Source organism: Aliihoeflea sp. PC F10.4 (assembly GCF_054612275.1).
In genome coordinates this window covers 1764213-1875828 of record NZ_JBTSWH010000001.1, presented here as the reverse complement: position 1 = coordinate 1875828, position 111616 = coordinate 1764213, and the positions used below count along the sequence as shown (strand labels likewise).

At 61.6% G+C, this 111616-nt stretch carries 112 protein-coding genes and 2 tRNA genes (1 of these 114 running past the window's edge); 67 read left to right on the top strand and 47 right to left on the bottom strand.

All coding sequences use genetic code 11. The features are described 5' to 3' along the window. Positions 1-6: 6 nt before the first annotated feature. Positions 7-1161: a PA0069 family radical SAM protein gene (locus ACX82Z_RS09445; protein ID WP_459588199.1), complete on the bottom strand. Its 1155-nt coding sequence runs from the start codon at positions 1159-1161 to the stop codon at positions 7-9. 137 nt (positions 1162-1298) lie between these two features. Here ACX82Z_RS09445 and ACX82Z_RS09440 point away from each other — a divergent pair, with 137 nt between their 5' ends. Further along, positions 1299-1763, top strand: a complete 465-nt coding sequence (locus tag ACX82Z_RS09440; protein WP_459588198.1) for a glycosyltransferase — start codon at positions 1299-1301, stop codon at positions 1761-1763. A 2-nt stretch (positions 1764-1765) separates the two neighbouring features. Here ACX82Z_RS09440 and moaB read toward each other — a convergent pair whose 3' ends face one another. The 6 genes from moaB to ACX82Z_RS09410 form a co-directional block, all read right to left on the bottom strand. Further along, on the bottom strand, positions 1766-2311 hold the full coding sequence (moaB, locus tag ACX82Z_RS09435) for a molybdenum cofactor biosynthesis protein B (protein ID WP_459588195.1): 546 nt from the start codon (positions 2309-2311) through the stop codon (positions 1766-1768). Positions 2312-2319: 8 nt separating this feature from the next. Beyond that, positions 2320-3168, bottom strand: a complete 849-nt coding sequence (locus tag ACX82Z_RS09430) for a 4-(cytidine 5'-diphospho)-2-C-methyl-D-erythritol kinase (RefSeq protein WP_459588193.1) — start codon at positions 3166-3168, stop codon at positions 2320-2322. 34 nt (positions 3169-3202) lie between these two features. Continuing rightward, complete coding sequence (locus tag ACX82Z_RS09425) at positions 3203-3388, bottom strand: NfeD family protein (RefSeq protein WP_459588191.1); 186 nt, start codon at positions 3386-3388, stop codon at positions 3203-3205. 73 nt (positions 3389-3461) lie between these two features. Next, positions 3462-4316, bottom strand: a complete 855-nt coding sequence (locus ACX82Z_RS09420) for a S49 family peptidase (RefSeq protein ID WP_459588190.1) — start codon at positions 4314-4316, stop codon at positions 3462-3464. Positions 4317-4388: 72 nt separating this feature from the next. Next, positions 4389-5174, bottom strand: a complete 786-nt coding sequence (locus tag ACX82Z_RS09415; RefSeq protein WP_459588188.1) for a tRNA1(Val) (adenine(37)-N6)-methyltransferase — start codon at positions 5172-5174, stop codon at positions 4389-4391. Beyond that, the gene (locus ACX82Z_RS09410) at positions 5171-5392 is read right to left on the bottom strand and encodes a putative signal transducing protein (RefSeq protein ID WP_459588186.1); all 222 of its coding nucleotides are present in this window, start codon (positions 5390-5392) and stop codon (positions 5171-5173) included. Before ACX82Z_RS09410 ends, ACX82Z_RS09415 begins: the two co-directional genes overlap by 4 nt. A gap of 148 nt (positions 5393-5540) precedes the next feature. On the opposite strand from ACX82Z_RS09410, the gene ACX82Z_RS09405 reads away from it, so the two are divergent. From ACX82Z_RS09405 to ACX82Z_RS09365, 9 genes are all read left to right on the top strand, one after another. Continuing rightward, positions 5541-6569 carry a polyprenyl synthetase family protein gene (locus ACX82Z_RS09405; protein ID WP_459588185.1) on the top strand — a complete coding sequence of 343 codons (1029 nt, stop codon included), beginning with the start codon at positions 5541-5543 and terminating at the stop codon, positions 6567-6569. Between the two features lie 230 nt (positions 6570-6799). Next, positions 6800-8803, top strand: coding sequence for a tetratricopeptide repeat protein (locus tag ACX82Z_RS09400; protein WP_459588184.1), 2004 nt, complete (start codon positions 6800-6802; stop codon positions 8801-8803). Between the two features lie 92 nt (positions 8804-8895). Continuing rightward, positions 8896-9816: a glycine--tRNA ligase subunit alpha gene (locus tag ACX82Z_RS09395; protein ID WP_459911688.1), complete on the top strand. Its 921-nt coding sequence runs from the start codon at positions 8896-8898 to the stop codon at positions 9814-9816. 60 nt (positions 9817-9876) lie between these two features. Further along, positions 9877-10455, top strand: a complete 579-nt coding sequence (locus tag ACX82Z_RS09390; protein WP_459588182.1) for a LemA family protein — start codon at positions 9877-9879, stop codon at positions 10453-10455. A gap of 13 nt (positions 10456-10468) precedes the next feature. Further along, entirely contained in the window at positions 10469-12403 is a 1935-nt protein-coding gene (locus tag ACX82Z_RS09385) for a DUF2207 domain-containing protein (RefSeq protein WP_459588180.1), read from the top strand. A gap of 82 nt (positions 12404-12485) precedes the next feature. Beyond that, complete coding sequence (glyS, locus tag ACX82Z_RS09380) at positions 12486-14630, top strand: glycine--tRNA ligase subunit beta (RefSeq protein ID WP_459588179.1); 2145 nt, start codon at positions 12486-12488, stop codon at positions 14628-14630. A 16-nt stretch (positions 14631-14646) separates the two neighbouring features. Then, entirely contained in the window at positions 14647-15615 is a 969-nt protein-coding gene (locus tag ACX82Z_RS09375) for an L-threonylcarbamoyladenylate synthase (protein ID WP_459588177.1), read from the top strand. Positions 15616-15624: 9 nt separating this feature from the next. Continuing rightward, complete coding sequence (locus tag ACX82Z_RS09370) at positions 15625-17049, top strand: FAD-binding oxidoreductase (RefSeq protein WP_459588174.1); 1425 nt, start codon at positions 15625-15627, stop codon at positions 17047-17049. A gap of 209 nt (positions 17050-17258) precedes the next feature. Continuing rightward, a complete protein-coding gene (locus ACX82Z_RS09365; RefSeq protein ID WP_459588172.1) occupies positions 17259-17822 on the top strand; it encodes a DUF6101 family protein in 564 nt (187 codons plus the stop codon). Here the strand turns inward: ACX82Z_RS09365 and ubiA are convergent, their stop codons facing one another. Beyond that, positions 17823-18800, bottom strand: coding sequence for a 4-hydroxybenzoate octaprenyltransferase (gene ubiA / locus ACX82Z_RS09360; protein WP_459588171.1), 978 nt, complete (start codon positions 18798-18800; stop codon positions 17823-17825). Between the two features lie 111 nt (positions 18801-18911). On the opposite strand from ubiA, the gene ACX82Z_RS09355 reads away from it, so the two are divergent. After that, on the top strand, positions 18912-19226 hold the full coding sequence (locus tag ACX82Z_RS09355) for a DUF6506 family protein (RefSeq protein WP_459588168.1): 315 nt from the start codon (positions 18912-18914) through the stop codon (positions 19224-19226). 59 nt (positions 19227-19285) lie between these two features. Further along, positions 19286-20557, top strand: coding sequence for a phosphoribosylamine--glycine ligase (gene purD, locus ACX82Z_RS09350; RefSeq protein WP_459588166.1), 1272 nt, complete (start codon positions 19286-19288; stop codon positions 20555-20557). Here the strand turns inward: purD and ACX82Z_RS09345 are convergent, their stop codons facing one another. After that, positions 20558-20776: a hypothetical protein gene (locus ACX82Z_RS09345; protein ID WP_459588163.1), complete on the bottom strand. Its 219-nt coding sequence runs from the start codon at positions 20774-20776 to the stop codon at positions 20558-20560. A 100-nt stretch (positions 20777-20876) separates the two neighbouring features. Between ACX82Z_RS09345 and ACX82Z_RS09340 the strand changes: the two genes are divergently transcribed. Both ACX82Z_RS09340 and ACX82Z_RS09335 read left to right on the top strand, forming a co-directional pair. Further along, a complete protein-coding gene (locus ACX82Z_RS09340) occupies positions 20877-22652 on the top strand; it encodes an acyl-CoA dehydrogenase (protein WP_459588161.1) in 1776 nt (591 codons plus the stop codon). A 71-nt stretch (positions 22653-22723) separates the two neighbouring features. Further along, positions 22724-23473 carry a crotonase/enoyl-CoA hydratase family protein gene (locus ACX82Z_RS09335; RefSeq protein ID WP_459588158.1) on the top strand — a complete coding sequence of 250 codons (750 nt, stop codon included), beginning with the start codon at positions 22724-22726 and terminating at the stop codon, positions 23471-23473. Between the two features lie 3 nt (positions 23474-23476). On the opposite strand, the gene pdxH is transcribed toward ACX82Z_RS09335, so the two are convergent. After that, positions 23477-24109 carry a pyridoxamine 5'-phosphate oxidase gene (gene pdxH, locus ACX82Z_RS09330; RefSeq protein ID WP_459911686.1) on the bottom strand — a complete coding sequence of 211 codons (633 nt, stop codon included), beginning with the start codon at positions 24107-24109 and terminating at the stop codon, positions 23477-23479. 22 nt (positions 24110-24131) lie between these two features. On the opposite strand from pdxH, the gene ACX82Z_RS09325 reads away from it, so the two are divergent. The 4 genes from ACX82Z_RS09325 to ACX82Z_RS09310 all read left to right on the top strand — a co-directional run bounded on the left by ACX82Z_RS09325 (position 24132) and on the right by ACX82Z_RS09310 (position 27261). Next, positions 24132-24569, top strand: coding sequence for an RT0821/Lpp0805 family surface protein (locus ACX82Z_RS09325; protein WP_459588156.1), 438 nt, complete (start codon positions 24132-24134; stop codon positions 24567-24569). A gap of 70 nt (positions 24570-24639) precedes the next feature. Further along, positions 24640-25587, top strand: coding sequence for a DnaJ C-terminal domain-containing protein (locus ACX82Z_RS09320; RefSeq protein WP_459588154.1), 948 nt, complete (start codon positions 24640-24642; stop codon positions 25585-25587). 193 nt (positions 25588-25780) lie between these two features. Then, positions 25781-26599 (top strand): enoyl-ACP reductase FabI, encoded by an 819-nt coding sequence (fabI, locus tag ACX82Z_RS09315; RefSeq protein ID WP_459588152.1) that lies wholly within the window; start codon positions 25781-25783, stop codon positions 26597-26599. 74 nt (positions 26600-26673) lie between these two features. After that, positions 26674-27261: a histidine phosphatase family protein gene (locus ACX82Z_RS09310; protein ID WP_459588151.1), complete on the top strand. Its 588-nt coding sequence runs from the start codon at positions 26674-26676 to the stop codon at positions 27259-27261. 12 nt (positions 27262-27273) lie between these two features. On the opposite strand, the gene ACX82Z_RS09305 is transcribed toward ACX82Z_RS09310, so the two are convergent. Beyond that, the gene (locus tag ACX82Z_RS09305; protein ID WP_459588149.1) at positions 27274-27522 is read right to left on the bottom strand and encodes a DUF1344 domain-containing protein; all 249 of its coding nucleotides are present in this window, start codon (positions 27520-27522) and stop codon (positions 27274-27276) included. 158 nt (positions 27523-27680) lie between these two features. Between ACX82Z_RS09305 and aroC the strand changes: the two genes are divergently transcribed. From aroC to ACX82Z_RS09270, 7 genes are all read left to right on the top strand, one after another. Continuing rightward, positions 27681-28772, top strand: a complete 1092-nt coding sequence (aroC, locus tag ACX82Z_RS09300; protein ID WP_459588147.1) for a chorismate synthase — start codon at positions 27681-27683, stop codon at positions 28770-28772. An 18-nt stretch (positions 28773-28790) separates the two neighbouring features. After that, positions 28791-29894, top strand: coding sequence for a 3,4-dihydroxy-2-butanone-4-phosphate synthase (gene ribB / locus ACX82Z_RS09295; protein ID WP_459588145.1), 1104 nt, complete (start codon positions 28791-28793; stop codon positions 29892-29894). A 71-nt stretch (positions 29895-29965) separates the two neighbouring features. Further along, entirely contained in the window at positions 29966-30892 is a 927-nt protein-coding gene (locus tag ACX82Z_RS09290; protein WP_459588144.1) for a histone deacetylase family protein, read from the top strand. A gap of 2 nt (positions 30893-30894) precedes the next feature. Beyond that, positions 30895-31155, top strand: a complete 261-nt coding sequence (locus tag ACX82Z_RS09285) for an exodeoxyribonuclease VII small subunit (protein WP_459588142.1) — start codon at positions 30895-30897, stop codon at positions 31153-31155. 173 nt (positions 31156-31328) lie between these two features. Continuing rightward, positions 31329-33251, top strand: coding sequence for a 1-deoxy-D-xylulose-5-phosphate synthase (gene dxs, locus ACX82Z_RS09280; RefSeq protein WP_459588140.1), 1923 nt, complete (start codon positions 31329-31331; stop codon positions 33249-33251). Further along, entirely contained in the window at positions 33248-33997 is a 750-nt protein-coding gene (locus ACX82Z_RS09275) for a TlyA family RNA methyltransferase (protein ID WP_459588139.1), read from the top strand. Before dxs ends, ACX82Z_RS09275 begins: the two co-directional genes overlap by 4 nt. Beyond that, positions 33994-35238 (top strand): class I SAM-dependent RNA methyltransferase, encoded by a 1245-nt coding sequence (locus tag ACX82Z_RS09270; RefSeq protein ID WP_459588137.1) that lies wholly within the window; start codon positions 33994-33996, stop codon positions 35236-35238. The genes ACX82Z_RS09275 and ACX82Z_RS09270 overlap by 4 nt, the downstream gene beginning before the upstream one ends. Here the strand turns inward: ACX82Z_RS09270 and ACX82Z_RS09265 are convergent. Next, positions 35235-35942, bottom strand: a complete 708-nt coding sequence (locus ACX82Z_RS09265; protein ID WP_459588136.1) for an NAD-dependent deacylase — start codon at positions 35940-35942, stop codon at positions 35235-35237. The two genes, ACX82Z_RS09270 and ACX82Z_RS09265, sit on opposite strands and share 4 nt — an antisense overlap. Before the next feature lie 74 nt (positions 35943-36016). On the opposite strand from ACX82Z_RS09265, the gene ACX82Z_RS09260 reads away from it, so the two are divergent. Continuing rightward, positions 36017-36382: an antitoxin Xre/MbcA/ParS toxin-binding domain-containing protein gene (locus tag ACX82Z_RS09260; RefSeq protein ID WP_459588133.1), complete on the top strand. Its 366-nt coding sequence runs from the start codon at positions 36017-36019 to the stop codon at positions 36380-36382. Further along, complete coding sequence (locus ACX82Z_RS09255) at positions 36375-36881, top strand: RES family NAD+ phosphorylase (protein ID WP_459588131.1); 507 nt, start codon at positions 36375-36377, stop codon at positions 36879-36881. The genes ACX82Z_RS09260 and ACX82Z_RS09255 overlap by 8 nt, the downstream gene beginning before the upstream one ends. Positions 36882-36893: 12 nt before the next feature. Here the strand turns inward: ACX82Z_RS09255 and ACX82Z_RS09250 are convergent, their stop codons facing one another. From ACX82Z_RS09250 to ACX82Z_RS09240, 3 genes are all read right to left on the bottom strand, one after another. Next, positions 36894-37262: an iron chaperone gene (locus ACX82Z_RS09250; RefSeq protein ID WP_459588128.1), complete on the bottom strand. Its 369-nt coding sequence runs from the start codon at positions 37260-37262 to the stop codon at positions 36894-36896. Between the two features lie 82 nt (positions 37263-37344). Further along, on the bottom strand, positions 37345-38748 hold the full coding sequence (gene tldD / locus ACX82Z_RS09245; protein ID WP_459911684.1) for a metalloprotease TldD: 1404 nt from the start codon (positions 38746-38748) through the stop codon (positions 37345-37347). 72 nt (positions 38749-38820) lie between these two features. Further along, positions 38821-39186 (bottom strand): winged helix-turn-helix transcriptional regulator, encoded by a 366-nt coding sequence (locus tag ACX82Z_RS09240; protein ID WP_459588127.1) that lies wholly within the window; start codon positions 39184-39186, stop codon positions 38821-38823. Between the two features lie 104 nt (positions 39187-39290). Here ACX82Z_RS09240 and ACX82Z_RS09235 point away from each other — a divergent pair, with 104 nt between their 5' ends. Next, positions 39291-40133 carry an SDR family oxidoreductase gene (locus ACX82Z_RS09235; RefSeq protein ID WP_459588126.1) on the top strand — a complete coding sequence of 281 codons (843 nt, stop codon included), beginning with the start codon at positions 39291-39293 and terminating at the stop codon, positions 40131-40133. Positions 40134-40171: 38 nt separating this feature from the next. On the opposite strand, the gene ACX82Z_RS09230 is transcribed toward ACX82Z_RS09235, so the two are convergent. Further along, positions 40172-40618 (bottom strand): invasion associated locus B family protein, encoded by a 447-nt coding sequence (locus ACX82Z_RS09230; RefSeq protein ID WP_459911683.1) that lies wholly within the window; start codon positions 40616-40618, stop codon positions 40172-40174. A gap of 395 nt (positions 40619-41013) precedes the next feature. On the opposite strand from ACX82Z_RS09230, the gene coxB reads away from it, so the two are divergent. The 11 genes from coxB (at position 41014) to rnhA (ending at position 50073) form a co-directional block, all read left to right on the top strand. Continuing rightward, complete coding sequence (gene coxB, locus ACX82Z_RS09225) at positions 41014-41892, top strand: cytochrome c oxidase subunit II (RefSeq protein WP_459588124.1); 879 nt, start codon at positions 41014-41016, stop codon at positions 41890-41892. A gap of 38 nt (positions 41893-41930) precedes the next feature. Further along, a complete protein-coding gene (gene ctaD / locus ACX82Z_RS09220) occupies positions 41931-43580 on the top strand; it encodes a cytochrome c oxidase subunit I (protein WP_459588123.1) in 1650 nt (549 codons plus the stop codon). Between the two features lie 80 nt (positions 43581-43660). Continuing rightward, positions 43661-44599, top strand: coding sequence for a heme o synthase (locus ACX82Z_RS09215; RefSeq protein WP_459911682.1), 939 nt, complete (start codon positions 43661-43663; stop codon positions 44597-44599). Positions 44600-44602: 3 nt separating this feature from the next. Then, positions 44603-44758, top strand: coding sequence for a hypothetical protein (locus ACX82Z_RS09210; RefSeq protein WP_459588121.1), 156 nt, complete (start codon positions 44603-44605; stop codon positions 44756-44758). A gap of 10 nt (positions 44759-44768) precedes the next feature. Next, entirely contained in the window at positions 44769-45398 is a 630-nt protein-coding gene (locus ACX82Z_RS09205) for a cytochrome c oxidase assembly protein (protein WP_459588120.1), read from the top strand. Position 45399: 1 nt separating this feature from the next. Continuing rightward, the gene (locus ACX82Z_RS09200; RefSeq protein WP_459588118.1) at positions 45400-46278 is read left to right on the top strand and encodes a cytochrome c oxidase subunit 3; all 879 of its coding nucleotides are present in this window, start codon (positions 45400-45402) and stop codon (positions 46276-46278) included. Between the two features lie 116 nt (positions 46279-46394). Continuing rightward, positions 46395-46781, top strand: a complete 387-nt coding sequence (locus ACX82Z_RS09195) for a DUF983 domain-containing protein (protein ID WP_459588116.1) — start codon at positions 46395-46397, stop codon at positions 46779-46781. Further along, positions 46778-47530 carry an SURF1 family protein gene (locus tag ACX82Z_RS09190; protein WP_459588115.1) on the top strand — a complete coding sequence of 251 codons (753 nt, stop codon included), beginning with the start codon at positions 46778-46780 and terminating at the stop codon, positions 47528-47530. Before ACX82Z_RS09195 ends, ACX82Z_RS09190 begins: the two co-directional genes overlap by 4 nt. A gap of 58 nt (positions 47531-47588) precedes the next feature. Beyond that, entirely contained in the window at positions 47589-48593 is a 1005-nt protein-coding gene (ispH, locus tag ACX82Z_RS09185) for a 4-hydroxy-3-methylbut-2-enyl diphosphate reductase (protein ID WP_459588113.1), read from the top strand. Continuing rightward, complete coding sequence (locus tag ACX82Z_RS09180) at positions 48593-49555, top strand: homoserine kinase (RefSeq protein WP_459588112.1); 963 nt, start codon at positions 48593-48595, stop codon at positions 49553-49555. Before ispH ends, ACX82Z_RS09180 begins: the two co-directional genes overlap by 1 nt. Continuing rightward, positions 49552-50073, top strand: a complete 522-nt coding sequence (gene rnhA / locus ACX82Z_RS09175; protein WP_459588110.1) for a ribonuclease HI — start codon at positions 49552-49554, stop codon at positions 50071-50073. The genes ACX82Z_RS09180 and rnhA overlap by 4 nt, the downstream gene beginning before the upstream one ends. Before the next feature lie 13 nt (positions 50074-50086). Here rnhA and ACX82Z_RS09170 read toward each other — a convergent pair whose 3' ends face one another. Both ACX82Z_RS09170 and ACX82Z_RS09165 read right to left on the bottom strand, forming a co-directional pair. Continuing rightward, the gene (locus tag ACX82Z_RS09170) at positions 50087-50572 is read right to left on the bottom strand and encodes a redoxin family protein (RefSeq protein ID WP_459588108.1); all 486 of its coding nucleotides are present in this window, start codon (positions 50570-50572) and stop codon (positions 50087-50089) included. 61 nt (positions 50573-50633) lie between these two features. After that, positions 50634-51413, bottom strand: coding sequence for a protein-disulfide reductase DsbD domain-containing protein (locus ACX82Z_RS09165; protein WP_459588106.1), 780 nt, complete (start codon positions 51411-51413; stop codon positions 50634-50636). Positions 51414-51549: 136 nt separating this feature from the next. Between ACX82Z_RS09165 and ACX82Z_RS09160 the strand changes: the two genes are divergently transcribed. Further along, on the top strand, positions 51550-52158 hold the full coding sequence (locus ACX82Z_RS09160) for a YqgE/AlgH family protein (RefSeq protein ID WP_459588104.1): 609 nt from the start codon (positions 51550-51552) through the stop codon (positions 52156-52158). On the opposite strand, the gene ACX82Z_RS09155 is transcribed toward ACX82Z_RS09160, so the two are convergent. The 4 genes from ACX82Z_RS09155 to thrC all read right to left on the bottom strand — a co-directional run bounded on the left by ACX82Z_RS09155 (position 52159) and on the right by thrC (position 58414). Further along, positions 52159-54987 carry an EAL domain-containing protein gene (locus tag ACX82Z_RS09155; RefSeq protein ID WP_459911680.1) on the bottom strand — a complete coding sequence of 943 codons (2829 nt, stop codon included), beginning with the start codon at positions 54985-54987 and terminating at the stop codon, positions 52159-52161. A gap of 38 nt (positions 54988-55025) precedes the next feature. Next, the gene (locus tag ACX82Z_RS09150) at positions 55026-55637 is read right to left on the bottom strand and encodes a GNAT family N-acetyltransferase (RefSeq protein ID WP_459588102.1); all 612 of its coding nucleotides are present in this window, start codon (positions 55635-55637) and stop codon (positions 55026-55028) included. 6 nt (positions 55638-55643) lie between these two features. Continuing rightward, positions 55644-56936, bottom strand: coding sequence for a M16 family metallopeptidase (locus ACX82Z_RS09145; protein ID WP_459588101.1), 1293 nt, complete (start codon positions 56934-56936; stop codon positions 55644-55646). Between the two features lie 71 nt (positions 56937-57007). Next, positions 57008-58414: a threonine synthase gene (thrC, locus tag ACX82Z_RS09140; RefSeq protein ID WP_459588099.1), complete on the bottom strand. Its 1407-nt coding sequence runs from the start codon at positions 58412-58414 to the stop codon at positions 57008-57010. A 112-nt stretch (positions 58415-58526) separates the two neighbouring features. Here thrC and ACX82Z_RS09135 point away from each other — a divergent pair, with 112 nt between their 5' ends. Beyond that, positions 58527-59072, top strand: a complete 546-nt coding sequence (locus ACX82Z_RS09135) for a hypothetical protein (protein WP_459588097.1) — start codon at positions 58527-58529, stop codon at positions 59070-59072. A gap of 12 nt (positions 59073-59084) precedes the next feature. Here ACX82Z_RS09135 and ACX82Z_RS09130 read toward each other — a convergent pair whose 3' ends face one another. After that, positions 59085-59771: an HAD family hydrolase gene (locus tag ACX82Z_RS09130; protein ID WP_459588096.1), complete on the bottom strand. Its 687-nt coding sequence runs from the start codon at positions 59769-59771 to the stop codon at positions 59085-59087. Positions 59772-59918: 147 nt separating this feature from the next. Here ACX82Z_RS09130 and ACX82Z_RS09125 point away from each other — a divergent pair, with 147 nt between their 5' ends. After that, entirely contained in the window at positions 59919-61052 is a 1134-nt protein-coding gene (locus ACX82Z_RS09125) for a DNA methyltransferase (RefSeq protein WP_459588095.1), read from the top strand. A 93-nt stretch (positions 61053-61145) separates the two neighbouring features. Here the strand turns inward: ACX82Z_RS09125 and ACX82Z_RS09120 are convergent, their stop codons facing one another. Together ACX82Z_RS09120 and mutY are read right to left on the bottom strand one after the other, a co-directional pair. Continuing rightward, positions 61146-61754 carry an HAD family hydrolase gene (locus tag ACX82Z_RS09120; protein ID WP_459588093.1) on the bottom strand — a complete coding sequence of 203 codons (609 nt, stop codon included), beginning with the start codon at positions 61752-61754 and terminating at the stop codon, positions 61146-61148. A gap of 1 nt (position 61755) precedes the next feature. Beyond that, positions 61756-62865 (bottom strand): A/G-specific adenine glycosylase, encoded by a 1110-nt coding sequence (mutY, locus tag ACX82Z_RS09115; protein WP_459588091.1) that lies wholly within the window; start codon positions 62863-62865, stop codon positions 61756-61758. Positions 62866-62919: 54 nt separating this feature from the next. On the opposite strand from mutY, the gene ACX82Z_RS09110 reads away from it, so the two are divergent. From ACX82Z_RS09110 to ACX82Z_RS09095, 4 genes are all read left to right on the top strand, one after another. Further along, a complete protein-coding gene (locus ACX82Z_RS09110; protein WP_459588089.1) occupies positions 62920-63429 on the top strand; it encodes a DUF721 domain-containing protein in 510 nt (169 codons plus the stop codon). 137 nt (positions 63430-63566) lie between these two features. Further along, the gene (locus ACX82Z_RS09105; protein WP_459588088.1) at positions 63567-64274 is read left to right on the top strand and encodes a DsbA family protein; all 708 of its coding nucleotides are present in this window, start codon (positions 63567-63569) and stop codon (positions 64272-64274) included. Positions 64275-64350: 76 nt separating this feature from the next. After that, positions 64351-67812, top strand: coding sequence for a chromosome segregation SMC family protein (locus tag ACX82Z_RS09100; protein WP_459588086.1), 3462 nt, complete (start codon positions 64351-64353; stop codon positions 67810-67812). Beyond that, positions 67809-68225, top strand: a complete 417-nt coding sequence (locus ACX82Z_RS09095) for a hypothetical protein (RefSeq protein WP_459588084.1) — start codon at positions 67809-67811, stop codon at positions 68223-68225. The genes ACX82Z_RS09100 and ACX82Z_RS09095 overlap by 4 nt, the downstream gene beginning before the upstream one ends. Here the strand turns inward: ACX82Z_RS09095 and ACX82Z_RS09090 are convergent. Continuing rightward, positions 68219-68563 carry a GFA family protein gene (locus tag ACX82Z_RS09090; RefSeq protein WP_459588081.1) on the bottom strand — a complete coding sequence of 115 codons (345 nt, stop codon included), beginning with the start codon at positions 68561-68563 and terminating at the stop codon, positions 68219-68221. The genes ACX82Z_RS09095 and ACX82Z_RS09090 overlap by 7 nt on opposite strands. Before the next feature lie 11 nt (positions 68564-68574). Further along, positions 68575-68916: a VOC family protein gene (locus ACX82Z_RS09085; protein WP_459588080.1), complete on the bottom strand. Its 342-nt coding sequence runs from the start codon at positions 68914-68916 to the stop codon at positions 68575-68577. Positions 68917-69086: 170 nt separating this feature from the next. Here ACX82Z_RS09085 and ppdK point away from each other — a divergent pair, with 170 nt between their 5' ends. The 3 genes from ppdK (at position 69087) to ACX82Z_RS09070 (ending at position 72673) form a co-directional block, all read left to right on the top strand. Continuing rightward, positions 69087-71747 carry a pyruvate, phosphate dikinase gene (gene ppdK, locus ACX82Z_RS09080; RefSeq protein WP_459588079.1) on the top strand — a complete coding sequence of 887 codons (2661 nt, stop codon included), beginning with the start codon at positions 69087-69089 and terminating at the stop codon, positions 71745-71747. 63 nt (positions 71748-71810) lie between these two features. Continuing rightward, positions 71811-72251, top strand: coding sequence for a DUF1801 domain-containing protein (locus ACX82Z_RS09075; RefSeq protein ID WP_459588078.1), 441 nt, complete (start codon positions 71811-71813; stop codon positions 72249-72251). 17 nt (positions 72252-72268) lie between these two features. Further along, complete coding sequence (locus ACX82Z_RS09070; protein WP_459588076.1) at positions 72269-72673, top strand: DUF1801 domain-containing protein; 405 nt, start codon at positions 72269-72271, stop codon at positions 72671-72673. A 54-nt stretch (positions 72674-72727) separates the two neighbouring features. Here ACX82Z_RS09070 and ACX82Z_RS09065 read toward each other — a convergent pair whose 3' ends face one another. From ACX82Z_RS09065 to ACX82Z_RS09050, 4 genes are all read right to left on the bottom strand, one after another. After that, on the bottom strand, positions 72728-74308 hold the full coding sequence (locus tag ACX82Z_RS09065) for an alkaline phosphatase (RefSeq protein ID WP_459588074.1): 1581 nt from the start codon (positions 74306-74308) through the stop codon (positions 72728-72730). Between the two features lie 90 nt (positions 74309-74398). Then, on the bottom strand, positions 74399-76021 hold the full coding sequence (locus tag ACX82Z_RS09060) for an ABC-F family ATP-binding cassette domain-containing protein (protein ID WP_459588072.1): 1623 nt from the start codon (positions 76019-76021) through the stop codon (positions 74399-74401). A gap of 88 nt (positions 76022-76109) precedes the next feature. Beyond that, on the bottom strand, positions 76110-77507 hold the full coding sequence (locus ACX82Z_RS09055) for an aminotransferase (RefSeq protein WP_459588071.1): 1398 nt from the start codon (positions 77505-77507) through the stop codon (positions 76110-76112). An 87-nt stretch (positions 77508-77594) separates the two neighbouring features. Further along, complete coding sequence (locus tag ACX82Z_RS09050) at positions 77595-77957, bottom strand: hypothetical protein (RefSeq protein ID WP_459588069.1); 363 nt, start codon at positions 77955-77957, stop codon at positions 77595-77597. Between the two features lie 170 nt (positions 77958-78127). Here ACX82Z_RS09050 and ACX82Z_RS09045 point away from each other — a divergent pair, with 170 nt between their 5' ends. Together ACX82Z_RS09045 and ACX82Z_RS09040 are read left to right on the top strand one after the other, a co-directional pair. Beyond that, positions 78128-79768, top strand: a complete 1641-nt coding sequence (locus ACX82Z_RS09045; RefSeq protein ID WP_459588067.1) for a 3-(methylthio)propionyl-CoA ligase — start codon at positions 78128-78130, stop codon at positions 79766-79768. 73 nt (positions 79769-79841) lie between these two features. Then, a complete protein-coding gene (locus tag ACX82Z_RS09040) occupies positions 79842-80630 on the top strand; it encodes a DUF1499 domain-containing protein (protein WP_459588065.1) in 789 nt (262 codons plus the stop codon). Here the strand turns inward: ACX82Z_RS09040 and ACX82Z_RS09035 are convergent, their stop codons facing one another. Beyond that, positions 80631-81530 (bottom strand): MBL fold metallo-hydrolase, encoded by a 900-nt coding sequence (locus ACX82Z_RS09035; protein WP_459588063.1) that lies wholly within the window; start codon positions 81528-81530, stop codon positions 80631-80633. Between the two features lie 44 nt (positions 81531-81574). After that, positions 81575-82312, bottom strand: coding sequence for a cytochrome c biogenesis CcdA family protein (locus ACX82Z_RS09030; RefSeq protein WP_459588061.1), 738 nt, complete (start codon positions 82310-82312; stop codon positions 81575-81577). Positions 82313-82465: 153 nt separating this feature from the next. On the opposite strand from ACX82Z_RS09030, the gene ACX82Z_RS09025 reads away from it, so the two are divergent. After that, positions 82466-82723 (top strand): DUF2171 domain-containing protein, encoded by a 258-nt coding sequence (locus tag ACX82Z_RS09025; protein WP_459588060.1) that lies wholly within the window; start codon positions 82466-82468, stop codon positions 82721-82723. 7 nt (positions 82724-82730) lie between these two features. On the opposite strand, the gene ACX82Z_RS09020 is transcribed toward ACX82Z_RS09025, so the two are convergent. Then, positions 82731-82806, bottom strand: a tRNA-Lys gene (locus tag ACX82Z_RS09020). 109 nt (positions 82807-82915) lie between these two features. Beyond that, on the bottom strand, positions 82916-84286 hold the full coding sequence (glmU, locus tag ACX82Z_RS09015) for a bifunctional UDP-N-acetylglucosamine diphosphorylase/glucosamine-1-phosphate N-acetyltransferase GlmU (protein ID WP_459588058.1): 1371 nt from the start codon (positions 84284-84286) through the stop codon (positions 82916-82918). Between the two features lie 137 nt (positions 84287-84423). Between glmU and galE the strand changes: the two genes are divergently transcribed. Together galE and cysQ are read left to right on the top strand one after the other, a co-directional pair. Continuing rightward, positions 84424-85419, top strand: a complete 996-nt coding sequence (gene galE, locus ACX82Z_RS09010; protein ID WP_459588057.1) for a UDP-glucose 4-epimerase GalE — start codon at positions 84424-84426, stop codon at positions 85417-85419. Positions 85420-85494: 75 nt separating this feature from the next. Further along, the gene (gene cysQ, locus ACX82Z_RS09005) at positions 85495-86313 is read left to right on the top strand and encodes a 3'(2'),5'-bisphosphate nucleotidase CysQ (RefSeq protein WP_459911678.1); all 819 of its coding nucleotides are present in this window, start codon (positions 85495-85497) and stop codon (positions 86311-86313) included. 3 nt (positions 86314-86316) lie between these two features. Here cysQ and ACX82Z_RS09000 read toward each other — a convergent pair whose 3' ends face one another. Next, positions 86317-87441 carry a DegT/DnrJ/EryC1/StrS family aminotransferase gene (locus ACX82Z_RS09000; RefSeq protein WP_459911677.1) on the bottom strand — a complete coding sequence of 375 codons (1125 nt, stop codon included), beginning with the start codon at positions 87439-87441 and terminating at the stop codon, positions 86317-86319. Positions 87442-87507: 66 nt separating this feature from the next. Next, positions 87508-87582 (bottom strand) — tRNA-Gln (locus ACX82Z_RS08995). A gap of 165 nt (positions 87583-87747) precedes the next feature. Between ACX82Z_RS08995 and ACX82Z_RS08990 the strand changes: the two genes are divergently transcribed. After that, positions 87748-89376: an alpha-D-glucose phosphate-specific phosphoglucomutase gene (locus ACX82Z_RS08990; protein WP_459588056.1), complete on the top strand. Its 1629-nt coding sequence runs from the start codon at positions 87748-87750 to the stop codon at positions 89374-89376. A gap of 3 nt (positions 89377-89379) precedes the next feature. Here the strand turns inward: ACX82Z_RS08990 and ACX82Z_RS08985 are convergent, their stop codons facing one another. Next, positions 89380-91008, bottom strand: a complete 1629-nt coding sequence (locus ACX82Z_RS08985; RefSeq protein WP_459588054.1) for a TadG family pilus assembly protein — start codon at positions 91006-91008, stop codon at positions 89380-89382. A 50-nt stretch (positions 91009-91058) separates the two neighbouring features. Beyond that, the gene (locus ACX82Z_RS08980; RefSeq protein WP_459588052.1) at positions 91059-91472 is read right to left on the bottom strand and encodes a TadE family protein; all 414 of its coding nucleotides are present in this window, start codon (positions 91470-91472) and stop codon (positions 91059-91061) included. A 248-nt stretch (positions 91473-91720) separates the two neighbouring features. On the opposite strand from ACX82Z_RS08980, the gene ACX82Z_RS08975 reads away from it, so the two are divergent. After that, a complete protein-coding gene (locus ACX82Z_RS08975) occupies positions 91721-92623 on the top strand; it encodes an alpha/beta hydrolase (protein ID WP_459588050.1) in 903 nt (300 codons plus the stop codon). Positions 92624-92642: 19 nt separating this feature from the next. On the opposite strand, the gene ACX82Z_RS08970 is transcribed toward ACX82Z_RS08975, so the two are convergent. Further along, entirely contained in the window at positions 92643-94001 is a 1359-nt protein-coding gene (locus ACX82Z_RS08970; RefSeq protein ID WP_459588048.1) for a peptidoglycan DD-metalloendopeptidase family protein, read from the bottom strand. 287 nt (positions 94002-94288) lie between these two features. After that, complete coding sequence (locus ACX82Z_RS08965; protein ID WP_459588046.1) at positions 94289-94756, bottom strand: peroxiredoxin; 468 nt, start codon at positions 94754-94756, stop codon at positions 94289-94291. 97 nt (positions 94757-94853) lie between these two features. Between ACX82Z_RS08965 and ACX82Z_RS08960 the strand changes: the two genes are divergently transcribed. After that, positions 94854-98192, top strand: a complete 3339-nt coding sequence (locus ACX82Z_RS08960) for a hypothetical protein (protein ID WP_459588044.1) — start codon at positions 94854-94856, stop codon at positions 98190-98192. A gap of 51 nt (positions 98193-98243) precedes the next feature. On the opposite strand, the gene tyrS is transcribed toward ACX82Z_RS08960, so the two are convergent. Then, positions 98244-99497, bottom strand: coding sequence for a tyrosine--tRNA ligase (gene tyrS, locus ACX82Z_RS08955; RefSeq protein WP_459588042.1), 1254 nt, complete (start codon positions 99495-99497; stop codon positions 98244-98246). A gap of 101 nt (positions 99498-99598) precedes the next feature. Between tyrS and ACX82Z_RS08950 the strand changes: the two genes are divergently transcribed. Next, the gene (locus tag ACX82Z_RS08950) at positions 99599-100696 is read left to right on the top strand and encodes an anhydro-N-acetylmuramic acid kinase (protein ID WP_459588040.1); all 1098 of its coding nucleotides are present in this window, start codon (positions 99599-99601) and stop codon (positions 100694-100696) included. 16 nt (positions 100697-100712) lie between these two features. Here the strand turns inward: ACX82Z_RS08950 and ACX82Z_RS08945 are convergent, their stop codons facing one another. Beyond that, the gene (locus ACX82Z_RS08945) at positions 100713-101024 is read right to left on the bottom strand and encodes a YegP family protein (RefSeq protein ID WP_459588039.1); all 312 of its coding nucleotides are present in this window, start codon (positions 101022-101024) and stop codon (positions 100713-100715) included. 79 nt (positions 101025-101103) lie between these two features. After that, positions 101104-101778, bottom strand: a complete 675-nt coding sequence (locus ACX82Z_RS08940; RefSeq protein ID WP_459588037.1) for an alpha/beta hydrolase — start codon at positions 101776-101778, stop codon at positions 101104-101106. Positions 101779-102004: 226 nt separating this feature from the next. Between ACX82Z_RS08940 and ACX82Z_RS08935 the strand changes: the two genes are divergently transcribed. The 8 genes from ACX82Z_RS08935 to sufA all read left to right on the top strand — a co-directional run bounded on the left by ACX82Z_RS08935 (position 102005) and on the right by sufA (position 109415). After that, the gene (locus tag ACX82Z_RS08935; RefSeq protein ID WP_459588035.1) at positions 102005-103159 is read left to right on the top strand and encodes a cysteine desulfurase family protein; all 1155 of its coding nucleotides are present in this window, start codon (positions 102005-102007) and stop codon (positions 103157-103159) included. A gap of 136 nt (positions 103160-103295) precedes the next feature. Next, positions 103296-104807, top strand: coding sequence for a Fe-S cluster assembly protein SufB (sufB, locus tag ACX82Z_RS08930; protein ID WP_459588033.1), 1512 nt, complete (start codon positions 103296-103298; stop codon positions 104805-104807). Then, positions 104804-105241 (top strand): GFA family protein, encoded by a 438-nt coding sequence (locus ACX82Z_RS08925; RefSeq protein ID WP_459588031.1) that lies wholly within the window; start codon positions 104804-104806, stop codon positions 105239-105241. Before sufB ends, ACX82Z_RS08925 begins: the two co-directional genes overlap by 4 nt. 33 nt (positions 105242-105274) lie before the next feature. After that, positions 105275-106030, top strand: a complete 756-nt coding sequence (gene sufC / locus ACX82Z_RS08920; protein ID WP_459588030.1) for a Fe-S cluster assembly ATPase SufC — start codon at positions 105275-105277, stop codon at positions 106028-106030. 14 nt (positions 106031-106044) lie between these two features. Then, complete coding sequence (gene sufD, locus ACX82Z_RS08915; protein WP_459588029.1) at positions 106045-107310, top strand: Fe-S cluster assembly protein SufD; 1266 nt, start codon at positions 106045-106047, stop codon at positions 107308-107310. A gap of 20 nt (positions 107311-107330) precedes the next feature. Continuing rightward, positions 107331-108572 (top strand): cysteine desulfurase, encoded by a 1242-nt coding sequence (locus ACX82Z_RS08910; protein WP_459588027.1) that lies wholly within the window; start codon positions 107331-107333, stop codon positions 108570-108572. A 4-nt stretch (positions 108573-108576) separates the two neighbouring features. Next, entirely contained in the window at positions 108577-108942 is a 366-nt protein-coding gene (locus ACX82Z_RS08905; protein WP_459588026.1) for an SUF system Fe-S cluster assembly protein, read from the top strand. Positions 108943-109025: 83 nt separating this feature from the next. Continuing rightward, positions 109026-109415 carry a Fe-S cluster assembly scaffold SufA gene (gene sufA, locus ACX82Z_RS08900; RefSeq protein ID WP_459588024.1) on the top strand — a complete coding sequence of 130 codons (390 nt, stop codon included), beginning with the start codon at positions 109026-109028 and terminating at the stop codon, positions 109413-109415. 36 nt (positions 109416-109451) lie between these two features. On the opposite strand, the gene ACX82Z_RS08895 is transcribed toward sufA, so the two are convergent. After that, on the bottom strand, positions 109452-110534 hold the full coding sequence (locus ACX82Z_RS08895; protein ID WP_459588022.1) for a TRAP transporter substrate-binding protein: 1083 nt from the start codon (positions 110532-110534) through the stop codon (positions 109452-109454). Between the two features lie 157 nt (positions 110535-110691). Continuing rightward, positions 110692-111189, bottom strand: a complete 498-nt coding sequence (locus ACX82Z_RS08890; protein ID WP_459588020.1) for a GFA family protein — start codon at positions 111187-111189, stop codon at positions 110692-110694. 63 nt (positions 111190-111252) lie between these two features. Between ACX82Z_RS08890 and ACX82Z_RS08885 the strand changes: the two genes are divergently transcribed. After that, complete coding sequence (locus ACX82Z_RS08885; RefSeq protein WP_459588019.1) at positions 111253-111603, top strand: TfoX/Sxy family protein; 351 nt, start codon at positions 111253-111255, stop codon at positions 111601-111603. Here ACX82Z_RS08885 and ACX82Z_RS08880 read toward each other — a convergent pair. After that, positions 111578-111616, bottom strand: the 3' end of a protein-coding gene (locus ACX82Z_RS08880; RefSeq protein WP_459911675.1) for a DEAD/DEAH box helicase. 1470 nt of this gene lie beyond the right edge of the window; 39 of the gene's 1509 nt are visible here — the last part of the coding sequence; the start codon falls outside the window, past its right edge; it ends in the stop codon at positions 111578-111580. The genes ACX82Z_RS08885 and ACX82Z_RS08880 overlap by 26 nt on opposite strands.

Here is a 111616-nt window from a genome sequence, read left to right as displayed (position 1 = left end):
AATATTCTAGAGCAGGCTGAGCTGCTCGCCCTTGCGTGCGGGCGGATTGAAAAGATCCGTGCGCAGTTTCATGCGCTGCGTGTTGAGGCCGAGCCGTTTGGCAGCAAGCTCGAAGCGCCTGCCGATCTGCCAGGCATAAGGGCCGGACCCTCTCATGCGCTTGCCCCATTCAGCGTCGTAATCCTTCCCGTCGCGCATCGAGCGCACAAGCGACATCACATGCCGGTAGCGGTCGGGATAATGCTGCAGCAGCCAATCCTTGAAGATCGAGCTGACTTCGAGGGGCAGGCGCAAGATGACGTATCCCGCCTCGCTCGCGCCGGCAGCGGTCGCCGAATCGAGTATGCGCTCGATCTCCGCATCGTTGAGGCCGGGAATGACAGGCCCGATCATCACAGATGTCGGAATGCCGGCTTCGCTCAATGCGCGGATCGTTTCGAGCCGCCGTGGCGGCGTTGCCGCGCGCGGCTCCATCGCTCTCGCCAGCTTTCGGTCGAGCGTGGTGACGGACAGTGCCACCTTGGCCAATCCCTTCTCGGCCATGCGAGAGAGAATATCGATGTCGCGCATGACCAGCGCCGATTTCGTCACGATGCCGACGGGGTGCTCGTGTTTTTCCAGCACTTCGAGGATTTCGCGCATGATGCGCCACTGCTTCTCGATCGGCTGGTAGGGATCGGTGTTGGTGCCGATCGCGATCGTCTTCGGCTGATAGCCTTCCTTGCCAAGTTCCCGTTCGAGAAGGCGGGCGGCGTCCGGCTTGGCGAACAGTTTCGATTCGAAATCGAGACCGGCAGACAGGCCCATATAGCTGTGCGTGGGGCGCGCGAAGCAATAGACGCAGCCGTGCTCGCAGCCGCGATAGGGATTGATCGAGCGGTCGAAGGAAATGTCGGGCGATTCGTTACGCGTGATGATCGTGCGCGGCTTTTCGATCTGCACGTCCGTCTTGAACGGTGGCAATTCCTCGAAGGAACTCCAGCCATCGTCAAAAACGTCGCGTTGATGTTTTTCGTAGCGCCCGCTCGGATTGACGCCCGCACCACGGCCCCGGCGTCGATCGGGAATCACCCTGAGGCCGCTTTCCTCGACCATCGCGTTGGCCATATGCGCATCTCCGCTCATGAAAGCGGCAACGTCGGCCTGTCTGATCTGTTCCATTTCACGCTCCTGCCGCCGGTGGTGGCATGTCGATTCGTCAATGAAACTATTCCTATCTTACGAAAAAGAACAAAACAAGAACTTTATGCGGTGTTTCGTTAACTGGCGCAGTTCATGCGTTTGCGCTAATTCAAGTCATGATCTCGGTTCTGATCGAAACCAGAAACAGCGAGGCTGAACTCGCGCGAACGCTGGCGTCGCTTGTCGCCGGTGCTGTAGAAGGCGTGGTGCGCGAGGTCATCGTGTGTGATCGAGGGTCCACGGATGGGACGGCGACGGTCGCCGAGCACGCAGGGTGCGTGTTTTTAGCCGACGCAGCCGTCACGGGTGGCGTCAAGGTTGCGCGGGGGGACTGGCTGCTCGTTCTCCAGCCCGGCGCGCGCATGGCGTCCGGTTGGATCGAACCGGTGCGCGAGCATGTGTCGGTATCGCCGCTGCCGGCTTCGTTTTCCCGGTCGCCGCAAACCGCTCGTTCGCTGTGGTCGCGCCTGTTCGCCCGGCCGCCTGCGTTTTCAGAAGGGCTGCTTGTGCCGAAGCCTGCTTTCGGCAGCAAAAGGCAAAGGCCGCTGCGCCTTCGTGCCGAAATCCACGCCGCAGACTGAACCTAGACCACTGTGCCAGCGCCGCGTTTCAGGTGTTCGTCGAGACGCGGCATGATCTCCACGAAATTGCACGGCATGTGCCGGTAGTCGAACTGGTCCTTGAGAATGCCGTCCCACGCGTCCCGGCAGGCGCCGGGCGAGCCGGGCAGAACGAAAACGAAGGTCTGGTTCAAAAGGCCGGCCGTGGCGCGGCTCTGGATCGTCGAAGTGCCGATCTTGTCGGCCGAAATCTTGTGAAAGAGCGTGGAAAATCCGTCCATGCGCTTTTCGAAGATCGGTTCGAGCGCTTCGGGTGTTACGTCGCGGCCGGTAAATCCCGTCCCGCCGGTCGTGATGATCGTGTCGATCGAGGCGTCGCTGCTCCACGACTGCACCTTAGCGCGGATCGCGGCCACGTCGTCCTTGACGATTTCGCGCGCGCCCAGGGCATGGCCTGCTGCTGCGATCCGGTCGACCAGCGTCTGCCCGGATTTGTCGGTCGTCATGTCGCGCGTGTCCGAAACGGTCAGCACGGCGAAGGTGACTGGAATGAAAGGACGTTCGCTCATGTCTCGATTCATCTCCTGAATTCGCCGGACGCATGGCTGCGAGTTGCCTTGACGAACCATGAAGGCTGCCGGGCGTGCAATTGTTCCGCGGCACGGTTCGCCGAAACCATGTCCGGAAAAATCCCGAAACACGTCGCGCCGGAGCCTGACATGCGCGCAAGGCGTGCGCCGCACGCGTCGAGCGCAGCCAAAACTTCGGCGATGATGGGTGCGTAGCCTAAGGCCGGTTCCTGCAGATCGTTGCGGCAGCTCGAAAGCCAGTCGACGACGTCGTTTGGGTGTTCGAGTGGGGGCAAGGGCGTGTTGTTCGGCGAGGACAGACGCAGGAATATTTCGGGCGTTGGCACTTCGACGCCCGGATTGACGAGCACCATCGCCAGCGAGGGGAATGAAGAGACGAGCGAAATCTCCTCGCCAATACCGCGTGCGATGAGCGGCTCGGCGGCAAGGCACATCGGCACGTCCGCGCCGAGTGTTGCCCCCGTCGACGACAAACTGACATCAGAACGAGCAATCTCGGCCATCGCTGCAAGACACGCCGCCGCGTCGCTCGACCCGCCGCCGATGCCGGATGCGGGCGGCAGGTTCTTGGTCAAGGTGATCGACAATGGCTGCGTAAATGAATGCCGCTGTCGAAAAAGATCTCGGGCGCGCAGGACGAGATTGTCGCCATCGCCGGGAATCGCATCCGCGAACGGCCCCTCGATCCGGAACGAATCGGCCCGGGCCGTCTCGACAGTGAGTTCGTCGCCCAGTTCGGTGAAGACGACGAGCGAATCGATTTCGTGATAACCGTCGGAGAGCCGTCCGGTCACATGCAGTGCCAGATTGATCTTGGCAGGCGCGCGCAACCTCATTTGCGGTCGATCGATCAACCCGCCTTCGCCGGTTTCAGTCCTTGGCAACCCGGTACTCACCGCTGACTGGGTCCTTGACGAGCGTACCGATTGCGCCGGTCCGCGCCTCGGATTCGGCGCGGCGGGTGCGCGCGGTCAGCTTCTCGGCCTCACGAATGAACGCGCGGTAGCCGATCAGGGCGGCAGCGCCGACCGCCGCGAAGAAAATCAGTTGAGGCATGACGCCATGTCCCTTGGCTCGAACGTTCATGGAAACATCGAAAACGCCATTCTAGGCGTTTTCGTGATGACGTTCAAAGCCCGTATCGGTTCCAAAGCGCCCGTTCGCTCGCCGCATCCGCCAGCCCCTCGGCAGCGGAGTGTGCGATCTGTTGCGAAAGCCCGCCGACGCCAAGCTTGCGGCCGAAAAGGCCTCGCGGCATCGTGATCAGTTGCAGCTTCGTCTTTTCGCCGTAGCGCTCCTTCAGCACCTCGCGCATGTCGCCGAGTTGATCCACGAGGCCGAGTTGGAGACCCTTCTTACCGCTCCAGAAAAGCCCGGTGAAAAGATCCGGATTATCAGCAAGCTTCGACCCGCGACGCTCACGCACGAGATCGATGAAGGTCTGATGGACTTCGAGCTGAAGGGTTTTCAGCCGCTCAACATCTTCCTTTTTCTCGGGCTGGAAAGGATCGAGCAGCGATTTGTTCTGTCCCGCAGTATAAACGCGCCGTTCCACTCCGATCTTCTTGATCAGATCCTGAAAGCCGAACGATGCGGAAACGACGCCGATCGAGCCGACGATCGACGATGGATCGGCGATGATCTCGTCGCCCGCACAGGCGATCATGTAGCCGCCGGACGCCGCGACATCCTCGACGAACACGAAAACATGCTTGTTCTTTTCTTGCGCCAGGTCGCGGATGCGCTTGAATATCAGCCGCGACTGGACGGGCGAGCCGCCCGGCGAATTGACGGAGATCGCAACGGCCGGCGCATCCGCCACAGCGAATGCCTTTTCGATCAGCGCTGCTGTCGTTGCCAGTGAAAGGTTCTGCCGCATCGGGCCCGAGCCGGACATGATCGTGCCGTGAAGCCGGATAACCGGGATCGTGACGATGGATGAGCGCAATGATTTGGGAAGAAGCTTGTTGACGAGGCGTCGCACGTGGTCTGGATCTCCTGTTTCCAGAACCATGTAGGAAAGCTGCGGGATTGCGCAATGCGGCGCGATAAATGGTCAGTCGCCGAACAGGGCGGCCTGCCCGTTGATGATCGCATCGGCGCTTTCGGTAAAGCCGTTGCCGGCCACGCCGTGAAGATGGAGCGACGGCAAGATGGAGAGCGCGCCGCGACGGCCACGCCAGGCGCGAAGCACGATACGGATAGCGGCTTTGCCGGGGCGAGGGTGGATTGCGATCATTTCCGCCGAGCCGAAACGGCGGTCGATCGCGGCCAGAATGTCGGCCAGTGATGCCGGTCGCGCGATGATCGCCAAACCGCCGCCGGTCCGCACCATTGCGGCGGCCGTGCGAACCCAGTCCGCAAACATCGTGTCGTTCATCACATGGGCGGCCATACGAAGCACGTCGGGCGAGGCGCGGTCGCAAGCTTCGTTGAATGGTGGGTTCGAAATCGCAAAATCGCACGAATTGTCTGCAAGACCCGCCTTTTGCCTCGCTTCCCCGCGCAAGGTCACGTCGGCGACGATCATTTCGGCCCGCTCAGCTAGCGCCGCGTTTTCGGCAATCGCAAGCGTGCGATTTGCAAATCCGGCCATCTCCGGTTCGCGCTCCACGAGCAACACGGATGACTCAACGCACCGGGACAGGACGGCGAGGCCAGCGCCGCCGGCACCTGCGCCGAGATCGCAAACGCGTCCCGCAAAGCCCGACGGCACGGCGGCCGCGAGGATCATCGCGTCGAGGCCGGCGCGGTGCCCGCGTCCGGCGGGTTGCACGAGATGGAAGCGGCCGCGATGGAACGCGTCGACCGTATGGTCCACGGAAGGCTCCGTGTCGGTCATCGCTTCAGTTCGTCATCGACGCCGGCATCCGTCATGATGCGTCGGGCCTGCGCGAAGTCATCTTCGGAGACCATGACCCGGCGCGGCAAAATGCCGATCGAGCCTTCCAGAATGCTCATATTCTGGTCTGCGACGAAGAAATCGATGTCAGCGTCGCGCAGCAACGTCTCCACGAAGGAGATGAGCACGATATCGTTTGTGCGTATGAGTTCCTGCATATAGGCCTTCCGCGTGTTTGGTCCTATGTAACGGGCCGTGGGGCCGGGCGAAAGTCCGCGCCATGAAAAGCAAGGCGTTGTGCCAATTCGCCTCTTGCCCGGGGCAGGCCCTCGCCATAATGTCCGCGCCGATGCGGCAAGGCCGCCAATGGAGATCCTGTTGAGCGTTGTAGTGAAAATCGACAGCCCGCGCGAGAACACGGCATCGATCGATGCGCTGATCGAGATCACGCGCGCCGACATGGCCAAGGTCAACGATCTGATCCTGTCCAAGGCGGGGTCTAACGTCGAGATGATTCCGGAAATCGCCAATCATCTGATCTCGTCGGGTGGCAAGCGTCTGCGCCCGATGATGACGCTCGCGGCTGCGCAGATGTTCGGCTACGGCGGCGACGGACACGTCAAACTCGCCATGGCGGTCGAGTTCATGCACACGGCTACGCTTCTGCATGACGATGTCGTGGATGAAAGCGCATTGCGCCGGGGCAAGAGCACGGCACGCATGATCTGGGGCAATCAGGCCAGCGTCCTTGTCGGCGATTATCTGCTCGGTCAGGCGTTCCGCGTCATGGTCGATGTCGGCTCGCTCGAAGCGCTCGACGTCCTGTCGTCGGCCGCCTCGGTCATCGCCGAGGGCGAGGTCATGCAACTCGGTGTCGCCAAGAACCTGGAGACGACCGAAGACGACTATCTCGCCGTCATCAAAGCCAAGACCGCCGCACTGTTTTCGGCTGCCGCAGAAGTCGGGCCGATCATCGCCGAGGCGTCGAAGGCCGAGCGCGCCGCTCTGCGCTCCTATGGCACGAATCTCGGGCTTGCCTTCCAACTCGTCGACGACGCGCTCGATTATGGCGGCAACGCCAGCGATCTGGGCAAGAATGTTGGTGACGATTTCCGCGAAGGAAAGGTGACGCTGCCTGTCATCTTGAGTTTCCGGCGCGGCACGCCCGATGAGCGCGCTTTCTGGAAGCGGGCCATCGAGGAAGCTCAGAGCGACGACGCCGCGCTTGAAAAGGCACGTGGGCTGATGGTCAAGCACGGTGCGATAAACGACACGATCGCGCGTGCGCGCCATTTCGGCGACATCGCGCGCGACGCGCTTGCTCCCCTTCCGGAAAGCGCGTGCAAGCATGCGCTCGTCGATGTCATTGATTTTTGCATCAGCCGCGTTTCCTGACCGAGTTGAGCGGAACGTGAAGAGAGCCGGGTTCATCCGCGATTGAAGCGCGTCCCCAAAAAGGCCATGCTTGCATGAACGCCTGACGTCGGACCCTGTACCCGGACGATACTGCCGAACCAGCGGTGATCGATTTCGGGAAAGGGGACGCTCTGTCAGTATGAAGGGCCGGGCAGCGATTCGTATGGTCGCGTTCCGGACTGGACGCCAATCGATCAGGAAGGGAAGCGATGCCGCGTTCCACCGACAAATTCTTCGCCGCCGTCGCTCTCGCGCTCGGGCTGGCGGTATCCGGCCCGGCTTCGGCTCAGTCCGAGGCCGAGACGCCGGAGCGGATCAGCGTCAACTCTTTTTCCGGTGCATATCTCGCTGCGCGCGCCGCCGAGGTCGACAACGATGTCGACCGAGCGGTGGCCTATTATCAGCGCGCGCTCGCCTTCAGCCCCACCGACGAGGCGATCCAGCAAAGCCTGATGGTGCTTTTGATCTCGCGTGGCGATTTCGACGAAGCGCTTCCGCTTGCCGAAGATCTGCGCGACGCGCCCGATATCGAGCGCTTTTCGAAGCTGGCGCTGGCCATCGATGCGATTCGCTCCGGCGAGGATGATGAAGCGCTGGAGTTGCTGGCCTTCGAAAACCAGTCTGACCTCGACCGGTTGATAACCTCCGTCATCAGTGCGTGGATCGAGGCGGATCAAGGCGATCCGGAGGCCGCGCTCGCCCGGCTCGACGCGGTCGATGGTCCGCCTTGGTATGGGCTTTTCATCAACTATCATCGCGGATTGATCGCTGCGTCGGCGGATATGGACGACCAGGCCGAGCGCTTTTTCTCCAGCGCCACAGCCAATCTGGAAGCAGGTAGCGGTGCGCCTGAAGTTTTCCTGCGCGCCCACGAAGCCTATGCGCGCTTCCGCGCCGCCAATGGCGACGATGATACCGCGCTCGATATTCTGGCCAAGGCCGATGAACTGGCCTCCGACCGCGTGACGGTTCTGGCTCTGCGTGAAGAGATCGAAGCGGGTGAGACCGTCGAGCCGATGGTCGATGACGCGAGCGCCGGTGCGTCGGAAATCCTGCTCAATCTGTCCACCGCGCTCAATCGTGGCGGCGGCGAGCCGTTCGTCCGGCTTTACCTGCAATATGCTCTGGCGCTGGAACCCGATAGCGATGCCGTTTTGTTGCAGCTTGGCGGCATCGCTGAAATGCAGCGCAACGCCGAAGAAGCTATCGCCATCTACGGCCGCATTCCGGAAAACTCGCCGCTTCGTCGCATCTCTGAACTTCAGGTCGGTCTCAATCTTGCCGACCTCGACCGACATGACGAAGCGGTTGAACATCTCGAGCCGCTTCTGGATGCCGCTCCCGACGATCGGCGCGCCTACCTCGCGCTTGGCGGCGTCTACGCCTCGCAGCAGAAATTTGCCGAGGCCGCCGAAGTCTATGAGCGTGCGATCGCGCGCATCGATACGCCGGAACCGGCGGACTGGAACCTCTATTATCAGCGCGGCATTGCCTATGAGCGCACGAAGCAATGGGATAGGGCCGAGCCGAATTTTCATCAGGCGCTCGAACTTTTCCCCGATCATCCTCAGGTTCTGAACTATCTCGGCTATTCGTGGGTCGATATGGGCATCAATCTGGATGAAGGGCTCGCACTCATCGAGCGCGCAGTCGAGTTGCGCCCGAGCGACGGCTACATCGTGGATTCGCTGGGTTGGGCCTATTATCGTCTGGAACGCTATGAGGAGGCTGTCACAGAACTGGAACGCGCCGTCAATCTGATGCCGTCCGATCCGATCCTCAACGATCATCTGGGCGACGCATATTGGCAGGTCGGGCGTCGTCTGGAAGCCAATTTCCAGTGGAATCACGCACGCGACCTCGAGCCGGAGGACGATCTCCTCGAAGATATTCAGCGCAAGCTGCGTGAGGGGTTAGTCGAGGCGAGCGCCGAACCGGAGGTCGCCGAGCAGGACGTTGCCAGCCTCGATTCATCGCCCGAAACCGCGCCGGCAGAACCTGCCGAACAGGCGGTCGAGACGGCAAGTGCCGCAAATCCGGAACCGGTGCAGGATGTTCATTCGGTCTCGCCCGGCCAGTCCTTGTGGGACATCGCGCGTGACCGCCTCGGCGACGGCAACCGCTTCCGCGAGATTCTCGATCTCAATCCCGATCTGCGCGGAAACCCGAACCTGCTGCGCCCCGGTCAAACGCTCGTCATGCCGCAAAACTAGCACCGCGCGGCGTCACCCGTTCCGTTTCGCCGTTCGATGCTGTAGGAGGGCGCGAACGTGGAACCAGAGACGAGCCTATGACCGCCCCTCACATGCACCCGACGCGCTCCTTTCAGGGGCTGATCCTCGCGCTTCACAATTACTGGGCCGAATATGGCTGCGTCGTTCTCCAGCCCTACGACATGGAAGTCGGCGCAGGGACGTTCCATCCCGCGACGACCCTGCGCTCGCTTGGGCCGAAGCCATGGAACGCGGCCTATGTGCAGCCCTCGCGCCGTCCGAAGGACGGACGCTACGGCGAGAACCCGAACCGTCTCCAGCACTACTACCAGTATCAGGTGATCCTGAAGCCGAACCCGTCGAACCTTCAGGAGCTTTATCTCGGCTCGCTCGCCGCGATCGGCCTCGACATGTCCGTCCACGATGTGCGCTTCGTCGAGGACGATTGGGAAAGCCCGACGCTCGGCGCGTGGGGGCTTGGCTGGGAGTGCTGGTGCGACGGCATGGAAGTCTCGCAGTTCACCTATTTCCAGCAGGTCTGCGGCATCGAATGCTCGCCGGTTTCGGGCGAATTGACCTATGGTTTGGAACGTCTGGCGATGTATGTTCAGGGCGTCGACAACGTCTACGACCTGAACTTCAACGGCCGTGAGGGTGACGAGAAAGTCACCTATGGCGACGTCTTCCTGCAGGCTGAGCAGGAATATTCGCGCTACAATTTCGAGTTCGCGAACACCGCCGTCCTGTTTCGTCATTTCGAGGAAGCCGAAGCCGAGTGCAAGGCGCTGCTTGCCGCCGGAGATGCGGGAGAGGGCGCGCTGCATCGCTGCGTCCTGCCTGCCTACGACCAGACGATCAAGGCGAGCCACGTCTTCAATCTTCTGGATGCGCGCGGCGTGATTTCCGTCACCGAGCGTCAAAGCTACATCCTGCGCGTACGCAATCTCGCCAAGGCGTGCGGCGAAGCGTTCCTACGGACGGATGCGGGCGGCGCAAACATGAAGGCTGCCTGAAGGCTTTTCACCGATGAGCGGTCGCGTTAGCTTGCGACCGTCTCAAGGGGAACGTGCATCATGGATTTCGGAATCGGTACTGTCCTTCTCGTCCTTCTCATCCTTCTGGTGCTGGTCGCGTTTTACGCGATCGCGATCTACAACGCCCTCGTGCGGTTGCGGCAGATGGTGCGCGAGGCGTGGTCGGGTATCGACGTTCAGTTGAAGCGCCGCGCGGATCTGATCCCGAACCTGATCGAAACGGTAAAAGGCTATGCGACGCATGAGCGGGGCACGCTGGAGGAAGTGACGGAACTGCGCACTCGCGCGCAGGCGCTGCCGTCCGATGATGTCGCGGGACGCGCTCAGGTCGAAGGCATGCTGTCGCAGGCGCTGGGCCGCCTCTTCGCCGTCGCCGAGGCCTATCCCGATCTGAAGGCGAATCAGAATTTCGCACAGTTACAGACAACGCTGGAGACCATCGAAGGCGAAATCCAGATGTCGCGCCGCTACTATAACGGCTCGGCGCGCGACCTGAACATCAAGGTCGAGAGCTTCCCGTCCAATCTGGTCGCCGGCATGTTCGGCTTCTCCAAGGCCGATTATTTCGAGATTGACGACCCGGCCGATCGCGCCGTGCCACAAGTCTCGTTCTCGTGATCCGATCCTGACCGTGTTCGCCCGCCTTCTGATCGTCGCTTGCCTTACGATCTTTCCGCTCGTTGCGCAGGCCGCCGAGGAAATCCGCTCGTTCCGCTCCAACATCGAGGTCGGTGCTGACGGCGTCCTTCGCGTCAGCGAAGAGATCATCGTCAATGTCGAGGGGCAGGATATCTCGCGCGGCATCTTCCGCGATATCCCTCTGCGCTACGAGGACGCGAACGGGCGCATGCGCGAAGTCGGGCTGGACATTCTGTCGGTCACACGCGACGGCGCGCCTGAAAGCTACCGTGCCGAACGCGCGTCAGGCATGTTGCGAGTCCGGATTGGCGATGCCGACATGCTCCTTGCTCACGGCGTCCATACCTACGAAATCACCTATGAGACGACCCGCCAGATCCGGTTCTTCGACGATCACGACGAACTTTACTGGAACGTCACCGGAAATGGCTGGGATTTTCCGATCCTCGAAGCGACTGCCGATATCAGGTTGCCTGCGGGCGCCCGTACCGACGACGTCACGTTCTTTACCGGCCCCTATGGATCGACCGATCGGGACGCCAGCGCGCAGGTTCTGGACGGCGGGAATCGGATCGTTGTTACTGCTGATGGCCGGCTTGCTCCACGCGCGGGACTTACTGCCGTCGTCGCGATCCCCAAAGGCGTCATCGCGCCGCCTGGCCCGGAAGAAGAGCGTGCTTTCTGGTGGGACGATTATGGTGCATTGACCGTCGGCGGCATCGGGCTTGCGATCGTTCTTCTCTATTATTTCTGGGCGTGGAGCCGCGTCGGGCGCGATCCGCCCGCAGGCGTGATGGTCCCGCGTTGGACGCCGCCGGACGGCGTTTCGCCGGCGCTTATGAACTATATCGACAAGCGCGGATTTCGCGGACAGGGCTGGGATGCGTTCTCGGCGGCGGTCGTTGACTTGGCCATAAAGGGCCACGTCGAACTGGAGGATCTTGAACGCGATCTGACGATCCGTCGCAAAGGCTCCGGCATGCCATCAGGCCTTCCGGTCGGCGAGGCTGCGATTTTGAAAGAAATGCCCACCGATGGCGACACGCTGATGGTCGACAAAGCCAATGGCGAGCGTGTCCAGAAGACGGGCCGCGCCTTTCGCAGCGCCATCGAGAGCGAGCACCACACCAGTTTCTACCGCCACAACATATCCTACCTGATTGCGGGCGTGATCCTTTCGGTCCTGACCGTGCTGGCGATGATTGTCCTAACAGGGATGAGCGACGCGGTTATCACCGTGATGCTTGCCACTTCTCTGCTCTCGCTCATCATCGCTTATGGAGCGGTTCAGGTGGGGCGCAGCTTTTACAATGCACGCACCTTTGGGCAACGCATCATGGCCGTTGTCGCTGCTGGCTTCATGGCTTTTGTCGTGCAGACGATGATCTCGGGTGCGATTGGCGTCTTTCTGCCCTGGTGGCCGGACATCTCGGTCGTTGCGCCGTTTCTCGTCTATATCGCAATACTGACTGCCAACATCACCTTCTTCTTCCTGATGGGCGCGCCAACGCCGCTCGGACAAAAGAAGACGGAAGAGATTGCCGGTTTGCGGCACTATCTGACCGTTGCGGAAAAAGACCGGATGAACATGCAGGGCGCGCCCGAAATGTCGCCGAAGCATTTCGAGACGCTGCTGCCCTATGCCATGGCGCTCGGGGTGGAAAAGCCCTGGTCGAAGGCCTTCGATACGTGGCTTGCCGCAGCGATGGCGGCGGGCACCGTTGCCGGATATGTCGGTCCGAACTGGTATCATGGCCGGACGTTCAACGCCGGATCGATCGGTTCGGGGCTTGGCAGCATGGCGGATTCGATGGCGAAGAGCTTCACCGCGTCGCTTCCCGCGCCGAAGTCGTCCTCGTCCGGGTTTTCGAGCGGTGGCGGTTTTTCTGGTGGCGGCGGAGGCGGCGGCGGCGGTGGCGGTTGGTAATCAGCGCTGCGGTGCATGACAAACCGACTGCGTCTTGCTAGAGGCAGCGCAGTCAATCGAACACCAGTATCGCGAAGTCCCAATGCCTGACCTTCTTCTAGAACTCCGCTCGGAGGAAATTCCCGCTCGCATGCAGCGCAAGGCTGCCGGCGATCTGAAGAAGATGGTCGCGGACGGTCTGGTCGAGGCAGGCCTGACCTATGAGGCGGCAACCGAATACTGGACGCCGCGCCGCCTGACGCTCGATATTCGCGGTCTCACCGCGCGCTCGAAGGATGTGCGCGAAGAGATCAAGGGTCCGTCCGTATCCGCACCCGAACAGGCCGTTCAGGGCTTTTTGCGCAAGGCGGGCCTCACCGAAATTTCGCAGGCCCATACCCATACCGATCCGAAAAAGGGCGAATTCTACGTCGCCCATCTCGTGAAGCCCGGCCGTGCGGCGGAAGACATCATCGCCGAACTCGTGCCATCCGTGGTGCGCGCGTTCCCATGGCCGAAATCGATGCGCTGGGGGGCGGCCTCGGCGAAGCCGGGCGCTCTGCGCTGGGTGCGTCCGCTGCAATCGATCCTCTGCACGTTCGGTCCTGAAACCGAAGAGCCCATCGTGGTCGATTTCGAGATCGACGGCATTCGCTCGGGCAACGTCACTTACGGCCACCGCTTCCATGCACCCGAAGCGATCACCGTGCGCCGCTTCGACGATTACGTCGCCAAACTGGAAGCCGCGAAGGTCGTGCTCGACGCCGAGCGGCGCAAGCGCATCATTTTGGACGACGCCAAGAACCTCGCTTTCGCTTCCGGCCTCGATCTGGTCGAGGACGAGGGGCTTTTGGAAGAAGTGTCTGGTCTCGTCGAATGGCCGGTCGTCCTGATGGGCGAATTCGAGGAAGATTATCTGGCGATCCCGCCCGAAGTCATCCGGCTGACGATCCGCGCCAACCAGAAATGCTTCGTCGTGCGCCCGCAGGGCGAAAGCGATGCACTCGCCAACCGCTTCCTCCTCACCGCCAATATCGAGGCGACCGATGGTGGCAAGGAGATCGTTCACGGCAACGGCAAGGTCGTGCGTGCACGCCTGTCGGATGCAGTCCATTTCTGGAAGACCGATCAGTCCGACCTGCCGGACTTGAAAGATTTTGCAGCTTCTGCCGAAAAATTCGGTCTGGACCTCAAAAGGCCGCTCGACCAGCGCATGGCGCGTCTCGATCATCTGAACGTCACCTTCCACGCCAAGCTCGGCTCGCAGGGCGCGCGTGTTGAGCGTATCACTGCACTCGCCCGCGAACTTGCGTCGGTCGTTGGCGCGAACCCCGATCTGGCAGCCCGCGCGGCAGTGCTTGCCAAGGCGGATTTGCAGACTGAAATCGTCGGTGAATTCCCCGAACTGCAGGGCGCAATGGGCCGCAAATACGCGCTGCTGCAGGGCGAAGACGAGGCCGTCGCCGCTGCCATCGAGGATCACTACAAGCCGCAAGGCCCGTCCGATACCGTGCCGACCGACCCTGTCGCCATCGCCGTCGCGCTTGCCGACAAACTCGACACGCTCGTCGGCTTCTGGGCGATCGACGAAAAGCCGACCGGCTCGAAGGACCCTTATGCGCTGCGCCGTGCGGCGCTCGGTGTCATCCGCATCGTCGTGGAGAACGGCGTACATTTGCCGCTCACACGCGCATTCATGGACGGTGTCGAGATCGACCGCCAAACTGCGGCCGACCTACTCTCCTTCTTCCACGATCGGTTGAAGGTCTATATGCGCGACAAGGGCGCGCGGCACGACCTGATTGATGCGGTCATTTCGGATGAGGCTGACGACTTACTGTTAGTGACGTTGCGCGTGGCGGCACTCGGCATCTTCCTCGATTCCGACGACGGCAAAAACCTGCTTGCCGGAACCAAGCGGGCCGCGAACATTCTTGCTGCCGAGGAGAAGAAGGGGACTGCCGTCGCCGTATCCGTTGATCCCGTGCTTTTCCGTTTGCCGGAGGAAAGCGCGTTGCTCGACGCGGTGAATCAGGCTGAGAAGAACGCCGCTCAAGCGATTCAACAACAAGACTTTTCCGCCGCCATGCTGGCACTTTCTGGCCTGCGCGCGCCGGTTGATGCGTTCTTCGACGCGGTGCTGGTCAACGACGAGGATCAGGCTGTCCGGGCCAACCGACTCGCACTTTTGTCGCGCATCCGCTCGGCAACGGGCGCGGTCGCGGATTTCTCGAAGATCGCGGGCTGAGACGGACACAATCGAATTGGCCAAGATCGTAACAGGCAGTTCTGGTATCGGGCGAGCGGTCGAATTGCTGGCCGCCGGTGAAATTGTCGCGATTCCAACGGAAACGGTCTACGGGCTCGCTGCCGATGCAACCAGTGGCAAGGCGGTCGCGAAAATCTACGAGGCCAAGGGGCGACCGCGCTTCAATCCGCTCATCGTGCATGTCGCCGACATGAAAATGGCGTCGGACGTGGCGATCTTCGACACGGTCTCGCGCAAGCTTGCCGCCGCGTTCTGGCCCGGACCGCTCACCATCGTCCTGCCACTGCGTCTCGGTCATACTCTCCACGCGCTCGTATCGGCCGGTCTCGACACCGTCGGCCTGCGCATGCCCGACGGCCTCGCTCACGAAGTCATCGCCAAGCTCGATCGCCCGCTGGCAGCACCGAGCGCGAACTCGTCCGGGCGTATCAGCCCGACGACGGCGCAGGCGGTGTATGACGATCTAGCTGATCGCGTCCCGCTCGTGCTCGATGGCGGTGCGACACCGGTCGGAGTCGAATCGACCATCGTGAAAATCGAGGACGGATCGGTTCGCTTGCTCCGTCCCGGCGGTGTCGCCGCCGAAGACATCGAAGCCGTGATCGGCATGTCGCTGTCGCGCGGCGGTGAAGGCAAGATCGAAGCGCCCGGCATGCTGGCGTCGCATTACGCGCCTTCTGCGGTCGTGCGTCTTGACGTGACCGCGCTTCGGCCCGGCGAAGCGCTGCTTTCCTTCGGTAAATTCGCGATCTCCGGCAGTCCCGTCGCGACCCGCAACCTCTCGCCATCGGGCGATCTGCGCGAGGCCGCGGCGAATTTGTTTTCGTACCTCGCCGAACTCGATGCTTCGGGCGCCTCGACCATCGCAGTTGCGCCGATTCCGACCCACGGTCTTGGCGAAGCGATCAATGACCGTCTGCGCCGTGCCGCCGCGCCGCGTGACAACAGGACCGCGTCCGAATAGGTTTCGCGCATGTCGAATCCTGCTCTCGATCCTGAAATCGCCGCCCGTTTCATCGCCATTGTCGGAGACGCCCACGCCGTTACCGATGCGCATGAGATCGCACCATATCTGACCGAGCCGCGCGGGCGCTATGGTGGGATATCAAGTCTGGTTCTACGACCTGAAAATGTGGGTGAAATCTCGCAAATCCTGAAGCTTGCGAGTGAAACCGGAACCGCCATCGTGCCGCAGGGCGGCAATACGGGTCTCGTTGGCGCGCAGATGCCGGACCGGTCGGGAAATCAAGTCATCGTCTCGCTTGGCCGGTTGAACCGCATTCGCGAAATAGATCTGCAATCGAACACCATGACCGTCGAGGCTGGCGTCGTCCTCGAAACGATCCAGAATGCTGCCGATGACAAGGACCGACTGTTCCCGCTGTCGCTGGGGTCGCAGGGATCGTGCCAGATAGGCGGAAATCTTTCGTCCAATGCAGGCGGCACCGGCGTTCTGGCCTATGGCAACGCGCGCGAACTGTGTCTTGGCGTCGAGGTGGTGTTGCCGACCGGCGAGGTGCTGGACGATCTGCGCAAGCTGAAGAAGGACAATACGGGGTATGATCTAAAGAACCTGTTCGTTGGTGCGGAAGGCACGCTCGGCATCATCACCGCCGCAGTGCTCAAGCTGGTGCCGAAGCCGAAGGGCAGGGAGGTCGCTTGGATCGGCTTGTCCGATCCGAAAGCCGCGCTCAGTCTGTTCGCTGTCGCATCGAACGCGGCCGGAGCGAGCCTGACGGCGTTCGAACTGATGCAGAGGCGTGCCCTCGATTTCACGCTGACGCATATCCCGGACACCGCCAACCCGCTTCAGGGCGAACATGCGTGGCATGTGCTGATGGAAATCTCGTCTGGCCGCTCTGCGGACGACGCACGCGGCCTGATCGAGGAGATCGTCGGGGCAGGGCTGGAGAACGGCCTTGTGGAAAACGCCGTGCTGGCGATGAACCTTTCGCAGGCAGCGGACTTCTGGCGTCTTCGCGAATCCATGTCGGAAGCGCAAAAGCCCGAGGGCGGTTCGATCAAGCACGACGTTTCGGTGCCGATCGCTTTGATCCCGGAATTCATAGAGAAAGCCGCCGCTGCAATCCCGTCCGTCTTTCCTGGCGCGCGCATGGTCTGCTTCGGCCATATGGGCGACGGAAACCTGCATCTCAACGTCACGCAGCCCGAAGGCGCAGACAAGACGGAGTTTCTGTCTCATGACCGCGCCATGCATGATTCCGTCCACGCCATCGTGCGCACCATGAACGGCTCGATTTCAGCCGAGCACGGCATTGGCATCATGAAGCGGGACGAACTCATCTCCACCGCGCCGCCCGTGGCAATCGATCTGATGCGCCGTATCAAGGCGTCTTTCGATCCTGCCGGCATCATGAATCCGGGCAAGGTCATCTGATCGTCAACACATTCTTAGCGCAGGTTTCCCAATCCTTTCATATGGTTGGAAAGCGATAACCATCCCGCGCATCCAGACAAATTTAACCGAAAATCTAAGGCTCACGGTAAGGGGCCGCGCCTAGTCTCACACACAAGAGAGGCGGACGAACCGCCCGGAGGGATCGGGGATCAACCCCGGCTCTCAGGAAGAGACAGGAAGGCGCAAACATGAATACCGGGCTGAAACCCGCCTGGGCGGGCCGCGACATGCGGCTCGATCCCTTCAGGCTGCCGCAGACGACCAGCTACGCCACGCATGACGAGTTCGGCGACGTCGCGTTCGAGATCGAGCGTCGGCGCGTCACCATCCACCGCCTGCTCGAAAAGAGCCGTCTGCCGGTGACGGTCGTGCTGCCGGCGAACGCCTTCAAGGGCGTTGCCGCCCGTGCCATCGAGGACGGCGAGGGCGAAGTCACGGTCACGCTCGAACTGATGCATAACGACCCGATGTTGTCGGTGCCGCTGCTCGTCGCCCACGACCTCGACGATGTCGCCGCCGACTGGCGCGCCTGGGCCGAGGCTTATCAGCTTCCGATGCTTCTGGTCGAATCGGACGGTGTGGCGCGTTCGCTCGAGGAATCACTCGGGCAGGTCAAGACGGGACCGGCGGTAGACCGGCGCAAGCGCCGCCTTGCCGCTCAGCGCCGTCCGCGCTTTCTTGCCCGCCGCAAGTTTGGCAATCTGGGCATGCGGCTGGTCGTGGACGGCGACGAGATCATCGCCCGCCGTTGATTACCCGATCGACGCCGCGACGGCGCTTCCCAGCACCAGCCCGCCGAAGATCAGCCAGCCGACGGTCGAATTCGACCTGAAAAGCCTGAGGCACTGGTCGCCGTCATCGATATCGAGGACGGCGATTTGCCGCGCCATGTGCACGGCCGCCGCAGCCAGCCCGAGATAGGCAAGCCACGTTATTTCCGCCGTTGCGAACGCTGCGGCGAAAAGCACCAGCGCGCCCGAATAAAGCCCGACCAGCCACGCCTTTGTGTTGTCGCCGAAAAGCCGTGCCGTGGAGCGTACGCCGACGAGCGCGTCGTCCTCGCGGTCCTGATGCGCGTAGATCGTGTCGTAACCGATCACCCACAGGATCGAGCCGAGATAGAGCAGGGCCGGCGCAAGCGAGAGCGAGCCGAAATGCGCTGCCCAGCCCATCCACGCACCCCAGGAAAAGGCAAATCCCAAAAAGAGTTGCGGCCAGTCTGTGACTCTCTTCATGAAGGGATAGACGGCGACCGTCAAAAGCGATGCGACGCCCATGCCGACCGCGAACCAGTTGAACTGCAAGAGCACGATAAGCCCGACGAGGCACTGGCCGAACAGGAACGCCCAGGCCTGACGGCGCGTGACCTGACCGGATGGCAGCGGCCGCGAGCGCGTGCGCGCGACCATCTGATCGATGTTCTCGTCGACAATGTCGTTATAGGTGCAGCCCGCACCTCGCATGGCGACAGCGCCGATCAGGAACAAAACCAGATGCCACAGGGACGGCAACTGCGCCGCAACGGTCTGCCCCGGCTCGAAGAATGCCGCGCCCGCGAGCGCTGCCGACCACCAGCACGGCCACAGCAGAAGCCACCAGCCGATCGGACGGTCCCAGCGCGCGAGCTGTGCATAGGGCCAGAAGGACACGGGCAGAGCGCGATAGACCCAGTGGCCGGATGGGGCGTCGGCAACGCGTCCGCGCGTGCCTTTGGATTGTATGGTTTCCATGACGTTTCGATTGGCAGGCGCATGCAGGGGCGTCAAGCGCGGACTGGCAAACGCTGTTGCGCTACGATGATTTCGGTGGTTCGTTTTCGAAGCGAGCAGGAGGACGCGTTCATGAATGTCTGGGTATCCATGATTTTGATGGAAGGTGCCGACCCACGTCACGACAGGATCGTGCATGAGACGGCGGCGGAACGGCTGACGATCGTGTTCGTGCCCACACCGGAGGCTGCCGCGCAAACTGCCGACGAACTCGCAGCCGAAGGCGTCGAACTGATCGAGCTATGCGGTGGTTTCGGCCCTGAACTCGCTGCGCCCGTCATTCGTGCCGTCGCCGGACGCGCTGCGGTAGGCGTTGTCATGTTCGGTATCGAATCTCTCACGCAGGCAGCCGCTTACAAGGCAAAATTCGAAGCCGGGGACGGCTGACCTTGACCCTTCCGGCCTGACCGCCTAATCGCGGCCAACAGCGCAGCGAGGGAATTCTCATGAACGTACTTCTGATCGGTTCGGGCGGGCGCGAGCATGCGCTGGCATGGAAGATCGCAGCCTCGCCGATGCTGACGAAGCTTTACGCAGCGCCGGGCAATCCGGGCATCGCCGAGCATGCCGAGTGCGTCGTTCTCGATGCCGACGATCATGAAGCGGTCGCCTCCTTCTGCAAGCTGATGGCGATCGACCTCGTCGTCGTTGGGCCGGAAGCCCCGCTCGTTGCCGGCCTGGGCGACGTTCTGCGCGCGCATGATATCCGCGTTTTCGGACCCTCGGCAGCGGCTGCGCGCCTTGAAGGCTCCAAGGGTTTCACCAAGGATCTGTGCGCCCGCTATGACATTCCAACCGCTGCCTATGAGCGGTTCAACAATGCACCGAAGGCGAAAGCCTATATCCGCGCCCAAGGCGCGCCGATCGTCATCAAGGCGGACGGGCTGGCGGCCGGCAAGGGCGTTACCGTCGCCATGACGCTCGACGAGGCATTTGCTGCGATAGACGACTGTTTCGAGGGCGGTTTCGGCGAGGCTGGTGCGGAAGTGGTCGTCGAGGAGTTTCTCGAAGGCGAGGAAGCGTCGTTCTTCTGCCTTTGCGACGGCGTGACCGCCTTGCCCTTCGGCACTGCGCAGGATCACAAGCGCGTCGGCGATGGCGATACCGGGCCCAATACCGGCGGGATGGGCGCTTATTCTCCCGCCTCGGTCCTGACGCCCGAACTGGTCGATCAGGTGATGAAGACGATCATCGAACCGACGATGAAGGGCATGGCCGAGATGGGCGCGCCGTTCTCGGGCGTACTTTATGCTGGGCTGATGCTGACGGCGAACGGCCCCAAGCTGATCGAATACAATACCCGGTTCGGCGACCCCGAATGCCAGGTGTTGATGATGCGCTTGAAGGAAGATCTGCTGATTCTGCTTAACGCTGCCTCCGATGGCCAGCTTTCGCATATGTCGGCGCGCTGGCGCGACGAGGTCGCGCTTACCGTGGTGATGGCGGCGGAAGGGTACCCGGCAACGCCGAAGAAAGGCAGCGTCATCCGCGGCCTCGACAAGGTTGGCGACGAAGTCGAAGTCTTTCATGCAGGCACTGCCCGCAAGGACGGCGAGATCGTTGCCAATGGCGGCCGCGTCCTGAACGTCACCGCCATGGCGCCGACTGTCAGCGCGGCGCGTGAGAAAGCATACGCCGCCATCGACCGGATCGACTGGCCGGAGGGTTTTTACCGCCGCGATATCGGTTGGCGCGAAGTCGAGCGCGAAGGGCGCTGATCAGAACTCGAAGGGATCGTCGGCCGGCCGTTGCGGATAGGTTCCCGCTTCGCGACGACGTTGATGCTGTTTCAGTGCGCATTCTGCCGAGCACAAGATACCCTCGTCGCAGTAATAGGCGGGGCCTTGCTCGATCTGGCCATAATAATACGCGAATTGCTCGTCGCCGAAGCGGCGTCGGCAGACGACGCAGTGATTTGTCTCAGGGCGAGCGAGCATTTCAAGTCTCCATATTGCCGTGTCTAGTTAAGTCCGTTTGACGCTAACGTCAAAAAAATCTAGCTCTGGTCGACACGCTTTTTGAGCCGGAGGAAGCTTCATGTATCGCGCGCCCGTCGACGACATCGCATTCACCCTGAAAAAGGTGGCAGGGTTGAAACCGGCGCTCGACGAAGGTCGGTTCGGCGATCTGTCCGAGGATCTGGTCGACGCGATATTGGGCGAGGCCGGTCGCTTCGCAAGTGAGGAACTCAGCCCTCTTTACAAGGTCGGTGACGAAATCGGCGCGGTCCATTCCGATGCCGCCGTTACCACGCCGCCCGGCTGGAAAGAGGCCTACCGCCATTGGATCGAAGGTGGCTGGAATGGGCTGTCCGGCCCGGAAGAATATGGTGGTCAGGGCCTGCCGGTCATGCTCGCAATGGCGGCGATGGAGATGTGGAATTCGGCGTCCATCGCTTTCGCGCTTTGCCCGACGCTGACGCAGGGTGCGGTCGAAGCCATCGAGGCGCACGGCTCCGACGCGTTGAAGGCCGCCTATCTGGAAAAGCTCGTTTCTGGCGAATGGACGGGCACGATGAACCTGACCGAGCCGCAGGCCGGCTCCGACCTTGCCGCCTTGCGCACGCGTGCGACGCGCACCGACGACGGTACCTACCGCATCTTCGGGCAGAAGATTTTCATCACCTATGGCGAGCACGATTATACGGACAACATCGTCCATCTCGTGCTTGCGCGCCTGCCTGATGCACCGGCCGGAACGCGCGGCATTTCCCTTTTTCTCGTGCCGAAATTCCTTGTCGATAAGGATGGTTCGCTCGGGCGGCGCAATGACGTGTTCTGCGCATCCATCGAGGAAAAGCTTGGTATACACGCCTCGCCGACCTGCACGATGATCTTCGGCGACGGTTTCGTCGGAGGAGAGGAAAAAGGGGCCGTAGGCTATCTTATTGGCGAGGAAAATCGTGGCCTCGCGGGCATGTTCACAATGATGAACAATGCGCGTCTTTCGGTCGGGATCGAGGGCGTTGCGGTTGCCGAAGCCGCGTTTCAAAAGGCGCACGCCTACGCGCTTGAGCGCCGGCAGGGCAAGGCGAAGGACTATGCGGGCGATGGCATGGCACCGATCGTCCATCACCCGGACGTGCAGCGCAATCTCCTCACCATGAAGGCGCTGACCCAGATTTCTCGCGCGATCTGCTATTCCTGCGCGCATGCGATCGACATGAGCCGGCGAACGGAAGGTGACGACGCACGCTTTTGGGCCGATCGCGCGGGCCTTTTGACTCCTGTTGCCAAGGCATTCTCGACCGATATCGGCGTCGAAATGGCGTCCGTCGGTTTGCAGGTTCATGGTGGCATGGGCTTCATCGAGGAGACGGGTGCTGCCGGGCTTTACCGCGATGCGCGCATTGCACCGATCTACGAGGGAACAAACGGCATCCAGGCCATCGACCTCGTGACCCGCAAGCTGCCGCTCGGCAGCGGCAATGCCGTCATGCGCTACATCGACGAGCTTCATGCAGACATCGAGAGCGTGCGCACGTCCAACCGCGATGGTTTCGGGGCGACCGCCGAAAAATGCGATGCGGCGCTCAACGATCTGTCGGAAGCGACCGCATGGTTGCAGGCTGCTCTTGAAGCAGGCCGGACGGAAGACGCGCTCGCGGGCGCAACGCCTTATCTGCGGCTCTTCGCGTTGGCCGCAGGCGGTGCGTATCTGGCGCGTGGCGCGGTTGCGGACGAAAGCGACAAGCGCATCGCGCTTTGCCGATTCTATGCCGAAAACCTCATTGAGGAGACGGCGGCACTGCGACGTCGCGTGATGGAAGGCGCATCGAGCCTGCATGAAGCCGCAGCAGCACTTGTTGCCTGAGGAGCGAGCATGATGCCAAAAAGCGGTCACCGGTTTTCGGGCAACATCATGCTCGAATCAGAGGAAAAAGCATGAGCGAACATATCCAGATCGAGCGGCGCGGCGCGGTCCAGTCCATCCGCATGAACCGTCCGGACAAGAAGAACGCGATCACGCGCGCGATGTACGCGGCGATGGCAAAGGCTCTGACCGATGGCGATGCCGACCCGGACATCCGCTGCCATGTCATTCTCGGCGTGCCCGGCGCGTTCTCGTCGGGCAACGATCTTGCCGACTTCATGGCGGTCGCCACCGGAGGCGAGGGCGGTCGCGAAGTCTACGATTTCCTGCTGGCATTGGCGAAGGCGCAAAAGCCCATTGTCTCCGGAGTCGATGGTATCGCCGTCGGCATTGGCACGACGATCAATTTGCACTGCGATCTGACCTTCGCGACGCCGCGCACCGAATTTCGCACGCCCTTCGTCGATCTGGGATTGGTGCCGGAGGCAGGCTCCAGCCTGCTCGCGCCTTTCGTCATTGGCCGTCAACAGGCATTCGCGCTTCTGGGGCTGGGCGAAGGGTTTTCCGCCGAGCGAGCGAGGGAAGCTGGCCTGATCTATGCTGTCGTGGCGGATGCCGATCTGGAAGACGCCGTCTTCGCGGCCGCTGAACGCATCGCGTCCAAACCGCCGCAAGCGTTGAAGATCGCGCGCGATTTCCTGCTCGGCGACCGCGCGACGCTCATCGAACGGATAGAGGCGGAAGGCGTGGCTTTCCGCGAACGCCTGAAATCCGACGAGGCCCGCAATGCCTTCGTCGCGTTCATGAACCGGAAGAAATAGGCGTCACGGATAAAGCCGCGATTTCGCCCAGCCGTCTCCATCGCGCCGGAACTGCGCCCGGTCGTGCAGACGAAACGGGCGGTCGGCCCAAAACTCGATCTCGACCGGTTTGATACGGAAACCCGACCAGTGTGACGGGCGCGGAATGTCGCCGATCGCATATTTCGCCGTATATTCGGCGACCGCTTTTTCGAGCGCGAAGCGGCCTTCGAGCGGGCGCGATTGGGCCGAAGCCCATGCGCCGATGCGGCTGCCGCGCGGGCGGCTCGCATAATAGGCGTCGGCTTCCGCGTCTGTCACGCTCTCCACCGGGCCGCGCACGCGTACCTGACGACGCAAGCTCTTCCAGTGAAAGCACATGGCTGCCTTCATGGAGCCGAGGATTTCGCCGCCCTTGGCGCTTTCGTAGTTCGTGTAGAAAACGAAGCCCTGTTCGTCGAAACCCTTGAGCAGAACCATGCGCACGTTCGGCAGGCCGTCCTTATCGACAGTTGCGAGCGCGACAGCGTTGGGATCGTTGATCTCGGCCTCGCCGGCGTCCTTCAGCCACTGGGCAAAAAGCGCGTATGGCTCATTTTCCTGCGTGAAATCAGTTGTTAACCCAGTTTGCGACATTGTACGCCTCCGCGCATGAATATTGGCTGGAGATGACGCATTGTTGCATCCGTTGCAAGCGATGGCGATAACGCTGCGGCGCTGTGCGCCCGCATTCGCTTGCGCTCTGGTCGTTACCGCATGCGGATCGCGCGGCGTCACGCTCGACGATATTGCCAAGGACACATCGATCATCACCGGCTCGGTTTCGTCGTCCGCAAAGCCCAAGGACGACACGGAAATCTCCGATGCGACGACGATCCGCAACGTCGTCTCGTCGCTCGATCTCGACGCCGGCGCTCCTGCGATGCTCGCATGGGCGAATGCCGAAACGGGCTCGCGCGGCGCTTTGAGCGCTATCAGCGAACACGAGGAAAGCGGGATGCGTTGCCGCCGGTTCGAAGCGACGCGCGAGAGTTTCGACGGCGTTGCGCTTTATCATGGCGAATCATGCCTCGCCTCGGGCGGTATCTGGGCGATGACGGCCTTCGACCGTCTCTAAGCTCTGGAATATCACGCGCTTCGTGATCATATAGAACCGACACGACATCACTCTCGGGCAGGCAATCAAGATGCGCGATCCCTACTCGGTGCTGGGCGTTGCCAAGAACGCCTCGGCCAAGGACATCAAGTCGGCTTTCCGCAAGCTGGCGAAAAAACATCACCCGGATCAAAACCCGGAAGATCCGAAAGCGGCGGAGCATTTCGCCGAGGCGAATCAGGCCTACGAAATCGTCGGCGACGAGGAAAAGCGGGCTCAGTTCGATCGCGGCGAGATCGACGCGACCGGAAAGCCACGCTTTACAGGTTTCGAGGGCGCGGCCGGCGGCGGCGATCCGTTCGGCGGCTTTCGCCGGGCCGGCGGCGGTCCGGGAAACGCGCATTTCGAGTTTCGCAATGCAGGTGGCGGCGGAGCCGATCCCTTTGGCGATGGCGACGATATCTTCAGCCACATTTTCGGGCAGGCGTTTCGCCAGCAGGGTGCCGGTGCTCAAGGGGGCGCGGGACGACGCAGCCAGCCGCGAGGTGCGGATTTTTCGGCGACACTCGATGTCTCTATCGAAGACATCGCCACGGCTGCGAAAGTCACGGCAATATTTCCCGACGGTCGCCGGATCGCCGTCAAGCTGCCCACTTTCGTGGAGGACGGTCAGACGATCCGCCTGAAAGGGCAGGGCGAACAGGTCACGCTTGGCCAGCCTGGCGACGCGCTCGTCAAGCTTCGGTTAAAACCGCATCCGCGTTATCGCATCGAAGGGCGCGACCTGCATGTCGACCTGCCGGTGCAACTGGAAGATGCCGTTCTCGGTGAGAAGCTTGCGGTGGAAACGCCGACAGGCCGGCTCGCCGTTGCGATTCCGGCATGGTCGAGTTCGGACAAGCGCCTGCGCCTCAAGGGCAAGGGACTGCCGCTGAAGCAGGGCGGCCATGGCGACCTCTACGTTCATGTCGCGATCATGCTGCCGGCCGACCAGGATGAAGACCTCGAAGCGCTGATGCGCGCGCGCCGCGCGTCGTGATCCGTACCGTTGCGGCTTGAAGCCGCACACCCTCTATGCGATAGGCTCGGGCTGAGAGCATGGTGCAGCCAAGCGGAATCGCTTGGCGTCGCAGACATGCGGTTAAACATCGATTAGACCAAGATGTCGTCCGAAAACCGGTTCCCCCACTTTTCGGCATCATGGTCTAAGTGACTTGTGCCGAGGAAATGACATGGCAGGTGGAAACGGTTTGATGGCTGGCAAGCGCGGCCTCATCATGGGCGTCGCGAACAACCGTTCGATCGCTTGGGGTATCGCCAAGGCTTGTGCTGATCAAGGTGCCGAATTGGCCTTCACCTGGCAGGGCGACGCCCTGAAGAAGCGAGTCGAGCCGCTTGCGGCCGAACTCGGCGCATTGATGGCCGGTCATTGCGATGTGACCGACATGGCGTCGATCGACGCCGTCTTCGCAGAAATCGAAAAGAAATGGGGCAAGCTCGACTTCCTCGTCCACGCGATCGGCTTTTCCGACAAGGACGAACTCGTCGGCCGCTATGTCGACACCTCGCATGCGAATTTCCTGCGTACGATGGACGTCTCTGTTTATTCCTTCACGGCTGTCGCCCAGCGCGCCGAGAAGCTGATGGCCGATGGCGGCTCGATGCTGACCATGACCTATTACGGCGCCGAAAAGGTCATGCCGAACTACAACGTCATGGGTGTGGCGAAAGCCGCTCTCGAAGCGTCGGTGCAGTATCTGGCCGTCGATCTTGGGCCGAAGAACATTCGCGTCAATGCGATTTCGGCCGGCCCCATCAAGACGCTCGCCGCTTCCGGCATCGGCGATTTCCGCTACATCCTGAAGTGGAACGAGTATAACGCACCGCTGCGCCGCACCGTGACGATCGACGAAGTCGGACAGTCCGGCGTCTATCTCCTGTCGGACATGTCCGCCGGCATGACGGGCGAAGTGCTGCATGTCGATTCGGGCTATCACGTCGTCGGCATGAAGGCCGTCGACGCGCCGGACATCGCCACCGTCAAGGACTGATCTTCCTCGCAAGTCATGGGGATTCGACCCGGCACGCCTTGCCGTGCCGGGAGTGGACACGCTAAACGCGGGTCATGGCGACGATCAGCTACTTCATCCGGCATGGGCAGACCGACTGGAATGCCACTTTGCGCCTGCAGGGGCAGGCCGACACCGATCTGAACGCGCTCGGGCGCGCACAGGCGGATCGCAACGGTCAAAGATTGGGCGAAATCCAGCCCGATGTCGCCTCGTTCCGTTTTGTCGCAAGCCCCCTCAAGCGAACCTGCGAAACGATGGAGCGCGTCAGGCTGGGAGCAGGCCTTGCGCGGCGCGGCTATCTCACGGACCCGCGCCTGATGGAGCTCAATTTCGGTGACTGGCAGGGCTACACTATGGCCGAGGTCGAGGCTCGCTCGCCTGGCGCGACGGCACGGCGCGACGCTGACAAATGGCATTTCCTGCCGCCGGGCAGTGCTGCGGAAAGCTATGAGGGCTTGACGGCGCGCTTTCGCCCCTTCTTCGACGAGATAGACCAGCCGACCGTTTGCGTGACGCATGGCGGCATCATCCGCGCGCTGTTCCGCCTTAAAGGTGGAATGGACGCGGACGAGGCGGCTATGCTGGAGATACCGCAGGACCGCATTTTACGCTGGGACGGCGAAAGGCTGGAGTGGCTTTAGAGGAGCCGGGCTTCAGTTCCCCAAATCCACATCGGTGATCTGGTTCTGGCCTTCGATTTCCTCATAGGCCAGAAAGACGTCCATTCCTTCCGACAGGGAGTCGACGTCGAACTCGCCGGGAAGCCTGTACGTATTGCCGTTTTCCAGCGTGATCGTCATCGTTTCGCGATCGATCTGGGCGATCGCGCCTTCATCGTTTGCTGCAAGGACGGCAGTCGCGAACAGGGCCATCGCGGCAACGAGCGGGGTGAAAAGGCGCATGGGCGGATCTCCGAATCGGTCTTTCATCGACAAGTCGGCGATTGCCGCTTGTGGACGAGGCTAGGTTCGTTGAACAGAAACAATGTGTCAAAACTCCGCGTGGTTTGACCGGCCGCCCAAACGCCAATAGAAGCAGCGCGACGGGCAGGAAACGGGCAATGTCGCACAACACGTTCGGGCATCTTTTTCGCGTGACGACTTGGGGCGAAAGCCATGGCGCGGCCATCGGCTGCGTCGTCGACGGCTGCCCGCCCGGCATTCGCTTCAAGCTCGCCGATATTCAGGCCGATCTCGATCGTCGCCGACCTGGCAAGTCGCGTTTCGTCACGCAGCGTCAGGAACCCGATCAGGTCCGCATTCTTTCCGGTATTCTGGAAGATGGCGACGAACTGATCACGACCGGCACGCCCGTTTCGATGCTGATCGAGAACGTCGATCAGCGCTCGAAGGATTATGGCGAGATCGCGCGGCAATACCGGCCGGGCCATGCCGATTATACCTATGACGTGAAATACGGTCTGCGCGATTATCGCGGCGGTGGCCGCTCGTCGGCCCGCGAAACGGCGGCGCGTGTGGCGGCTGGAGCGCTTGCCCGCAAGGTCGTGCCCGGGCTCAAGGTTCGCGGTGCGCTGGTCTCCGTCGGTGTGAAGGACATCGATCGCGCGAACTGGAATTGGGAATTCGTTGATTCCACTGACAATCCGTTCTTCACGCCCGATCCGGCTTCCGTGCCTGTTTTTGAAACCTATCTCGATGGTATCCGCAAAGCGGGTTCTTCGGTCGGCGCGATTGTCGAGATCGTCGCCGACGGCGTGCCTGCCGGACTCGGCGCACCGATTTACGCCAAGCTCGATCAGGACATCGTATCCGGCCTGATGTCGATCAACGCCGTCAAGGGCGTCGAGATCGGCAACGGCTTCGAAGCGGCGCGCATCACCGGCGAGGAAAACGCTGACGAGATGCGCACGGGCAATGACGGTCCGCGTTTCCTGTCCAATAAGGCGGGCGGCATCCTCGGTGGCATTTCAACCGGCCAGCCGGTTATCGCCCGTTTCGCCGTCAAGCCGACCTCGTCGATCCTTGCCACGCGCCAGTCGCTCGATGTGGATGGCAACGAGGTCGATGTGCGCACGAAGGGCCGTCACGATCCGTGCGTCGGCATCCGTGCCGTGCCGATCGGCGAGGCGATGGTGGCCTGCGCAATCGCCGATCACTATCTCCGCCATCGCGGCCAGACTGGTCGCATTTAGCCAAGGTTCGAGTTCCCCATGCCCTACGACCAGCAGAAAATCGTCGAAGCCATCCGCGCGTTCGAAAAGGGCGAGATCGTCGTCGTCATGGATGATGATGGGCGCGAGAACGAGGGCGACCTGATCGTCGCCGCCGTTCATTGCACGCCCGAGAAGATGGCGTTCATCGTGCGCCACACTTCCGGCATCGTCTGCACGCCGATGACGCGCGAGGATGCCAAGCGCCTGAACCTTAACCCGATGGTTGCCGACAACGACGCCCCGCATTCCACAGCATTCACCGTCTCGGTCGATTTCAAGCATGGCACGACGACGGGTATCTCCGCCGACGACCGGACGCTGACCGTTCGCAACCTCGCCAACGGCAATGTCGGCGCGTCGGACTTCGTGCGCCCCGGCCATATCTTTCCGTTGGTCGCACGTGAAGGCGGCGTTCTCATGCGTTCAGGCCATACGGAAGCTGCCGTCGATCTTTGCAAGCTCGCTGGCCTGCCGGCAGTGGGCGTGATCTGCGAACTCGTCAACGACGACGGCTCGGTCATGCGTGGCCCGCAGGTGCAGGAATTCGCGCGCAAGAACGGTCTGAAGGAAGTCTCCGTCGCAGATCTTATCGCCTATCGTCAGCGTCAGGAAACGCTGATCGAGCGTATCAACGATTTCGAGATCGACACGCCGGCCGGCAAGGCCCGGGCGCTGACCTATCGCCTGCCGTGGGAAACCATGCACCATCTTGCCATCGTCTATGGCGACATTCGCGACGGACGCGACGTGCCGGTGCGTCTGCACATCGAGGATGTGGTGACGGACGTGTTCGGTCCTCGTACGGCGCTTGAAGGCGCCATTTCGCGTTTTGGCCAAGAACGCGGCGTGCTGGTCTATCTTCGCGAAGGGTCCGTCGGCGTCGGTCATACGCACCGCAGCCGAACGCAGGGTAGCGATGCCGAAGCGCATGAAGAGGCGTTGCGCCGCGAAGACGAATGGCGCGAAATCGGCCTTGGCGCGCAGATATTGCGCGATCTCGGCATCTCCTCGATCAAGCTTCTGTCGTCGCGCACCCGCCACTATGTCGGCCTCGAAGGCTTCGGCATCGAGATCGCCTCGACCGAGATCGTCGAATCCTGATCGTTGTTGATCGTGGTCTTCAAAATGGAGCAGGGCGTGGCCATGCGTCCTGATTGACCCTATATCGGGGCATGGTTACACGTCTTTACACGCATCCCATCTATCTCGAGCATCTGACGCCCGCCGGCCATCCGGAGCGTCCGGACCGGCTGCGCGCGCTCGAACGCGCATTGGTGGAAGAGACATTTGATGCACTGGACCGTCAGCTCGCGCCGATGGGCGATCTTGGAACGGTGCTCTACGCGCACCCCCAGGAATATGTCGACAACATCCGCGCTTTGATACCCACAGAGGGATTGGCGCGGATCGACGGCGACACATCCGTCAGCCCGAAAAGCCTTGAAGCTGCGCTCACCGCCGTCGGCGCGGCGAACGCCGCTGTCGATGACGTGTTCGCGGGCAGGGCGGACAATGTCTTCGTCGCCTCGCGCCCGCCCGGCCACCACGCCGAAAAGGCCACGGCGATGGGCTTTTGCCTGTTCAATAACGCGGCGATCGCTGCCCGCCATGCGCAAAAAGCGCATAATGTCGAGCGCGTCGCCATCATCGACTGGGACGTTCACCACGGCAACGGCACGCAGGACATCTTTTATGACGATCCGTCGGTGCTCTATTGCTCGACGCACCAGATGCCGCTTTATCCCGGCACCGGGGCAAAGTCGGAAACGGGTGCCGGAAACATCGTCAACGCCCCGCTCGACCCCGGCACAGGCGGCGAAATCTTCCGTGAAGCGTTCAATTCGCGTGTTTTGCCTGCCATCGATGCGTTCCGGCCGGACCTGATCATCATATCGGCAGGCTTCGACGCGCACCGGCTCGATCCGCTCGCCGAGATCAATCTCATCGAGGACGATTTCGACTGGGCGACCGGCGAACTGATGGACCGTGCCGGGCGTTTTTCGAACAATCGCCTCGTTTCGCTGCTCGAAGGCGGTTACGACCTCGAAGGACTGGCCTTTTCCGCCGCCGCCCATATTGCCCGCCTGATGAAGGGATAATCATGACCGAAACCACCGAAATCGCGAACGCGGACATCAAGGCGTTGAGCTTCGAGCAGGCGCTGGAAGCCTTGGAGCGTATCGTGGACGATCTGGAACGCGGCGATGTGCCGCTCGACCAGTCCATTCGCATCTATGAGCGCGGCGAAGCCCTCAAAGCCCACTGCGACCAGTTGTTGAAGGCAGCCGAGGACAAGGTTGAAAAGATTCGCCTTTCCCGCGACGGCAAGCCAGTTGGAACGGAGCCGCTCGACGGAGAATAGCATTGAGCGAGGTCAAGCTGGCGGCTTCCGCCTGTCGAGAATCTGGCGATTGCGCGTCGAAAGGCTGTTTGGTTGAAGAGGTGGCAAGGTGCGCATTCCCTTGCCGTAGGGCCGAACGCATTTACTTTCGCTGGCCAAGCCACTATCTCCCACGCAACGTGTGACGAGAAAAAATGGCTCAATTCAAATCCCCGCCCGACACGCCGCTTCTGGATCAGGTCAAGGTTCCGGCCGACCTGCGCCGCCTGAAAGAGGGCGAACTGCCGCAGCTTGCCGACGAGTTGCGCCAGGAAATGATCGACGCCGTCTCGCAGACCGGCGGTCATCTGGGAGCGGGCCTCGGTGTTGTCGAACTGACCGTCGCGTTGCATTACGTCTTTGACACGCCCGACGACCGGATCATCTGGGATGTTGGCCATCAGGCCTATCCGCACAAGATACTGACCGGCCGCCGCGACCGGATTCGCACGCTTCGGCAGGAAAACGGTCTTTCCGGGTTCACCAAGCGTTCGGAAAGCGAATACGATCCTTTCGGCGCGGCGCATTCCTCGACGTCGATTTCGGCCGGTCTCGGAATGGCCGTCGCGCGTGACCTTGCGGGCGGCGCAAACAATGTCATCGCGGTTATCGGTGACGGTGCGATGTCGGCCGGAATGGCCTATGAGGCGATGAACAATGCCGGCGCGCTCGACGCGCGGCTGATCGTTATCCTCAACGACAACGACATGTCGATCGCTCCGCCGTCCGGTGCAATGAGCCATTATCTGGCGCGCCTCGCATCGGGCTCGACCTATGCCGGCATCCGCGATTTCGGCAAGAAGCTGACAGGGTATCTGGGCAAGCGCGCCGACAAGGCGATTTCACGTGCCGTGGAGCATGCGCGCGGCTATGTGACCGGCGGCACGCTTTTCGAGGAACTCGGCTTCTTTCATATCGGTCCCATCGATGGGCACAATCTGGAGCATCTCGTTCCGGTCCTGAAGAATGTCCGCGACAACGGCAATGGCCCGGTCCTGATCCATGTCGTGACCAAGAAGGGCAAGGGTTACGCGCCTGCCGAGGCCGCTGCCGACAAGTATCACGGCGTTTCGAAATTCGACGTTATTTCCGGCGCGCAAGCAAAGGCTCCCGCCAACGCACCGTCCTACACGAAGGTCTTTGCCGACGCGCTGGTGCAGGAAGCGCAGGAGGACGACAAGATCGTCGCGGTGACAGCCGCAATGCCCTCCGGCACCGGGCTCGACACCTTCGGCAAGGCGTTTCCGGAGCGCACTTTCGATGTCGGTATTGCCGAGCAGCACGGCGTCACCTTTGCCGCCGGTTTGGCAACCGAGGGCTACAAGCCCTTCGCCACCATCTACTCCACCTTCCTCCAGCGCGCTTACGATCAGGTCGTCCACGACGTTGCGATCCAGAAGCTGCCGGTGCGCTTTCCGATCGATCGTGCCGGGTTCGTCGGCGCGGACGGCGCCACACATTGCGGCGCGTTCGACGTGACCTACCTTGCTTCGCTGCCCGGCTTCGTGGTTATGGCCGCCGCGGACGAGGCGGAACTGAAGCATATGGTGCGCACCGCCGCCGCCTATGATGACGGCCCGATCTCGTTCCGCTATCCGCGCGGCAACGGCGTCGGTGTCGACATGCCTGAACGCGGCGAGATTTTGGAAATCGGCAAGGGCCGCATTCTCAAGCAGGGAACGAAGGTCGCGCTTTTGTCATTCGGCACGCGATTGGCCGATTGCCTGCTGGCGGCTGAGGAACTGGATGCCGCCGGCCTGTCGACCACGGTCGCGGATGCGCGCTTCGCCAAGCCCCTCGACGAGGCTATGGTTCGCCGTCTGGCGCGCGAACACGAAGTGCTGATTACGGTCGAGGAAGGCGCGATTGGCGGATTCGCCAGCCACGTCCTGCATTTCCTCGCGCATGACGGCCTGCTCGAAACCGGCATCAAGGTGCGCCCTCTGATCCTTCCGGACGAGTTCACGGATCACGCCAAGCCGGAAAAGATGTATGCCGACGCCGGCCTCGATTCGGTCGGCATCGTCCGCACGGTCTTTGCCGCGCTCGGGCGCGGCACGACCGCCGCCACCGCGTGAGCGCGCAAAAACTTCGCCTCGATGAATTGCTGGTGGTGCGTGGCATCTTCGACTCGCGCTCGCGGGCGCGCGACGCGGTTTTGCGCGGTACGGTCACTGTCGACGGCGTAGCTTCGAAAAAACCCGGTGCGACTTTTCCCGATGGCGTTTTGCTGTCGGTGGACGATCCGGCGCGTAGCTATGTATCGCGGGCCGCGCTGAAACTCGTCCATGGGCTCGACACGTTCGGTTTCGATCCGACAGAGGCAACGGCGCTCGATGTCGGAGCATCGACCGGCGGCTTTACGCAGGTTCTGCTGGAGCGCGGTGCGGCGCGTGTTTTCGCTGTCGATGTCGGCCACGGCCAGTTAGACAAATCGCTGGATGTCGATCCGCGCGTGACCTCCATTGAGGGGGTGAATGCGCGTGATCTGACATCCGCCACACTTGCAGGTGTGGCTCCCGATTTCCTCGTCTCCGACGTCTCCTTCATCTCGCTGAAACTGGCGCTGCCGCCCGCGCTCGACCTGGCGGTGCCCGGCGCGCGGGGCGTCTTTCTGGTCAAGCCGCAATTCGAGGCGGGCCGCGAGGCCATCGGCAAGGGAGGCCTCTTGCGCGATCCGTCAGATGCCGAACGGGTGGCAAATGACTTGCGCGACTGGCTGGATACGCGCGCCGGTTGGTCCGTGATCGGCCTCGTCCCATCCCCGATTGAAGGCGGCGACGGCAACCGCGAATTTCTTCTGGCCGGGGTGAAAGACCGATGAGCGCCGTTTTGACCATCGATCACCTTGGCGCGCAGGGCGACGGCGTGGCCGCGACCCCGTCCGGTCAGGTCTTCGTGCCTTTTACGTTGCCGGGCGAGCGCGTCACGGTCTCGGTCGGCAAGGGCAGGGGCGATCTGCTCGCCATCCTCGACGCGTCGCCCGAACGCGTCGATCCCGCCTGCCGCCATTTCGGCACGTGCGGCGGTTGCGCGCTTCAGCATATGGAAATGTCCGCCTATCTCGGCTGGAAGCGCGACAAGGTTATCGCAGCGCTGAAGGGCAGGGGCATCGACGATCCGGTCGCGGAAATCATTGCTTGCGCGCCCCATTCGCGCCGCCGCGTCGTTTTCGCCGTTCGGCGCACAGAGCGCGCCATGCTCCTCGGCTACAATCAGGCGCTGTCGCATCAGATCGTCGATATCGCCGAATGCCCGATTTCCGTTCCCGCTATCGTCGATGCATTGCCGAGCTTGCGCGAACTGTCGCGTATCGTGTGCAGCACGGGAGATGCTTTCCGTATGTCCGTGACCGCAACGGCGAGCGGCCTCGATATCGAATTTCGCGACAGCGGCAAGCTTGCAGACACGGCCCGACATGCAGCTTCGCGCTACACGCTCGAGGCCGGGTTCGCCCGAGTCAGCGTTGACGGCGAGATCGTCATTGAACCGGTCAAGCCGATGCTTCCGGCCGGCGACGTTCCGGTCGAATTGCCGCCCGGCGCGTTCGTTCAAGCGGTGGCGTCTGCCGAACAGGCGATGTCCGATATCGTCGCCGACCATCTGCGCCGCGCGAAGAACGTCGCAGACCTTTTCTGCGGATGGGGCACGTTCGCGCTGCGACTTGCCAAGCGCTCTCAGGTCCACGCCGTCGAGGCGGACCAGCCCGCGCTCGACGCGCTCGACCGTGCCTTTCGCTTCGGTGAAGGATTGAAGCGCGTGACGACGGAAAAGCGCGACCTTTTCCGCCGGCCGCTGACCTTCAAGGAACTGGACGCCGGCTTCGACGGTCTCGTCTTTGACCCGCCACGCGCGGGCGCAGAAGATCAGGCAAAGCAGATCGCACGCTCGAAAGTGCCTTATGTAGCGGCCGTCTCCTGCAATCCGGTGACGCTGGCGCGCGATCTGGAAATCCTGATCGCAGGCGGCTACGCGCTCAAATCCGTCACGCCGGTCGACCAGTTTTTGTGGTCGGCTCATGTCGAGACCGTTGCGCTTCTCGAAAAGCCGAAGAAGCGGCGCTAACCGTTTAGAATCGTTTCCACGAATGCCGGCACGATCTCCGTCGCCTTGCCGTAATGCGCCTCGGCGAAATGGCTTCGTCCTTCGGACGGCTCCAGATTGAGCTCGACCGTATGTGCGCCGGCGAATTTTGCTTCTTCCACGAAACCGGCCGCAGGGTAGACGTTGCCGCTCGTGCCGATCGAGACGAACAGGTCGCTGAGCGCAATTGCGGCCGAGATGCGCTCCATCTGATAAGGCATTTCGCCGAACCACACGACATCCGGGCGCATATGGCCGGTTCCGCCGCATGCCTCGCAGACGGAAAACGCATCCATGTCGTCGAGCCAAGGATGTTTTGCGCCGCAACGTGCGCATAGCGCGCGGGAAAGCTCGCCGTGCATGTGGATCATCCGCGTCGAACCGGCACGTTCGTGCAAATCGTCGATGTTCTGCGTGACGAGAAGGACATTGCCCGGAAACTCGCGTTCAAGCCTTGCGAGCGCGAAATGCGCGGCGTTCGGCTCGATGCCTTTCAGCCCACGCCGCCGCTCGTTGTAGAATTCGTGAACGAGCACCGGATTGCGCGCGAAGCCTTCCGGTGTCGCCACGTCGCGATAATCGACCTTCGACCAGATGCCGCCTTCGTCGCGAAAGGTGTCGACGCCCGATTCGGCGGAAATTCCAGCACCTGTCAGGATCACGATACGGGAGGGTTTGTCTGTCATAGGCTTGAAATAATCCGCTATTGAGCTTAAATTGAGCGTGCAATGATCATATCATGCGCAATTGGAGTTCTGTCATGGTCACGCTCGACGCATTTGCCGCCCACTACGGAAGCGACGACACGCCGTTTCTATCGGCTCGCCGTGTCTCCGAAAAGCTCGGCGTGACGATGAGCGAGCTTGCCGGCCTCATCGGCGTGGCGCGCAACACACTTGCCGCCGCCAAAGGCGCGCGCAAGGTCGATGCGGCGCTGAGCCCGCTCGTGCGCATTTTGGCTATGGCGGCGGAGATGTCGGGCAGCGAGGCGCGCGCAGCCGTCTGGTTCAAGCATCAGCCCATTCCCGGCTGGTCGGGCAAAACTGCCTACGATCTCGTTCAGGACGGCAAGGCCGACAAGGTTCTCGCCTATCTGGAATCGGTGCGCGCCGGCATCTATGCCTGACGGCACGATCGAGCTTTGGCGTGCCTTCGTGCCGCGCTGGTCCTATTTGCCATTGTCGGGCGAGGGGGCGGCGCGTTTCGGTGGACGCTGGAATCCTGTCGGAACGCCGGCCATTTACGCCGCGCGCGAGCTTTCGACCGCATGGGCCGAATACAATCAGGGGTTCGTCCAACACCCAGCGCTGATCGCGCGGCTGGAACTCATCGATGCCGATCTCGTCGATCTGACAGACGAGACGACGCTCGAATCGCTCCGCCTCGACAAAAAGATCCACGATTGCGAATGGCGTGCGATGTTCGACGCGGGCAAAACGCCACCCACACACCAGCTTCAAAAGCGGCTGGCCAGGCAAAGAAAGCACGGCATAATCTATCCGTCCTTCATGTCGCCGGGCGGTACATGCGTGGCTCTTTGGGCATGGAATAAAAAGGGCGCGCCGAAGCTCGAAATCGTCGACCCCGATGGCCGATTGCCGAAATCCCCGGCCTCGTGGGTCTAGGGTCAGGTTCCATTATTCCGAGCTAAAAAATCCCTTTTTGGCGCGCGAGCTGATCGCTAGCTTTTCAACAAGGTCATCAGGAATAGGCCTGTTCGCCGGGAACGTAATTCCGGTCTTGGTCGCCTTGAGTTTCAGGGAAGCGATTTCCTCAGCATGATCGGCAATCGCACGCGGGTCCACATAGAGGCCGCATTGTTTGCTGAAGGCAGCATAGCCCGCGATGATCGTGTCTTCGATCTGAAATCCAGGCATGTCGTACTTCATGACTTCCGTGGCCTCCGGCAGTGCCCGCGACAGCTGCGCACGCAGTCGACCCAACAGGGCACGAAACCGCTCCGGTGCGGCGGCTATATAGGCGTCGTGGCTATCCTTCTTCGTCATGCCGACAATATGCCTTTTAGCATCATCAAGCGCAATGAACGGGGGCTGAAGCTCTTGACGCCGATATGTGCCGGCGCTCCGTTCAGGCTTTGGTCCCGCCGACCGTCATTTTGTCCATGCGCAGATGCGGCTGGCCGACGCCGACAGGCACGCCCTGTCCGGCCTTGCCGCACATGCCGATGCCGGTGTCGAGTTTCATGTCGTTGCCGATCATGGAAACGCGGTGCATTGCGTCCGGGCCGTTACCGATCAGCATCGCGCCCTTGATCGGCCGCGTCACCTTGCCGTTTTCGATCCGGTAGGCTTCCGTGCAGCCGAAGACGAATTTTCCGCTCGTGATGTCGACCTGCCCGCCGCCGAAGGAAACGGCATAGATGCCGTCCTTCACCGAGCCTATGATTTCCTCCGGCGTCTTGTCGCCGCCGGTCATGTAGGTGTTCGTCATGCGCGGCATGGGCTGGTGCGCGTAGCTTTCACGCCGCCCGTTGCCGGTCGGAGTCATGCCCATCAGCCGTGCGTTCTGCCGGTCCTGCATGTAGCCGACGAGCTTGCCGTCATCGATCAGAACCGTGCGGTTTGTCGCGGTACCTTCGTCGTCGATCGTTAGGGAGCCGCGCCGCTCTGAAATCGTCCCGTCATCCACCACGGTTACGCCTTTGGCAGCAACCTGTTGCCCCATCAGCCCGGCGAAAGCCGAGGTTTTCTTGCGATTGAAATCACCTTCCAGCCCGTGGCCGACCGCCTCGTGCAGCATCACGCCAGGCCATCCGTTCGCGAGCACGATATCGAACGTGCCGGCAGGCGAATCTTCAGCATCGAGATTGACCAGCGCCTGACGCAGGGCTTCGCCGGCAGCAAAGCGCCAGCTATCCTCGGCGACGAATTCGCCGAATTCCTTGCGTCCCCCCATCCCGTAGGAACCTGTTTCCTGCCGGTCGCCGTCTCCGACGACAACGGACACGTTGAAGCGAACGAGAGGACGGATGTCGCTTGCGATTCGACCGTCGGCACGCACGATCTCGACATGCTGCCAGGATGCGGCGAGCGAGGCCGTGACCTGGCGCACGCGCGGGTCTCGCCCGCGCAGCCATGCATCGATCTCCTGCAAAAGCTTCGCCTTGGCTTCGAAGCCCGGTTCTGCGATCGGGTTCGCATCGCCGTAAAGCTTCGCATTCGTGCCCTGCGGTGCGGCGGCCATGGTTCCCGAATATCCCGCCTTGACGGCGCCGACGGCATCGGACGCGCGAAGAAGCGCGGCCTGCGACAACTCGTTGGCATGCGCGTAGCCGACAGCCTCGCCCGCGACGGCGCGAAGGCCGAACCCCTTGTCGGTATTGAAGCTTGCCGTCTTCAGTCGTCCATTATCGAAGACCAGCGCCTCGCCCTCGCGATATTCGAGAAAAAGTTCGCCGTCGTCGGACCCTGCCACCGTGTCGGAGACGATGCGGCGCACGGCTTCTTCGGAAATGTCGAACTGTTCGATCAGGCGCTTGGTCACGTAGGTCTCCGTCGATGAATGGTGCGAGGTGTATATAGGATGTGTTGCCGCGTGCGCGACCTATCCGCCGGTTCGACGACGCTGAATGTCCGGCAAGCTGGTTTCGATCCAGTCCGCCAGCGCGGTTACGTGCCGTGCGGCGTCTTCCCCAAGATCGGTCAGGGTATAGTCGACATGCGGCGGAACCACTTCATGAGCGGTTCTCTTCACAAGGCCGTCGCTTTCCAGCCAATGCAGGGTTTGCGCCAGCATGCGCTCGCTAACGCCGCCGATACGACGACGCAACTGGCTGAAGCGAAGCGTGCCGTCTTGCAGCGCCATCAAGACCAGCACGCCCCATCGGCTCGTCACATGCTTCAGCACTTCGCGTGAGGGGCAGGCGGCGGTCATCAGGTTTCCGCGCGCCAGCTTTTCGGAAAGTTTCATTGACACTCCGTCGTTCGAATAATGGGTACTTACAAAAATGTATGTACTTACAAAAAATAAGCAATAGGCATAGATCGATGTCACCAACGCTGATGGAGATGGAAATGACGATTGCAGTGACAGGCGCGACCGGCCAGCTTGGCCGCCTCGTAGTGGAAAAACTCAAGAAGGAATCGCGCGAGGAGATCGTCGCGCTCGTGCGCTCGCCGGACAAGGCGGCCGATCTCGGCATCGAGGCGCGGCGCGCGGATTATGACGACGGTGCGTCGCTCGAAGCCGCGCTGAAGGGCGTGGATACGCTGCTGTTGATTTCGTCGAGCGAAGTCGGCAAGCGCGCGGCTCAGCACGGCAACGTCATCGCCGCCGCGAAGAAAAATGGCGTGAAGTGGATCGTTTATACGAGCATTTTGCATGCCGACACGTCGAAGATCAGCCTTGCCGACGAGCATGTAGCAACGGAAGACTTGCTGAAAGCATCCGGCATTCCACACACCATTTTGCGCAATGGCTGGTACACGGAAAATTATGCTGGCTCACTCGGTGCCGGCCTGGCTACCGGCAAGATGATCGGTGCGGTGGGCGAGGGGCGTATCTCTGCCGCCGCGCGCGCAGACTATGCCGACGCCGCCGTTGCCGTTCTCGGTTCGGACACGCATATGGGCAGGGTCTACGAACTTGCCGGCGACGATTCGTTCTCGCTTGAAGAGCTGGCTGCCGAACTGTCGTCACAGGCTGGTAAGCTGATTGTCTATGAGAACATGTCCGAAGCCGAATACGCCAAGGCTCTGGAGGGCTCCGGCCTGCCAACCGGCCTAGCGGCGGCGATCGCAAGCTGGGACGTGGCCGCAGCCGGTGGCGCACTTTTCGATGACAGCCGGAGCCTGTCGCGGCTTATCGGTCGCCCGACGACACCGGCAGCCGACACCGTTCGGCAGACGCTGTCGTGAAACGAAAAGGGCCGGTCATGCCGGCCCTTACTCTTTTCTTATGGCAGAGCGTCGAAGCCTTCGCCGAATCCGTCGAGTTCAACGGGAATGCCGATGCCTTCCTCAGGTGTCTGGAAAACGATGAATGTCGCGGCATCACCGTTGCGCAGCGTGGTCTTGAGCGGCTCTTCCAAAATCACCTCGGCGTAGCATCCGTCCTGGAAGCATCGCACGAAATACGCCCGTCCGATATCCTCGCCGTCGACATTGAGGCCGAGGCCGTTCGGGAGGAGAACGCCGAGCGGCGCGAGAACGCGAAGGATCTCCGCCTGATTGTCGGCCGTGCGCAAGACGACGACCGAAAGCCCGACCTCCGGCCGGTCTTCCGCCACTACGTTCTGGATCAGTGCACACTGTTCTGACGTCGAGCCTGCCGGCGTGTCGCAGATCAGCGACCATGCGCCATGGGTAGAGCGCACCGATCCCTGCGGTGCCTGCTGCGCCATGGCGGATGTGGAGGCAAGGGCCGCGCCGAGAGCGAGCGCTGTCAGGGCCGGGCGGAAACTGGAGAAGATCGTCATCTTTATCCTGCGAATCGCGGGCTGAAATTCGCCCAAGGTTTAGCGCAAAGCATGCGCCGTCTGCCATATCTTGTTTGGTCCGGGCGTCGAGCGGCTTAAAACGCCATGTCGATCTTTCGCTTTTTCCACAAATCAAGCGAATTGAGGGCCGTTTGCAGTCATTTCCATATGTTACGCGCAAAAATGCCGCACACCTCACGTGATGGCTTTCTTGCGGTCGAACCCGGAGTATGATTTGAACGCGCGACGAAAGCCATGCTTCCGCGTGGCGGCCGCCGCATTGGCGCGACACGACGGACGATCCGGGAGACGTGAGGGTGATGAAGAAGTTCCTTTTTGGCGCGAGCACGGCAGCCGCCGCGACGGCCGCCACAGCGGCGCTCGCCGACCAGCCGGTCGCATGGCAGCTCGGCTTCCAGGAAGCGGCGACGCCGATCATGGAGCAGATCCGCTGGTTCGAGATGTACACGCTCTGGTTCATCGTGCCGATCACGCTGTTCGTTTCGGCACTTCTGCTCTGGGTGATGATCAAGTACCGGGCGAGCTCGAATCCGGTGCCCTCGCGCACCAGCCATAACACGCTGATCGAGGTCATCTGGACCGTCGGTCCTGTCGTGATCCTGCTGGCTCTGGCGATTCCCTCGTTCCAGCTTCTGACGGCGCAGTACAATCCCGACGAAGAGCCGACGATGACCATCAAGGCCACCGGCATGCAGTGGTATTGGGATTACGAGTATCAGGCGGAAAACGAGGAAGATGGCACCGTCACGTTCTCGTCGATCATGCTGCGAGACGGCGACCGCGCCGGTCTCGGCCGCGAGGACCTGTCGCAATATCCGCGCCTTCTGGCGGTCGACAATGATATCATCGTGCCCGTCGACACCACGGTTCGCCTTCTGGTGACCTCGGGCGACGTTATTCACGCATTCGCGATGCCGGCCTTTGGCGTCAAGTCGGACGCGGTGCCGGGCCGCCTCAACGAAACATGGTTCCACGCACAGCGCGAAGGCCTCTTCTATGGCCAGTGCTCGGAATTGTGCGGCAAGGACCACGCCTTCATGCCGATCGCGGTGCGCGTCGTGAGCCAGGAGCTTTACGACACGTGGCGCGCGGCGGCTGCCGAAAACCTCGGCGACGCGAACCGCGAACTGATGGCCGCGCTTGAAGGCGACCGGGAAGTAGCTGACGCCGGCAACTGAGCCGACGCCTGAAAAGAACAAGGATACGGAGCGGGACAATGGCTGGCGTAGCAGCTCACGACACCCACGATCACAGGCCGTCCGGCTGGACGCGCTGGGTCTATTCGACCAACCACAAGGATATCGGCACCCTTTACTTGATCTTCGCGATCATGGCGGGCGTCATCGGCGGATTCCTGTCCGTCATGATGCGCTGGGAGCTTCAGGAGCCGGGCATCCAGATTTTCCATGGCCTCGCGGCCATGGTCTATGGTTTCGAAGGTGACGCCGCCATCGACGGCGGCAACCACATGTACAACGTGTTCACGACCGCGCACGGTCTGATCATGATCTTCTTCATGGTGATGCCCGCCCTGATCGGTGGCTTTGCCAACTGGATGATCCCGATCATGATCGGCGCGCCGGACATGGCCTTTCCGCGCCTGAACAACATCTCGTTCTGGCTCCTGCCGCCGGCCTTCATCCTGCTTCTGATCTCGATGTTCGTCCCCGGCGCGCCCGGTGGCTACGGCGTCGGTACGGGCTGGACGATCTATCCGCCATTGTCGACCATGGGTTCGCCCGGACCGGCGATGGATCTGGCGATCCTGTCGCTGCACATAGCGGGTGCCTCGTCGATCCTCGGTGCGATCAACTTCATCACCACGATCTTCAACATGCGCGCTCCGGGCATGACGCTGCACAAGATGCCGCTCTTCGCCTGGTCCGTGCTGATCACCGCCTTCCTGCTCCTGCTCTCGCTGCCGGTTCTGGCAGGCGGCATCACCATGCTCCTGACCGACCGCAACTTCGGCACGGCGTTCTTCGCGCCCGAAGGCGGCGGCGACCCGATCCTGTTCCAGCACCTGTTCTGGTTCTTCGGTCACCCGGAAGTGTACATTTTGATCCTGCCGGGCTTCGGCATCGTCAGCCACATCATTGCGACCTTCTCGCGCAAGCCGGTCTTCGGTTATCTCGGCATGGCCTATGCTATGGTCGCGATCGGCGCGGTCGGCTTCGTCGTGTGGGCGCACCACATGTATACGACGGGCATTTCGCTCAACACGCAGCGCTACTTCGTGTTTGCGACGATGGTCATTGCCATCCCCACCGGCATCAAGATTTTCTCATGGATCGCGACGATGTGGGGCGGCTCGATCTCGTTCCGTACGCCGATGCTGTGGGCGATCGCCTTCATCTTCCTGTTCACCGTCGGCGGCGTCACGGGCGTCCAGCTTGCCAATGCCGGCCTCGACCGCGCCTATCACGACACCTACTACGTCGTGGCGCATTTCCACTACGTGCTGTCCATGGGTGCCGTGTTCGCGATCTTCGCGGCCTGGTACTACTGGTTCCCGAAGATGAGCGGGTACATGTACAACTCGGTGATCGCCCGGATTCACTTCTGGCTGACATTCATCGGCGTGAACCTGATCTTCTTCCCGCAGCACTTCCTGGGTCTGGCCGGCATGCCGCGCCGCTACATCGACTATCCGGATGCCTTCGCAGGCTGGAACCTGGTTTCGTCCTACGGTTCGTACCTGTCGGCGATCGGTGTGCTGGTGTTCCTCTACGGCGTGTTCGAAGCCTTCGCAAAGAAGCGCGAAGCCGGAGCCAATCCGTGGGGTGAAGGTGCGACGACGCTGGAATGGCAGCTTTCTTCGCCGCCGCCGTTCCACCAGTGGGAGCAGCTGCCGAAGGTCAAGTGACCGGCAGATACTCCAAACGATAAAGAAGCCGCCGGTTCGCCGGCGGTTTCGGCCTAGAAGCAAGAATGGATTCCAGCCAAATGGCCTTGGTCGAAAAGCACAGCCTGACGGACGCGCCCGAGTTTCGCGTATCCGAAGCCATGCCCGGCGACTTTCTGGCGCTCCTGAAGCCCCGGGTCATGTCGCTGGTTGTCTTTACGGCCTTCGTCGGCCTTGCGACCGCGCCGGGTGCGATCAATCCGTTCATCGCGCTGATCGCGATTTTGGCCATCGCCGTCGGGGCAGGGGCCTCCGGCGCGCTCAATATGTGGTACGACGCCGACATCGACGCGGTCATGTCACGCACCGCGCGCCGGCCGATCCCTTCGGGAACGATCACGCCCGAGCAGGCGCTGACCTTCGGCGTAATCCTATCGATTTTCTCGGTGGTCACGCTCGGCCTGTTGACCAACTGGGTCGCGGGCGGCCTTCTCGCTTTCACCATCTTCTTTTATGCCGTGATCTACACGATGTGGCTGAAGCGTTCGACGCCGCAGAACATCGTCATCGGCGGCGCTGCTGGCTCGTTCCCGCCCATGATCGGCTGGGCAGCGGTGACCGGATCGATCTCGCTCGAAAGCGTCATTCTCTTTCTGATCATCTTTCTTTGGACCCCGCCGCATTTCTGGGCGCTGGCGCTTTTCAAGTCCGATGATTACGGCCGTGCCGGCATCCCGATGATGCCGAATGTTGCTGGCGAAGCCTCCACCAAGCGTCAGATTTTCGCCTATGCGGTTCTGGTCGCCGCCATCGGCGTTGCTCCGTGGCTGATCGGCCAGACCTCTGCCGTTTATGGCGTCGTCTCGATCGCGCTCGGCCTCGCCTTCGTCTGGTATGCTTGGAAAGTCCTGCGCATGCCCGCCGAAGACCGCACGATGGGCGCGGCAAAGGCGCTGTTCGGCTATTCGCTCGTCTATCTCTTCGCGATCTTTGCCGTCCTCCTCGGCGACGTCGCCATCGCTCGCCTGATCGGAGCCTGAGCCATGGAGCCGGATACGATCGAACTGACTGAGAAGCAGAAGAAGGCTCGCAAGCGCCGCAATGTCGCGATCGCGCTCGGCCTCGTTGCACTCGTCATCATCTTTTATGTCGCCACGCTCACCAAGCTGGGGCCGGCGGTCTTCGACCGGCCGATGTAAGGAGAACATCATGGCCGAACAGCAAACCGACCTCGAACGCGCAAACCAGCGCCGCAACCGCAAGGTGGCGATCGCCTGTACGGTGTTCTTTTCGACTATGATCGGTGTGTCCTTCGCGGCCGTGCCGCTCTACGATCTGTTCTGCCGCGTGACCGGCTACGGCGGCACCACGCAGCGCGTGGAGCAGTATTCGCAAACCGTTCTTGACCGCGACATCACGATCCGCTTTGACGCAAACGTGTCTGGCGCGCTTCCCTGGCGGTTCAAGGCGCACCAGCCGACGACGAAGATCAAGATCGGCGAGACGACGCAAATTGCCTATGAGGCCACCAACGTCGCGCCGCGTCCGGCCTCCGGCCGCGCGACGTTCAACGTCACGCCGCAGATCGCGGGCGCCTATTTCATGAAGGTGGAATGCTTTTGTTTCACCGATACCGAATTGCAACCTGGCGAATCCATGGATATGCCGGTTGTCTTCTATGTCGACCCTGAGATCGTGAACGTTCCCGAACTCAAGGACGTCAAAACCATTACCTTGTCCTACACGTTCTTCCCGCTGGCTTCGTCCAGCCCGGTTGCGGCGAGCAAGGCCGAGGGGGATGACAAGAACGCAGCAGCCGCTACCGAACTCGGGGGTTGAAATGGCAGACGCACACGCAAAAAATCACGATTATCACATCATAGACCCGAGTCCGTGGCCGTTCATCGCGTCGATCGGCGCGTTCGTCATGATGCTCGGCGCCGTCGGCTGGATGCAGTATCTGAACGGCTCGCAGTTCCGCCTGCTCGGCGTCAATCTCGCCAGCCCGTGGCTGTTCTTCATTGGCCTCGCGATCATTCTTTACGTCATGTTCGCCTGGTGGTCGGACACGATCAAGGAAGGGCGTGAGGGACACCACACGCGCGTCGTCTCGCTGCACCTGCGCTACGGCATGATCATGTTCATCGCCTCTGAGGTGATGTTCTTCGTTGCGTGGTTCTGGGCCTTCTTCGACGTCAGCCTGTTTTACGACGAAGCCTCGCAGGTCGCCCGGACCGAATATACGGGCGGTCAGTGGCCGCCGGCGGGTATCGAGGTTCTCGATCCCTTCCACCTGCCGCTCTACAACACCGTTATCCTGCTGCTTTCGGGCACGGCCGTCACCTGGGCGCACCATGCCCTGCTGCATGACGACCGCAAGGGCCTGATCTGGGGCCTGGCTCTGACGGTTGGCCTCGGTTTGCTGTTCTCGTGCGTGCAGGCTTACGAGTATATGGTCGCACCGTTCGATTTCACGAATTCGATCTATGGCGCGACGTTCTTCATGGCGACGGGCTTCCACGGCTTCCACGTCATTGTCGGCACGATCTTCCTGCTGGTCTGCCTGATCCGCGCGATGAACAACGGCTTCACCAAGGAAAAGCATTTCGGCTTCGAAGCGGCGGCCTGGTACTGGCACTTCGTTGACGTCGTCTGGCTGTTCCTCTTCGTTGCGATCTATGTCTGGGGCTCGGCCGGCGCGCCGATCTACCACCACTGATCCGGTCGAACTTGACAAACCAAAACGGCCGCGCACTGCGCGGCCGTTTTTCTTTGCATACTGCCTGCGTCGCCTTGGCATTGGCGTTGGACAGGCCGATCCGGTAAGAAGTCGCCATGAGCGAAGACCGCGCGCATTATCCACCTGTCGACCCGGTGAAAGCCGGGCTTGGTGCACGCTGCCCGCGCTGCGGCGAGGGGCGGCTTTTTTCCGGTCTGCTGTCGCTGCGCGAACGTTGCCGCGTCTGCGGCCTCGACTATGGTTTCGCGGATTCGGGCGATGGCCCCGCCGCTTTCGTCATCCTGATCATCGGTTTCATCGTCGTCGGGCTGGCCTTGTGGCTCGAAGTCAATCACGGCCCTCCGCTCTGGGTGCATTTCCTTTTGTGGATACCGCTGGCGGTCGGGCTGTCCCTTTGGGCCATGCGTCTTGCCAAAGGTGTGCTGATCACCCTGCAATATTCCAACAAGGCTGCCGAAGGCAGGCTCGATCGTCCCGAATGAGCGAAGTTCCGACCACCGCGCCCATGCGTCGCTCTTGTGCGATCGCACTGATCGTCTCCAGCGTCGTCATGCTTGCCGCATTGATCGCGCTCGGCACATGGCAGGTTCAGCGCCTGCACTGGAAGGAAAGCCTTCTCGAAACGATCGAGGCGCGCACGCACAGCGAGCCGCGACCACTGGCTGACATCGAACGCATTCTTGCCGATACCGGCGATGTCGAATACTGGCCGGCACGCGTCGAAGGCCGGTTTTTGCACGAGGGCGAGCGGCATTTCTTCGCCACTCATCTGGGCGGCTCGGGCTACTACGTCTATACGCCGTTGCAACTCCACGACGGTCGCATTCTCTTCGTCAATCGCGGTTTCGTTCCGTTTGATCGAAAAGACCCGGCCCGCCGCGCCGAAGGGCAGGTCGAAGGTGAGGTCGTTGTCGAGGGGCTGGCGCGCAACCGGCTTGACGAAAAACCCTCCTTCATCGTTCCCGACAACGATCCAGCCGCCAACATCTTCTTCTGGAAGGATCTGGACGTTATGGCGGCGACTGCCGGCCTGCCGGCGGGGGCGGAAGTGCTTCCATTCTTCGTCGATGCGAATGACGCGCCAAATCCGGGCGGCTTTCCGATGGGTGGCGTGACCATCATCGACCTGCCGAACAACCATCTGCAATATGCTTTCACATGGTACGGACTAGCGGCTGCGCTCGTCGGCGTGCTTGCCGTGTGGGGCTGGCGTTCCCGGCGCAAGGCTTGACAGACCCGGCTTGAAACCGCATCTGCCGGGACCAGACCGAACGAGCGAAAGAGAGTTCATGACCGCTCCTAAGCGTCCCCTCACTATCCGGCTTTGCGAGCCGCGCGGCTTTTGCGCCGGCGTCGATCGCGCCATCCAGATCGTCGTTCTGGCGATCAAGAAATACGGACCGCCGGTCTATGTGCGCCACGAGATCGTGCACAACAAATATGTGGTCGAGGGGCTGAAGGAACGCGGCGCGGTCTTCATCGAGGAACTTGAGGAAATTCCAGCCGAACACGCGGACAAGCCGGTCGTATTTTCCGCGCATGGCGTGCCAAAATCCGTGCCCGCGGACGCACAGTCGCGCAATCTGTTCTATCTCGACGCAACGTGTCCGCTCGTCTCCAAGGTTCACAAGCAGGCGATGCGCCACGCGCGTCTTGGTCGTCATGTCCTTTTGATCGGCCATGCCGGTCATCCCGAAGTCATCGGCACGATGGGGCAATTGCCGGAAGGTGATGTCACGCTGGTGGAGACGGAAGCCGATGTCGAGAAACTGAAAATCGCCGATGATGTCGAACTTGGCTTCGTCACCCAGACGACGCTCTCCGTCGAGGACACGGCCGGCGTTATCCGTGCGCTCGAAATCCGGTTCCCGCATATGCAGGCGCCAGCGGCCGAATCGATCTGCTACGCGACGACCAACAGGCAGGACGCGGTGAAGGAATCCGCACCGGGCGCAGACCTCTTTTTGGTGGTCGGTGCGCCGAATTCGTCGAATTCCCGCCGACTAGTCGAAGTTGCCGAGAAATCAGGCGCTCGACGCGCCCTGCTTGTCCAGCGTGGTTCGGAAATACCGTGGGATGAGGTGGGTGACATCGCCGTGCTCGGCCTGTCTGCCGGCGCATCCGCACCCGAGATTATCGTCGATGAGATCATCGAGGCGTTCCGGACGCGTTTCGAGGTCAAACTCGACATCGTCATCACGGTCGAGGAGCGTGAAAACTTCCCCGTCATGCGGGCGCTGCGCGATGTCGAACTGACGGGCGCGGATATGGCTTTCGTGAACGGCTCGGCGTAATGGCGGTCTATACCGATATCAGCGAGGGCGAACTCGCCGACTTCCTTGCGCGCTATGATATCGGCACGCTCACGTCGTATAAGGGCATCGCCGAGGGTGTCGAAAACTCGAACTACATGGTCCACACGACCAAGGGCACGTTTTTCCTGACGCTCTACGAAAAGCGGGTGAACAGGGAGGACCTGCCGTTTTTCCTCGGTCTGATGAGCCACCTCGCCGCGCGCGGCGTACGCTGCCCAGTTCCGATCGAGCCGCGCATGGGCGATGTAATCGGCGAGCTTGCAGGCCGTCCCGCCGCGATTATCTCCTTCATCGAGGGCATGTGGCCGCGCCGTCCAACCGTGGAGCACTGCCGCGCCACCGGCGAAGCGCTCGCGCGCATGCACCTTGCCGGCGGTGATTTTGAGATGACGCGCCCGAATGCCTTGTCGGTCGAAGGCTGGCGCGCGCTGTGGGAAAAGGCGCGCTCCAGCGCTGACGAGGTTGAGACGGGGCTTGAGGCGGAGGCCGAAGCGGATTTGTCGAAACTGGAGGCCGAATGGCCGGCGGACCTGCCGATCGGTACGATCCATGCCGATCTCTTCGCCGATAACGTGCTGTTCCTGGGCATGGACCCCGGCATCATCGACTTCTACTTCGCCTGCACGGATTACCTCGCCTACGATGTCGCGATCTGCCTCAACGCTTGGTGTTTCGAGCGCGACCATTCGTTCAATCTGACAAAGGGTGCAGCGCTGCTGAAAGGTTACACTTCGCTGCGTCCGCTTTCGGATGCAGAGGCCGATGCCCTGCCGACGCTCGCGCATGGCGCGTCCTTGCGGTTCATGCTCACGCGGCTTTACGACTGGGTAAACACGCCTGCCGGCAGCCTCGTGGTGAAGAAGGACCCGCTCGAATATCTGCGCAAGATGCGCTTTCACCGGCGCATCGCATCCGCCACGGAATATGGACTTACCCGATGAAGCATGTGGAGATTTTCACCGACGGCGCGTGTTCGGGAAATCCCGGCCCGGGCGGGTGGGGCGCGATCCTGCGCTTTGGTGAAAAGGAAAAGGAACTGTCCGGCGGTGAGGCCGAGACGACCAACAACCGCATGGAACTGATGGCCGCGATCAAGGCGCTGGAAGCACTGAAAGAGCCGGTGAAGGCGGATCTTTACACCGACTCCAGTTATGTTCGCGACGGGCTGACGAAATGGATTTTCGGCTGGAAGAAGAACGGCTGGAAGACGGCCGACAAGAAGCCGGTCAAGAATGCGGAATTGTGGCAGGCGCTGGATGCGGCGCGGGGGCGGCACGATGTGACGCTGCATTGGGTGAAGGGCCATGCCGGCCACCCGGAAAACGAGCGGGCGGACGAACTCGCCCGCCTCGCCATGGCCCCGTTCAAGCCGACGAAGCCAAAGTCTACCGAAGCAGAAGCTCCGGCCAAGGCGCAACGCAAGCCGCGCCTGATAGGGAACGCCACGCGCAAGGCGTGACGCTCCTTTTTCATCACAGCGTTGCGAGGATTTTCGCAGCACCCGATTCGACGGCCTCGCCTGGCTTGTCGCCGCTGTTGAGAGACGTGACCTTGCCGTCCTCGACGATCATCGAGAACCGTGTCGAACGAAGGCCCATACCAGCGCTGGACAAGTCGATGTCGAGGCCGCAAGCTTTGACGAACTCGCCGCTGCCGTCGGCAAGGAAGACGAGCTTGTCTTCGCCCCCCGTAAATTTGGCCCATGCCGTCATGACGAAGATGTCGTTGACCGCCACAACGGCAATGGTGTCGACGCCCTTCGCCTTGATCGCGTCGTAGTTCTCGAGAAAGCCGGGCAAGTGATTGTTGGAGCATGTCGGCGTGAAAGCGCCCGGCACGCCGAACAGAACGACCTTCTTGCCGGCCGTCAGTTCGGCGGTTGTGATGGTCGCGGGCCCGTCGGCACCGATCGTCTTAAAGCTTGCATCCGGCAATTTGTCGCCGACCGAAATCGTCATGTTCTGGCTCCGATAGATGAGAGATGATGTTGCGATAGCCGCATGCGGGGCACTTTGCAAATCAGTCCGGCTGTATGAGGCCGGAGACCGAGGCGTTGCCGCTGACCAGCGTATAATCGGCCTGCATGACACCTTTGCTGCGAAGGACGATTTTTGCGGTGAAAGTGCCGCCGCTCGGCGTTGGCGTAAATTCCGGCGCTGAAAGCATCAGCCTGTCATGACCGGCAAGGAACAGTTCGGGTACATCCTGGCGGTCGGATATTTCCACGTCGATGGTCAATTCCGTGTCGCTCGCGGAGGCATGGGCGACTTTCAGCCCTTCATGCGGCTCGGCGGGCAGGGCGGTGAAGGCGGCGTCGACACCTGCATCGTCGATCGGGCCGCTGTCTTCACCTGGGCGCACTTCGAGGCTCGCCTGAACGGGTACGCAGATTGTCTCGCAAACGCCGAGAAATACATCGAGCGTTAATGGCGAAGACAGGTCGCCGAGCCCTGAGAACTCCACCGGCAGACGAACATGACCCTGATAGCCGGCCCATTGCGAAACGCCGTCGTCAAACCGTTCAGGCGCAGGAAAATGAAGCTCGACGCTTTCACCGGGCTGCGCCTCGTTAAGCGAAACCTGTGGTGCGACGCCGGTTTCGCCCGGTTCCTTCCAGTATGTTTTCCAACCCTCGTCGAGCCGGATTTCGAGCACGCCTCGCACGATACCCTGCACGTCCGGCGCACTTTGGGTAACGAGCCGCAGCTTGCCGCCGGTCGTCTCGTACCAGGCACTGGTGCCTGCGAAGGCAGAGGGCGCGATTACCATCGCGGCGGCGAATGCTGCTATCACTTTCATCGTTCCGTCTTGGCGAAGAGAGGCGAAATTGGCAACGGCCTGTGCGATGCCGGGGCGATCATTTCGCGGTGATGAGGGCCGAACAATCCGAATGGCCTGTCTTTCGCGTTTCAGGGAAACGCGTTACGCTTCCAGAATGGATATTCTGGGCCACAGGAAAAGCGGCGGCGAACAGGGCTTTCTGGAAAACCAGTTCCTGATCGCAATGCCCGGCATGCAGGACGAGCGCTTTGAGCGTTCCGTGGTCTATCTGTGCGCCCATTCCGAAGAAGGCGCGATGGGTCTGGTTGTCAACCAGCCGCAGCAACTTCTGTTTCCCGATCTTCTGGTCCAGCTCGACGTCCTGAAAGAGGAAGAAGCGATCCGCCTGCCCGAACCTGCGCGCTCGATCGTCATTCGCAATGGCGGCCCAGTCGAGCGAAGCCGGGGCTTCGTCCTGCACTCGGACGACTATGTCGTGGAATCGTCGCTTCCCGTTGCCGAAACCTTGTGTCTGACGGCGACGATCGACATTTTGCGCGCGATTTCAGTGGGCAAGGGACCACGCAGCGCGCTGATGGCGCTGGGATATTCCGGCTGGGGAGCAGGGCAGCTCGAACAGGAAATCGCCGAAAACGGCTGGCTGACCTGCCCGGCCGATCCCAACCTGTTGTTTGACGGCGATCTGAACAGCCAGTACGACCGCGTCCTTGCCCGCATCGGCATCGACCTGTCGCGCCTGAGCACGGAAGCCGGTCACGCCTGATCAGGCGGCTGCGGGCGCCGGCTTTTCTTTCAGCATTCGCACGATCTCCACCGCCGCCATCGGCTGGCCGAAGGCGAAGCTCTGCACATATTCGCAGCCGACTTCGCGCAATTCGTCCGCGTCGGTATCCTGCGTCACGCCTTCGGCAACCACCGACAGTCCCAGATCATGCGCCATCGAGACCATGGAGCGCAAAAGGACGAGCCTCTTGGGGCTGGAATCCTCGACAAAGCTCCGGTCGATCTTGATCGTGTCGAACGGAAAGCGCGTCAGATAGGCGAGGGACGAATAGCCGGTCCCGAAATCGTCGAGCGACAGGCCGATGCCGACATGGCGCAGCTTGCCGAGCACATGGGCGGCCTGTTCAGGATTGTCCATCACGAGGGATTCGGTCAGTTCCAGCCGAAAATGACGTGGCTTGATGCTGGCGCGCGCAATGACGGAGCGCACGTCCGACACGAGGTCGCGCCGCAGAAGCTGGCGGCTCGAAAGGTTGACGGACACGAAAAGCGGCAGGTCTCCGGCAAGCTTTTGCCATTCGTGCAGATCGTCGGCAGCCTTTTGCATGGCGAATTGACCAAGCTGGACGATCTGGCCGCAGCTTTCGGCGACCGGGATGAATTCCGACGGCGGAATCGCGCCGCGCCGCGGATGATCCCAGCGCATCAGCGCCTCGAAACCGGCGATGGTCTTGTCCTCGAGCCGGATGATCGGCTGATAGGCAAGCTGCATCTCCCCGCGTTCGACGGCGCGCCGCAGATCGGATTCGATCTGGAGCCGGTCGCTGCCGCCCGACCGGAAGGCCGGCCGGAACGGCTCGATGCGGTCGCCGCCGAACCGCTTTGCCTGATGCATGGCCAGTTCGGCGTCCTTGATCATGTCGGCCGCGCTAGTTGTGTTGAGGGTCCATGAGACGAGGCCGATGGACGTGGTCAGAACGATCTCGCGCTTGGCAAAGGTGATCGGGGCGCTGATCGCATCGCGGATCGCTTCGGCGACGGCGGCGATGCGGGCGGGGTCCTGTTCGGAAACGAGCATCAGCGCGAACTGGTCGCCTGCAATGCGTGAAAGGCTGTCCTTGGGCTTCAAAAGCCGGTGCAGCCGCCGTGCGATCGTCAGGAGGATCGTGTCGCCTGCCGAAATGCCGAGCCCGTCATTGACTTGCTTGAAGCGGTCTATGTCGATGACGAAGACTGAAGGGCGGATCGCATCCTCGGACTGGGCGACCGAAAGCAGCGCTTCAAGCCGGTTGATGAACATCTGCCGGTTCGGCAGGCCCGTCAGGTTGTCGTGAACGGCGTCGTGAAGCAGCCGCTCCTCGGCTTTTTTTTGCTCGGTCGTGTCGACCAGCGTGCCCACGCAACGGATGATTTCGCCGTCCGATCCGACGACCGGGCGCGCGCGAAGCGTAAACCAGTGGTAGTGACCATCCGCGCCGCGCAGCCGGAACGCCTGCGAGATGCGTCCGCGCCGATGCTCCAGAACGACGTCGAGCAGGGTGCGGAACGTATCGCGATCGTCGCTGTGCAGAACGGGCAGCCAGTTGCGGGCATGCCCGTTGAGTTCATTCGGCTCCAGCCCGAGCTGGCGGGCGAGATCGGGCCGTGTGACGATCCGGTCGCGGGTCACATCCCAGTCCCAGACCGTATCGCCTGCGCCCGTGACCGCCAGCGCCTGCCGCTCCATGTCGCTGAACAGGCCCTGTTGCAGCGCGCCACCCGCGAATGCGTGTTGCATGACGGTAAAGCCGATCAGAAGCACGACGAGAACGAGGCCGCCGCCCAGCGCCGGCTGGATGATGTCGTTGTCGATCCTCCCCGAGACGGCCATGTAGCCGGCTGCGAGCCAGGCGAGGATCATCAGCCAGCTCGGGATGAGCATGACCGCGCGGTCGTAGCCCTGAAACGCGAAATAGCCGATCAGCCCAAGCCCGGCGACGGCGGTGATCGCGAAGGATATGCGTGCGATGCCGGCGGCGATCTCCGGATCGAAGGTGGCGACGCCCGCGATGCCCATCAGGCCGATGACCCAGGCGAGCGCCGCGTAGCTGAAATGCCAGTGCCAGCGATTGAGGTTGAGATAGGCGAAAAGGAAGACGATGATCGTCGTCGCCAGCGCCACTTCCGCGCCTGCGCGCCAGATCTGCTCGTTGCCGGGTGTGATCTCGATGACGCGGGTCAAAAAGCCGAAATCGATGGAAATATAGGCCAGCACCGACCAGGCGAGCGCGGCGGTAGCTGGAAAGAGCGAGGTTCCCTTGACGACGAACAGGATCGTCAGGAACAGCGCGAGCAGGCCGGCGATGCCGATGACGATGCCGCGAAACAGCGTATAAGCGTTGACGTTGTCCTTGTAGGCCTCCGGCTCCCAAAGCCGCAATTGCGGCAGGTCGGGTGAAGCAAGTTCCGCGACGAATGTGACGACCGAACCCGGATTGAGCGTCACCAGAAATTCGTCGGCCTCCGATGCGGCCTGCCTGTCGAGTGCGAAGCCTTCGGACGGCGTGATCGAGGCGATGCGGCTCGATCCGAGGTCGGGCCAGACGAGACCCGAATTGACCAGCCGGAAATGCGGCGCGACGATCAGTCGGTCGATCTGGCGGTCGGTCGGATTGGAGATCGCGAACACGGCCCAGTCGCCCGATGAGCGTTCGTCATTGGCGTCCACCTCGATGCGGCGCACGATGCCGTCCGTTCCCGGCGCAGTCGAAACCTGAAAGCTCGAACCCTGATCGCGATAAAGCTGAATCCGGCCTGTCAGATCGACGGCGGCCTCATTGCCCGTGATTGCAACGGGATCGAGGGCTCTTGCTGGTGAGCCGAGCACCATGAACAGCGTCGCCAGAAACAAGACGATCGCGTTTGCTTTCAAGCGCCCCAAACTTCGGCCTCTTTCGTGTTTGCCCGATGCTCGCCGGCGATCAGGGCGTAAAGAAGATGATCCCGCCACACGCCGTTGATGCGCAGATAGGATCGCAGCAGTCCTTCGCGCCGGAATCCGGCATTTTCAAGCACGCGGATCGAGCGCGCGTTGTCGGGAATGCAGGCTGCCTCAAGCCGGTGCAGCTTGAGCGTTTCGAAACCGTGCGCCAGCGTCAGTTTCATCGCCGCCTGCATCAGTCCGCGCCCTGCAAACCGTTCGCCCATCCAATACCCGATCTGGGCGCTCTGGGCGACGCCGTGACGGATATTTCCAATGGAAATGCCACCGACGAGCAGGCCGCTTGTGTTCTCGAAGATCATGAAGGCATGGCCGGAGCCGGCCATTGCCTCGCGATTGTAGCGCTTCAGCCGATGTTTCCAGGCGCTGTATTCCAGATCGTCGGTCGGCCAGCGCGGCTCCCAGGGTTCGAGAAAAGCGCGGCTGTCTTCGCGCAGCCGCGCCCACTCCGCATGATCGCGCTTGCGCGGCGGCCGTATTGTGACACCGCCTCCCGAGAGCGTCGGCACGACGCTTTTGAGGAAGGGCGCGCCAAGCATGGCAGATCAGACGGCGAGCTTGTGCGGCATGGCGGCCGGGCCTGAAAGCATGTCCGCGACCGTTTCGAATGCCGGCAGCGAACCGACGGGCCCGACGGCCGCGACGGTTGGGTGCGCCGAGAAGAGCCGGCTTGAAAGATCGGCCAGACGGTCGGTGGTCAGGTTGGAAAGCCGATCCATCAACTCGTCCATCGGGATCGGCCGTCCGTAAAGCAGCATCTGCCTTGCGATCTGCGACGCGCGGCTCGACGGGCTTTCCTGCGACATCAGAAGGCCCGCACGGTATTGCGCGCGTGCGCGGTCGAGTTCTTCCTGAAGGATACCTTCGCCGGATTTCCGCAATTCGCTCAGCAAAACCGTGACCAGTTCGGCGATGTCTTCATTGCCGGTGGCAGCGTGAATGCCGAAAATGCCTGTATCGGAAAAGCCCCAGTGGAACGCGTAGACCGAGTAGCAAAGGCCGCGCTGCTCGCGCACTTCCTGGAAGAGGCGCGAGGACATGCCGCCGCCGAGGATCATCGACAGAACCTGGCTGGCGTAGAAATCGCGCACATGATAGGCGCGCCCCTCGAAGCCGAGGACGATCTGCGCGTCCATCAGGTCGCGGTTTTCGCGGAAGTCACCGCCGACATAGTGCGCCAGTTGCGGCGGCAGCGCCTTGCAGCGCTGCTGGAAACCGCCAAGGCGCTTTTCGACCTCGCGCACGAAGGAATCGTGATCGACGGCGCCGGCCGCGACGACAACCATCCGCTCGGCGGCATATTGGCGTTCGAGGAATCCGCGCAATTGCGGCGCGGTAAACGCGCGCACGGTTTCGGGCGTGCCGAGAATCGAACGGCCAAGCGTCTGGTGTCGAAAGGCCGTTTCCGTAAAGCGGTCGAACACGATGTCGTCGGGCGTATCGTGCGCCGCGCCGATTTCCTGCAAGATGACGTTCTTTTCGCGCTCCAACTCGTCCTCGTCGAATTTCGATTCGGTGAGGATGTCGGACAGGATGTCGATCGCGAGCGGCATGTCGTTCTTCAGAACGCGCGCGAAAAACGCAGTCGTCTCGACGCTTGTCGCAGCGTTGATCTCGCCGCCGACATTTTCGATGTCGGTTGCGATCTGGCGTGCGGTGCGCTTGCTCGTGCCCTTGAAGGCCATGTGTTCGAGCAGATGCGCGATGCCGTGCTCGTCGTCGCGTTCGTCGCGCGACCCGGATTTAACCCAGACGCCGAGAGAAACGGATTCGATATGCGCAAGCGTTTCGGTGGCAATCGTCAGGCCGTTGGACAAACGGCTTACTTCAACCCCCATGCGGGTCGTACTCCCTAGAACTGGTACGCTGGTCGGCTCTCAAGAATGCGGCTGACGCCGTGGCCGATGCGTCACTGATTGTCGGTCGCTCTCGTGCGACGCTCGATATGATCTTCCACCATTTTAAGGTCGGAGGAAAGGATGTCGAATTTTTCCGGTCGATCCATCAGATCGCCGAGCCATGCGGGCAGGGCAGGATCGACGTCGCTGGCCTTCTTCACGGCGTCGGGGAACTTGGCTGGATGCGCGGTTGCCAGAACCACCATCGGCACGGCGCGGTCGCCTTCGTGTTTACGCGCGACATTGATGCCGATGGCGCTGTGAGGGTCGGCGAGGTAGCCCGACGCATCCAGAAGATGGCGGATCGTCGCTGCCGTTTCGTCGACCGTCGAGCGATCGGCTGAAAACTCCGCGCGGATCGCTTCGAGCGCAGGTTCGTCGATCGTGAATGCACCGGATTGCTTCAAGCTATCCATATAGCGCTTGACCGCGCTTGCATCGCGTCCGGCCGCTTCGAACAGGAGCCGCTCGAAATTGGACGAGATCTGGATATCCATCGACGGCGAGGTAGTCGCGACAACACCGCGCGTCTCGTAGCGTCCGGTTTCCAGCGTGCGTGCGAGAATGTCGTTGTCGTTGGTGGCGATCACCAATCTGTCTATCGGCAGTCCCATGCGCTTTGCCGCAAAGCCAGCGAAGATGTCGCCGAAATTACCCGTCGGCACGGTGAAGGAAACGGGCCGGTCAGGCGCGCCCAGCGACAGGGCGGAGGAGAAATAATAGACGATCTGCGCCATGATGCGCGCCCAGTTGATCGAATTGACGCCCGAAAGCATCACCCGATCGCGAAAGGCGTGGTCGTTGAACATGCCCTTAACCAGCGCCTGGCAGTCGTCGAAATTGCCTTCGATCGCGAGCGCATGGACGTTCGGCGACGTGGACGTCGTCATCTGGCGCTGCTGCACGGGCGAGACACGCCCATGCGGGAAAAGAATGAAGATGTCGGTCCGGTCGCGGCCGGCAAATGCGTCGATTGCCGCTCCTCCGGTATCGCCCGAGGTCGCACCGCAGATCGTCGCGCGCTGCCCGCGCTGGGAAAGCACGTGGTCCATCAACCGGCCGAGCAACTGCATCGCCACGTCTTTGAAGGCGAGCGTCGGCCCGTGGAAAAGCTCGAGCGTGAATTCGTTTGGCCCGGTCTGCACCAGTGGGCAAACGGCCTCATGGCGAAAAGTCGCGTAGGCCTCCTCGACGATGCGCCGGAAATCGTCGGCATCGATATCGTCTTCGACGAAGGGCGTGAGGAGGCGGATCGCAAGGTCGGGATAGGAAAGCCCGCGCATGGCGCGAATGTCGGCGGCAGAAAATTGCGGCCACTCGTCTGGCAGGTAAAGTCCGCCGTCGCGTGCGAGCCCGGCAAGAAGGACGTCAGCAAAGCCCAGTCGTGGCGCGTCGCCGCGCGTACTTGAATAGCGCATCGAATTCCAATCTATCGGCTTGCCGGCGGCGTTGGAAAACGCAGATCGTCCGGTCGCCTTTTGTTTTCGGGATTGATATAGAACACCAGCTTTGCGTGAGGGAAGGGCTGCCATGTCGTTTTGTCGTTCGTCGTTTCGCCATATCGCGGCTTTTGCCGTCATCGGTTCGGCGCTGGCCTTGTCGGCCTGCCAGTCGAGCGAGGGAACAGCCGTTGCCGCATCTGGTAGCGAGACCATCAATATCGAGGAATTGCGCGCCTATTGCCCGCAGGTGATCCTGCAAAGCGATAGCGCCGTCTGGTCGCAATACGAGCGTGGCGGCGAGGGCGATGCAAGCCGGCTCGTCCATCGCACGACGATCAGCGATACGACGCGCGCCTGCTCCTACGGTGCCGGTCAGATGACGCTGAACGTGGCGGCTGCCGGCCGCGTGGTGCCGGGCCCGGTCGGGCGGGCGGGACAGGTTTCCGTGCCGATCGTCATCGAAGCGCAGCGTGGCGGCGAGGTGATCTATTCGAACCGGGTGAACTACGCAGTGCAGGTAGGCGATACGGCTGGCGCAACTCAGTTCGTTTTCAACGATCCGGCCGTGATCATTCCGACCGATACGGCACGACAGACCCGCATCACCGTGCGCATCGACACCCCGCAATCATAGCGGGGCTTCGTCTCAATCCTCCGACCAGGCGCTGAGCGCGGCGATCGTGGCGGGCAGATCGGCATGGCGGCGGATGACGGTTTCGGCGCCGGCTTCGGTCAGCATGTCGGCGTGACCGGGATGCGTGTGCGAGGCACCGGTGAAGCCGATGACGCGCATGCCGGCAAGCTTCGCGCCATGGATGCCATGCACGGAATCCTCGATCACGAAGGTCTTCGACGGGTTCGCCTTCATTGCTTCGGCCGCATGAATGAACACGTCGGGCGCGGGCTTCGGCTTGCCTGACGGCGTATCGCGCGAAGAGAAAATATGGCCCTCGAAGAACGGCTTCAGTCGCGTCTTCGTCAGCATCATGTCGAGCCGCTCGGCAGATGAATTGGAGCAGATCGCGCGTTTGCCCGTGATCGATGCGACTGCCTCGTGAACGCCTTCGATCGCTTTCACTTCGGCCTTCAACCGCTGATCGACACGCTTTTCGACATCGTCGAGCATCGACGCTTGAAACGGTATGGCGGCCTCGCGCTCGATCCGCAGCATGATTTCGCGAAAGGTGAGGCCGGCATAGCTCTCGGCAAGTTCTTCCGGGCTGATCTCGTAGCCGGCGGCCGAAAGGATTTCGGCCTCGACGCGCGCGGCGATAATCTCGGAATCGACAAGGACGCCGTCGCAATCGAAGATGACGAGTTCGGGTGTGGACATGGAAGATTGCCGTGTTCTGGAGATGTTGGCGCGGTCCTACACGAGCCTGCCGGGAACCGCAAACCGCGCGCCTCTTCACGCGATGTTAACGCCGATCGGTAACCATAACGGAGTGTAAAAGAGTTTCTCCGAGTACCGGGTATCTTCATGTCAGCCGTGCGCGCTCTTGCCGACCTCGTTCCTTCCGCCGAACCGAGCCAGTGGCTCGACACCATCCTCAAAGGCGACTGCGTCGCCGCCCTGAACAAGCTTCCGGATCACTCCGTCGACGTGATCTTCGCCGATCCGCCCTATAATCTTCAACTCGATGGCGACCTGCACCGGCCCGACCAGTCGAAGGTCGATGCGGTGGACGATGAATGGGACCAGTTCGAAAGCTTCCAGGCCTATGACGCTTTCACGCGCGCCTGGCTGCTCGCCGCGCGCCGGGTGCTCAAGCCGAACGGCACGATCTGGGTGATCGGCTCCTACCACAACATCTTCCGCGTCGGTGCGATCATGCAGGATCTGGGCTTCTGGATTTTGAACGACGTGGTCTGGCGCAAGACGAACCCGATGCCGAACTTCCGTGGCCGCCGCTTCCAGAACGCGCATGAAACGATGATCTGGGCCTCGCGGGATCCGAAGGCCAAGGGCTACACCTTCAATTACGACGCGATGAAAGCGGCCAATGACGACGTGCAGATGCGATCCGACTGGCTGTTTCCGATCTGCACCGGCAATGAGCGCCTGAAGGACGAGAACGGCAACAAGGTCCATCCGACGCAAAAGCCCGAGGCGCTGCTCGCGCGCGTCATGCTGTCGTCGACGAAGCCGGGCGATGTGGTCCTCGACCCGTTCTTCGGCTCCGGCACGACGGGCGCGGTCGCCAAGCGCCTTGGCCGCCATTTCGTCGGTATCGAACGCGACCAGACCTATATCGACGCCGCACAGGAACGCATCGACCACGTCAGGCCGCTGGCCGAGATCGATCTGTCCGTCATGACGGGCAAGCGCGCAGAACCCCGTGTCGCCTTCGTCAGCCTGATTGATTCAGGCCTGATCAAGCCGGGCGCGGTGCTGCATGATGCCCGCCGCCGTCATCAGGCGCGGGTGCGCGCCGACGGCACCATCGCGGTCGGCGACGTCTCCGGATCGATCCACAAAGTCGGCGCGACGGTGCAGGGGCTCGATGCCTGCAATGGCTGGACGTTCTGGCACTATGAGCGTTCAGGTGGTCTCAACCAGATCGACGAGTTGCGGCGCATCGCCCGTCTGGGCATGAACCGCGCAGGCGCGTGACAAAAATCTTTCGCATCACGCACATGCTCGAAGTTTAAGGTATGGGGTCCTGTGCTCGTCACAGGACCCCATACTTAGTTTTAAGCCGGGCGGCTAAAGCAAGTCCAAATCCTTCAAATCCCGCTCTAACGTCTCCGCGTCGATGAACTGAACCGCCTGCCATCCGGCTTTCTTCGCACTGTCGACGTTCTTCGCGCTGTCATCGATGAAGAGCGTTGCGGCGGGATCGAGGCCGAACGTGCGGGCATGTAAATCGTAAATCGCGACGTCTGGCTTGATCATTTTGTGGTCACCTGAAACCGTGACGCCGCGCGACTTTTTGAGGAAATCGAAGCGTTCTTGCGCCTCGGCGAACGTGTCGGCCGCGAAATTGGTCAGCATCGTCACGTCGCGTCCGTCGGCGATCAGCTTTTCGAGGATCGCGACGCTGTCGTCATAGGCGTGCGGCACCATCTTGTGCCAGTTCTGGCGAAACGCACGGATGTTCGTTTCATGATCGGGAAAATCCGCGATCAGCAGCGCCTCCGCATCATCCCAGCGTCGTCCGCGATCCTGTTCGACGTTCCAATGCCCGGTGGTGACATTGTCGAGAAACCAGCGGCGTTCCGCATCGTCGGGAATGATGTCGCGATAGGGGAGTTCGGGATCGTAATGGATCAATACCTTGCCGATGTCGAAAACGATGTGACGGATTTCAGCCACTTCATGCGCTCCTTTTCTTGGTTGCGCCCGGTATGGCAGCTTCGATTGCCTTCTTCATGACAGTGGGCAACGCTTCCGTGTGAATAAGGTCGAGTGGCGCCCACCAGCCATTGGCAATATCGGGCTTTTCGGCAATTTCGGCCCGGTAAACGACGAGTTCGAGCTGGAAATGCGTGAAGACGTGCCCGATCTGGCCCGCTTTCGTCCAGTTTCCGGCAAAGGGCGCGGCTGTGGCAGCGATTTCGCCATCTGCGCGTGACGACCAGTTCGTCGACGGAACTTCCGCCATGCCGCCGAGCAGGCCTTTTGCCGCCCGCTTGCGCAGAAAAAGCGAATTCCCGTGTACCGCGACGAACGCCGCGCCGTGCCTGATCGGTTTTGCCACCTTCGCCGGTTTGACCGGATAGTGCTCCGGGTCGCCTTCGCGAAGCGCGAGGCATTCGTCGTTGACTGGACACATCAGGCATTTGGGCCGGCGTGGCGTGCAGATCGTCGCCCCAAGATCCATCGTCGCCTGTGCAAAGTCGCCGGGGCGATTCAAGTTCACAGCTTTTGCTACCAAGACCTTGATTTCGCTCTTGGCTTTGGGAAGCGGCGTGGCGATCGCAGCGAGGCGGGTAAAGACCCGCTCGACATTTCCATCGACCACGGCCGCTGGACGATCAAAGGCGATCGCTGCGATTGCCGCTGCGGTGTAAGGCCCGATTCCGGGCAGGGCGAGCAGTCCTCCTTCGGTACCGGGAAAGCGTCCGCCATATTCGTTTTCAATGGTTTCCGCGCATGTCTTCAGATTCCGCGCACGCGAATAATAGCCCAATCCCGCCCAGGCCTTCATGATATCGTCGCTGTCAGCAGCTGCGAGAGCCGATACGGTCGGCCAGGTGGCGACGAACTTGGCGAAATACGGTTTTACGGCTTCGACGGTCGTCTGCTGGAGCATGATTTCAGAAAGCCAGACGCGGTAAGGATCGGCGCGCAGGCCGGAGGCCAGATCGCGCGGCGGTATGCGCCAGGGAAGTTCGCGGTGATGACGGTCGTACCATTCGACCAGCTGGACGGACACGCGCTGCGCGCGAGCGTCGTCGAACCAGTCCTGCGCCGATGGCGTCATGCCCATGTTCCTGCTAGAAAGCTTAAGAACTCAAGCGCATAAAGGATTTCCGCCATGGCAGGCAAACCAAAAGGGTCATACGGGCCCCAACCGGTTGCCGATCTCGCCACGCGCATCCTCGATCCGGTGTTGCGAAAACGCGCTGGCATTCCGGTGGCGCTGATCCAGTCATGGGAAGAAATCGTGGGCGAGCGCACCGCGCGCGCATCCCGCCCCGAAAAGATCATCTGGCCGCGCCGCATGGGCGAGGACGATCCCTTCGAGCCGGCGACGTTGGTCGTCGCCTGCGAAGGGATGGCGGCGCTCGCGCTCCAGCACGAAACGGGGCAGGTCATCGCGCGGATCAACAGCTTTCTGGGTTTTGCGGCGGTCGGCCGCATCCGCATCCTGCAAAAGCCGGTTGCCGTCGATCCGTCGCCGCGGCGCAGGGGACCGGCGCAATTAAACGAACCTGACGCGGCGCATGTGAAGAACCTGACGCGCGCGATCGAGAGCGATGAATTGCGTGCTTCTCTCGAACGCCTCGGCGCGGAAGTCATCGGCGCCAAACGCCGCAGCGCTTGATCGGTTGTCATGGAAATCGCACCTTTGTGAACACAGTGTCGTGCATTCGCGGTAGGAAAGGGACGATCCTTGCCGTATTCGCGTTTTAGACGAATGCGATACAGACGATACTCAAACTTCAACACGGGTGATTCGAAATGGCCTCTTCTTTGTCGCGCAGACATGTCGTGACCTCTCTGGCGCTTCTTCCGGTCGCGGGCCTTGCGCTTGCTTCGTGCAGCGATAGCGGCAACTCCGCCAATGCGAGCGCGTCGGGCACCGATCCGGTGACGACCTCCGCCACCGCGCCCCGCGCTCAGGGCACCGTGGACATGGCAGCGCTCCTCGAACCCGGTCCGCTGGAAGACAAGGTTCTGGGCGATGCCGATGCGCCCGTGACGATCGTCGAATACGCGTCGATGACGTGCGGCCATTGCGGTAACTTCCACAACAACACGCTGCCGACGATCAAGGAACGCTATATCGATACGGGGCAGGCGAAGCTGATCTTGCGCGAATTTCCGTTCGATCCGCGCGCCGAAGCTGGTGCGATGCTCGCGCGCTGCGCGGACAACAACTTCTTCGCGATGTCGGATGTTCTCTTCAAGCAACAAAATAGCTGGGTGCCCGTCGACAATGCACGCGAAGCCTTGCTTCGCCTCGCCCGTCTGGGTGGTTTTACACAGGAGTCCTTTGAGGCTTGCTTGACCAACCAGGAACTTCTCGATGATGTCAGGTCGGTGCGTGCGCGCGCGCAAAACGATTTCGGAGTGAACTCGACGCCGACTTTCTTCATCAACGGCAACAAATATGCGGGGGCCCTGTCGGTTGACGAAATGTCGGCCATCATCGACTCGATGCTCTGACGTCCCGAACTTGACTGCCGGGCGCGGCATAGCCGCGTCCGGATTTCGTTCATCGAGCCGAACGAGGCTCTGAACGATGCGTTTCAACAGGCTCCGTCTTCTCGGCTTCAAATCCTTCGTCGATCCCGGCGAGTTCGTCATCGAACGCGGCCTGACCGGCATCGTGGGGCCGAACGGCTGCGGCAAGTCGAACCTCGTCGAGGCGCTGCGCTGGGTGATGGGCGAAAACTCCTACAAGAACATGCGCGCGTCCGGCATGGACGATGTGATCTTCTCCGGCTCCGGCACGCGTCCGGCTCGCAACACCGCCGAGGTCACGCTTTTTCTCGACAATTCGGATCGCACCGCACCGGCCGCCTTCAATGCGGCGGACGAGTTGCAGGTTTCGCGCCGCATCGAGCGTGAATCGGGGTCCGTCTACCGCATCAACGGCAAGGAGGCACGCGCCAAGGACGTGCAGCTTCTTTTCGCCGATCAGTCGACGGGCGCGCGCTCGCCGTCGATGGTCGGGCAGGGGCGCATCGGCGAACTGATTCAGGCAAAGCCGCAGGCGCGCCGTGCGCTTCTGGAAGAAGCTGCCGGAATTTCCGGCCTTCACTCGCGCCGGCACGAGGCGGAGCTTCGCCTGCGCGCAGCCGAGCAGAACCTTGAACGTCTCGACGACGTGACCGGCGAGTTGCGTACGCAGATCGAAAGCCTGAAGCGGCAGGCGCGGCAGGCGCAGCGTTTCAAGGCACTGTCGGCGGATATCCGCAAGGCCGAAGCGACGCTGCTTCATCTGCGCTGGGTGCATGAAAAGACGCAGGAGGGCGAAGCGAAGTCGGTGTTGGCGCGCGCGACATCGATGGTTGCCGAGCGTGCGCAGGAGCAGATCGAGGCGGCGAAAGCGCAAGGCATCGGGGCTCATAAACTGCCAGAATTGCGCGAGGTCGAGGCCATCGCGGCGGCCGTGGTGCAGCGTTTGGCGATTGCACGCACGCAGCACGAGGATGAGGCGAAGCGGGTTGCCGCGCGCGCTCAGGAACTTGAGCGCCGTCTGCATCAGGCAGACGCCGATATCGAGCGCGAACGCCAGATTCTGGCCGATAATGCCGGCGTTCTGGACCGGCTGGCCACCGAAGAGAAGGAACTGCATGCGGTAGGTGAAAACCATGATGCTCGTCTGGCAGAGGCCGACGCCGCGCGTCTCAGCGTTTCCGAACGTCTTGCGGGCATGGAAGAGGAATTGTCGGCGCTGACCGCCCGGCGTGCGGAAAGCGCCACGCTTCGCGCACACGCCGTTAGGACCTTACGCGAACTCGACGAACGGCAAGCGAAAGCCGAGCGCCAGCTTGCCGGTGCGTGCGATGAAATCGCGGAACTCAATGCACGCGTTGCAACGCTGCCGGACGTCGAGCTAAGCCGGATTGCCTTTGCGGCTGCGGAACGCAATCTTGCGACTGCCGAAAACCACGCAACCGTGACAGAGGCGGCGGTGCCGCCGGCTCGCGCGGCCGAATCGGAAGCCCGGGAGCGTCTTCAGGGCGCACGCTCGGCACTGTCGCAAGCTGAAACCGAGGCGCGGACGTTGGAAAAAGTGCTTGCCGCAGGGCAAGCAGGGGCGGGCCAGACGCCCGTTCTCGACGTCATCAAAGTCGCGCGCGGGTTCGAAACCGCACTCGGAGCGGCGCTGGCCGACGATCTCGATCTGCCTGTCGACGGTGATGCGGCCGCATATTGGTCGCTGCCGGTTCATGTAGGAGACGATCCAGCCCTGCCGGAGGGCGCGGAGCCTTTGCTCGCCCACGTCGAAGCGCCGGTGGAACTTCGTCGGCGTTTGGCGCAGGTCGGCGTCGTGCCCCGGTTGGATGGAGCGCGAATGCAGCAAAGACTCGCGACGGGTCAGGTGCTCGTCTCCCGCGAGGGTGATCTGTGGCGTTGGGACGGGGTTGTCGCGAGTGCCGATGCGCCGACGGCGGCCGCCCAGCGACTCGCGCAGCGCAATCGTCTGACGGAGCTTAGGGACGAGATCGACGGTGCGATGGTGCGGCTTGCCGAGGCCGAAACCGAATTTGCTGCCCGGGAAATGGCCGTGAAAGAGGTGGTCGAAACGGAACGAACCGCCCGCGAAGCTGTGCGAACCGCGCAAAAATCTCTGGCGGAAAAACGCGACGACCTTGCCCGCGCAGAGCGCGCCCGTGGTGAAATCGATGCGCGGCGGGCAGGGTTGTCGGAAACGGAGGGGCGGCTCACCGACACCCTCGAAGAGATATCGACCGAGCGCATCGCCGCCGAAAATGCGGTAGCCGCCGCACCGGACCCGGTTGCGCTCGAAGCGGAGCTAGGTGCGCTCCGTCAGCATACAGCGGACGAGCGGGCTGCCGAGATTGCGGCGCGAGCCACCCGCGATGGTCTGATCCGTGACGCTGAAACGCGGGAAAGGCGGCTGGCGGCGATCATGTCCGAGCGCGACGGCTGGTCGAAGCGCGCCGGCAACGCCCAGGCGCAGATCGAGGCGCTGAATACCCGCCGCGCAGAAGCGGCCGCTGAAGCTGCTGCGCTTGCCGACGCGCCGGACGAATTCGAGGTGAAGCGGCGGGCGCTTGCAGGAGAATTCGATAAAGCCGAGACCGCACGCCGCGAAGCAGCCGACGCGCTGGCGCTGGCGGAAACCGGGCAGGCGGCGCTCGACCGCACGGCGACGGTCGCAATCGAGGCCCTCAGCCGGGCGCGTGAGGAGCGTGGCCGTGCCGAGGAGCGTCTGTCTGCAGCCGAAGAGCGGCGTCGCGACGTCGAGACGCGCATGCGCGAGACGGTTGGCGTCGAGCCTCATCTGGTTGCGCTGCAGGCAGAGCTTCTGGCCGATCAGGCAGCGCCGGAGATCGCAGACGTGGAGCGTCGTCTCGATCGGCTGAAGGTCGAGCGGGAACGGCTGGGTGCCGTCAATCTGCGCGCCGAGCAGGAGGCGCGCGAATTATCGGATCGCTTCGATCTCATTACGCGCGAACGCGACGACGTGGTCGAGGCAATCGCGCGGTTGCGCGAAGCGATCCAGAACCTGAACCGGCAAGGGCGCGAGCGGTTGCTTGCCGCGTTCGGGCGTGTCGATGCCGAATTCCGGCGCCTGTTCACGCATCTTTTCGGCGGCGGTACGGCCGAACTGCAATTGATCGAGAGCGACGATCCTCTGGAAGCGGGGCTCGAAATCCTTGCACGCCCCCCGGGCAAGAAACCGCAGACTATGACGCTTCTGTCGGGCGGTGAGCAGGCGCTGACGGCGATGGCGCTTATTTTTGCGGTGTTTCTCACCAATCCAGCGCCGATCTGCGTCCTCGACGAGGTGGACGCGCCGCTTGACGATCACAATGTCGAGCGCTTCTGCAATCTGATGGACGAGATGGCGGCGACGACCGAAACGCGCTTCGTCATCATCACGCACAATCCGATTACCATGTCGCGCATGGACAGGCTGTTCGGTGTAACCATGGCCGAGCAGGGCGTCAGCCAGCTCGTTTCGGTCGATCTTCAGACGGCTGAACAGATGCGGGAAGCAGTATGACGAAGGATTTGAAGACGCGTGCGGATGATCTTGCAAGGGCGCTGCGTGACATGCACAAAGCGTTGATCCATGCCGAAGCGGGCGACGATCCTGCCTACCAGAACCCCTATACGCTGCTTTTCGAGATCATCGGAAATCCCCGGTTTTCATGGCTGGAAAGCCTGTCGCAACTGATTGTGCTCATCGATGAAGCACGCACCGATAAAGAGGGCGCACTGACCGAGGCCGTGCTGGCCAATGCGATCGCCAGCGCTAGGCGCCTCCTCGGTGAGGGAAAGGGTCACGACACCCAGTTTCGTCTGCATCATCTGATGGCGGTCCAGAATGCGCCGGATGTCGCGATCACGACCGGAAAACTGCGCCGCCTTCTGGACGAATTGGCTCCACCCAGCCAGTCAGACAGCCGTCAATAGGACCGACCGTCCACCGGCACGTGCTTCACCTTTGTCAGGTCGACGTCTTCCAGGCAACGGATGTTGATCGCAGCCGTCGCCTTGCCGTCGGGCGCGGTGCCGAGCCCGAACGGCGCGCAGCCGCAATCCGGGCAGAAATGGTGATCGATCACATGCCTGTTGAATTTGTAGGTCGACAGGGTCTCGAGCGGCGTTTCCAGATGAAGCTGTTCGCGAGGCACGAACCAGAGCAAATAGCCCTTGCGACTGCAATGCGAGCAATTGCATTCGTTCGCTTCGGTGAATTCGCCATCGACCTCAAAGGCCGTCTTGCCGCAATGGCAGCTTCCCCTGTGCATGTTCCGGTATCCTACTCGGCCCATACTGCAAGTTCGTTGCCGGCCGGATCGATGAAATGGAACCGGCGGCCGCCGGGAAATTCGAAGATCGGTCTGACGATCCTGCCGCCGGCATCGGTCACCGCCTGCAAGGTCCGCTCCAGATCGGTCGAAAACAGGACCGGCAGCGGTTTGGCATCGGCAGGCGCACCGGCGTCGAAACCGCCGTCAAGACCTTCCGAGAAGGCCGCATAGGACGGGCCGTAATCGGTGAAAGTCCAGCCGAACGCGGCGCTGTAAAAGGCTTTCGCGCTGTCGATCGCTCCGCCGCCAGCCTGCATCTCGATATAGTCGAGCTTTCCATCTTCGCGCATGATTTTGACCCTTTATGTTCCTTATTTGTTCTATATCGAAGCGGAGCGTTCCGCAAGCTGGCAAGAAGCGTTTTCGATCTCAATCGATTGAGTTCGAACGGCGCGTAGAGCACGCCTTGCCATTTGCTGCGCTGCACTCTATCGCTCGAAACCCAGGCAAGGAGGACGGCATGTCGAAGTGGGTCTACGCGTTTGGTGACGGCAAGGCGGAAGGCCGGGCAGGGGACAAGAACCTGCTTGGCGGCAAGGGAGCCAATCTCGCCGAGATGTGCAATCTGGGTCTTCCGGTTCCGCCCGGCTTCACCATCACGACCGACGCCTGTGTCCACTACTACGCCAATGAACGCTGCTACCCGGCCGAACTCGAGGCCGAGGTGGATGCTGCGCTTACTACCGTCGGAAGCATAACGGGCAAGCGTTTCGGAGACCCGAAAAACCTTCTTCTTGTGTCCGTGCGATCGGGCGCCCGCGCGTCGATGCCGGGCATGATGGACACGGTCCTCAATCTGGGCCTGAACGACGAGACGGTCGAGGCGCTGGCACGAGATGCCGGCGACGAGCGGTTCGCCTTCGACAGCTATCGCCGCTTCATCACCATGTATTGCGACGTCGTGCTTGGGCTCGATCACGAAGTCTTCGAGGAAATTCTCGAGGACGAGAAAGCGAAGGCGGGCGTCGAACTCGATACCGAACTTTCCGCAGTGCAGTGGCGCAAGATCGTCGTGCTCTACAAGGAAAAGGTGGTCGAGGAACTCGGCCATCCGTTCCCGCAAGACCCGCGCGAGCAGCTTTGGGGTGCGATCGGGGCGGTCTTCTCGAGCTGGATGAACCATCGCGCGATCACCTATCGCCGTCTGCACGACATCCCCGAAAGCTGGGGCACGGCGGTCAACGTGCAGTCAATGGTGTTCGGTAATATGGGCGACACGTCCGCGACCGGCGTCGCCTTCACGCGCAATCCCTCGACGGGGGAAAAGGCGCTTTACGGCGAATTCCTCGTCAATGCGCAGGGCGAAGACGTGGTGGCGGGCATCCGCACACCGCAGAACTTGACGGAGGCGGCGCGTATTGCCGCCGGTTCGGACAAGCCTTCGCTGCAAAAGGTGATGCCTGAGGCTTATGCGAATTTCGTCGACATCGCGAACCGGCTCGAAAGCCACTATCGCGACATGCAGGATCTCGAATTCACGATCGAGCGCGGCAAATTGTGGATGCTCCAGACGCGTTCGGGAAAACGCACGGCGAAGGCCGCGTTGAAGATCGCAGTCGATATGGCCGGCGAAGGGCTGATCACGCATGACGAGGCCGTCAAGCGCATCGATCCGGCCTCGCTCGACCAGCTTTTGCACCCGACGATCGACCCGAAGGCGGAGCGCAACATCATCGGCTCGGGCCTGCCCGCCTCGCCGGGCGCGGCGACCGGCGAGATCGTGTTTACCTCCGACGACGCCGAGGAAATGAAGCAGCAGGGCCGAAAGGTCATTCTGGTCCGCGTCGAGACAAGCCCGGAGGATATTCACGGCATGCACGCGGCCGAGGGCATCCTGACCACGCGCGGCGGCATGACGAGCCATGCGGCGGTCGTGGCGCGCGGAATGGGCAAGCCTTGCGTATCGGGCGCGGGCGGATTGCGGGTGGATACGCGCGCGGGAACGCTTCTCGCCATGGGCGTGACGCTGAAAAAAGGCGATATCATCACCATCGACGGCGCGAGCGGGCAGGTGCTGAAAGGCGCGGTGCCGATGCTCCAGCCGGAGCTTTCGGGCGATTTTGCCGCGATCATGGAATGGGCGGATGGCGCGCGACGCATGAAGGTGCGCGCCAATGCGGAAACGCCGGCCGACGCGCGCATGGCGCGGTCGTTCGGTGCGGAAGGTATCGGTCTTTGTCGCACGGAGCATATGTTCTTCGATGAAGAACGTATCATCTCCATGCGCGAGATGATCCTCGCCGATACCGAGGCGGGGCGCCGCGCAGCGCTCGACAAGCTTTTGCCGATGCAGCGCTCGGACTTCGTCGAACTGTTCGAGATCATGGCCGGGCTGCCGGTGACGATCCGGCTCCTCGACCCGCCGCTGCACGAATTCCTGCCGAACACGCCCGAGGAAATCGCCGACGTCGCGAAGGTTCTGGGCGTCGATCCGGACAAGCTCGTCGAGCGCACGGAAGCCCTGCACGAATTCAACCCGATGCTCGGCCATCGCGGCTGCCGGCTTGCCGTCTCCTATCCTGAAATCGCCGAGATGCAGGCCCGCGCGATTTTCGAGGCCGCATTGGAGGCGGGCGAAAAGACCGGCAAACCCGTCGTGCCGGAAATCATGGTCCCCCTCGTCGGCATCATGAAGGAACTCGATTTCGTCAAGGCGCGGATCGACGCCGTCGGAAAAGAGGTCATGCAGGAAAAAGGCCAGCAGATCGACTATCTCGTCGGCACCATGATCGAATTGCCGCGCGCGGCGATCCGCGCGCATGTGATCGCGGAGGCGGCGGAGTTCTTCTCTTTCGGTACGAATGATCTGACCCAGACCACGTTCGGGATCAGCCGCGACGACGCATCGTCCTTTCTCGAAACCTATCGCCAGAAGGGAATTATCGAGCGCGATCCGTTCGTGTCGATCGATCAGGAAGGCGTGGGCGAACTCGTGCGTATGGCGAGCGAAAAGGGCAGGGCGACGCGCCCCGACATTAAGCTCGGCATCTGCGGCGAGCATGGCGGAGATCCGTCTTCGATCCACTTTTGCGAGGAAGTCGGCCTCGACTATGTCTCCTGCTCGCCGTTCCGCGTGCCGATCGCACGATTGGCGGCGGCGCAGGCGGCGGTCAAGGGATAGCAGTCGCCGCGTTTTCAAAGCGGTGTTCGGGCGCTATGATCTTATTTCGTAACGGAGGAGATCATGACGGCCGGATCATCTGCGAAAGCAAAAACGCCTGTGGAGCCTGTGCTTCTTTCGGGAGGCAATCCACAGATTGCGAAGGGTTATGGCGATGCGCCGGTGCAGGCCTATATCGCGGCGATGCCCGGCTGGAAAAGTGATGTCGGGCGAAGTCTCGACGCGCTGATCGTGGCAGCCTTGCCGGATGTGAAGAAGGCGGTGAAATGGAATTCACCGTTCTACGGCGTCGAGGATGGCCATTACATCCTGTCTTTCCACTGCTTCGACAAATATGTGAAGGTCGCTTTCTTCAGGGGCGCGTCGATCGATCCGATGCCGCCGGTTGGCTCGAAACAGAAGGACGTGCGCTATTTCCACGTCCACGAAAACGACGCGGTCGACGAGGCGCAATTCTCCGATTGGGTGAAGCAGGCAAGCCGCTTGCCGGGCGAGAAGATGTAGCAAAAGGGATCGTGCCTATGGCTGACGATCCCGGAAAAGACGCTTCGAAGCTCATCGATAAGCGTATCGCCGAACTTGGCGATTGGCGCGGCGAGACGCTTGAGCGAATGCGCAGGCTGATCCACGAGGCCGATCCTGAGATCGTTGAGGAATGGAAATGGCGCGGCGTGCCGGTTTTCTCGCATGACGGGATCGTCTGCACAGGTGAGACTTACAAAAACGTCGTGAAGCTGACCTTCGCCAAAGGCGCATCGCTGGACGACCCTTCCGGGCTGTTCAACGCCAGCCTTGAAGGCAATGCGCGCCGCGCGATCGATATCGGCAAGGACCACAAAATCGACGCGGAGGCGTTCAAGGCGCTCATTCGCGCAGCCGTCGCGTTGAATGTTAAGAAGCCGTCTCGCACGAAGCCGAAAGGCTGAACGCGAAGACGCCCGGCACGAGGCCGGGCGCATCTAGAACATTATGTCCGCTCGTCAGAAGCCAGCGCGGTTTTCCAGATGATCGGCGGAAAGCACGCGGTTCATCACGTCGAACACGGACGTGTTGTCGATGTACGAACCGTCCCAGTCATATCCAATTCCGTTGCCCCAGAGCTTCGCCGCCCTGACATCGACACGGCGGCCTTCGTCGAAGAGGCTGCTGCCGGAACCGATCGCCCAAAGCGGGACCAGTTCGTTTGTGTGATTGCCGGAAGCGAACTGATAGCCGGGCAGGACGCCTTCACCGCGATCCTGAACGGCGAGATAGTCGTTGAAACGGTCCTTTGTCGGATCGAAGCGGGCATCCTCGATGGCTTCCTCGTTTGACGGGTCGGCGACAGCTTGACCCGAGCCGTTGGTATAGGTGCCTTCGCCCCAGATGCCACCGGTCTCGTGATCGGCGGTGACGATCAGGAGCGTTTCGTCCCAGTTCGAGTTCTCCTCGATCCACTGGATCGCTGCTTCCACCGCCATGTTGAAATCGATCTGTTCCTCGATGTAACGCGGCATATCGTTGGCGTGGCCCATCCAGTCGACGGCTCCGCCTTCGATCATGACGAAGAAGCCGTTTTCGTTCTGATTGAGGACGTTGAGCGAGGCCTGCGTCATCGTCGTCAGCGAAGGCACGTTTTCGACGAACGCCATGCCGGACGGATTGTTCTCGTCCGCGTCGAGTTCAGTACGATCCGACTGTGCGGTGCTGATCGACTGCATGACGCCGACGACCTTCTGCGGCAGGTTTTCGCCAGCGGCGAGCGCTTCGAAATCGGCCTTCTCCTCGATAAAGGAGAATCCGTTGTGACCTTCTTCGCTGGTCAGTGCCGCCCAGGTTTCCTCGCCCCCGACGAATTTGTAGTCCCGCTCTGCACCGTCTTCGAGACGGCGGCCGCTCTTGTCGAAATCGGGATGGCCCGCGCCCATGATGACGTCGAGGCCGCCGTCGACCATTTCGTTGAAGATGTCGGCATAGGAGTTGCGGGAAGCTGCATGTGACCAGACGGCGCCCGGTGTTGCGTGCGATGCCTGCACCGTGGAGACGGCACCCGTGGAGCGGCCTTGCGCGTTGGCGATCTGCGCGATGGTGACGAAGTCGATCTCGCCCTGCCAGTCCTTGTTGATGCGTCCGTTGACGGTCTTTCGTCCGGTATAAAGGGCGGTCGCGGCCGAAGAGGAGTCCGTATAGGAGGTGTAGCTCTCGCCGACCGGCGCGAAATCGTTGAGGAAGGTGTTTTCGAAACGGTTCCAGCGGGTGGTCGGATCGTAATATTGCTCCACGACACCGGCGGCTTGGTCGGCTTCGTCATCGCTGACGAGATTGCCGTTTCCGTCGATCGGATTGACCGACCAGTGCGTCTGTCCGTAAAGGCGCGGCTCCGTGCCGTCCGGTCGGGCGACCTGATAGGATTGGCTGCCGGCCTTGCCCTGATAGTAGTCGGCGGCCAGCCAGCCATTGAAGCCGATGCCGTCGGAAATCATCAAGATGACGTTCTTGGCAGTCGGCTCTTCGGCAAAGGCCGGAACAATAAAAGCTGAGCCGAGGCTGAGCGAAACGACCAGACGCGAAATGTGGCGCATCGGATTTTCCCCTTGAGTGAGTGAGCATAAAGTTTACGCGCTCGTCGCTAAGGGGTCCATGTAACAAAGGTGCGACCCTCGTCGCAAAATCTATCCGCGAAGACCCGGCGCTTCCTGGCCGGTGCGCGCGACATATTCGGTATAGCCGCCGCCATAGGTGTGGATGCCCTCCGGCGTCAGTTCCAGAACGCGATTGGAGAGCGCGGCGAGGAAATGGCGGTCATGGCTGACGAAAAGCATCGCGCCTTCGTAGCGCGACAGCGCGTCGATCAGCATTTCCTTGGTGGCGATGTCGAGATGGTTGGTCGGCTCATCGAGGACGAGGAAGTTCGGTGGGTCGAACAGCATGATCGCCATGACGAGCCGCGCTTTTTCACCGCCTGAAAGGACGCGGCATTTCTTTTCGACGTCGTCGCCCGAAAAGCCGAAGCAGCCGGCAAGCGCCCGCAGCGGTGCCTGCCCGGCTTGCGGAAATTCGCGTTCCAGCGTCTGAAGGATCGTGTCGTCACCGTCGATCACTTCCATGGCGTGCTGCGCGAAATAACCCATGCGTACGCTCGGGCCGCGCGCGACCGTGCCGTCGTCCGGTTCCGACGCACCTGCGACGAGCTTCAGGAGCGTCGACTTGCCCGCGCCGTTGACGCCCATCACGCACCAGCGTTCTTTCCGGCGCACCTGAAAGTCGAGCCCGTCATAAATGGTGCGCGCGCCATAGCTCTTGGCGACACCTTTCAAGGTTGCAACATCCTCGCCGGAGCGCGGCGCAGGCTTGAATTCGAAGCGCACGGTCTGCTGGCGCTTGGGCGGCTCGACCTTGTCGATCTTGTCGAGCTTCTTGACGCGGCTTTGCACCTGCGCGGCGTGGCTGGCACGCGCCTTGAAACGTTCTATGAACGCGATTTCCTTGGCGAGCATGGCCTGCTGGCGCTCGAACTGCGCCTGCTGCTGCGCCTCGGCGAGCTTTCGCTGCTCCTGATAGAAGGTATAGCCGCCCGAATAGGAGGTGAGGGAGCCGGCGTCGATCTCGATGATCTTGCCGACGATGCGGTTCATGAACTCGCGGTCGTGCGAGGTCATGAGGATCGTTCCGTCATAGCCCTTGAGGAAGTTTTCGAGCCAGATCAGGCTTTCGAGGTCGAGATGGTTCGACGGCTCGTCGAGAAGCATCGCGTCGGGGCGCATGAGCAGGATCTTGGCGAGCGCAACGCGCATCTTCCAGCCGCCCGAAAGCTTTCCGACGTCGCCGTCCATCATCTCCTGCGAAAAGCCGAGGCCATCGAGAACTTCGCGCGCGCGCCCGTCGAGCGCGTAACCGTCGAGTTCGTCGAACCGGCCCTGCACCTCGCCGTAGCGGGTGATGATCTCGTCCATTTCATCGGCGCGGTCGGGATCGGCCATCGCGGCTTCGAGGTCTGCCATCTCGGCTGCGAGTACGCTGACGGGACCCGCGCCGTCCATGACTTCCGTGACCGCGCTGCGGCCCGCCATGTCGCCGACATCCTGGCTGAAATAGCCGATGGTGACGCCGCGGTCGGAGGCGACCTGGCCTTCGTCGGGCAGTTCCTGTCCGGTGATCATGCGGAACAGCGTTGTCTTGCCCGCGCCATTGGGGCCGACGAGGCCGATCTTCTCACCGCGCTGGAGCGCCGCCGATGCCTCGATGAAGACGATCTGCTGACCGTTCTGCTTGGAGATGTTTTCGAGACGAATCATGAAAAAGTGGCCCTGCGCAGGAGTTTGCGAGGGCCACTTACGCGATGTGTCGATGCGGGGAAAGAGGCCGCGCGGTCGCGGCTCTTGGTCAGGCGGCTTTCTGCAACCCTTCCTTGGAAACCCAGGCTTCCGCTTCGCCCAATGCCTTTTCGAAACGGTCGAACAATTCGTTCAGTTCGCCTTCGGAAATGATCATTGGCGGGCAAAAAGCGATGGTGTCGCCGATGGCACGCTGAATGAGGCCGTTGTTCTCGCAGAATTTGGCGACCTGCGCGCCGACGCCGCTCTTCGGATCGAAGGAGCGCTTCGTCGCCTTGTCGGCCACGAGTTCGACGCCGCCGACGAGCCCGGCGTAACGGACTTCGCCGACAAGCGGATGATCGGCGACCTTCTTCAGTCGCGCCTCGAACACCGGCGAGACCTTGCGAACATGACCTATGATGTCGTCGCGCTGATAGATTTCGATCGCCTTGACGCCCAGGGCGCAGCCGAGTGGATGGCCGCCATAGGTGAAGCCGTGGCCGAACGTGCCGATCTTTTCGGAGTGACTGACATAGGCGTCGTAAACGTCTTCCGGCACCATCACCGCTCCGAGCGGCGCATAGGCGGAGGTCAATTGCTTGGCGGCGGAGATGGTCTTCGGCGTCATGCCGGTCGTCTGGCAACCCCACCAGTTGCCGGTGCGCCCGAAGCCGTTGATGACCTCGTCCGAGATCATCATGATGTCGTGTTCATCGAGCACCTTCTGGATTTCGGCGAAATAGTTCGCCGGCGGCACGATGACGCCGCCTGCACCCATGATCGGCTCGGCGATCATCGCTGCGATCGTGTCCGGCCCCTCGCGCTCGATGAGATCGCGCAGCGACTGGACGAGCCGCGCGACGAAATCGGCTTCGCTCTCGCCGTCCTTCCCGAAGCGGTAGTAGTGCGGGCAGTCCGTGTGAACGACGCGGTCGACCGGCAGGTCCCAGCCGATATGGTTATAGGGCAGGCCTGTCAGTGAGGCGGCCATGATCGTCACGCCGTGGTAGGCCTTCTGGCGCGAGATGATCTTCTTCTTGTTCGGCCGTCCGAGCGCGTTGTTCATATACCAGGCGAGCTTGACCTGCGTGTCGTTGGCCTCGGAACCGGACGAAGTGAAGAACACTTTGGAGATCGGCATCGGCGCGATCTCTTTGAGCTTTTCGGCAAGCTCGATGGCGGGCTCCATGCCCTTGGCGCCGAAGAGGTGATAATAGGGCAGGGTGCGAAGCTGTGCGGCCGCCGCTTCCACCATCTCCTCGTTGCCGAAGCCGAGGCCGGCGCACCACAGGCCCGACATGCCTTCGATATAGTCGCGACCCTGCGTGTCGTAGACGAAGACGCCTTCGCCGCGCTCAATGACGAGAGGGCCATGCGTCTTCAGCTTGTGCAGCGGCGTATAGGGGTGAAGCACCGCCTCGATGTCGCGGGTCTGCAGATTGGTGAGCGGGGGCTGATCGAGCATGAATGTCTCCTGACGTTTGGCAGGAGACTAGCCAACTTCACCGGGCGCAAGAACCCCCGCCAATGGCCCTATCGATTGGTCCAGAAATCAAGCGGCGGACGGCAGTGTTGCGGCAAGTCCAGCATAGGCCGGGATGAGTGCGGCGATCGGAAGGTCGGACTCGGCGGCAGGTTCGATGGCGATATCTTCGCCTTCGTTCTGCCGCACGATCAGGAAATCGGCATTTTCTGCATCGGTTGTCAGGATCGCGGCGACGTCGAGGACCGGCGCAAGGTCGATGCGCATATGAAAAAGAAATTGCGCAGGCAAATTGTTCAGCGCCGCGCGCACCCGATCCTCGAACGAGGCGGCCTCGGCCGCCTTGACCGCATCCAGAATTGTCATGGACAGGTCCAATTCCAATGGCGCAGGCATGGCTTTGACCTTGGCGTGCTTTTTCGCCTTCTTCATCGTGGTGATTCCGTTTCGTCGCTGCCTCCCGCCGGTGACAAGATCGGGACCAATCACGGCCCGAATGTGGCTTGGCCGGTAGCTTAATTTTTCAATCCGTGAACGGCCTTATCGCTGGACACGCACGTCGATCCGTCCAAGATTACCTTCGTTCGAATGGGAGGAACTACATGCTCGGACTGATGCAGGACTGGCCGCTGCTGTGCCACAAGATCATCGATCACGCGGCGATCCAGCACCCCGAAAGGGAGATCGTGTCGCGCTCGGTGGAGGGGCCGATCGTGCGCACGACCTACAAGGCGGTGCGCCAGCGTGCGCTCAAGGTTGCAAAGCGCCTCGAGCAAGAGGGTTATCGCGAAGGCGACAGGATTGCGACGTTGGCCTGGAATACGGCACGCCATCTGGAGGCGTGGTATGGCATCATGGGCATGGGCGGTGTCTATCATACGCTAAATCCGCGCCTGTTCCCGCAGCAGATTATCTGGATCATGAACCACGCCGAGGACAAGGCGCTGTTCGTCGATCTGACATTCCTTCCGCTCGTCGAGAAGATCGCGAGCCAGGTGCCGTCGCTCAAGCAGGTGATCGTGCTGACGGACGCGGCGAACCTTCCGCAAACGAGCCTGACGAATGTAGTCGCCTACGAGGACTGGATTACCGAAGCGGATGACGACTATCGCTGGAAGGCGCTGGACGAAAAAGCCGCGTCGGGCATGTGCTACACCTCCGGCACGACGGGCGACCCCAAGGGCGTTGTCTATTCCCACCGCTCGAACGTGCTGCACGCGATGATGGCGGCAATGCCGGACGCCATGGGCATTTCGTCCCGCGATACGATCTTGCCGGTCGTCCCGATGTTCCACGCCAATGCGTGGGGGCTTGCCCAGTCGAGCCCGATGGTCGGCGCCAAGCTGGTGATGCCCGGCGGGCGTATGGATGGCGAGGCGATCTACGAACTTCTCGATACCGAAAAGGTGACGTTTACCGCCGCCGTGCCGACCGTTTGGTTGCTTCTGCTCCAGCATATGGAAAAGAACGATCTGAAGCTGCCGCATCTCAAGAAGGTTGTGATCGGCGGCTCGGCATGTCCGCGCGCAATGACTGAAAAATTCGAGAAGAACTACGATGTGGAAGTCATTCATGCCTGGGGCATGACGGAGATGTCGCCGCTCGGCTCGCTGGCGACGATGAAGCCGGAATATGCCGCGACGACTGGTGACGCGCTGTTCGATATCAAGCAGACGCAAGGGTTCGCGCCGTTCGGCGTGGAAATGAAGGTCACCGATGACGAGAACAAGGAACATCCCTGGGACGGGAAGACGTTCGGCCGTCTCAAGGTGCGTGGTCCGGCCGTCGCGGCCGCCTATTATGGCGACGTGGGCACAGAGCAATTCGACGATGAAGGCTGGTTCGACACCGGCGACGTCGCCCATATCAACGCCAATGGCTACATGCAGATCACAGATCGCGCCAAGGACGTGATCAAGTCCGGCGGCGAATGGATATCGACCATCGATCTCGAAAATCTCGCGGTTGGACATCCCGACGTGGCGGAGGCTGCGGTGATCGGCATCGCGCATCCCAAGTGGGACGAGCGCCCGCTGCTCGTTGTCGTGAAAAAGGAAGGCAAGGACCCGTCGAAGGAGGAACTTCTGGGGTTTCTCGAAGGCAAGGTCGCCAAATGGTGGATGCCGGAGGATGTCGCCTTCGTCGACGAAATCCCGCATACCGCGACCGGAAAAATCCAGAAAACGACGTTGCGAGAGCAATTCAAGGAGTACGAACTGCCCACCGCCTCGTCAGCGGCCTGACGCGCCGCTCTCGCGCAAGCCAGGCTGACAGGCTAATACCGCGCCATGAGGAATCACCGGAGAATCGGACGACATGGCGCGGTATGATGAGCGGCAGTTTGCGCCTCTTGCAGCGCCAGCCAGAGGCGTGGCGTTCTTCGCCGCCGTGCTTTTGGGTCTGGCCGTACTCGCGCATTGGCTGGCCGCGATAGGCACGCCCGAATTTTTCTGGGTTCTGATTATCGTCGCCGTGCTGGCACTTTTTTCGCTGCTGCTTGCAGGGCTGGCGCTGCGCCGTGTGTGGATCGAGGGCGATGCGGGTGCGGGCGCTGCTATTGCCGGTGTCCTGATCGCGGGCCTCGTTTTGGCACCCTTCGCCTTTGCTCTTTACGCGGCTGCGGCCTATCCGGCTTTGTCGGATGTCGCGACCGATACGGCCGATCCGCCCCTTTTCACCGAGGCTGGCGCTCTGCGCGGCGATGCAGCGAACCGTGTAATGCCGATTTCACCTGATGCTGCTGCTGCGATCAGGTCTGCCTATCCCGAACTCGTTTCACGCATTTACGATTTGCCGCTTGCCGACGCCGTACAGGCCGCTTTGCGTGTTGCAAGCGAACGCGGGCTGGAGCCGATTTCCCGGCAACAAATGGGTGCGAACGAGACCACGCTCGAATTCGCAAGCCGTTCGCTCATGGCCTTATCTCCTGCCGATATCGCTCTGCGCCTGCGAGCAGATAATGGGGTAACACGGATCGATATGCGCTCGGCTTCCCAATACGGCAGCCACGATCTGGGCGACAACGCACGTCGGATCGCGGGCTTCCTCGACGCGCTCGACTATGAGGTCGGTGTCATGCAAGGCGTTATCGTCGAGGACGAATAATCACGCCGGGCGATAGACCGCATCGATCGACGGTTCCGGGTCCGCGACGACCAGTCCACGTCCCGCGAGGTCTTCAAGATGGGCGAGAACCGACAGGGCGGCCGCGCCGTGAAGACGCGGGTCCGTGTCGCGATAGATGGCGGCGACGATATCCGGGATCAGCCGGTCGCCGATCTTCAGACGCTCGACGATCGCACGCTCGCGCATTTTTCGATGCGTGCGCAGGCCTCGTACGAAAGCGCGCGGATTGCGAACAGGCCCGCCATGTCCGGTATGATAGATCACGTCGTCGCGGGCGCCGAGGCGGTCCAGCGAGGACATATAGTCGGACATCGCGCCATCGGGCGGCGCGACGATCGAGGTCGCCCACGCCATGACATGATCGGCCGAAAGCAGGATGCCTGTGCCCTCGATGGCGAACGCGACATGGTTGGCGCAGTGTCCGGGCGTATAGATCGCGCGGATCGACCAGCCGTCGCCCTGAACGAGTTCGTCGTCGGCAAGCGCATGATCGGGGTTGAATTCGGTGTCAGCGCTTGCGTCGAGCGGATTGATTTCGCCGATCCGCAAGGGACGGGCCGAGCGGTGCGGGCCTTCGGCCATGACGAGAGCGCCGGTCTTGGCCTTTAGGCGTGCGGCCAGCGGTGAGTGATCGCGATGCGTGTGGCTGACGAAGATGTGGCTGACAGGCCGGCCTGCAATGGCGTTCAAAAGCGCGTCGTAATGTGCCTCGTCTTCCGGACCGGGATCGATCACGGCAAGCGTGTCGGTGCCGAGAATATAGCTGTTGGTGCCGTGGAAGGTGAACGGGCTGGGATTGTTCACGGTCAGGCGTGACAGGTTCGGTGCAACGGGAACCGCCTCACCGTAGCGCGGCTCGAACTTGGTATCGAATTCCATGACGGCTCCCTTCGCAGTGCGAAGGCGTTTAGCACGGCCTCCGCTTAGCCGAGAAGGCCGAGAGCGGGGAAAGTTTCGAGAAGCCAGAAAGCCGCCGTCTGGATGCCGCCCGTCAGGAACAGGACGCCTGCGACGACCAGCAATCCGCCCATCACCTTTTCGACACGGCCCAGATGGATGCGAAAGCGTTGCAGAAAACGCATGAACGCGCCCGAAAACAGCGCTGCGATTACGAACGGAATGCCGAGGCCAAGTGAGTAGGCACCGAGCAGCATCGCGCCTTCGCTGACGGTTTCGCGTCCGCCGGCCAGCGTCAGGATCGGCCCGAGCACGGGACCGATGCACGGCGTCCAGCCAAAGGCGAAGGCAAGACCCATGATGTAGGCGGCGCCTGCATTGGCGGGCGTCACGTCAGCCTGAAACCGCGCCTCGCGCGACAGGAAGGGAATGCGAATGACGCCGAGAAAGTTCAGGCCCATCAGGATGATAATCACGCCGGAGACGATCGCGAGTTCCTGCTGCCAGGCGCGCATGAGGCCGCCGACCGTCGAGGCACCCGCGCCGAGCGCGACGAAAACGGTGGAGAAGCCGAGCACGAAGGCGAACGCCACGCCCGCCAACGCCGTACGCGTCCTTGCCGTCGTCGCGCCGTCGCGAAACTCGTCGACCGAAACACCGGCCATGTAGCACAGGTAGGGCGGCACCAGCGGCAGCACGCAGGGCGACAGGAACGATAACGCGCCTGCGGCGAGCGCGCTCATATATCCGACGTCGAGTGCCATGTGCGTGAGAGAACTCCGTGAACGGCGGTCTGATAGCGCGAAGGCCTGTCGCATGGCCAATCATAATCGCGTGGCAGAGTGTCGCTACACTCGACTTGCGGATGCATCCAACCGGCCGCTTTCGCGTTCATCGAAAAACCGAAGGAGATGGAAATGGTCGATAAGTCACAGATCAAGGAACATGCCGAGATCATCGGCGCGGACGGCGTTCATGTCGGAACGGTGGACGGCGTCGAGGGCGACCGGATCAAACTCACAAAGAAGGATAGCGGCGAAGGCTCGCATCGCGGCCATCATCACTTCGTGCCGCTCGCGCTAGTCGCGGAGGTGGAATCAGGCACCGTGCGCCTGTCGGCCAATGCCGATGTCGCGGTGATGTTCGAAGAAGAGGAAGACCACCGGCCGATGTGACGGGAATTGGTGGGCGCGCAGGGACTCGAACCCTGGACCTACAGATTAAAAGTCCGTTGCTCTACCAACTGAGCTACGCGCCCGCAGGCCGCTGGCGACCCGGATTTCGCGGCGGAACATAGGCAGGTGACCGGGCGAGGTCAACTGCCAATCGGCCTCCGTTACGGCAGCAGAAGACCGCCGCCAAACGGGCTATTTCGAACCGCCGGCCTTCCTGTTTTCCTTCTCGGCCTTGAGCGTCGCGCGTAACTGCGCGCCAAGGCCGTCCTTGTTCACCTGCCGCGCGCGACCGAAGGCCAGCGCATCTGCGGGAACATCCTGCGTGATCACGCTTCCCGACGCCACATATCCGCCGTCGCCGATGGTGACGGGGGCGACCAGCGATGAATTGGACCCGATGAACGCACCCGCACCGATATTCGTGCGATGCTTGAGGAAGCCGTCGTAGTTACAGGTGATCGTTCCAGCTCCGATATTGGCTCCTGCGCCGATCGTGGCATCGCCAATATAGGTGAGGTGGTTGATCTTCGCGCCTGCCGCGACGTCCGCATTCTTCACTTCACAGAAATTGCCGACCTTGGCCTTCTCAGCCAGCCGTGCGCCGGGTCGCAATCGTGCGAACGGTCCGATCTGTGCTCCCGATTCGATTTCCGCACCCTCGATATGCGAAAAAGAGTGGATCACGGCATCACTCGCGATTTTGACGCCCGGACCGAAAACGACGTTCGGCTCGATGATGGTATCGGCTCCGATCTGGGTATCATGGGAAAAATGCACGGTTTCAGGCGCAACCAAAGTCACGCCCGACAGCATCATCTCGCGGCGCTTGCGCTTTTGCCAAACCGCCTCGGCTTCTGCGAGCTGAACGCGATTGTTCACGCCGAGCACGCTTTCCTCGTCTGCGACCGTTGCAACGACCTTAAGGTCACGCGCCGCTGCGATTTCGACGATATCCGTCAGGTAATACTCTCCCTTGGAATTGGCGTTGCCGACGGCCTCGATCAGTGAAAGCGCGTGTTCGCCCGCGATCGCCATCAGCCCGCCATTGCAAAACGTGATCTTCCGCTCTTCGTCGCTGCAATCCTTGTCCTCCCGGATCGCGACGAGTTGGCCGCCGTTCATTAACAGCCGGCCATAGCCGGAGGGGTCAGCAGCTTCAAAGCCCATCACAACGACGGAAGCACCATCGGCAAGCCCTTTGCGCAAGGCGGCGATGTCATCGCTTTCGATGAGCGGCGTATCGGCGAAAAGGACGAGGATGTCGTCGTAGCCTTCCGCAATCGCCTCGCGCGCGGCGAGAACCGCGTGGGCGGTGCCCAGACGCTCATGCTGGAGATAAAGGCGCGCGCTAGGCGCGACGGTTGTAGCGGCTTTCAGAACATCGTCCGACTGGCGACCGGCAACGATGGCGAGTTCGGCCCTCCCGCCCGCTTGCGCCGCGCGCGCGGCGTGACACACGAGCGGCAGTCCTGCCATTTCGTGGAGCACCTTTGGCTTTGCGCTCTTCATGCGCGTGCCTTCGCCAGCGGCGAGCACGATCGCCAGACAAGTTCTTTCGCGCATTTCCATCCTCTCAAATTCGAATGCTGGCACGCTCTATCACCGCATTGTCCGGTTCGCCAAGATTCGTGCAATTTCGAGATGTAGCAAGTTCGCCACGCTATGTGGTAGCGAAGAGAGGCAACTGGAAAGAGGGCGCGATGGCGGTTCTTGTTACGGGCGGGGCAGGTTACATCGGCTCGCACATGGTCTGGCGTCTGCTCGATCAGGGCGAGGACGTAGTCGTCATCGACAGGTTGAGCACGGGCTTCGACTGGGCGGTTCCGGCGGAAGCCGAATTCGTTGTCGGCGATATCGGCGATCAGCCGCTGGTCGAGGAAACGATCGCGCGGCGCAAAGTCGATGCGATCATCCATTTCGCAGGATCGGTCGTCGTTCCCGATTCGGTCGCCGATCCGCTCGGCTACTATTTGAACAACACCGTCAAATCTCGCGCGCTGATCGAAAGCGCTGTTAAATGCGGCGTGCCGCATTTCATCTTTTCCTCCACCGCTGCCGTCTATGGAACGCCGAAGAATTCGCCAGTCGTCGAAGAGGCGGCGGTGCAGCCCGAATCGCCATACGGCACGTCCAAGCTGATGACCGAAATGATGCTGCGCGACACGGCGGCAGCTCACGATCTTGCCTATACGGTTTTGCGATATTTCAACGTCGCCGGTGCCGATCCAGGCTTGCGCACTGGCCAGTCGACGAAGGGCGCGACGCACCTTATCAAGGTCGCCGCCGAAGCTGCGACCGGCAAGCGGGCGGGAATGGACGTTTACGGCACGGACTATCCGACGCCGGACGGGACTTGCATCCGCGACTACATCCATGTCAGCGACCTTGCCGATGCGCATGCGGCCGCGCTTGCCCGTTTGCGTGCGGGAGGCGGCAGCATCACGGCCAATTGCGGCTATGGCAAAGGCTATTCCGTGCTGGAAGTGATCGACGCGATGAAGCGGGTCACGGGCGAGGAGTTCGAAGTCCGCACGAGCGGACGGCGTGCCGGCGATGCCGTATCGATCGTCGCCGATCCCGCGCTCGCCAAATCCGAATTCGGCTGGCAGCCGCGCTTCGACGATCTCGATACGATCGTTTCTCATGCCGTCAGATGGGAAGAGCATCTTCGCGTCGCAAATGTCGGGCGGGAATAGCGCCGATTTGCGTTTTGCCTGTCTTCGGTTAGGACGATCCATGAGGGACGCTCCACTGGAGCACGGGACTTGGATATGGGCGATTTGACGGATTACGCGCGGGCGCTGGCGCGGTTGGAAACCATGGCACTCGATGCGGGCCGGGTTGTACTCGATGCGTATCGCAACGGCTGTGCAGTCGAGCAAAAGGCCGACGAAAGCCCGGTGACATGGGCGGATCGCGAAGCCGAGCGTATCATTCTCGCCGGTCTGCGGCATGAGTTCCCAAATATTCCGATCGTGGCCGAGGAGGAGGTCAGCGCCGGTATCCTTCCGCAGGCGCTGGGCAATGCTTTCTTTCTGGTCGACCCGCTCGACGGTACGCGCGAGTTCGTCAACCGATCCGAGGATTTCACCGTCAATATTGCGCTGATCGTCGATGGCGATCCGGTGTTGGGGGCCGTTTATGCGCCCGCGCGCCATAAGCTCTATCTGGGGCGACCGGGGCATTGTGAAGCCGTGCGCACCGGGGAAGACCATTCGGCCGAGGGCAGGCGGGAACTGAAGACGCAGCCGCCCGGTCAAACGCCAATCGTCGTCGCCAGCCGCTCGCACCGGACGATCGAGACCAACGAATATCTTGCTCGCCTACCGCAGGCGGAGATCTTCTCAGTCGGGTCTTCGCTGAAATTTTGCATGATCGCGGCCGGAACGGCGGATTTCTATCCGCGCTTCGGCCCTACGATGCAATGGGACACGGCGGCCGGTGACGCGGTGCTGCGCGCAGCAGGCGGGCGCACCAGAACGCTCGACGGCGCGCCGCTGCGTTATGGCTGCGCCGGCACGCCCTGCGTCGAGGCGTTTGCCAATCCGTGGTTCATCTCGGATTGCGGCGTGGACGTTCCCGTAAGCTAAAGTCTAGTCGTTCCGCTTCACGAAGTTGCGGATCGACTGGATGATCTTGTCCTGATCGCTTTCCGACAGATAGGGGTGCATCGGCAGGCACAGAATGCGCCCGGACAGCCCTTCCGACACAGGCAGGCCTTTCGGCGTGCGCGGGAAATCCTTGTAGGCCGTCTGCAGATGGAGCGGCTTCACATAGTAGATGACCGACGGAACCCCATCGTTCTGCAGATGCGCTTTCAGGCCGTCGCGGTCCTTGTATTCGATGGCGAACTGCGCCCATGCCGAGCGGTTGCCTTCGGGAAGGTGCGGCGCCTTCACGACATCGCCGAGCGCGTCGCAATAGCGTTTCGCGATCCGGTCGCGGGCTTCCATTTCGTCTTCGAGAATGGCGAGCTTTTCGATCAGGATCGCAGCCTGGATCGTGTCCAGGCGCGAATTGATGCCGATATGGATGTTGTCGTATTGCGTCTCGCCCTTGCCATGAAAGGCAAAGGAGCGAAGCTTGTCGGCAAGCGCAGCGTCGTTGGTGAACATCGCACCACCGTCGCCATAGCAGCCGAGCGGCTTGGCCGGGTAGAAGCTGGTCGAACCGACATGGCCGAATGCGCCGCATTTGACGTCGTTCCGAATGCCGCCGATCGATTGCGCGGCATCCTCGATGACGAAAAGGTTCTCGCGCTTTGCGATGGCATCGATCGCGTCGTAGTCGGCGGCGAGGCCGAAAAGGTCGACCGGAATGATCGCCTTCGGCGTCAGGCGACCTTCTTCCTTCACCATCGCGATCGCAGCTTCGAGGCTCGCAATATCGATATTGTAGGTGTCCGGATCGACATCGACGAAGATGGGCTCGGCTTTGGCGAGCGCGACGACTTCGGCCGTGGCAGCGAAGGTGAAGCTCGGCACGAAGACGGCGTCGCCCGGACCGACGCCCGAGGCGTAAAGCGGCAGGAGCAAAGCGTCGGTGCCGTTGGCGCAGGCGACCACATGCTCGACGCCGACGTAGTCCGCCAGCCGCTTTTCGAACTCGCTGACTTGCGGACCGAGAATGTATCTGCCTTCGGCGACGACGTTGTCGATGGCGGTTTTCAGCCGGTCGGCTATGCGGTCGCGCTGGGCGGCGAGATCGATGAACTGCATGGGAATATGATCCATCCAAGCTTGCCGGATGGAGGCGATACGCCAGCTTCGGCGGCATCCGGGAGGTGGCTGGGGCGCCTGGATTCGAACCAGGGAATGGCGGTACCAAAAACCGCTGCCTTACCACTTGGCTACGCCCCAATGTGAGCGGTGAAGTCCATATCGCGCGCCGCCCGCTCCGTAAAGTGGGAAATAGGGTCCGGCGTACGCACGAAGCGTAAGCAAAGGAGTTTGCGGCGTCTTCAGGCTGGCATTCGCGCTAGAAAACGGGCAAAAAGCCATGCCGACCAATCAGGACCCCTATTCATGATCGCGATCCTCGACACTACCCCGTTCGACGACCAGAAGCCGGGGACATCGGGGTTGCGCAAGAAGGTGCCTGTCTTCCAGAAGCCCGGCTATGTCGAGAACTTCATCCAGTCGATCTTCGATTCGCTGGCCGGATATCGCGGACAGACGCTCGTACTGGGCGGCGACGGACGATTCTACAACCGCGAAGTCATTCAGATCGTCATCAAGATGGCGCTCGCCAACGGTTTCGGTCGCGTCATCGTGGGGCAGGGCGGCATTTTGTCGACGCCGGCCGTCTCGCACCTGATCCGCAAGAACGAGGCGTTCGGCGGCATCGTGCTTTCGGCCAGCCACAATCCGGGCGGCCCGACCGAGGATTTCGGCATAAAATACAATGCCGGCAATGGTGGGCCGGCCAACGAGAAGCTGACGAATGCGATCTTCGAACGCTCGAAGGTGATCGACCGTTACGCGATCGCCGAGATCGGCGACGTCGCCCTCGATGAGATCGGCACAAGCGAGATCGAGGGCATGACGCTCGAAATCGTCGATCCGGTGACCGATTACGCCGCGATGATGGAAACGCTCTTCGATTTCGGCGCGATCCGCGAGCATTTCAAAGCCGGGTTTTCGATGGCGTTCGACGCCATGCATGCGGTGACCGGCCCCTATGCGGTCGAGATTTTGGAAAACCGCCTTGGCGCGGCGAAGGGGACGGCGCGCAATGCGACCCCGTTGCCTGATTTCGGCGGGCACCATCCCGACCCCAATCTCGTCTACGCAAAAGAACTCTACGATTTGATGATGTCATCTGATGCGCCCGATTTCGGCGCTGCGTCCGATGGTGACGGCGATCGCAACCTGATCATCGGCAAGGACATGTATGTCGCGCCGTCCGATTCGCTCGCGGTTCTGGCGGCCAACATGCATCTGGCGCCCGGCTATGCCAACGGGCCGGTGGGCATCGCCCGTTCGATGCCGACGAGCGCCGCCGCCGACAGGGTCGCAAGCGCGCTCGGCATCGATATCTACGAGACGCCGACCGGATGGAAGTTCTTCGGCTCTCTCCTCGACGCCGGCAAGGTTACCATCTGTGGCGAGGAGAGCGCGGGTACCGGCTCGGACCATGTGCGCGAGAAGGATGGGCTTTGGGCGGTTCTGCTCTGGCTCAATATCCTCGCCGTGCGCAAGGAAAGCGTCGCCTCCATCATGCGTGACCACTGGGCGCGGTATGGACGCAATTACTATTCGCGCCACGATTACGAGGCTGTCGACAGCGCGGCCGCGAACGCGCTCATGGACGATCTGCGCGCGCGTCTCGATACGCTTTCGGGCCAGATCTTCGCCGGGCTGACGGTCGCGCAGGCGGATGACTTTTCCTACACCGATCCGGTCGATCATTCCGTCGCCGACCATCAGGGCGTGCGCATCCTGTTCGAAGGTGGATCGCGCATCGTGTTCCGCCTGTCCGGCACAGGCACGGAAGGGGCGACGCTTCGCGTTTATATCGAGCGTTACGAGCCGAAGGACGGCCGCCTCGACATCGAGACGCAGGCCGCATTGGCCGACCTGATCGAAGCGGCGGAGGCCGTTGCCGGCATCGCAAAGCGCACCGGGCGCAACGCGCCAAGCGTGATCGCCTAACGCCTACTGGACGAGCGCCGGCCTGCCGCAATCGACGCGGTGAACACGCACATCAGCTTCGCCAAGCGAAACGCCGGTGATCGCGAGGACCGTGTTGAGGATTTGATCGAGCGCCGGGGCAACCGGGTTGAGAACCTTGGTGACTTCTCCAAGCGCGCCTGAAGGAATGCTGAGCAGAGGAATGCCGAGCGGTTCGACACGAAGCTCGAGATTGGACAAAAGGGAACTCGTTAGCGTCGAGACGGCATCGCGTGTGGCAGCCGTCTTGACCTTGCCATGCTCAATGTCGGGCCAGATGAAGGCAAGCGGAGTATCGCGGTGATTGGTAGCGTTCGCCGTCGCCCGCGCCGACACATTGGCGAGATGAATGCCCGCCACGCGGAGACCGACGAGGGTCGCGCGTTCGAGCTTAGGCTGGCGCGAGAAGTCATGCATGTTGCGAACATCGAAATCTGCGATATGCGCAACGACGATGCCGGGGCGTGTTGCGATGACGACCCGTGCGCTCTCCTTCAGCCCGGTCGGACAGGCGATGGAACTGATCGTTCCCGTTCCATAGGCGACATCGATATAGACCGGCACATGGACCATCGCGGTGAGAAGCGGGTTGGACGTGCCGATCTGCAGGTCGACACGAAGGCGCGTCTGCGCCGTGCGCATGGATGTGCCGACCGGCCCGTGGATGCTGAATTTCGGAGGCTCGCCGATGGCGAGCGTGACGATGGCGTTGGCGATGCCGGGAATGCCGGCGCCCAGATTGACCGCGACCTGGTTCTGGTCGTTGGCGAGCGCGGCAAGTGCGCGCAGCATCGCCATTCCGTTCACATCGGTCGCAAGGCCCGCCGTGATGCCGCCGACGCGCGCGCCGGCATCCGTTCCAAGGTCGACTATGTCGCCAAGCTTCAGTTTTCGTGTGGCGGGAATCGCACTTGCGACGGACTGGAGCGCGCTTTTGGCGACGAGCCCGAGACCGGGTGTTGCGGCCAACGCCTGTACGGCATGTCTGGCGCTGATCTGCGCGTCGAGGACGTCGCGATATGTGCCGGCCTTGAGATTGGCGCTGACCCCGGCCTGTTCGGCAAAGGCGAGCAGGTCAATATTCGTCGAAAGCAGCGCGTTATAATCCATCGCGGTCAGTTTGATCGACGTTCCAAGCAGGCTCGACAGGATCTGGTTGGCGATGCCGCCGTCGAGCGCGGCAAGGCGCGACCCGATGGAGAATGTCGCGCGCGGCTCCATTGAAGCGACCGCGACTGTACGGATCGTCGGGGCTTCGATCAGCGAGCCGGAGAAAAAGCGCGCCGCCTTGCGCTGATATTCGACCTGAACCGCGTTTGCGGGTTCCTTTCCTGCCACGAAACGTCGTCCGGGCGCAATCGCAGGGTTGGGCGTGTAGACGCCTTTGGTCGCGCGCACATAGGTGGCATTGCCGATATCGGCCGGAACGGCAAATCCGTTATCCGCAAAGACCTCCAGAGCAATCTTTTCGGCGTTTTGCGGTGAGCGGGCCGCGGACATTGCCGCCAGATCGGTCAGCCCCTGTGCCTCGCGGCGCTCCAGAAAAAAGGAGCCGGTATCGACCCCGAGCGCAGCAACGATGATCAGCACCGGGCTGACGATGGCGGTAATCATGGCGAAGTTGCCGCTGCAGTTGCGCCAGAAAGAGCCGCGACATGCTTTCATCACACGCCCCCGACACGCACGGTGGAGCGGCGCTCGATCGTCGTCGACGGCATGACGAGCCCGTCGAAGAGACCCCAGATCGGCAGGTGCCGCGCATCGTAGCGCAAGTCCACGACGAAACGCGTTCCGTCCTGCGTGCTGTCGGAAACGGCGATTTCGAGCTTGGCAGGATCGACGAAGGCGTAACCGGACGAATGCGTGGTGATATAGTCGAGCGCCAGAGCACGGCGTTCCGTCTCCGATACCCCGGCCACGGAAAGGCGCGCGGCTTCGGAAGCGAGTTGCTGAACCGAGTGCGCCGCGCCGAGATAGATGCCGTAGGCAATCATCCCGAGAAGAAAAAGCAGATAGACAGGTGACAGGATCGCGAACTCGATAGCCGTCGAGCCTTTGGTGCAATTGAATGCGCGCATGGGTTGTATTCCGTCTAACACACAATCACGCGATGTTTGCCCCCGAAATATGAACGATTTCTTAAAATGCACGCATTAAGTGTATTCGCTTAAAAATGTTCACCTTTTCTAATTTGTGCTCAATCAGCCACAACCGATGCGGCTTGCGGCCGTCGGCTCACATAATGTGTCGCGCAGTAACCATAAATCGGTCTAATTGTGAGGGCTGATGCGAATCGCACTTTCGGAAGAGACGGAGAGGGTGGCCGATGATCATGCGATCGGGAAAGCGCAAGCGACAGGCGAGCATCTTCGCCACGCTGCTGATGCTTCTGGTCGCCGCCTGGGCCACGGCGGCTCATACCGTGCCGGAATATGTGCTTTTCCGCGATCGTCTCCGGCTCGATCTTTTGCAGTTCGACAGCAAGCTTGACCTGAAGCCGATTGATCTGGCGACAGCCGATGGTCTCAAGGTGCGTTCGTATTATTACGCCCCCAAAGAGGGCAAGCCGCTCATCGTTTATTTTCCCGATCGGCTGGGCGACATCATCTACAAGCCGCGCCACCTGACGGCCATTACGGAAGAGGGCTACGGATTACTTCTGACCGGCTATCGCGGATATGGCGGCAATCCGGGATTACCCAGCGAAGGCGCGCTTTACGCGGACGCGGCCGCGTTGATGAAACGCATCGAGATCGACCATCTCGCACCGGACGGTGTGATCATCTACGGCTATTCAATGGGGACCGGTGTCGCGAGCTATGTAGCGGCTTTGGCAAAACCACTCGGACTGGTTCTGGAAGCGCCATTCACGACCTTCGGCGATGCGGTGCGCCAGCAATTTGCGCAGGTGCCCGACTGGCTGGTTCGTACCAAGTTCGACACGCGCTCACGGCTCAACAAAGTCGCCGCTCCGATCCTCATCCTGGCAGGTGCCAAGGATCAGATTACGCCCGCCAGTTTCGCACAGCGCCTCGCTGACATGAACATCGACCGCACGTCACTCGTCGTGGTCCCGGACGGCAATCACCTCAACCTCATCCGAAAAGGTGGGGGGGCTGCGGTGCAGGGGTTTCTTGCAAAGTTGAAGAGCGGGCTGGCCGGAGAAGGGGCGACGGAAGTTGCGCTTGAGAGGCGGCAGCCCACAACTCCCCAGATGCGGGCCTACTGAGTTTCGGCTCTTAGCCCAGTTAAAGAAGATCGGCGATTTCGTTCCCGGCTCTGAGGAAACGGACCGGATCGGTCGCCTTGCCGTTTTTGCGAATTTCGTAATGCAGATGCGGACCGGTCGAACGGCCGGTGCTGCCGATCGCTCCGATTTTATCGCCGGTCGAAATGGTTTCGCCTACCTTGACATCGATGCGGCTCATATGGGCGAAACGGGTGGTCCAGCCATTGCCGTGATCGATCTCGACGAGGCGACCATATCCGCCGGCCCAACCCGCGCGTATGACTTTTCCAGCGCCGGTCGCTTGAATTGGCGTACCGGTCCTCCCACGAAAATCGATGCCCGAATGCATGGCCGGACGCCGCAAAAAGGGATCGCGGCGCACGCCGAACGAACTCGATACCGACTGACCCGGTGCGGGGTTGAAGATCGGAAGGTCCCGGGCCGACTGTTTCAGGGCCTCAAGGCGCTCCAGCGCCTCTTCGGTCTCACGGACGCGCTCGTCGAACAACGCTTCCGGGTCCAGCTTCACGAACGGGCCGCCGGTGCCGGATTCGTTGCGCCCGAAATCCAAGTCTACTGGTAGGCCGGCCTGCGTCAGCGCTCCCTGTATTGTGTCGGCTGTCTCGTAGGTTTCGAAGGCGAGCGTCTGAAGGCTGATCATCTGCTCGGCCTCAATCGCGGCAAGCGACGCGCCGAGCGAGTTGAAGAGGCCGGCCTCCTTGTCGTCGGCAGGTTCGGCCTTGATCGTATCGACGATGGCCGGCTGCTCTTTGGTGATCGCCTGTTTGGCCGCTGCGGGGGAGGCGTCGGCTCCGGTCGTGCGGCCCTGCGGCCAATATGCGCTTTCGACGCGAAGCCCGCTGGTATCTGCCGGCTCCTTTTCGCCGGTCAGCGTCGCGAAGGCCGATGATGCCTTGCGCGGCTTGACGTCTGCGCGAATAGTCGGGCGCGCCTCGGGAAGAGGGGCGGTGTCAGGAAGAGCGTTTGCCACACCCGTCGCACGTTCGACGATCGGGCTGATCTGACCATGGCGCTGCGTGATCTCGCTTTGGCGCGCCAGAAGCTCGGCGACCTTTCCTTGAACGAGTTGCTGATCGAGCAATTGCCGGCTCGTGATCCGGTCGACTTGCGTGCGCAGAATCGAAATGCGGTCCTCATAGGCCTGCTGCATACGCGCCTGCCGCGCGGCGGTTGCCCCGATAAGGTCGTCACGAAGAACAAGATAGCTCGTGGCCAGCAGATAGCCGATGGCCAAGGCCGCGAGGGCGGAACCGAAGCAGCCGACCAGCCAGGGTCTTATGGTGAAATGCCGGATGCGGTCGCCGCGGGCGATGATGACGGTATGCGGCTCTCGTCGATTGCCATGATGTGTCGGCACTGGTCCGGAACTCCAAACTGAGACTATGCTATCGGTTCATTACGCCTCATTAGGGTTAATGCCGGGTTCACGCGGATACGAAAACGGCCCCGCCGAGGCGAGGCCGAAAATCATCGGATCAGTGCTGGTTTGCCTGCGACTTGCGATCAGAAGATCAAAAGCAGAAGGATGATGATCGGGATCGGAATACCGATCAGCCACATGAGCAGGCCCTTGAACATTGCGCTCTCCATTATCGCGTGTCGTGTCGATGCGATAATTCAGGAAGAGCGGAAATGTTCCTGTTATCAGAGCCCTTTTGCCGCGCTCAAAACCTCGTCCACGTGACCGGGAACCTTCACCTTTCGCCAGATCTGCGAGATCCGGCCGTCCTTGTCGATCAGAAAGGTCGAGCGTTCCACGCCCATATATTTTTTGCCATACATGCTCTTTTCGACCCAGACACCATAGGCCGCCAGCGTCGTCTTTTCCTCGTCGGAGGCGAGCGGAATCGTGAGGTCGTGCTTAGCCTTGAACTTGTCGTGTTTCTTGGCGCTGTCCGGCGACATACCGACGAGCGCGACGCCGGCTTTTTCGAACTCGTGCTTCAAGCCGGTGAACGCTACGGCCTCAGCTGTGCAGCCGCTTGTGTCATCCTTGGGATAGAAGAACACCACCACCGGTTTTCCGGCTAGCCCGGATAGCGTGATGGTCGATCCGCCATCGCCCGGAAGGGAAAAATCAGGCGCAACGTCTCCTTCGGACAGTTCGGACATGATTTGATCTCCATTTTGTTATTACGCAGGTGGCGACGGTGGTTATAGTCCACGGACACGATTCGTCCATGATCGTGCAATTTGACGGAAACGACGCTTGACCGACCATCCCGATCGGCCAGAGACGAGTGCGACTGCGCAAGCTTTGCTGCGGGGTATGAAGCCGCGTCGTCGGCGTCGTTCGCGCATCGTGAAATGCGTGGCCGTCATCATGGTTTTGCTGATCTTCACGCCCGTGCTTCTGGTCGGTGCCGTAATGAGCGGTCTGGGCGGCGAAAGGCTGCGGCTGGAAGCGCAAGATGCGCTGACGGAGCTGGTCGGCAGCGACGTGGTCGCCTCCATTGGCTCGGTGCGTCTGCGCATCGACTCCGACAGGTTCCTCGCGTTGGAAATCACGAAGGCGGGCCTTACAGGTGCAAAAGCCGACGAAGCTTTCGCTGATGTCGGGTTGCTACGGTTTGGAATTCGTTTTCTGCCGCTTCTGGAAGGCCGGGTAGAGCTGGTGAATGCGCGCCTGAGCGACGCAAGGCTCGTCGCCGATCAATTGCCGGATCGCGGCGGGCCGGGACCGCTCGCGGGTGTGCGTAACGCGGAGGGACTGCTCGATCCCGATCTGGTGACGCCGGCCATCTTCGAGATGATCCACCAGGCCTTCGACCTCGTCGAAAGCAACGCCGCGCGCGACCTGAAACTTGAAAACGTCGTCGTCGTTCTCGACAGCCAGCGCGGAACTGCTCTCAGGATCGTCGACGCGCAACTCAATCGCACCGACGATGGCAGTCTCCAGATGGAGGGCACGGCCGAGATCGCCGAGCGCACCCTTGTGTTCGACGGGCAGGCCCGGCGAGACAATCAGGGCACGCGTATTTCCATGCTCGATCTCGACATGAGCTTCGCACCCGTCGAGGAAGGCGTCGAGCGTATCGGTCTGGCGCATCGCGTGGGCGGACTTTCCGTCAGTCTTTCGGGTGAGCAAAGTCTGTCATCCACGGCCGATCGTCTCGACATCGAGGCGAGCTTCGATCGCGCCGCTATCGATATCGGCCGCGATACCGTGACGTTGTCGGGAGCCTTGCGCGCCTATGCGGTGACCGGCTCCAACAAGATCGAGGTGGAGCATCTGGCGCTGCGCTCGGCGGGCACGCAGTGGACGTTCAACGGCGCGGTCGGCCCCGAACCTCGCCAGGCCGGCATCGACCCGCGATATCGGTTCGAACTCGTGTCGGACGAGTCCCGTATCGAAATACCCGGTTCCGACGATGAACTCGCGATCCGAGCCCGGCTGGGCGGGACGTTCGATCCGCTGGCCCGCGTGCTCGATCTGCCGGATGTGGGCGTGCGAACGCCGACCGGAATGGCGACGGTGCGTGCGAGGTTCGATTTCGTTCCGGGAAAGACGCCGGGCGTCCGGGTCGCGCTCGACGCGGATGATATCGACCTCGACGATGCCAAGGCGCTCTGGCCGATTTTCGCTGCGGGGCCGGCGCGTCGCTGGGCACTCGAACACGCCGATGGTGGCAAGATCGCGCGGGCCGAATTGCTGCTCGCAACGGAGCCGGGACGCTTCGGCAACGGGATTCCCTTCACCGACGAGATTTCTGGCCGCTTTGCGATCGAAGGCACATCGCTCGCGGTCGGCGGCGAACTGCCGCTTATTCAGGATGCGACCGGCGAATTGCGCTTTCGTGGCAATCGCCTCGACGCATCCGTTCAAACTGCGCGCGCGCAACTTGAGAGCGGCAAATGGGTTTCCGGAAAGAACGCCGTGTTCGCGATGGATCTGCCGCGTGATGCACCGCTCATCGGTAATCTCGATGTCGAGATCGACGCGGATGCCGATGCCGCGCTCGAATTTGCCTCGCTGAAGCCGATCGACGCCGGCAAGCATCTGGACTTCGCGCCATCCGGCATTTCGGGACATGTGGCTGGCCGCGTCCAAGCGCAGTTTCCCGTCAACGCACAGGGGCAGGAACTGCCGATCGGCTTCGATGTCGAGCTCGACATTGCCGACGTGTCGCTGGCCGAGCCATTGCAAGGACAGACAGTGAGGGAGGCGTATGGCACCGTACGCGTCGTGCCCACTCATGCCGAGATCAAGGCGGATGCGAGGCTGAACGGTATCGCGGCGAGCATCGAGTTGACCGAGCCTTTTGGCGGCGCCGTCGACCGGTCGCGAAAAGTCGATCTAAAACTGGATGATGCCGCCCGTGACCAGCTTCTACCCGCATTGTCGATATTGCTGTCGGGCAGCGCAGACGTCGGGATCGACCTGTCGAATGGCGAACAACAGGCGGTGACGGCGGACCTTTCGCAGTCCGTCCTGAGCCTGCCCTGGATCGGCTGGTCGAAGGGAGCGGGCATTGCCGCGACCACCGCTTTCCAGATGGAGCGGAACGGGGGGCAGACCTTCCTCCACGGCTTCGGCATTCAAGGTGAAAGCTTTGCGGTGGGTGGTGAGGTCTCGCTTGATGATGAAGGGCTGACGAAGGCCAGCTTCCCGCGCGTGCGGCTCAATCGGGGTGACGATTTCAGCGTCGATATTGTGCGGCGCGGGCGCGGCTATGCCATTACCGTGAAAGGTCAATCGCTCGATGCACGATCACTCATACGGGCGGTTCGCGCGACGAGCGAAGCGGCAGGCGGAAGCAGCGCGCAGCCGGTGCCGATCCAGCTCGACCTCGACGTAGCTTCGATCACCGGCTTCGGCAACGAGGCGCTGCGTGAGGTGGTCATCGACTATTCGGGCGAAGGGTCCACGATCGAAAATCTGACGGCGTCGGCCGTCACGGCTTCGGGCGCTCGGCTCGAAGTCAGCCACGGCATCGGGCAGGGCGGGCGCTTTCTCAGGGCCGATACGGGTGATGCCGGGGCGGTCCTTCGCTTTCTTGATCTCTACGCGCGCATGGAAGGCGGCAGCATGCGTGTCGATCTGCGCGGAGCGGAAGGCGGCGCACTCGTCGGCCGCGTGGGCGCGCGCGATTTCTGGCTGGTGGATGAGCCAAGGCTCGCCTCGCTCGTCTCTTCGCCGTCCGATGACAGGGGCCGTTCATTGAATGATGTCGTGCGCGGGCAACTGGACGTCCAGCGCGTGTTCTTCGACCGGGCGGTTTCCGGAATCAAGCAGGGCAAGGGCTATCTTGCGTTGGAAAACGGTGTCATTCGCGGCCCCAACATCGGTTCCACCTTTCAGGGCACGGTCTATGACGAGGCCGGCAATATGTCGATGACCGGTACGTTCATGCCCGCCTATGGCATCAACCGCCTGTTCGCCGAAATCCCGCTTATCGGCCAGATTCTTGGCAATGGACGGGATCGCGGTCTGATCGGCATCACGTTCAGGCTTGCCGGTAGCACCCAGGCCCCGCAATTGCAGATCAATCCGCTTTCGGCCATTGCGCCGGGCATCTTTCGCTCGGTCTTCGAATTCTCGGAATAAAAAAGGCCGAAGCAGATGCTCCGGCCTTTTTCGCGTTCGTTGGACGATCGATCAGATCGGCCGCACCAGAACGTGCTTCTTCTTTCCAAGCGACAGTTTGACGATGCCGTCCGCCGTTACGTCGGCGTCGCCAATGATCTGGCGGTCGTCGGAAACGGCGGCGTCGTTGATGCGAACCGCGCCGCCCTGCACGTGACGGCGTGCTTCGCCGTTCGAGCCGGCAAGGCCCGCCTTGACGAACAGCGCGAGAACGCCGACGCCAGCCCCGAGCTCGTCTTTCGAAATTTCGACTGTCGGCAGGCTTTCGGCGAGCGCGCCTTCCTCGAAGGTTTTGCGCGCCGTGTCGGCGGCCTCATCGGCTGCCGCGCGACCGTGCAGCATCGCCGTCACTTCAGTCGCGAGCAGCTTCTTGGCCTCATTGACCTCGGAGCCGCCGAGCGCTGCGAGCTTCGCGATCTCCCCGAGCGGCATGGTGGTGTAAAGCTTCAGGAAGCGCTCGACATCGGCATCCTCGGTATTGCGCCAGTATTGCCAGAAATCATAGGCGGACAGCATGTCCGGATTCAGCCAGACGGCACCATTGAGCGACTTGCCCATCTTCGCGCCGGACGCAGTCGTCAAAAGCGGCGAGGTCAGCGCGTAAAGCTGAGGCGTGTCCATACGGTGGCCGAGATCGATACCGTTGATAATGTTTCCCCACTGATCCGAACCGCCCATCTGAAGGCGCGTACCATAACGCTTGTTCAGTTCGACGAAATCGTAAGCCTGCAGCACCATGTAGTTGAATTCAAGGAAGGAAAGTGACTGCTGGCGGTCGAGCCGCAACTTGACGCTGTCGAACGACAGCATGCGGTTGACCGAAAAATGCGCGCCGACGTCACGCAGGAATTCGAGGTAATTCAGCTTGCGCAGCCAGTCACCATTATCGACCATGAGCGCGTCCTGAGGGCCTTCGCCAAAGGTCAGGTAATTGGAAAAGACGCGTTTGATCGATGCGATGTTTTCCGCGATCGTATCGAGCGTCATGAGCTTGCGCGCTTCGTCCTTGAAGGACGGATCGCCGACCATGCCGGTGCCGCCGCCCATCAGAGCGATGGGGCGATGGCCGGTATTCTGCATCCAGTGCAGCATCATGATCTGGATGAGACCGCCAGCATGCAGGCTCGGCGCGGTCGGATCGAAGCCAATATACGCCGTCACGGTTTCCTTCGCGAACAGATAGTCGAGGCCGGATTCATCCGAGATCTGGTGGATGAAGCCGCGCTCGGCGAGCGTGCGCAGGAAATCGGACTTGAAGGCGGACATCTTTCTTGTCTTTCATGTTGATGTTGCGGGCCGTCGACCTGACGGCGTGACGCGCGGGCTTTAACATCCCCGGACGACGAATCACAAGAACGGACGATGGCATGGCTCTTTTGCGCGCGCTCGGCCTGATGAGCGGAACGTCGATGGACGGCATCGACCTCGCGCTGATTAAAACCGATGGAGAAACCTCCGTTGAGCGCGGTCCGTCCATGTTCGTCGCCTATGACGCCGCATTCCGTCGCCGGATCGAGGCCGGACTGGATGACGCCAAAGCGATCGTTGCACGCACGGAACGTCCGGGCGATCTGGCGTTGCTGGAGCGCGAACTGACGATGCGCCATGCAACGGCGGTCGCCGCCTTCGTCGAAAGATACGGCGCGGTCGATCTCGTCGGCTTCCACGGCCAGACCGTCCTACATCGACCCGAGCGCGCATTGACGGTTCAGATTGGCGATGGCGCGCTTCTGGCCCGGGAGACCGACATTCCGGTCGTTTATGACATGCGTGCGGCCGACATGGAGGCGGGCGGGCAAGGCGCTCCACTTGTGCCAGCCTATCACGCGGCACTAGCTGAGACGTTGCGCGAGATCGAACGGCCGATCTGCTTCGTCAATATCGGGGGCATTTCCAACGTCACATTCGTGCCAGCGGACGGCCCGCCAATCGCCTTCGACAGCGGTCCCGGCAACGCACTGATCGACCAGTGGGTGGCACGCGAGGGCGGCGTTCCTTTCGATCAAAATGGCATGATCGCGAGCGAGGGCGGCATTGTGGCGCGCGTGGTAGAGCGCTACATGGCCAATCCGTTTTTCGACCGAGAAGGGCCAAAATCCCTCGACCGCAACGATTTCACGCTCGACGAATCGAATGGCCTCGACCTTTCGGATGGCGCGCGCACGCTTGCCGCCGTGTCCGCCAGGGCCATCCTGAAGGCGGCCGAGCACCTGCCTCAGACGCCGAAGACATGGGTGCTGTGTGGGGGCGGGCGAAAAAACCCGCATATCGTCGCCGATATGCGAAGCGGCGCACCGGACGCAAATGTTCTGCTCGCCGAGGATGTCGGTCTCGATGGCGACTCGATGGAAGCGGAGGCCTGGGCCTATCTTGCGGTCCGCTCGCAAAAGCGCCTGCCGCTGACATGGCCGACAACGACCGGGTGCCGGCTGCCGGTGATAGGTGGAGTGAATGCGACACCCTAAAGGGTATGTGACAAGCTTACGCCGGCGCGGCGGCTGCCTTCGCTTTCGATGCGGCTTTCGGCTTTGCCGTGGCCTTAACCTTTGGCTTCGCAGCGGATTTTGGCTTGGCGGCGGCTTTAGCCTTCGGTGGCGCTTTCGCCTTTGGCGCGGCAGCACTCATGTCGTCGACTGCGGCTTCCGGAGCGTTCTTCTTGATGGACTCGATGGCCTTCACCGCGGATGACTTCGACTTGTAGCCTTCCGACGAGAACATGATTTCACCATTACCCGCGCGGAAGCGAAAGCGGCTCTCGCCCTTTTTGTCTTTGTAGATTTCGAACTTGTGCATGCCGATCCCCTCGAACGTCGAATTGACGTTCGAAAGGTGACATGAGTTCGCCGTTCAGTCGAGCGAAAATGACGTTACGTCAACGAAGGCGCTTCGGCTTTGGATCGGCCAGTTCGCCATTGAGGCGCCGGTCGAGATAGTCCGAGCATTCCTCGATCAGCGTTTCGCCGTGGGTGGCGAAAAAATGATTCGCGCCGGGCATGGTTTTCTGCGTGATCGTGATGCCCTTTTGGGTGTGCAGCTTGTCGACTAGCACCTGAACGTCTTTCGGCGGCGCGACACGGTCGGCGTCGCCATGGATAATGAGGCCGGACGACGGGCAGGGCGCCAGGAACGAGAAATCATACGTGTTCGGCTGCGGCGCGATGGACATGAAGCCCTCGATCTCGGGACGGCGCATCAAAAGCTGCATGCCGATCCATGCGCCGAAGGAATAGCCGGCCACCCAGCAGCTTTTCGAATCGGGATGAAGCGACTGCACCCAGTCGAGCGCGGCGGCGGCATCCGACAATTCGCCCGAGCCGTGGTCGAACTCGCCCTGACTACGGCCGATGCCGCGAAAATTGAAGCGCAGGACAGTGAAGTCGCGCTTCTGGAACATGTAGAAGAGGTCATAGACGATCTTGTTGTTCATCGTCCCCCCGAATTGCGGGTGGGGGTGCAGCACGATCGCGATCGGCGCGTTCTTTTCCTTCGAAGGCTGATAACGACCTTCAAGGCGTCCGGCCGGACCTGCGAAAATGACCTCGGGCATGGGATACTCCAGTTGAACCGCGTGTGGCGTGTCGCAAGAACCTTCAAGGCTTTCGGACTTGACGCGAGGCGGTCGGCTCCATAAAACCAGTTTAGAATTATTCAAAAGTAGGCGGCGTCTTGCCGCTCTTTTCGCAAAGCGCGTAGATAGGACGGCTCGCCTTGCGAATTCAAGGAAATAACGCCGCAGAGGCGGCAGCGCGAAACGAATTGGATCGAAAGCTGCAATGGCCGGACCCCGCGCCTATCTCGACTGGAATGCCAGCGCACCGCTTCTGCCCGAAGCGCGCGATGCGATGCTGGCCGGTCTCGACCTGACGGCGAATCCGTCATCGGTCCACACGGAAGGTCGCGCGGCACGTCAGATGGTGGAGAGTGCGCGCCGGGACGTGGCCACGCTTTGCAACGCCAAACCTGACCATGTCGTGTTCACGTCAGGCGCGAGCGAGGCGGTGGCTTTGGCGCTGACGCCGCACTGGCGTATGGGCCGCGCGGCACTCACCTATTCAAAGCTCTACACGTCGGCGACCGATCATTCGATTGTGGCCGGCGGTGGACGCTTCGCCAAGCCGGATATTGTCGAATTGCCGGTCGATGCCGACGGCATTCTCGATCTGGACGCCCTTGCCCAGGCGCTGGCCGCGCATGACAAGGTGGCGGGCCTGCCGTTGGTTGCTGTCCATCTGGCCAATAACGAGACGGGCGTGATCCAGCCGGCGGCGAAGATTGCGAAGATCGTGCATGATGCCGGCGGTGTTCTGATACTTGACGCCGTTCAGGCAGGTGGACGCGTTTCGCTCGATATTTCAGAGCTTTCCGTCGATTTCCTGATTCTTGCGGCGCACAAGATCGGTGGTCCTAAGGGCGCGGGCGCGCTGGTCGGCAAAAGCGATGTGCTGATGCCTTCTCCCATCGCAACAGGTGGTGGTCAGGAGCGCGGGCACCGGGCCGGAACCGAGAACTACGCCGCGCTCGCCGCATTCGGCGCGGCTGCACGTGCCGCCTACGAAAACCTTTCGCGTGCCGACGAACTTCGACGCCGGCGCGACGATCTGCAGGCGGCGATCCTCGATATCGTTCCGGACGCCATCGTCTTCGGGGCGGCGACCGATCGTCTCTGCAATACGATTTTCTTTGCAATTCCCGGCGTGAAGGCCGAAACGGCGCAGATTGCCTTCGATCTGGCGGGCGTCTCCGTATCGTCCGGCTCGGCATGTTCGTCCGGCAAGGTCGGTGCGAGCCGCGTGCTGAAAGCCATGGGCTTCGGCGAGGATATCAGCGGCATTCGCGTTTCGATCGGCCATACGACCAGCGAGGCGGAGATCGCGGCTTTTGCGGGGGCGTTGCGGCAGTTCGTGAGCCGACGGCGATCAGCGGCTTGAACGCCGCGAAAATTTGGATTTTCGGCGGATATGAACGTGCATTTGCCGTCCGCCGACACTATGTAAGGCGCATTCCTTAGCGAATGCGAAATCGACAACTGCCGGGCCTTGACCCCGGCCTGGATGGAGAGCGCTGATGCCTGCTGTGCAGGAGACCATCGATCAGGTCCGCAAGATTGACGTGGATCAGTATAAATACGGCTTCGAGACCGAAATCGAGATGGACAAGGCCCCCAAGGGCCTGAACGAGGACATCATCCGGTTCATCTCGGCCAAGAAGGACGAGCCGCAGTGGATGCTGGACTGGCGTCTGGCCGCCTATCGCCGCTGGCTGACGCTCGAGGAGCCGACCTGGGCGCGCGTCGACTATCCGAAGATCGACTTCAACGACATCTATTACTATGCCGCGCCGAAGAACCAAACCGGGCCGAAATCGCTCGACGAGGTCGATCCGGAACTGTTGCGCGTCTATGAAAAGCTGGGCATTCCGCTGCGCGAACAGGAAATCCTCGCCGGCGTCCAGAAGGACGAGGGCGACGATGCGGACAACGACAACGTCTACAAATCCGGCCGCGTGGCCGTGGACGCGGTGTTCGATTCCATCTCGGTCGTCACGACCTTCAAGGAGGAATTGAAGAAGGCCGGCGTCATCTTCTGCTCGATCTCCGAGGCGATCCGCGAATATCCCGAACTCGTCCAGAAATATCTCGGCTCGGTCGTTCCGACCTCCGACAATTACTACGCGACGCTGAACTCCGCCGTCTTCACCGACGGCTCGTTCGTCTTCGTTCCGAAGGGCGTTCGCTGCCCGATGGAACTGTCGACCTATTTCCGCATCAACGAGAAAAACACGGGCCAGTTCGAGCGCACGTTGATCATCGCGGAGGAGGGCGCTTACGTCTCCTACCTCGAAGGCTGCACCGCGCCGCAGCGCGACGAAAACCAGCTTCACGCAGCCGTGGTCGAACTCGTCGCGCTCGACGATGCCGAGATCAAATATTCGACGGTCCAGAACTGGTATCCGGGCGACAAGGACGGCAAGGGCGGTATCTACAATTTCGTCACCAAGCGCGGTGACTGCCGCGGCGATCGCTCCAAGATTTCATGGACGCAGGTCGAGACCGGCTCGGCGATCACCTGGAAATACCCGTCCTGCATCCTGCGCGGCGACGATTCTCGCGGCGAGTTCTATTCGATCGCCGTTTCGAACGGTCACCAGCAGATCGATAGCGGCACCAAGATGATCCATCTGGGCAAGAACACGTCGAGCCGCATCATCTCCAAGGGCATTTCGGCCGGTCACTCGAACAACACCTATCGCGGCCAGGTCTCGGCTCATCGCAAGGCGACCAACGCGCGCAACTTCACGCAATGCGACTCGCTGCTGATCGGCAACGACTGCGGCGCGCATACGGTGCCCTACATCGAGGCGAAAAACGCGACTGCCCAGTTCGAGCACGAGGCGACGACGTCGAAGATTTCCGAAGATCAGCTCTTCTACGTCATGCAGCGCGGTATTCCCGAGGAAGAAGCCATTGCGCTCATCGTCAACGGCTTCGTCAAGGACGTGATCCAGGAATTGCCGATGGAGTTCGCCGTCGAGGCGCAGAAACTCATCGGTATCTCGCTTGAGGGTAGCGTCGGATGACGATCGAGGAAATCCGGCTCGACCACGCGGGAAGCTGCGCATGCGGCGCGGTTACCGTGAAAGTCAAAGGTCTGGCTGTAGCCATGACCGAATGCTGGTGCTCGGCCTGTCAGAAGGAAACGGGCGGCAGCGCGACCCATTCGGTGATCGTGGACGATGACGATATCGTTTTCGACCGCGCGAGCCTTGGCCGGTTCGAACGTGTTTCGGACACCGGCCGTAAGGTCACGCGCCTGTTCTGCCGCGAATGCGGCACGAGCATCGCGGCGCGCCCGGAAGACGTTCCCTATACCGGCCTTCGGGTCGGCGTACTGGACGACCGCACGTTCTTCAGGCCGCAGATCGTCATGTACGCACGAAACGCGCCGCATTGGGCCGGCTTCCCCGAACGCGCCAATATTTTCGACACCCAGCCCGAAGCGGCTGCGCGCTGAGAGCGCGTCAAAGTAAACGCGGAAAACCACATCATGCTTGAAATCAAGAACCTTCACGCCCGCATCGCCGAGGACGGCACCGAGATCATCCGGGGCCTGAACCTCACCGTGAACAAGGGCGAAGTCGCAGCCATCATGGGGCCGAACGGCTCGGGCAAGTCGACATTGTCCTATATCCTCGCCGGGCGCAGCGACTACGAGGTCACCGAGGGCGAGATTCTCTACAACGGCGAGTCGATCCTCGAGATGGACCCGGCCGAGCGTGCCGCTTCCGGCATCTTTCTCGCCTTCCAGTATCCGATGGAGATACCGGGCGTCGCCACGATGGAATTCCTGAAGGTAGCGATGAACTCGCAGCGCAAGGCGCGCGGCGAGGAGGAACTGAAGATCCCTGAGTTCCTGAAGCGCGTGAAGGAAAACGCGGCGGGTCTCAACATCGACATGGCGATGCTCAAGCGCCCGCTCAATGTCGGCTTTTCCGGCGGCGAGAAGAAGCGCGCCGAAATTCTCCAGATGAAGCTTCTGGAGCCGCATTTGTGCGTGCTCGACGAGACCGATTCCGGCCTCGATATCGACGCGCTCAAGATCGTGGCGGACGGCGTCAATTCGCTGCGTTCGCCCGATCGCGCCTTCGTCGTGATCACGCACTATCAGCGTCTGCTCGACTACATCGTGCCCGATACGGTGCATGTGTTGTCGCGCGGCCAGGTGGTGAAGTCGGGCGATAAGAGCCTGGCGCTGGAGCTCGAAAAGAACGGCTACGCCGGCATCATCGGCGAAGCGGCCTGAGGCGGGGTGTTTTGATGAACGTTCATGCGACACCGAAGCTGACCAGTGCCGAAGAGGCACTGATCGAGGGCTTCCAGACGCGCAAGGGCGCGCTCGTCGGCTCGCCCGACGTGGCGGCGAAGCGCAATGAGGCGGCCGACATCCTGAAGGCGGGGCTTCCGACGCGTCGCGTCGAGGCATGGCATTACACGGACCTGCGTCGGTTGCTTGCGACCGTTCCTGCCGATGGCGGCAAGGGCGACGCGGCTCCGGTTGAGCCGTTAGTCGAAGGATCGACAGTGCTTGCCGTGCTCGATGGCAAGGCGGATGCAGGACAGGTGCCGCAGGGCGTGCGCCTCGAAAAGGTCGCCGACCGGCTGATGAGCGGCGCGCTGGCTGCCGATCTGGCCCCCGTCCACGCCGACGACACGGTCGGTGCGATCAACGCCGCCTTCGTGACGGATGGCTACGTGCTGGAGATCGAGGAGGGCGCCGAGATCGCCGCGCCGATCGAACTTCAAAACATCCACTCGGGCGGGCAGGTTCACAGCCGCTTCACTGTCAACGTCGGTAAGGGTGCGAAGGTCACGATCGTCGAGCGCCAGACCGGCTCGGCCGATGCGCTGGTTTCGTCCATCGCTGATCTCGACGTCGCCGATGGCGCGACCGTCAACTGGCTGATCGTGCAGGATCAACCGAAAGACGCGACGCATCTCGGCCAGATTCGCGGCAGGTTCGGTGCGGAATCGAATGTCACGCTGTTCATCATGAATACTGGCGCGAAGCTGGTCCGGCAGGAAGTGCATGTCGTTGCGGCGGGTGAGGAGTCAGAGTTCCGTCTGCGCGGCGTGAATCTGCTCGGCGGCGAGACGCATTGCGACGTGACGATGGTTCTCGACCATGCTGCTCCGCACACGACATCGACCGAGATCATCCGTAACGTCATTACCGACAAGGCGCATGGCGTGTTCCAGGGCCAGATCCGCGTCGATCGGCTGGCGCAGAAGACCGACGCGAAGATGGCCTGCAACACGCTGCTTCTGTCGGACGACGGAGAGTTCTCGACCAAGCCGGAACTCGAAATCTTCGCCGATGACGTGGCCTGCGGCCATGGGGCGACCGTGACGGAGATCGACGGCGACCATCTGTTCTATTTGATGGCGCGCGGTGTCGAGGAAAAGCTCGCACGCGGTCTGCTCGTCAAGGCGTTCCTGCGCGAGATCGTCGAGGAACTGGACGACGAGGCGATTGTCGAAGCGCTCGAAACGCGTCTGGAAAATTGGTTCGTCACGCACGGGTGACGAGCCGGAAAGGCGGCGAAGTGGATCAGAAAATCGCAACCAAGCCTTATGATGTCGAAGCCATCCGGCGCGACTTCCCGATCCTGTCGCGCGAGGTCTATGGCAAGTCGCTTGTCTATCTCGACAACGGCGCGTCGTCGCAAAAGCCGCAGCAGGTGATCGACCGCGTCGTTCGCGCCTATTCGAGTGAATATGCGAACGTTCATCGCGGCCTTCACTTTTTGTCGAATACGGCGACGGACGCTTTCGAGGCTGCCCGCGAGACCGTGCGCGGTTTCATCAATGCGGAAAGCGTCGACGAGATCGTCTTCACGCGCTCCGCGACCGAGGCGATCAACACCGTCTCCTACGGCTATGGCATGCCCAATATCGGCGAGGGCGACGAGATCGTCCTGTCGATCATGGAGCATCATTCCAACATCGTGCCGTGGCATTTCATTCGCGAGCGGCAGGGCGCGAAACTCGTCTGGGTGCCGGTCGACGACGATGGCGTGCTTCATGTCGAGGAGTTCGAGAAGCGCCTGACCGACCGCACCAAGCTGGTCGCGATCACGCATATGTCGAACGTGCTAGGCACGATCACGCCTATCAAGGAGATTTGCCGCATCGCGCATGAGCGCGGCATTCCGGTTCTAGTGGACGGCAGCCAGAGCGCGGTCCACATGCCGATAGACGTGCAGGCGCTCGGCTGCGACTGGTACGTCTTCACTGGTCACAAGGTCTATGGGCCGTCTGGCATCGGTGTCCTTTATGGGCGCAAGGAGATGTTGGAGAAGATGCGCCCGTTCCAGGGTGGCGGCGAAATGATCGAGGAGGTGACGGAGGACAACGTCACCTATAACGAACCGCCGCATCGTTTCGAGGCCGGAACCCCGCCGATCGTGCAGGCAATCGGCCTCGGTGCGGCGCTGGAATATATGCAGGGCATCGGGCGCGAGGCGATAGCGGCGCACGAGGCTGAACTGGCGGCCTACGCGCATGAGCGTCTGTCGCGCATCAATTCCATGCGCATCATCGGTAACGCTCCGGGCAAGGGCGCGATCGTTTCGTTCGAGTTGCAGGGGATTCATGCCCATGACGTGTCGATGGTGATCGACCGCGAGGGCGTGGCCGTTCGTGCGGGAACGCATTGTGCGCAGCCGCTTTTGAAACGCTTCGGCGTGACCTCGACATGCCGCGCCTCCTTCGCCATGTATAATACGAAGGCGGAGATCGATGCTCTCGCCGATGCGCTTGAAAAAGCGCGCACATTTTTCGGATGATGCCATGAGCGACGAAACTGCAAGCGAAACGACCCCGCAGGTCTCAACCATTCCACCGGACGAACTGGCGCGGTTGACCGACGATATCGTCTCGGCCCTGAAAACGGTTTACGACCCGGAAATTCCGGCCGATATCTATGAGCTCGGCCTGATCTACAAGATCGACATCGAGGATGACCGCTCGGTCAAGATCGACATGACGCTGACAGCGCCGGGATGCCCGGTGGCCGGCGAAATGCCGGGCTGGGTGGCGAACGCTGTCGGCACGGTCGAGGGCATTTCGGATGTCGACGTCCAGATGGTCTTCGATCCGCCATGGACGCCGGATCGCATGTCGGAAGAGGCGCAGGTCGCGGTGGGCTGGTATTGACCGGTTGCGCGGACTGCCAAACTTCCCCATCTTGAGCGTATGAACATTCCACGGGCCTTGAACCCGACGGCATGGAGAATTCGATGGCACGATTTTCAGTAATGACCCTGACCGATGAAGCGGCGAACCGCGTGCGCGACGTCGTTGCGGCACGCGACAACGCGGCCGGCATACGCGTCGGGATCAAGAAGGGCGGCTGTGCCGGTATGGAATACACGATCGACCTCGTATCCGAGCCGGACCCGAAGGACGACCATGTCGAGCGCGACGGCGCGCATGTCTATGTGGCGCCGGAAGCGGCACTGTTCCTGCTCGGCACCGAAATGGGTTTCGAAACGACGACGCTACGCTCCGGCTTCACCTTCAAGAACCCGAACCAGTCTTCGGCCTGCGGCTGCGGCGAATCCATCGAGTTGAAGCCGGCCGATCTGAAGGCGCTCGCCGAAGCGCGGGGACAGGACGCCGTCGTGTGAGAAGCGGCGCATCCGACGATGCGCCGTTCGATTATTTTAAAGCTGGAAATATCGCTGCCGCGCCATGAGGAACGGCAGTTCGGTGTCGTCGGTTTTCTGCCGCACTGTCGCCAGTCCCGCGATCCACGCTTCGGTGACTTTCTGCGTCATCGCGTCGGATGACGATCGCATTTCCTCGATAATGTCGCGCGCTGCGCCCGCACCGGCTTCCATGACGTCGTCCGGAAACGCGCGCAACGTCACGCCATGCTCGTCCATCAGCGTGCGGAATGCGAGCGGATCGTTGGCTGCGAAATCGGCGGACATCGCATCGTGGGCGGCCTGTGCCGTCAGGCGGACGATGGCTTGAAGATCATTCGGCAACTCGTCGAATTTCGCCCGGTCGACGACCAGTTCCCCTGCAAGCGCAGGCTCGGTGAAACTCGGCGAATAATAGTTCTTTGTGATCTGGTGGAACCCGAGAGCGAGGTCGTTATAGGGGCCGACAAACTCCGCCGCATCGAGCGTGCCTGATTGCAGTGCCTGAAAGATCTCGCCGGCAGCCATATTGGTCACGGACGCACCAAGACGTTGCCAGACCTGACCGCCGAGACCGGGCGTGCGAAAGCGCAGACCGCGGATGTCCTCAAGACTGTTGAGTTCGTTGCGAAACCAACCGCCTCCCTGCGTGCCGGTATCGCCTGCCAGAAACCCGCGAACGCCGAATGGCTCGTAGACTTCATCCCAAAGTTCCTGCCCGCCCAGAACGCGGACCCAGGCGGTCAGTTCGCGCGAGTTCATGCCATAGGGAACGCCGCTGAAAAAGCTCAATGCGAGGCTCTTGTTCTGCCAGTAATAGGGTGTCCCGTGCATCATCTCCGCATTGCCGTCGATGACGGCGTCGAGAGCCTGAAGCGGTGGCACGAGTTCACCGGCCGGATAGACCTCGACAGTCAAACGCCCGTCCGAAGCGGCGGTGATGTCATCGGCGATGCGCTGGGCGGCAACGCCTTGGCCGGGAAAGTTGCGCGGCCAGGTCGTGACCATGCGCCAAACCCTCCTTTCCTGCGCAATTGCAGGTGCGGCGAGCACTGTCGCGGCACCCGCCGCTCCAAAGCCAAGAAACCAGCGTCTTTCCATCGATTTTTCCTCCCTCATCGATGCGCCCTGACCAATGGTGTTCCTCCGCAGCCCGGGCTTTCAGATTGTCCTTTCCACTAAAATCACGCCGCAACGGCAGCGCTGCCAAAGACTAAGTCATCGACGTCGATTGACCTAACGGAAATCATTCCGCGCTCTAATCGACCCACATGCCGTGCTTCTTGTGCCAGTCGGCAATCGAAAGCTCGGGATAGATTTCGTAGGACTCATCGCCCGCGCGAATATCCGGTTCGACCCAGGACGCCTTGTATTTCAACATCAGGTGTACACGCGACGGAGGCGTCGGTAATTCGGTGTCGATCGCCGATGCGAACGGATGAACGAGGTTCGGCCAGCTTGGATCGAAAAGCCACAGGGCCGTTCCGCATTTCGTGCAGAAATTCCGCTCGCCGGACGACAACTCGCCGCTTGGATGCTCGTCGTCGTGAATGCGTGCACGAAAGATGCCGATAGCTTCTTTTCCTTTGATGTTCAGTGTGTGTGCATCCGCACCAAGGTTGATCGCGTAGCCGCCACCGCCTGCCTGCTTGCGGCAGATCGAGCAATAGCAAAGCTGGTACGGGGCAGGGGTCTGACTGTCGACGCTGAACGAGACAGCACCGCAGCGGCATGATCCTTCAAGTTTCATTGGCATATGGGCTCTCCCGGCGTTGATCGCTCTGGGATAAGCTAGTGCGAAATCGCGAAGGAGCCAGCGATGGACGAGGCCGATCTGATCGATCTTTTTGCAGCCTTCGGCCCGGTAACGGTCCGGCGCATGTTCGGTGGACACGGCATCTATCATCAAGGCCGCATCATCGCATTGCACGCGTTCGGCGAGGTCTGGCTGAAAGGGGGCGCGCAATCCGCCCCGGAATTCGAGGCGGCAGGCTCACATCAATGGCTTTATGAGATGAAAGGCAAGCCGACGCGCATGCCCTATTGGTCGTTGCCGGACGCGGCGCTCGACGATCCACATGAACTTGCGGAATGGGCACGCAAGGCCGACGCGGCAGCGCGCCGCGCCGAAGCAGGGAAGAAGGTCAAACCTTTGCGACGACCTTCATGAAGGCCGGGATATC

Excerpts from the sequence above, each read along its gene's own strand:
- ACX82Z_RS09445 (WP_459588199.1), bottom strand. The coding sequence starts at position 1,161 with ATGGAACAGATCAGACAGGCCGACGTTGCCGCTTTCATGAGCGGAGAT.
- ACX82Z_RS09440 (WP_459588198.1), top strand. The coding sequence starts at position 1,299 with ATGATCTCGGTTCTGATCGAAACCAGAAACAGCGAGGCTGAACTCGCG.
- moaB (WP_459588195.1), bottom strand. The coding sequence starts at position 2,311 with ATGAGCGAACGTCCTTTCATTCCAGTCACCTTCGCCGTGCTGACCGTT.
- ACX82Z_RS09430 (WP_459588193.1), bottom strand. The coding sequence starts at position 3,168 with ATGAGGTTGCGCGCGCCTGCCAAGATCAATCTGGCACTGCATGTGACC.
- ACX82Z_RS09425 (WP_459588191.1), bottom strand. The coding sequence starts at position 3,388 with ATGCCTCAACTGATTTTCTTCGCGGCGGTCGGCGCTGCCGCCCTGATC.
- ACX82Z_RS09415 (WP_459588188.1), bottom strand. The coding sequence starts at position 5,174 with ATGACCGACACGGAGCCTTCCGTGGACCATACGGTCGACGCGTTCCAT.
- ACX82Z_RS09410 (WP_459588186.1), bottom strand. The coding sequence starts at position 5,392 with ATGCAGGAACTCATACGCACAAACGATATCGTGCTCATCTCCTTCGTG.
- ACX82Z_RS09405 (WP_459588185.1), top strand. The coding sequence starts at position 5,541 with ATGGAGATCCTGTTGAGCGTTGTAGTGAAAATCGACAGCCCGCGCGAG.
- ACX82Z_RS09400 (WP_459588184.1), top strand. The coding sequence starts at position 6,800 with ATGCCGCGTTCCACCGACAAATTCTTCGCCGCCGTCGCTCTCGCGCTC.
- ACX82Z_RS09395 (WP_459911688.1), top strand. The coding sequence starts at position 8,896 with ATGCACCCGACGCGCTCCTTTCAGGGGCTGATCCTCGCGCTTCACAAT.
- ACX82Z_RS09390 (WP_459588182.1), top strand. The coding sequence starts at position 9,877 with ATGGATTTCGGAATCGGTACTGTCCTTCTCGTCCTTCTCATCCTTCTG.
- glyS (WP_459588179.1), top strand. The coding sequence starts at position 12,486 with ATGCCTGACCTTCTTCTAGAACTCCGCTCGGAGGAAATTCCCGCTCGC.
- ACX82Z_RS09370 (WP_459588174.1), top strand. The coding sequence starts at position 15,625 with ATGTCGAATCCTGCTCTCGATCCTGAAATCGCCGCCCGTTTCATCGCC.
- ACX82Z_RS09365 (WP_459588172.1), top strand. The coding sequence starts at position 17,259 with ATGAATACCGGGCTGAAACCCGCCTGGGCGGGCCGCGACATGCGGCTC.
- ubiA (WP_459588171.1), bottom strand. The coding sequence starts at position 18,800 with ATGGAAACCATACAATCCAAAGGCACGCGCGGACGCGTTGCCGACGCC.
- ACX82Z_RS09355 (WP_459588168.1), top strand. The coding sequence starts at position 18,912 with ATGAATGTCTGGGTATCCATGATTTTGATGGAAGGTGCCGACCCACGT.
- purD (WP_459588166.1), top strand. The coding sequence starts at position 19,286 with ATGAACGTACTTCTGATCGGTTCGGGCGGGCGCGAGCATGCGCTGGCA.
- ACX82Z_RS09345 (WP_459588163.1), bottom strand. The coding sequence starts at position 20,776 with ATGCTCGCTCGCCCTGAGACAAATCACTGCGTCGTCTGCCGACGCCGC.
- ACX82Z_RS09340 (WP_459588161.1), top strand. The coding sequence starts at position 20,877 with ATGTATCGCGCGCCCGTCGACGACATCGCATTCACCCTGAAAAAGGTG.
- ACX82Z_RS09335 (WP_459588158.1), top strand. The coding sequence starts at position 22,724 with ATGAGCGAACATATCCAGATCGAGCGGCGCGGCGCGGTCCAGTCCATC.
- ACX82Z_RS09320 (WP_459588154.1), top strand. The coding sequence starts at position 24,640 with ATGCGCGATCCCTACTCGGTGCTGGGCGTTGCCAAGAACGCCTCGGCC.
- fabI (WP_459588152.1), top strand. The coding sequence starts at position 25,781 with ATGGCAGGTGGAAACGGTTTGATGGCTGGCAAGCGCGGCCTCATCATG.
- ACX82Z_RS09310 (WP_459588151.1), top strand. The coding sequence starts at position 26,674 with ATGGCGACGATCAGCTACTTCATCCGGCATGGGCAGACCGACTGGAAT.
- ACX82Z_RS09305 (WP_459588149.1), bottom strand. The coding sequence starts at position 27,522 with ATGCGCCTTTTCACCCCGCTCGTTGCCGCGATGGCCCTGTTCGCGACT.
- aroC (WP_459588147.1), top strand. The coding sequence starts at position 27,681 with ATGTCGCACAACACGTTCGGGCATCTTTTTCGCGTGACGACTTGGGGC.
- ribB (WP_459588145.1), top strand. The coding sequence starts at position 28,791 with ATGCCCTACGACCAGCAGAAAATCGTCGAAGCCATCCGCGCGTTCGAA.
- ACX82Z_RS09290 (WP_459588144.1), top strand. The coding sequence starts at position 29,966 with ATGGTTACACGTCTTTACACGCATCCCATCTATCTCGAGCATCTGACG.
- ACX82Z_RS09285 (WP_459588142.1), top strand. The coding sequence starts at position 30,895 with ATGACCGAAACCACCGAAATCGCGAACGCGGACATCAAGGCGTTGAGC.
- dxs (WP_459588140.1), top strand. The coding sequence starts at position 31,329 with ATGGCTCAATTCAAATCCCCGCCCGACACGCCGCTTCTGGATCAGGTC.
- ACX82Z_RS09270 (WP_459588137.1), top strand. The coding sequence starts at position 33,994 with ATGAGCGCCGTTTTGACCATCGATCACCTTGGCGCGCAGGGCGACGGC.
- ACX82Z_RS09265 (WP_459588136.1), bottom strand. The coding sequence starts at position 35,942 with ATGACAGACAAACCCTCCCGTATCGTGATCCTGACAGGTGCTGGAATT.
- ACX82Z_RS09260 (WP_459588133.1), top strand. The coding sequence starts at position 36,017 with ATGGTCACGCTCGACGCATTTGCCGCCCACTACGGAAGCGACGACACG.
- ACX82Z_RS09255 (WP_459588131.1), top strand. The coding sequence starts at position 36,375 with ATGCCTGACGGCACGATCGAGCTTTGGCGTGCCTTCGTGCCGCGCTGG.
- ACX82Z_RS09250 (WP_459588128.1), bottom strand. The coding sequence starts at position 37,262 with ATGACGAAGAAGGATAGCCACGACGCCTATATAGCCGCCGCACCGGAG.
- ACX82Z_RS09240 (WP_459588127.1), bottom strand. The coding sequence starts at position 39,186 with ATGAAACTTTCCGAAAAGCTGGCGCGCGGAAACCTGATGACCGCCGCC.
- ACX82Z_RS09235 (WP_459588126.1), top strand. The coding sequence starts at position 39,291 with ATGACGATTGCAGTGACAGGCGCGACCGGCCAGCTTGGCCGCCTCGTA.
- ACX82Z_RS09230 (WP_459911683.1), bottom strand. The coding sequence starts at position 40,618 with ATGGCGCAGCAGGCACCGCAGGGATCGGTGCGCTCTACCCATGGCGCA.
- coxB (WP_459588124.1), top strand. The coding sequence starts at position 41,014 with ATGAAGAAGTTCCTTTTTGGCGCGAGCACGGCAGCCGCCGCGACGGCC.
- ctaD (WP_459588123.1), top strand. The coding sequence starts at position 41,931 with ATGGCTGGCGTAGCAGCTCACGACACCCACGATCACAGGCCGTCCGGC.
- ACX82Z_RS09215 (WP_459911682.1), top strand. The coding sequence starts at position 43,661 with ATGGCCTTGGTCGAAAAGCACAGCCTGACGGACGCGCCCGAGTTTCGC.
- ACX82Z_RS09210 (WP_459588121.1), top strand. The coding sequence starts at position 44,603 with ATGGAGCCGGATACGATCGAACTGACTGAGAAGCAGAAGAAGGCTCGC.
- ACX82Z_RS09205 (WP_459588120.1), top strand. The coding sequence starts at position 44,769 with ATGGCCGAACAGCAAACCGACCTCGAACGCGCAAACCAGCGCCGCAAC.
- ACX82Z_RS09200 (WP_459588118.1), top strand. The coding sequence starts at position 45,400 with ATGGCAGACGCACACGCAAAAAATCACGATTATCACATCATAGACCCG.
- ACX82Z_RS09195 (WP_459588116.1), top strand. The coding sequence starts at position 46,395 with ATGAGCGAAGACCGCGCGCATTATCCACCTGTCGACCCGGTGAAAGCC.
- ACX82Z_RS09190 (WP_459588115.1), top strand. The coding sequence starts at position 46,778 with ATGAGCGAAGTTCCGACCACCGCGCCCATGCGTCGCTCTTGTGCGATC.
- ispH (WP_459588113.1), top strand. The coding sequence starts at position 47,589 with ATGACCGCTCCTAAGCGTCCCCTCACTATCCGGCTTTGCGAGCCGCGC.
- ACX82Z_RS09180 (WP_459588112.1), top strand. The coding sequence starts at position 48,593 with ATGGCGGTCTATACCGATATCAGCGAGGGCGAACTCGCCGACTTCCTT.
- rnhA (WP_459588110.1), top strand. The coding sequence starts at position 49,552 with ATGAAGCATGTGGAGATTTTCACCGACGGCGCGTGTTCGGGAAATCCC.
- ACX82Z_RS09170 (WP_459588108.1), bottom strand. The coding sequence starts at position 50,572 with ATGACGATTTCGGTCGGCGACAAATTGCCGGATGCAAGCTTTAAGACG.
- ACX82Z_RS09165 (WP_459588106.1), bottom strand. The coding sequence starts at position 51,413 with ATGAAAGTGATAGCAGCATTCGCCGCCGCGATGGTAATCGCGCCCTCT.
- ACX82Z_RS09160 (WP_459588104.1), top strand. The coding sequence starts at position 51,550 with ATGGATATTCTGGGCCACAGGAAAAGCGGCGGCGAACAGGGCTTTCTG.
- ACX82Z_RS09155 (WP_459911680.1), bottom strand. The coding sequence starts at position 54,987 with ATGGTGCTCGGCTCACCAGCAAGAGCCCTCGATCCCGTTGCAATCACG.
- ACX82Z_RS09150 (WP_459588102.1), bottom strand. The coding sequence starts at position 55,637 with ATGCTTGGCGCGCCCTTCCTCAAAAGCGTCGTGCCGACGCTCTCGGGA.
- ACX82Z_RS09145 (WP_459588101.1), bottom strand. The coding sequence starts at position 56,936 with ATGGGGGTTGAAGTAAGCCGTTTGTCCAACGGCCTGACGATTGCCACC.
- thrC (WP_459588099.1), bottom strand. The coding sequence starts at position 58,414 with ATGCGCTATTCAAGTACGCGCGGCGACGCGCCACGACTGGGCTTTGCT.
- ACX82Z_RS09135 (WP_459588097.1), top strand. The coding sequence starts at position 58,527 with ATGTCGTTTTGTCGTTCGTCGTTTCGCCATATCGCGGCTTTTGCCGTC.
- ACX82Z_RS09130 (WP_459588096.1), bottom strand. The coding sequence starts at position 59,771 with ATGTCCACACCCGAACTCGTCATCTTCGATTGCGACGGCGTCCTTGTC.
- ACX82Z_RS09125 (WP_459588095.1), top strand. The coding sequence starts at position 59,919 with ATGTCAGCCGTGCGCGCTCTTGCCGACCTCGTTCCTTCCGCCGAACCG.
- mutY (WP_459588091.1), bottom strand. The coding sequence starts at position 62,865 with ATGACGCCATCGGCGCAGGACTGGTTCGACGACGCTCGCGCGCAGCGC.
- ACX82Z_RS09110 (WP_459588089.1), top strand. The coding sequence starts at position 62,920 with ATGGCAGGCAAACCAAAAGGGTCATACGGGCCCCAACCGGTTGCCGAT.
- ACX82Z_RS09105 (WP_459588088.1), top strand. The coding sequence starts at position 63,567 with ATGGCCTCTTCTTTGTCGCGCAGACATGTCGTGACCTCTCTGGCGCTT.
- ACX82Z_RS09100 (WP_459588086.1), top strand. The coding sequence starts at position 64,351 with ATGCGTTTCAACAGGCTCCGTCTTCTCGGCTTCAAATCCTTCGTCGAT.
- ACX82Z_RS09095 (WP_459588084.1), top strand. The coding sequence starts at position 67,809 with ATGACGAAGGATTTGAAGACGCGTGCGGATGATCTTGCAAGGGCGCTG.
- ACX82Z_RS09090 (WP_459588081.1), bottom strand. The coding sequence starts at position 68,563 with ATGCACAGGGGAAGCTGCCATTGCGGCAAGACGGCCTTTGAGGTCGAT.
- ACX82Z_RS09085 (WP_459588080.1), bottom strand. The coding sequence starts at position 68,916 with ATGCGCGAAGATGGAAAGCTCGACTATATCGAGATGCAGGCTGGCGGC.
- ppdK (WP_459588079.1), top strand. The coding sequence starts at position 69,087 with ATGTCGAAGTGGGTCTACGCGTTTGGTGACGGCAAGGCGGAAGGCCGG.
- ACX82Z_RS09075 (WP_459588078.1), top strand. The coding sequence starts at position 71,811 with ATGACGGCCGGATCATCTGCGAAAGCAAAAACGCCTGTGGAGCCTGTG.
- ACX82Z_RS09070 (WP_459588076.1), top strand. The coding sequence starts at position 72,269 with ATGGCTGACGATCCCGGAAAAGACGCTTCGAAGCTCATCGATAAGCGT.
- ACX82Z_RS09065 (WP_459588074.1), bottom strand. The coding sequence starts at position 74,308 with ATGCGCCACATTTCGCGTCTGGTCGTTTCGCTCAGCCTCGGCTCAGCT.
- ACX82Z_RS09060 (WP_459588072.1), bottom strand. The coding sequence starts at position 76,021 with ATGATTCGTCTCGAAAACATCTCCAAGCAGAACGGTCAGCAGATCGTC.
- ACX82Z_RS09055 (WP_459588071.1), bottom strand. The coding sequence starts at position 77,507 with ATGCTCGATCAGCCCCCGCTCACCAATCTGCAGACCCGCGACATCGAG.
- ACX82Z_RS09050 (WP_459588069.1), bottom strand. The coding sequence starts at position 77,957 with ATGAAGAAGGCGAAAAAGCACGCCAAGGTCAAAGCCATGCCTGCGCCA.
- ACX82Z_RS09045 (WP_459588067.1), top strand. The coding sequence starts at position 78,128 with ATGCTCGGACTGATGCAGGACTGGCCGCTGCTGTGCCACAAGATCATC.
- ACX82Z_RS09040 (WP_459588065.1), top strand. The coding sequence starts at position 79,842 with ATGGCGCGGTATGATGAGCGGCAGTTTGCGCCTCTTGCAGCGCCAGCC.
- ACX82Z_RS09035 (WP_459588063.1), bottom strand. The coding sequence starts at position 81,530 with ATGGAATTCGATACCAAGTTCGAGCCGCGCTACGGTGAGGCGGTTCCC.
- ACX82Z_RS09030 (WP_459588061.1), bottom strand. The coding sequence starts at position 82,312 with ATGGCACTCGACGTCGGATATATGAGCGCGCTCGCCGCAGGCGCGTTA.
- ACX82Z_RS09025 (WP_459588060.1), top strand. The coding sequence starts at position 82,466 with ATGGTCGATAAGTCACAGATCAAGGAACATGCCGAGATCATCGGCGCG.
- glmU (WP_459588058.1), bottom strand. The coding sequence starts at position 84,286 with ATGCGCGAAAGAACTTGTCTGGCGATCGTGCTCGCCGCTGGCGAAGGC.
- galE (WP_459588057.1), top strand. The coding sequence starts at position 84,424 with ATGGCGGTTCTTGTTACGGGCGGGGCAGGTTACATCGGCTCGCACATG.
- cysQ (WP_459911678.1), top strand. The coding sequence starts at position 85,495 with ATGGGCGATTTGACGGATTACGCGCGGGCGCTGGCGCGGTTGGAAACC.
- ACX82Z_RS09000 (WP_459911677.1), bottom strand. The coding sequence starts at position 87,441 with ATGCAGTTCATCGATCTCGCCGCCCAGCGCGACCGCATAGCCGACCGG.
- ACX82Z_RS08990 (WP_459588056.1), top strand. The coding sequence starts at position 87,748 with ATGATCGCGATCCTCGACACTACCCCGTTCGACGACCAGAAGCCGGGG.
- ACX82Z_RS08985 (WP_459588054.1), bottom strand. The coding sequence starts at position 91,008 with ATGATTACCGCCATCGTCAGCCCGGTGCTGATCATCGTTGCTGCGCTC.
- ACX82Z_RS08980 (WP_459588052.1), bottom strand. The coding sequence starts at position 91,472 with ATGCGCGCATTCAATTGCACCAAAGGCTCGACGGCTATCGAGTTCGCG.
- ACX82Z_RS08975 (WP_459588050.1), top strand. The coding sequence starts at position 91,721 with ATGATCATGCGATCGGGAAAGCGCAAGCGACAGGCGAGCATCTTCGCC.
- ACX82Z_RS08965 (WP_459588046.1), bottom strand. The coding sequence starts at position 94,756 with ATGTCCGAACTGTCCGAAGGAGACGTTGCGCCTGATTTTTCCCTTCCG.
- tyrS (WP_459588042.1), bottom strand. The coding sequence starts at position 99,497 with ATGTCCGCCTTCAAGTCCGATTTCCTGCGCACGCTCGCCGAGCGCGGC.
- ACX82Z_RS08950 (WP_459588040.1), top strand. The coding sequence starts at position 99,599 with ATGGCTCTTTTGCGCGCGCTCGGCCTGATGAGCGGAACGTCGATGGAC.
- ACX82Z_RS08945 (WP_459588039.1), bottom strand. The coding sequence starts at position 101,024 with ATGCACAAGTTCGAAATCTACAAAGACAAAAAGGGCGAGAGCCGCTTT.
- ACX82Z_RS08940 (WP_459588037.1), bottom strand. The coding sequence starts at position 101,778 with ATGCCCGAGGTCATTTTCGCAGGTCCGGCCGGACGCCTTGAAGGTCGT.
- ACX82Z_RS08935 (WP_459588035.1), top strand. The coding sequence starts at position 102,005 with ATGGCCGGACCCCGCGCCTATCTCGACTGGAATGCCAGCGCACCGCTT.
- sufB (WP_459588033.1), top strand. The coding sequence starts at position 103,296 with ATGCCTGCTGTGCAGGAGACCATCGATCAGGTCCGCAAGATTGACGTG.
- ACX82Z_RS08925 (WP_459588031.1), top strand. The coding sequence starts at position 104,804 with ATGACGATCGAGGAAATCCGGCTCGACCACGCGGGAAGCTGCGCATGC.
- sufC (WP_459588030.1), top strand. The coding sequence starts at position 105,275 with ATGCTTGAAATCAAGAACCTTCACGCCCGCATCGCCGAGGACGGCACC.
- sufD (WP_459588029.1), top strand. The coding sequence starts at position 106,045 with ATGAACGTTCATGCGACACCGAAGCTGACCAGTGCCGAAGAGGCACTG.
- ACX82Z_RS08905 (WP_459588026.1), top strand. The coding sequence starts at position 108,577 with ATGAGCGACGAAACTGCAAGCGAAACGACCCCGCAGGTCTCAACCATT.
- sufA (WP_459588024.1), top strand. The coding sequence starts at position 109,026 with ATGGCACGATTTTCAGTAATGACCCTGACCGATGAAGCGGCGAACCGC.
- ACX82Z_RS08895 (WP_459588022.1), bottom strand. The coding sequence starts at position 110,534 with ATGGAAAGACGCTGGTTTCTTGGCTTTGGAGCGGCGGGTGCCGCGACA.
- ACX82Z_RS08890 (WP_459588020.1), bottom strand. The coding sequence starts at position 111,189 with ATGCCAATGAAACTTGAAGGATCATGCCGCTGCGGTGCTGTCTCGTTC.
- ACX82Z_RS08885 (WP_459588019.1), top strand. The coding sequence starts at position 111,253 with ATGGACGAGGCCGATCTGATCGATCTTTTTGCAGCCTTCGGCCCGGTA.